Origin of the sequence: Cephaloticoccus primus (genome assembly GCF_001580015.1) — a bacterium.
GTDB lineage: Bacteria > Verrucomicrobiota > Verrucomicrobiia > Opitutales > Opitutaceae > Cephaloticoccus > Cephaloticoccus primus.
In genome coordinates this window covers 1-108,642 of sequence record NZ_LSZQ01000011.1, presented here as the reverse complement: position 1 = coordinate 108,642, position 108,642 = coordinate 1, and the positions used below count along the sequence as shown (strand labels likewise).

The 108,642-nt window shown below is 63.7% G+C and carries 90 protein-coding genes, 4 tRNA genes, 1 pseudogene and 1 riboswitch; of the genes and pseudogenes, 45 read left to right on the top strand and 50 right to left on the bottom strand.

What is annotated here, in order from left to right:
• Positions 1-442: 442 nt before the first annotated feature.
• Both AXK11_RS01140 and AXK11_RS01135 read left to right on the top strand, forming a co-directional pair.
• A complete protein-coding gene (locus AXK11_RS01140) occupies positions 443-2,086 on the top strand; it encodes a peptide ABC transporter substrate-binding protein (RefSeq protein WP_231865710.1) in 1,644 nt (547 codons plus the stop codon).
• An 87-nt stretch (positions 2,087-2,173) separates the two neighbouring features.
• Positions 2,174-2,719 carry a hypothetical protein gene (locus AXK11_RS01135; RefSeq protein WP_068628476.1) on the top strand — a complete coding sequence of 182 codons (546 nt, stop codon included), beginning with the start codon at positions 2,174-2,176 and terminating at the stop codon, positions 2,717-2,719.
• 61 nt (positions 2,720-2,780) lie between these two features.
• Here AXK11_RS01135 and AXK11_RS01130 read toward each other — a convergent pair whose 3' ends face one another.
• Positions 2,781-3,167, bottom strand: coding sequence for a VOC family protein (locus AXK11_RS01130; RefSeq protein WP_068628475.1), 387 nt, complete (start codon positions 3,165-3,167; stop codon positions 2,781-2,783).
• A gap of 130 nt (positions 3,168-3,297) precedes the next feature.
• Here AXK11_RS01130 and metE point away from each other — a divergent pair, with 130 nt between their 5' ends.
• The gene (metE, locus tag AXK11_RS01125; RefSeq protein ID WP_068628473.1) at positions 3,298-5,739 is read left to right on the top strand and encodes a 5-methyltetrahydropteroyltriglutamate--homocysteine S-methyltransferase; all 2,442 of its coding nucleotides are present in this window, start codon (positions 3,298-3,300) and stop codon (positions 5,737-5,739) included.
• Positions 5,740-6,077: 338 nt separating this feature from the next.
• On the opposite strand, the gene AXK11_RS01120 is transcribed toward metE, so the two are convergent.
• The 4 genes from AXK11_RS01120 to AXK11_RS01105 all read right to left on the bottom strand — a co-directional run bounded on the left by AXK11_RS01120 (position 6,078) and on the right by AXK11_RS01105 (position 13,721).
• Positions 6,078-10,559, bottom strand: a complete 4,482-nt coding sequence (locus AXK11_RS01120) for a CusA/CzcA family heavy metal efflux RND transporter (RefSeq protein WP_068628471.1) — start codon at positions 10,557-10,559, stop codon at positions 6,078-6,080.
• On the bottom strand, positions 10,556-11,827 hold the full coding sequence (locus AXK11_RS01115; RefSeq protein WP_197456734.1) for an efflux RND transporter periplasmic adaptor subunit: 1,272 nt from the start codon (positions 11,825-11,827) through the stop codon (positions 10,556-10,558). The genes AXK11_RS01120 and AXK11_RS01115 overlap by 4 nt, the downstream gene beginning before the upstream one ends.
• A 242-nt stretch (positions 11,828-12,069) precedes the next feature.
• Positions 12,070-12,408 (bottom strand): P-II family nitrogen regulator, encoded by a 339-nt coding sequence (locus AXK11_RS01110; protein WP_068628467.1) that lies wholly within the window; start codon positions 12,406-12,408, stop codon positions 12,070-12,072.
• Between the two features lie 242 nt (positions 12,409-12,650).
• Complete coding sequence (locus tag AXK11_RS01105; RefSeq protein WP_068628465.1) at positions 12,651-13,721, bottom strand: quinone-dependent dihydroorotate dehydrogenase; 1,071 nt, start codon at positions 13,719-13,721, stop codon at positions 12,651-12,653.
• A 272-nt stretch (positions 13,722-13,993) separates the two neighbouring features.
• Here AXK11_RS01105 and AXK11_RS01100 point away from each other — a divergent pair, with 272 nt between their 5' ends.
• A complete protein-coding gene (locus AXK11_RS01100) occupies positions 13,994-14,806 on the top strand; it encodes a hypothetical protein (protein ID WP_068628463.1) in 813 nt (270 codons plus the stop codon).
• Here the strand turns inward: AXK11_RS01100 and hemB are convergent.
• Positions 14,786-15,856, bottom strand: a complete 1,071-nt coding sequence (gene hemB / locus AXK11_RS01095; RefSeq protein WP_068628498.1) for a porphobilinogen synthase — start codon at positions 15,854-15,856, stop codon at positions 14,786-14,788. The two genes, AXK11_RS01100 and hemB, sit on opposite strands and share 21 nt — an antisense overlap.
• Positions 15,857-16,115: 259 nt before the next feature.
• On the opposite strand from hemB, the gene cysS reads away from it, so the two are divergent.
• From cysS to AXK11_RS01080, 3 genes are all read left to right on the top strand, one after another.
• Complete coding sequence (gene cysS, locus AXK11_RS01090; protein WP_068628461.1) at positions 16,116-17,579, top strand: cysteine--tRNA ligase; 1,464 nt, start codon at positions 16,116-16,118, stop codon at positions 17,577-17,579.
• 177 nt (positions 17,580-17,756) lie between these two features.
• Positions 17,757-19,676, top strand: coding sequence for a threonine--tRNA ligase (thrS, locus tag AXK11_RS01085; protein ID WP_068628459.1), 1,920 nt, complete (start codon positions 17,757-17,759; stop codon positions 19,674-19,676).
• A 52-nt stretch (positions 19,677-19,728) separates the two neighbouring features.
• A complete protein-coding gene (locus tag AXK11_RS01080) occupies positions 19,729-20,388 on the top strand; it encodes a tetratricopeptide repeat protein (protein WP_068628457.1) in 660 nt (219 codons plus the stop codon).
• Positions 20,389-20,502: 114 nt separating this feature from the next.
• Here AXK11_RS01080 and AXK11_RS01075 read toward each other — a convergent pair whose 3' ends face one another.
• A complete protein-coding gene (locus AXK11_RS01075; protein ID WP_068628454.1) occupies positions 20,503-21,891 on the bottom strand; it encodes an acetylxylan esterase in 1,389 nt (462 codons plus the stop codon).
• A gap of 182 nt (positions 21,892-22,073) precedes the next feature.
• Here AXK11_RS01075 and AXK11_RS01070 point away from each other — a divergent pair, with 182 nt between their 5' ends.
• Positions 22,074-23,051 carry an LpqB family beta-propeller domain-containing protein gene (locus AXK11_RS01070; protein ID WP_156469124.1) on the top strand — a complete coding sequence of 326 codons (978 nt, stop codon included), beginning with the start codon at positions 22,074-22,076 and terminating at the stop codon, positions 23,049-23,051.
• A 71-nt stretch (positions 23,052-23,122) separates the two neighbouring features.
• Positions 23,123-23,866, top strand: coding sequence for a TrmH family RNA methyltransferase (locus AXK11_RS01065; protein ID WP_068628450.1), 744 nt, complete (start codon positions 23,123-23,125; stop codon positions 23,864-23,866).
• A 74-nt stretch (positions 23,867-23,940) separates the two neighbouring features.
• On the opposite strand, the pseudogene AXK11_RS09595 reads toward AXK11_RS01065, so the two are convergent.
• Positions 23,941-24,771 (bottom strand): annotated as a pseudogene (locus AXK11_RS09595) (acyltransferase family protein); the annotation flags it as partial.
• Positions 24,674-24,886, bottom strand: coding sequence for a hypothetical protein (locus AXK11_RS10385; RefSeq protein WP_369333195.1), 213 nt, complete (start codon positions 24,884-24,886; stop codon positions 24,674-24,676). The pseudogene AXK11_RS09595 and the gene AXK11_RS10385, both read right to left, overlap by 98 nt.
• Here AXK11_RS10385 and AXK11_RS10135 point away from each other — a divergent pair.
• Positions 24,885-25,067 (top strand): hypothetical protein, encoded by a 183-nt coding sequence (locus AXK11_RS10135; RefSeq protein ID WP_068628446.1) that lies wholly within the window; start codon positions 24,885-24,887, stop codon positions 25,065-25,067. The genes AXK11_RS10385 and AXK11_RS10135 overlap by 2 nt on opposite strands.
• Before the next feature lie 240 nt (positions 25,068-25,307).
• On the opposite strand, the gene AXK11_RS01050 is transcribed toward AXK11_RS10135, so the two are convergent.
• Both AXK11_RS01050 and cobA read right to left on the bottom strand, forming a co-directional pair.
• Complete coding sequence (locus AXK11_RS01050) at positions 25,308-26,321, bottom strand: sirohydrochlorin chelatase (protein WP_156469121.1); 1,014 nt, start codon at positions 26,319-26,321, stop codon at positions 25,308-25,310.
• 37 nt (positions 26,322-26,358) lie between these two features.
• On the bottom strand, positions 26,359-27,309 hold the full coding sequence (gene cobA / locus AXK11_RS01045) for a uroporphyrinogen-III C-methyltransferase (protein ID WP_068628442.1): 951 nt from the start codon (positions 27,307-27,309) through the stop codon (positions 26,359-26,361).
• Between the two features lie 65 nt (positions 27,310-27,374).
• Here cobA and AXK11_RS01040 point away from each other — a divergent pair, with 65 nt between their 5' ends.
• From AXK11_RS01040 to surE, 5 genes are all read left to right on the top strand, one after another.
• Positions 27,375-29,318: an NADPH-dependent assimilatory sulfite reductase hemoprotein subunit gene (locus AXK11_RS01040; protein ID WP_156469120.1), complete on the top strand. Its 1,944-nt coding sequence runs from the start codon at positions 27,375-27,377 to the stop codon at positions 29,316-29,318.
• A 39-nt stretch (positions 29,319-29,357) separates the two neighbouring features.
• On the top strand, positions 29,358-30,050 hold the full coding sequence (locus AXK11_RS01035) for a phosphoadenosine phosphosulfate reductase domain-containing protein (RefSeq protein ID WP_068628440.1): 693 nt from the start codon (positions 29,358-29,360) through the stop codon (positions 30,048-30,050).
• 101 nt (positions 30,051-30,151) lie between these two features.
• Positions 30,152-31,063 (top strand): sulfate adenylyltransferase subunit CysD, encoded by a 912-nt coding sequence (gene cysD, locus AXK11_RS01030; protein ID WP_068628438.1) that lies wholly within the window; start codon positions 30,152-30,154, stop codon positions 31,061-31,063.
• Positions 31,064-31,214: 151 nt separating this feature from the next.
• On the top strand, positions 31,215-32,741 hold the full coding sequence (locus tag AXK11_RS01025) for a sulfate adenylyltransferase subunit 1 (protein ID WP_082780727.1): 1,527 nt from the start codon (positions 31,215-31,217) through the stop codon (positions 32,739-32,741).
• A gap of 190 nt (positions 32,742-32,931) precedes the next feature.
• Positions 32,932-33,699, top strand: a complete 768-nt coding sequence (gene surE / locus AXK11_RS01020; RefSeq protein WP_231865709.1) for a 5'/3'-nucleotidase SurE — start codon at positions 32,932-32,934, stop codon at positions 33,697-33,699.
• A gap of 492 nt (positions 33,700-34,191) precedes the next feature.
• Here the strand turns inward: surE and AXK11_RS01015 are convergent, their stop codons facing one another.
• Positions 34,192-35,400, bottom strand: coding sequence for a phospholipase A (locus AXK11_RS01015; RefSeq protein ID WP_197456733.1), 1,209 nt, complete (start codon positions 35,398-35,400; stop codon positions 34,192-34,194).
• A gap of 134 nt (positions 35,401-35,534) precedes the next feature.
• Between AXK11_RS01015 and AXK11_RS01010 the strand changes: the two genes are divergently transcribed.
• The 8 genes from AXK11_RS01010 (at position 35,535) to AXK11_RS00975 (ending at position 43,739) form a co-directional block, all read left to right on the top strand.
• On the top strand, positions 35,535-36,596 hold the full coding sequence (locus tag AXK11_RS01010; RefSeq protein WP_068628430.1) for an ABC transporter ATP-binding protein: 1,062 nt from the start codon (positions 35,535-35,537) through the stop codon (positions 36,594-36,596).
• A 639-nt stretch (positions 36,597-37,235) separates the two neighbouring features.
• Positions 37,236-37,997 (top strand): Fe-S cluster assembly ATPase SufC, encoded by a 762-nt coding sequence (gene sufC / locus AXK11_RS01005; RefSeq protein ID WP_068628428.1) that lies wholly within the window; start codon positions 37,236-37,238, stop codon positions 37,995-37,997.
• Between the two features lie 61 nt (positions 37,998-38,058).
• Positions 38,059-39,531 carry a Fe-S cluster assembly protein SufB gene (sufB, locus tag AXK11_RS01000; RefSeq protein ID WP_082780725.1) on the top strand — a complete coding sequence of 491 codons (1,473 nt, stop codon included), beginning with the start codon at positions 38,059-38,061 and terminating at the stop codon, positions 39,529-39,531.
• An 84-nt stretch (positions 39,532-39,615) separates the two neighbouring features.
• The gene (sufD, locus tag AXK11_RS00995; protein ID WP_068628426.1) at positions 39,616-41,073 is read left to right on the top strand and encodes a Fe-S cluster assembly protein SufD; all 1,458 of its coding nucleotides are present in this window, start codon (positions 39,616-39,618) and stop codon (positions 41,071-41,073) included.
• An 83-nt stretch (positions 41,074-41,156) separates the two neighbouring features.
• Positions 41,157-41,714: a putative Fe-S cluster assembly protein SufT gene (sufT, locus tag AXK11_RS00990; RefSeq protein ID WP_068628494.1), complete on the top strand. Its 558-nt coding sequence runs from the start codon at positions 41,157-41,159 to the stop codon at positions 41,712-41,714.
• A 222-nt stretch (positions 41,715-41,936) separates the two neighbouring features.
• Positions 41,937-42,587: a ClpP family protease gene (locus AXK11_RS00985; RefSeq protein ID WP_082780724.1), complete on the top strand. Its 651-nt coding sequence runs from the start codon at positions 41,937-41,939 to the stop codon at positions 42,585-42,587.
• Positions 42,588-42,686: 99 nt separating this feature from the next.
• Entirely contained in the window at positions 42,687-43,280 is a 594-nt protein-coding gene (locus AXK11_RS00980; protein ID WP_068628423.1) for an RES family NAD+ phosphorylase, read from the top strand.
• Between the two features lie 186 nt (positions 43,281-43,466).
• The gene (locus AXK11_RS00975; RefSeq protein WP_068628421.1) at positions 43,467-43,739 is read left to right on the top strand and encodes an antitoxin Xre/MbcA/ParS toxin-binding domain-containing protein; all 273 of its coding nucleotides are present in this window, start codon (positions 43,467-43,469) and stop codon (positions 43,737-43,739) included.
• Positions 43,740-43,784: 45 nt separating this feature from the next.
• On the opposite strand, the gene AXK11_RS00970 is transcribed toward AXK11_RS00975, so the two are convergent.
• The 6 genes from AXK11_RS00970 to infC form a co-directional block, all read right to left on the bottom strand.
• A complete protein-coding gene (locus AXK11_RS00970; protein ID WP_068628419.1) occupies positions 43,785-45,149 on the bottom strand; it encodes an ABC transporter substrate-binding protein in 1,365 nt (454 codons plus the stop codon).
• Positions 45,150-45,715: 566 nt separating this feature from the next.
• The gene (locus tag AXK11_RS00965; RefSeq protein ID WP_156469118.1) at positions 45,716-45,949 is read right to left on the bottom strand and encodes a hypothetical protein; all 234 of its coding nucleotides are present in this window, start codon (positions 45,947-45,949) and stop codon (positions 45,716-45,718) included.
• Between the two features lie 473 nt (positions 45,950-46,422).
• On the bottom strand, positions 46,423-47,220 hold the full coding sequence (locus AXK11_RS00960; protein WP_068628490.1) for an abortive infection family protein: 798 nt from the start codon (positions 47,218-47,220) through the stop codon (positions 46,423-46,425).
• A 179-nt stretch (positions 47,221-47,399) separates the two neighbouring features.
• On the bottom strand, positions 47,400-48,635 hold the full coding sequence (locus tag AXK11_RS00955; RefSeq protein ID WP_197456732.1) for a TIGR03790 family protein: 1,236 nt from the start codon (positions 48,633-48,635) through the stop codon (positions 47,400-47,402).
• A gap of 424 nt (positions 48,636-49,059) precedes the next feature.
• Entirely contained in the window at positions 49,060-50,232 is a 1,173-nt protein-coding gene (locus AXK11_RS00950) for an N-acetylmuramoyl-L-alanine amidase family protein (protein ID WP_197456731.1), read from the bottom strand.
• A complete protein-coding gene (infC, locus tag AXK11_RS00945; RefSeq protein WP_082780720.1) occupies positions 50,180-50,926 on the bottom strand; it encodes a translation initiation factor IF-3 in 747 nt (248 codons plus the stop codon). The genes AXK11_RS00950 and infC overlap by 53 nt, the downstream gene beginning before the upstream one ends.
• A 234-nt stretch (positions 50,927-51,160) precedes the next feature.
• On the opposite strand from infC, the gene AXK11_RS00940 reads away from it, so the two are divergent.
• Together AXK11_RS00940 and AXK11_RS00935 are read left to right on the top strand one after the other, a co-directional pair.
• Complete coding sequence (locus tag AXK11_RS00940) at positions 51,161-51,547, top strand: PadR family transcriptional regulator (protein ID WP_197456730.1); 387 nt, start codon at positions 51,161-51,163, stop codon at positions 51,545-51,547.
• A gap of 89 nt (positions 51,548-51,636) precedes the next feature.
• The gene (locus tag AXK11_RS00935) at positions 51,637-52,578 is read left to right on the top strand and encodes a permease (RefSeq protein WP_068628408.1); all 942 of its coding nucleotides are present in this window, start codon (positions 51,637-51,639) and stop codon (positions 52,576-52,578) included.
• A 123-nt stretch (positions 52,579-52,701) separates the two neighbouring features.
• Here the strand turns inward: AXK11_RS00935 and AXK11_RS00930 are convergent, their stop codons facing one another.
• The 3 genes from AXK11_RS00930 to lpxA form a co-directional block, all read right to left on the bottom strand.
• The gene (locus AXK11_RS00930; protein ID WP_068628406.1) at positions 52,702-53,148 is read right to left on the bottom strand and encodes a HesB/IscA family protein; all 447 of its coding nucleotides are present in this window, start codon (positions 53,146-53,148) and stop codon (positions 52,702-52,704) included.
• An 89-nt stretch (positions 53,149-53,237) separates the two neighbouring features.
• Entirely contained in the window at positions 53,238-54,272 is a 1,035-nt protein-coding gene (locus AXK11_RS00925; RefSeq protein ID WP_231865708.1) for a PdxA family dehydrogenase, read from the bottom strand.
• 194 nt (positions 54,273-54,466) lie between these two features.
• Positions 54,467-55,342 carry an acyl-ACP--UDP-N-acetylglucosamine O-acyltransferase gene (lpxA, locus tag AXK11_RS00920; RefSeq protein ID WP_197456729.1) on the bottom strand — a complete coding sequence of 292 codons (876 nt, stop codon included), beginning with the start codon at positions 55,340-55,342 and terminating at the stop codon, positions 54,467-54,469.
• 263 nt (positions 55,343-55,605) lie between these two features.
• Here lpxA and AXK11_RS00915 point away from each other — a divergent pair, with 263 nt between their 5' ends.
• Positions 55,606-56,400: an endonuclease/exonuclease/phosphatase family protein gene (locus tag AXK11_RS00915; protein ID WP_068628399.1), complete on the top strand. Its 795-nt coding sequence runs from the start codon at positions 55,606-55,608 to the stop codon at positions 56,398-56,400.
• Between the two features lie 69 nt (positions 56,401-56,469).
• On the opposite strand, the gene AXK11_RS00910 is transcribed toward AXK11_RS00915, so the two are convergent.
• Positions 56,470-56,543 (bottom strand) — tRNA-Arg (locus tag AXK11_RS00910).
• 107 nt (positions 56,544-56,650) lie between these two features.
• Here AXK11_RS00910 and AXK11_RS00905 point away from each other — a divergent pair.
• The 4 genes from AXK11_RS00905 (at position 56,651) to AXK11_RS00890 (ending at position 59,267) form a co-directional block, all read left to right on the top strand.
• Positions 56,651-56,727 (top strand) — tRNA-Asp (locus tag AXK11_RS00905).
• 217 nt (positions 56,728-56,944) lie between these two features.
• Entirely contained in the window at positions 56,945-57,583 is a 639-nt protein-coding gene (gene pdxH, locus AXK11_RS00900) for a pyridoxamine 5'-phosphate oxidase (protein WP_068628397.1), read from the top strand.
• A 50-nt stretch (positions 57,584-57,633) separates the two neighbouring features.
• Positions 57,634-58,416, top strand: coding sequence for a sensor histidine kinase (locus tag AXK11_RS00895; protein ID WP_068628395.1), 783 nt, complete (start codon positions 57,634-57,636; stop codon positions 58,414-58,416).
• Positions 58,417-58,523: 107 nt separating this feature from the next.
• Complete coding sequence (locus tag AXK11_RS00890) at positions 58,524-59,267, top strand: lipoyl protein ligase domain-containing protein (RefSeq protein WP_068628393.1); 744 nt, start codon at positions 58,524-58,526, stop codon at positions 59,265-59,267.
• 346 nt (positions 59,268-59,613) lie between these two features.
• On the opposite strand, the gene AXK11_RS00885 is transcribed toward AXK11_RS00890, so the two are convergent.
• The 3 genes from AXK11_RS00885 to AXK11_RS00875 all read right to left on the bottom strand — a co-directional run bounded on the left by AXK11_RS00885 (position 59,614) and on the right by AXK11_RS00875 (position 65,426).
• Entirely contained in the window at positions 59,614-63,063 is a 3,450-nt protein-coding gene (locus AXK11_RS00885) for a ribonucleoside-diphosphate reductase subunit alpha (protein ID WP_068628390.1), read from the bottom strand.
• A 48-nt stretch (positions 63,064-63,111) separates the two neighbouring features.
• Complete coding sequence (locus tag AXK11_RS00880) at positions 63,112-64,197, bottom strand: ribonucleotide-diphosphate reductase subunit beta (RefSeq protein ID WP_068628388.1); 1,086 nt, start codon at positions 64,195-64,197, stop codon at positions 63,112-63,114.
• A 119-nt stretch (positions 64,198-64,316) separates the two neighbouring features.
• Positions 64,317-65,426 carry a ribonucleotide-diphosphate reductase subunit beta gene (locus AXK11_RS00875; RefSeq protein ID WP_068628386.1) on the bottom strand — a complete coding sequence of 370 codons (1,110 nt, stop codon included), beginning with the start codon at positions 65,424-65,426 and terminating at the stop codon, positions 64,317-64,319.
• 647 nt (positions 65,427-66,073) lie between these two features.
• Between AXK11_RS00875 and galK the strand changes: the two genes are divergently transcribed.
• Positions 66,074-67,297: a galactokinase gene (gene galK, locus AXK11_RS00870; RefSeq protein WP_068628384.1), complete on the top strand. Its 1,224-nt coding sequence runs from the start codon at positions 66,074-66,076 to the stop codon at positions 67,295-67,297.
• Between the two features lie 179 nt (positions 67,298-67,476).
• Here the strand turns inward: galK and ygfZ are convergent, their stop codons facing one another.
• A complete protein-coding gene (gene ygfZ, locus AXK11_RS00865) occupies positions 67,477-68,460 on the bottom strand; it encodes a CAF17-like 4Fe-4S cluster assembly/insertion protein YgfZ (RefSeq protein WP_068628382.1) in 984 nt (327 codons plus the stop codon).
• 443 nt (positions 68,461-68,903) lie between these two features.
• Between ygfZ and AXK11_RS00860 the strand changes: the two genes are divergently transcribed.
• The 4 genes from AXK11_RS00860 to tal all read left to right on the top strand — a co-directional run bounded on the left by AXK11_RS00860 (position 68,904) and on the right by tal (position 72,919).
• Positions 68,904-69,959, top strand: a complete 1,056-nt coding sequence (locus AXK11_RS00860) for a 3-deoxy-7-phosphoheptulonate synthase (protein ID WP_068628380.1) — start codon at positions 68,904-68,906, stop codon at positions 69,957-69,959.
• Positions 69,960-69,994: 35 nt separating this feature from the next.
• Complete coding sequence (locus AXK11_RS00855) at positions 69,995-70,393, top strand: DUF423 domain-containing protein (RefSeq protein WP_068628486.1); 399 nt, start codon at positions 69,995-69,997, stop codon at positions 70,391-70,393.
• A 74-nt stretch (positions 70,394-70,467) separates the two neighbouring features.
• The gene (locus AXK11_RS00850; RefSeq protein WP_068628377.1) at positions 70,468-71,871 is read left to right on the top strand and encodes a CCA tRNA nucleotidyltransferase; all 1,404 of its coding nucleotides are present in this window, start codon (positions 70,468-70,470) and stop codon (positions 71,869-71,871) included.
• Between the two features lie 79 nt (positions 71,872-71,950).
• On the top strand, positions 71,951-72,919 hold the full coding sequence (gene tal / locus AXK11_RS00845; RefSeq protein ID WP_068628375.1) for a transaldolase: 969 nt from the start codon (positions 71,951-71,953) through the stop codon (positions 72,917-72,919).
• Between the two features lie 185 nt (positions 72,920-73,104).
• Here tal and AXK11_RS00840 read toward each other — a convergent pair whose 3' ends face one another.
• Positions 73,105-76,083 carry a TonB-dependent receptor gene (locus AXK11_RS00840; protein WP_068628374.1) on the bottom strand — a complete coding sequence of 993 codons (2,979 nt, stop codon included), beginning with the start codon at positions 76,081-76,083 and terminating at the stop codon, positions 73,105-73,107.
• A gap of 207 nt (positions 76,084-76,290) precedes the next feature.
• Between AXK11_RS00840 and AXK11_RS00835 the strand changes: the two genes are divergently transcribed.
• The gene (locus tag AXK11_RS00835; protein ID WP_068628372.1) at positions 76,291-76,809 is read left to right on the top strand and encodes a hypothetical protein; all 519 of its coding nucleotides are present in this window, start codon (positions 76,291-76,293) and stop codon (positions 76,807-76,809) included.
• Positions 76,810-76,826: 17 nt separating this feature from the next.
• Here the strand turns inward: AXK11_RS00835 and AXK11_RS00830 are convergent, their stop codons facing one another.
• From AXK11_RS00830 to AXK11_RS00815, 4 genes are all read right to left on the bottom strand, one after another.
• Positions 76,827-77,993, bottom strand: coding sequence for a 5-(carboxyamino)imidazole ribonucleotide synthase (locus AXK11_RS00830; RefSeq protein ID WP_068628484.1), 1,167 nt, complete (start codon positions 77,991-77,993; stop codon positions 76,827-76,829).
• Positions 77,994-78,399: 406 nt separating this feature from the next.
• Complete coding sequence (locus AXK11_RS00825; protein WP_068628370.1) at positions 78,400-79,470, bottom strand: NAD-dependent epimerase/dehydratase family protein; 1,071 nt, start codon at positions 79,468-79,470, stop codon at positions 78,400-78,402.
• Between the two features lie 50 nt (positions 79,471-79,520).
• Positions 79,521-80,504, bottom strand: coding sequence for a zinc-binding dehydrogenase (locus tag AXK11_RS00820; protein ID WP_068628367.1), 984 nt, complete (start codon positions 80,502-80,504; stop codon positions 79,521-79,523).
• Positions 80,505-80,525: 21 nt separating this feature from the next.
• Positions 80,526-81,194 carry an NAD(P)H-dependent oxidoreductase gene (locus AXK11_RS00815; protein ID WP_068628365.1) on the bottom strand — a complete coding sequence of 223 codons (669 nt, stop codon included), beginning with the start codon at positions 81,192-81,194 and terminating at the stop codon, positions 80,526-80,528.
• Positions 81,195-81,473: 279 nt separating this feature from the next.
• On the opposite strand from AXK11_RS00815, the gene AXK11_RS00810 reads away from it, so the two are divergent.
• Positions 81,474-82,421: a carbohydrate ABC transporter permease gene (locus tag AXK11_RS00810; protein WP_068628363.1), complete on the top strand. Its 948-nt coding sequence runs from the start codon at positions 81,474-81,476 to the stop codon at positions 82,419-82,421.
• A 74-nt stretch (positions 82,422-82,495) separates the two neighbouring features.
• Positions 82,496-83,368 carry a carbohydrate ABC transporter permease gene (locus AXK11_RS00805; RefSeq protein ID WP_068628361.1) on the top strand — a complete coding sequence of 291 codons (873 nt, stop codon included), beginning with the start codon at positions 82,496-82,498 and terminating at the stop codon, positions 83,366-83,368.
• Positions 83,369-83,634: 266 nt separating this feature from the next.
• On the opposite strand, the gene AXK11_RS10380 is transcribed toward AXK11_RS00805, so the two are convergent.
• From AXK11_RS10380 to murJ, 4 genes are all read right to left on the bottom strand, one after another.
• Complete coding sequence (locus AXK11_RS10380; RefSeq protein WP_369333194.1) at positions 83,635-83,790, bottom strand: PEP-CTERM sorting domain-containing protein; 156 nt, start codon at positions 83,788-83,790, stop codon at positions 83,635-83,637.
• A gap of 445 nt (positions 83,791-84,235) precedes the next feature.
• Positions 84,236-84,454 carry a hypothetical protein gene (locus AXK11_RS00800; protein WP_068628359.1) on the bottom strand — a complete coding sequence of 73 codons (219 nt, stop codon included), beginning with the start codon at positions 84,452-84,454 and terminating at the stop codon, positions 84,236-84,238.
• A 105-nt stretch (positions 84,455-84,559) separates the two neighbouring features.
• Entirely contained in the window at positions 84,560-85,531 is a 972-nt protein-coding gene (locus AXK11_RS00795; protein ID WP_082780717.1) for a bile acid:sodium symporter family protein, read from the bottom strand.
• Complete coding sequence (gene murJ, locus AXK11_RS00790; protein ID WP_068628482.1) at positions 85,528-87,144, bottom strand: murein biosynthesis integral membrane protein MurJ; 1,617 nt, start codon at positions 87,142-87,144, stop codon at positions 85,528-85,530. Before murJ ends, AXK11_RS00795 begins: the two co-directional genes overlap by 4 nt.
• Before the next feature lie 160 nt (positions 87,145-87,304).
• Between murJ and AXK11_RS00785 the strand changes: the two genes are divergently transcribed.
• The 3 genes from AXK11_RS00785 to AXK11_RS00775 all read left to right on the top strand — a co-directional run bounded on the left by AXK11_RS00785 (position 87,305) and on the right by AXK11_RS00775 (position 89,055).
• Positions 87,305-88,306 carry a polyprenyl synthetase family protein gene (locus AXK11_RS00785; protein WP_068628354.1) on the top strand — a complete coding sequence of 334 codons (1,002 nt, stop codon included), beginning with the start codon at positions 87,305-87,307 and terminating at the stop codon, positions 88,304-88,306.
• A gap of 87 nt (positions 88,307-88,393) precedes the next feature.
• Positions 88,394-88,669 carry a hypothetical protein gene (locus tag AXK11_RS00780; RefSeq protein WP_068628352.1) on the top strand — a complete coding sequence of 92 codons (276 nt, stop codon included), beginning with the start codon at positions 88,394-88,396 and terminating at the stop codon, positions 88,667-88,669.
• Positions 88,666-89,055, top strand: a complete 390-nt coding sequence (locus AXK11_RS00775; RefSeq protein ID WP_068628350.1) for a type II toxin-antitoxin system VapC family toxin — start codon at positions 88,666-88,668, stop codon at positions 89,053-89,055. The genes AXK11_RS00780 and AXK11_RS00775 overlap by 4 nt, the downstream gene beginning before the upstream one ends.
• Positions 89,056-89,069: 14 nt before the next feature.
• On the opposite strand, the gene AXK11_RS09585 is transcribed toward AXK11_RS00775, so the two are convergent.
• Positions 89,070-89,267: a hypothetical protein gene (locus tag AXK11_RS09585; RefSeq protein WP_068628348.1), complete on the bottom strand. Its 198-nt coding sequence runs from the start codon at positions 89,265-89,267 to the stop codon at positions 89,070-89,072.
• A gap of 43 nt (positions 89,268-89,310) precedes the next feature.
• Positions 89,311-89,392, bottom strand: a tRNA-Leu gene (locus tag AXK11_RS00765).
• 107 nt (positions 89,393-89,499) lie between these two features.
• Here AXK11_RS00765 and AXK11_RS00760 point away from each other — a divergent pair.
• Complete coding sequence (locus AXK11_RS00760) at positions 89,500-90,138, top strand: bifunctional 4-hydroxy-2-oxoglutarate aldolase/2-dehydro-3-deoxy-phosphogluconate aldolase (protein ID WP_068628345.1); 639 nt, start codon at positions 89,500-89,502, stop codon at positions 90,136-90,138.
• Here AXK11_RS00760 and AXK11_RS00755 read toward each other — a convergent pair.
• The 7 genes from AXK11_RS00755 to AXK11_RS00725 all read right to left on the bottom strand — a co-directional run bounded on the left by AXK11_RS00755 (position 90,131) and on the right by AXK11_RS00725 (position 97,806).
• Complete coding sequence (locus AXK11_RS00755) at positions 90,131-90,976, bottom strand: hypothetical protein (RefSeq protein ID WP_068628343.1); 846 nt, start codon at positions 90,974-90,976, stop codon at positions 90,131-90,133. The genes AXK11_RS00760 and AXK11_RS00755 overlap by 8 nt on opposite strands.
• Before the next feature lie 123 nt (positions 90,977-91,099).
• Positions 91,100-92,200 carry a chorismate synthase gene (gene aroC / locus AXK11_RS00750; RefSeq protein ID WP_068628340.1) on the bottom strand — a complete coding sequence of 367 codons (1,101 nt, stop codon included), beginning with the start codon at positions 92,198-92,200 and terminating at the stop codon, positions 91,100-91,102.
• Between the two features lie 792 nt (positions 92,201-92,992).
• Positions 92,993-94,579 carry a hypothetical protein gene (locus tag AXK11_RS00745; protein ID WP_068628339.1) on the bottom strand — a complete coding sequence of 529 codons (1,587 nt, stop codon included), beginning with the start codon at positions 94,577-94,579 and terminating at the stop codon, positions 92,993-92,995.
• A gap of 218 nt (positions 94,580-94,797) precedes the next feature.
• The gene (locus tag AXK11_RS00740) at positions 94,798-95,895 is read right to left on the bottom strand and encodes an AAA family ATPase (protein WP_068628337.1); all 1,098 of its coding nucleotides are present in this window, start codon (positions 95,893-95,895) and stop codon (positions 94,798-94,800) included.
• On the bottom strand, positions 95,892-96,113 hold the full coding sequence (locus AXK11_RS00735; RefSeq protein ID WP_068628335.1) for a helix-turn-helix domain-containing protein: 222 nt from the start codon (positions 96,111-96,113) through the stop codon (positions 95,892-95,894). Before AXK11_RS00735 ends, AXK11_RS00740 begins: the two co-directional genes overlap by 4 nt.
• Before the next feature lie 250 nt (positions 96,114-96,363).
• The gene (locus AXK11_RS00730; protein WP_156469116.1) at positions 96,364-97,632 is read right to left on the bottom strand and encodes a tyrosine-type recombinase/integrase; all 1,269 of its coding nucleotides are present in this window, start codon (positions 97,630-97,632) and stop codon (positions 96,364-96,366) included.
• A 100-nt stretch (positions 97,633-97,732) separates the two neighbouring features.
• Positions 97,733-97,806: transfer RNA gene (locus AXK11_RS00725), tRNA-Arg, on the bottom strand.
• A gap of 148 nt (positions 97,807-97,954) precedes the next feature.
• On the opposite strand from AXK11_RS00725, the gene rpsR reads away from it, so the two are divergent.
• Entirely contained in the window at positions 97,955-98,161 is a 207-nt protein-coding gene (gene rpsR / locus AXK11_RS00720; RefSeq protein WP_068628331.1) for a bS18 family ribosomal protein, read from the top strand.
• A 64-nt stretch (positions 98,162-98,225) separates the two neighbouring features.
• Positions 98,226-99,326: an L-threonylcarbamoyladenylate synthase gene (locus AXK11_RS00715; RefSeq protein ID WP_068628329.1), complete on the top strand. Its 1,101-nt coding sequence runs from the start codon at positions 98,226-98,228 to the stop codon at positions 99,324-99,326.
• Between the two features lie 92 nt (positions 99,327-99,418).
• Here the strand turns inward: AXK11_RS00715 and hisC are convergent, their stop codons facing one another.
• The 6 genes from hisC to AXK11_RS00685 form a co-directional block, all read right to left on the bottom strand.
• On the bottom strand, positions 99,419-100,543 hold the full coding sequence (hisC, locus tag AXK11_RS00710; RefSeq protein ID WP_068628327.1) for a histidinol-phosphate transaminase: 1,125 nt from the start codon (positions 100,541-100,543) through the stop codon (positions 99,419-99,421).
• 53 nt (positions 100,544-100,596) lie between these two features.
• Positions 100,597-101,235, bottom strand: a complete 639-nt coding sequence (locus AXK11_RS00705; RefSeq protein ID WP_231865707.1) for an HAD family hydrolase — start codon at positions 101,233-101,235, stop codon at positions 100,597-100,599.
• A gap of 443 nt (positions 101,236-101,678) precedes the next feature.
• Positions 101,679-103,181, bottom strand: coding sequence for an alpha-glucosidase/alpha-galactosidase (locus AXK11_RS00700; RefSeq protein ID WP_068628326.1), 1,503 nt, complete (start codon positions 103,179-103,181; stop codon positions 101,679-101,681).
• 282 nt (positions 103,182-103,463) lie between these two features.
• Positions 103,464-105,068 carry a DEAD/DEAH box helicase gene (locus AXK11_RS00695; protein WP_068628324.1) on the bottom strand — a complete coding sequence of 535 codons (1,605 nt, stop codon included), beginning with the start codon at positions 105,066-105,068 and terminating at the stop codon, positions 103,464-103,466.
• Positions 105,069-105,318: 250 nt separating this feature from the next.
• Positions 105,319-106,002, bottom strand: coding sequence for a response regulator (locus AXK11_RS00690; RefSeq protein ID WP_068628317.1), 684 nt, complete (start codon positions 106,000-106,002; stop codon positions 105,319-105,321).
• A 373-nt stretch (positions 106,003-106,375) separates the two neighbouring features.
• On the bottom strand, positions 106,376-107,206 hold the full coding sequence (locus AXK11_RS00685; RefSeq protein WP_068628478.1) for a sugar phosphate isomerase/epimerase family protein: 831 nt from the start codon (positions 107,204-107,206) through the stop codon (positions 106,376-106,378).
• Positions 107,207-107,274: 68 nt separating this feature from the next.
• On the opposite strand from AXK11_RS00685, the gene AXK11_RS00680 reads away from it, so the two are divergent.
• On the top strand, positions 107,275-107,721 hold the full coding sequence (locus tag AXK11_RS00680) for a type 2 periplasmic-binding domain-containing protein (RefSeq protein WP_068628315.1): 447 nt from the start codon (positions 107,275-107,277) through the stop codon (positions 107,719-107,721).
• A gap of 516 nt (positions 107,722-108,237) precedes the next feature.
• Positions 108,238-108,352: riboswitch (TPP riboswitch) on the top strand.
• Positions 108,353-108,642: the final 290 nt, after the last annotated feature.

The window sequence follows — 108,642 nt, the reverse complement described above, 5'->3', positions numbered from 1 at the left end:
GGGGGGGGGGGGGGGGGGGGGCAGAATATAGACACAATGAGTCTAGCAAAATAAATATTATAGCATATATCGATTTATTCAGGGAGCAGTAGGGTGTAGACATAAGAAGGAAATCATTAAAGGCTTTACTCATTTATTAATACTAATGTGATACGAAAAAACCGCGATAAATACCCAAGAAACCGCATGGCGTACATATGGTATATTAAGTAATCAGCTCATTAAGTACCTCTCCCCAACCTCCACCCACTTTATGGGGCCTTTCCCCGTCAGCTCGGGAGAAAGGTCGTACTCCGCGCTACCAAACTGGTGTTGCGCGGGCTGGCGGGTTTATTCGTAGTGGGCTATGCGTTCTGGGTTATGCCATTTTGTTTTCGGTCGCCGTAGGTTCACGGGCTTCGTCGCGCGACTGGCGGGGTTGGGCGTCAAGGTCGCGGGATTCGTGAGTCTTGTTTTCCTTGTGGCTTGTGGGCCGCGGGAGACGGCGGTCGAGGTGGCGACGCGGGAGCGCACGTTGATTCTCGGAAATGCGGCCGAGCCTGCCGATCTCGACCCGCATCTCGCCACGACGCTGAGCGATCAGGTGATCATCAACGCGCTTTTCGAGGGGCTCACCGTCCTTGACGAAGAGACGGCGCGACCGCTGCCCGCTGCCGCGGAATCATGGGAGGTCTCCGCCGATGGACTGACATGGGTCTTCCACCTGCGGCCCGATTTGCATTGGTCGAATGGGGATCGGCTCACGGCAGCCGACTTTGTAAAAACGTGGCAGCGCGCGCTCAGCCCCCACTTCGCCGCAGATAATGCGTGGTACCTCTTCGTCCTCAAAAATGCCGCCGCCTACAATGCGGGCCAACTCGACGAGGCCGGCGCAATCGGCGTCGCCGCGCCCGACGCGCGCACCCTCGTTCTCAGGCTTGAGCAGCCCGCGCCCTACCTGCCCGCACTGCTCTCGCTGCCGGCGTGGTTTCCGCTGCACAGCGGCAATCTCGAAAAGTTTGGTGCCACCGAGCAGCGCGGGCGCCCCTGGACGCGCCCGGGCGAGCTCGTCAGCAACGGCGCGTATCAACTCCGGGCATGGGAGCCCAACGCGCGGATCGTCCTCGCGCTCAATCCGCAGCACCGCGACGCGGCCCACTCCCAAATCGAACGGCTCGTTTTCCTCCCGATTGAAAAGCCCGAGGACGAAGAGCGCGCCTATCGCGCGGGCCAGCTTCACGTGAGTTTCAACCTGCCCGTCACCAAAATCGCGACCTGGCGCGAGCGAGCGCCCGAGCAACTGCGCGTCGATCCGCTGCTGCAAAGCCACTTCCTGCGCTTCAACACCGCACACCCGGCACTCGCCGATCCGCGTGTACGCCGTGCGCTCTCGCTCGCGCTCGATCGCGAGCAACTCGCCCGCAGCGTCCTGCAAGCCAGCCGCGCGCCCGCCTACTCGCTGGTGCCTCCGCACAGCGGTGACTACTCGCCCGCGACGCTGATAGCCGAGGGCAGCGGCGATACGCCTCGCCCCACCGCGCCGACCGCGGCGCGGGCGCCCTCTCCCACGCTGCCTCCCCAAAACCTCCGCGCACTCCTCGCCGAAGCAGGCTACGCCGACCCCAAGGATTTCCCCCAACTCGAACTGCTCGTGCGGGCCGACGAGCTCATGCCGCGCGTCGCCGAAGCCATCCAGGCGATGTGGAAAACCGCACTCGGCATCAAGGTGACGATCTCGCAGCGCGAGCAGAAAACGTGGGTGCAGGCCCAGCAGACTGGCGATTACGAGCTGTGCCTCTCCGCGTGGACGGCCGACTATCCGGACCCGCTCAACTTCCTCGAACTATTCGCCGCCGATAGTCCCTACAACTGGACGGGCTGGGGCAGTGCACGCTACGACGCGCTCCTCGCAGCAGCCGCCCGCTCGGCGCAGCCCGAGGCCCGATTCGAACTGCTCCGGGAGGCCGAAGCACTGCTCGTCAACGAAGGCCCGATCGCCCCGCTCTACTTCGGCGCAGAGACGCGGCTCGTCTCACCCGCAGTGAAAAACTGGACGCCCGCGCCGCTCGGGTTTCGCCGCTTCCAATTGCTCCGATTTGCCGACTAGCTCTGCGCTTCGATTCGCCCCCCTCACCAGCCATTCGCCCTCCCGACTCCTGCCGCCTTCCCGCCCGCCTTTTTTCGAAAAACAGTCATGCGCACCGCCACTGCCCTACTCTTCCTCGCGACACTCGCCCTCCCGACCCTATCCCTGCGCCCTTGCGCCGCCGCCACAGATCCGACTACCGGCGCGGATGCCACGGCCACCGAGCGGGCAGCACTTGAGCTCGTGCGCATCTGGCCTGGCTGGCGCAGTGCGGACTCGTTTCTGCGCCTGTCCGAATATTTCGGTGGCGGCGAAAACCGCAGCGGCCAGACGATCCTCCGCAGCCAGCCCAGCGAGCGCGGCGGCTTTTATTTTTTAACGCGGATCAAAAACCCGGGGGCGGAGTGGGCCGATGTCCGTTTTGAGCTACAAGTCATCCGGCCCGACTCACCGCACGCCAAGACCTACACCTTCGCCGCAACGCTCACCGCGGGCAGCCACGCCTACAATCTCGGCCTCACTGGCAGCGACTGGACAGGCTGGGACGGCAAGTCGCCCGAAGACACCCAGCCCGTCGCGTGGCGGCTGCGGCTCCTCGACGCGCAGGGCCGCGAGCTCCTGAGCAAATCAAGCTTCCTCTGGCGAACTCGGTGAGCGCCTCCATTCACGCTCGCGCGACAGCGCACCAGCGAGTGCGCCGCTCAATAAAAGGGCCTTAGGCCTCCTTCTGGATGAGCTCGACCTCGTAGCCCTCCGGCGCGTCGACAAAGGCGATCACCGAGCCACTGCTCGTGCGCGTGGGCCCGTCGCTCAGCGCGTAGCCGCGCGATTTCAGCCCGGCCTCAAACGCAGCCATGTCCTCCACTTGAAAGGCGAGGTGCACCAGGTCGGGCTGCACGACGACCGGATCGGCCGCGCCCGTCGGCATCTGGCAGATCTCGATCTCCTCCTCGCTGTTGGGCGTCGCCAGAAACGCGAGCTGGGCGCCGCGCGGCGAAGTAATGCGCCGCGAAACAGTCAGCCCCAGCGCCTCCACGTAAAACTTCAGCGTCGCCTCAAGATCGTTAACGCGCATCCGCGTGTGCAGCAGTTTGGTTACCATAGGGCAGGCAGGGCTAGCGGATCGCCGAGCGCGGGACGAGCTCAGGAAATAAGTAATATCCATCATTTATTACATATATGATGATTGACATAATCGAGACCCCGTTTCGACTACGGCCCGCTTTTCAACAATGACAACGAACTCAAACTCGACCGCTGCGGCCGCCGCATCAGCCCGCCCCCTCACCCACAACCTCGGCTACCCGCGCATCGGCGAAAAGCGGGAGCTCAAGAAAGCCACCGAAGCGTACTGGGCCGGAAAGCTCAGCCGCGCCGAGCTGGAGCAAGTCGGCGCCGAGCTGCGCCGCCAGAACTGGGAGACCCAGCGCCGCGCCGGAATCGACCTGATCCCCTCGGGCGACTTCACCTTTTACGACCAGGTCCTCGATACCACCTGCCTGGTAGGCAACGTGCCTCCGCGCTTCGGCTGGAAACTCGGCGGCCAGGTCGACCTCGACACGCGCTTCGCCATCGCCCGCGGTGTGCGCCGCAGCGGCAGCGCGGATGAAAAAGGCTCCGAGTGCGGTTGCAAAAACGACGAAAAAGGCAGCTCCCCCGCCACCTACGCCAGCGAGATGACGAAGTGGTTCGACACGAACTACCACTACATCGTCCCCGAGTTTCGCGCCGACACGCAGTTTGCGCTCTCGGCGACCAAGATTTTCGACGAATTCTCCGAAGCGCTCGCGCTCGGCATCCGCACCAAGCCCGTGCTCACCGGCCCGGTCAGCTATCTGAAGCTCGGCAAAGTCCAGGACTCGAAAAACCCGGGCTTCAATCGCTTCGAGCTGCTCGAGCGGCTCCTGCCCGTCTACGTGCAAGTGCTGCAAAAACTCGCCGCACTCGGCGCCGAGTGGGTGCAGCTCGACGAGCCGATCGGCGCGCTCGACCTCAATGACGAAGAACGCCGCGCGCTCAGCACCGCCTATGCCACACTCGCCGCCGCAGCACCGCAGCTAAAGCTGCTCGTCGCCACCTACTTCGGCCCGCTGCGCGAAAACCTCGCGACCTACCTCGCGCTCCCCGTCGCGGCGCTCCACATCGACGCCACACGCGGCGACTCCGAGGAAATCACCCGCATCGTAAACGAGCTGCCCGCCGACAAGGCGCTCTCCCTCGGCCTCGTCGATGGGCGCAACATCTGGAAAAGCGACTTCGCCGCGCAGCTCCCGCGCCTGCAGGACGCGCTCGCCAAGCTCGGCACCGGGCGGCTGCTCTTCGCTCCCTCCTGCTCGCTGCAACACGTGCCCGTAACCCTGCGCAACGAGCAAAAACTCGACGCCGAGTTCAAGGGCTGGCTCGCCTACGCCGAAGAAAAGCTCAGCGAAGTCGCCACCCTGCGCGACGCGCTCGCCGCCACAGGCGCGCCCTCGCCCGAGATCGCTGCCGCCCTCGCCGCCAATGCCGCCGCCGCAGAGTCGCGCCGCAAAAGCCCGCGCATCCACCGCCCCGAAGTGAAGGCCCGCGTGGCAAAAATCGCGCCCAGCGATTTCGACCGCAGCTCGCCCTACCCCGCGCGCCGGATCGCCCAGCGCGGCGGGAGCGGCGCAGCAGGCCGGCTCGACCTGCCCGACTTTCCCACAACCTCCATCGGCTCCTTCCCGCAGACGCCGGAGATCCGTGCCGCACGCCTCAAGCACAAGCGCGGCGAGCTCAGCACCGCCGAGTACGAAAAGTTCATCGAAGCCGAGACGGTCGCCTGCGTGCGTTTCCAGGAGGAAGTCGGCATCGACATGCTCGTGCACGGCGAATACGAGCGCAACGACATGGTCGAGTACTTCGGCGAGCAGCTCGATGGCTTCGCCTTCACCGAGCACGGCTGGGTGCAAAGCTACGGCTCCCGCTACGTGAAGCCGCCGATCATCTTTGGCGACGTCGCCCGCCCCAAGCCCATGACCGTGCGCTGGTCGTCCTTTGCCCAGTCGCTCACCAAGCGGCCCATGAAGGGCATGCTCACCGGCCCGGTGACCGTGCTCCAGTGGAGCTTCGTCCGCGACGATCAGCCGCGCCGCGACACCACTTTTGAAATCGCAATCGCGCTGCGCGACGAAGTCCTCGACCTCGAAGCCGCCGGCATCGCCGCCATCCAGATCGACGAGCCCGCCTTCCGCGAGGGCCTGCCGCTGCGCCGCGCCGACTGGGCATACTACCTCGACTGGGCCGTCAACGCCTTCCGGCTCAGCGCCGCCGGCGTGCGCGACGACACCCAGATCCACACGCACATGTGCTACTCGGAGTTTAACGACATCATCGACTCGATCGCCGCCATGGATGCCGACGTCATCACGATCGAAACCTCGCGCTCCAACATGGAGCTGCTCGGTGCCTTCGTGGACTTCAAGTACCCCAACGAGATCGGCCCGGGCGTCTACGACATCCACTCGCCGCGCATCCCGCCCGTCGAGGAAATGGTCGCACTCATGCACAAGGCCGCCCAGGTCATCCCGCTAGAAAACCTCTGGGTGAACCCCGACTGCGGACTCAAAACCCGCGGCTGGGCCGAGGTCCGGCCCGCACTCGCCAACATGGTCGAGGCCGCACGCCAGATCCGCGCCGAACTCGGCAACAAGTAAGCGCACACTCACCAGAGCCCCACTACGCGTGGGGCGGCAGGCAGTGCCTGCTCCCATTGATTTGGTCGCTTGTGCGTCGTGCTGATGCACGGACGCACAAGCGACCAAATAAGGAAATGCCCGACCTCCGGTCGGGCCGAAGATTTAACCCGTAAACTTTTCCGGCGCGCCCACACGGGTTACCGCTCCATCCGCATTTGGTTGCCTCACCCCCTGTCGCAACGCGACAGGGGGATGGCCCGTTAAATTTGGGAATCGCGCTTCGTCGCGTAGCGACGAGGCCGATTCCCAAATTGAATGGAAGTGGCGACCCGCCACCGCCCCACGCGCAGTGGCACTCAGTGACGCTGGAGACCGCCCGCAGCGTTCTCCAACACGAGTCGGGCTTTGGCGGCTTCGGTCAGGGCGGCACGGTAGCCCTCGCGCACCTCGCTGTGTGTGCGCTGGGCGTCGAGGAATTCGAGGAGCGCGCTCTCGCCGCGTTCGTAGCTGTAGCGGCGGGCCGCGAGCACGGCTTCAGCCGTGCGCAACAGGTCGCGCTCGTAGGCGGCCACCTGCTCGCGCGCGGCTTCGTATTGCGCGTGGGCTGTGCGCACGGCGATCTCGGCCTTGAGCTCCGCAGCGGAGAGCCGCCGCTCGGCTTGCTGCGCGGCAAAGCGAGCACGCCGCACATCGTGTTGGTTGCGATTCCAGAGCGGCAACGGCAGTGAGACGCTGAGCTCCACTTGGTTAAACTTTGGCGAAGGCGCATCGATATTATGCGACTCGGCGTTGCGCGTGTAGGCCACGCCCAAATCGACATCCGGCACGCGCTCCGCACGCGCCAGCCCCAGCTCGCCGCGCGCCTGCTCAAGCGCATGCCGCAGAGCTACGAGATCGGGCCGCCGCGACAGCGCAGCCGCAACCAGCGACTCCAGGCTGGGCAGCTCCTCCGCATGCAGGCTTTCACGCAAATCTCCGAGCGGCAGGATGCACGCGGCGGCCGATTCGCTTCCCAGAAAGCCCGCGAGCTCCGCGCCGGTAGCCCATGCCTCCGCCTCGGCCTGGCGCAGCTCACCGCGCACTTGCAGGGCCTCGGTCTGCGCCTGGAGCGCCTCGACCTCCGCCAAGTCCCCGAGCTCGGCGCGCACGCGCTGCGCCGCAGCAAACTGTTCGAGCGCCTCTGACTCTTCGCGTTTTTGGGTAAGCTCGTGCCGTGCGGCGAGCGCCTCGATAAAGGCAGTCGAGGCCTCACGTTTTAGCTGGAGGAGAAAATCCTCCAGGCTCGCTGCCGCCGCCCGGTGGGCCGACTGCGCCGCCCGCGTGCGCCAGCGGCGTTTGCCGCCGAGCTCAAGCGTCTGCGTAATCCCGATGGAGCGCGCCTGTGGCATCCGCTGCGGCACGGAAATCCCATCCTCATCGCTGGCCCAGACTCTGCGAAACGTGCGGTCACGATCCGCGGATAATTCCAGCGTGGGGTTTGGCAAAAGTCGCGCAGCGGCGGCCTCGGCCCGGGCCATATCCACTTCGTAACGCTCGGCGGCGTAATCGAGGTTGGCGGCCAGTACCTCGCTCAAAAATGCGTCGTGCGATAGGGCCCGCTCTGCGCTTTGGGCGACGCCTCTCGCGTCCGCAGCCTGTGCGACGGGCGACGCAGCAAAAAAGCCCAAGCCGCCCGCAACAAACAACAGGAGAGCGGCCAGGCCGCCGCGCGATTTTTTGGCGGCTGCTTTTTTCCCCGAGTTAACCGGCCCCCCTGTGCGTGGCTCCGCTTCCCAGCGCCGCTCCACCACATAGTAAGCCGCGGGCAGGACGATCAGCGTCAGAAAGGTCGCCGTGATGAGGCCGCCCACCACGACCGTTGCCAGCGGGCGTTGCACATCGCTGCCGATCCCGCGGGCGAGCGCAGCGGGCAGCAGCCCGAGCGTCGCCACGGTGGCCGTCATCAGGACCGGCCGCAGCCGCTCGCGCGCGCCACGCCGCACTGCCTCAGCGAGTGACTGCGCCTCCGCACTCGGCACCTGCTCACGCCAGCGGTTGAGGTTGGCGAGCATGATCACCCCGTTTTGCACGGCCACGCCGAACAGCGCGATAAAGCCCACCGCGCTCGACACATTGAGCGTCATCCCGCGCAGGTGCAGTGCCGCGAAGCCGCCGAGCAGCGCGAGCGGCACCGTCAGCATGATCAAGGCCGCGTGCCGCCCTTTCCCGAAGTTGAGGTACAGCAGCATAAAAATCAGCCCCAGCGCGGCGGGGATAACGACGGCGAGCCGGCCTTGCGCGCGCTGCTGGTTTTCAAACAGGCCGCCCCACGCGAGGCGGTACTGGCCGCGGTCGTAATCGACCTGCGCCTCGACCGCACGCTGCGCCTCCGCGAGAAACGACGACAGGTCGCGCCCGCGCAGGTTGAGCGTCACGCTCAAGTGCCGCTGCCCCATCTCGCGCGTGATCATGCTCTCGCCCGCAACGAGCGAGAGCCGCGCCACACTCGCCAGCGGCACTGCGGCAGGCGCTGACTCCCCGCTCACGAGCAGGTTTCCCAAGACCTCCGGGCTGTTGCGAAATGCGAGCGGGTAGCGCAGCGCGATATCGTAGACGCGGTCGCCCTCGAAGACCTGGGCAATCGTGCGCCCGCCCACGGGCCCCTCGATCAAGTGCACCATGTCGCTGACCGTGATCCCGTGTCGTGCGGCGGCCTCGCGGTCGTAGTCGATGCGTAGCTGTGGCAACGGCGGCTCCTGGTCGATCATCACATCCACCGCGCCCGGCACAGCCGCGAGCACCTCGCGCACTTGCCCGGCGATCCGGCGCATCTCGTCGAAATCGGTTCCGAAGACCTTTACCACCAGCTCGCTGTGCGCCCCGGCGATCTTGTCGTTAACGCCGTCGATCATCGGCTGCGCAAAGCCCACCGAGATCCCGGGCACGCGGTCCAGCCGCGCCTGCATGCGCGCAATCAGTGCCTGTTTGTCGCCGCCCCATTCGCGATAGGGCCGCAGCCCGACGAAGGACTCGATGTGCGAGGTCGTCCATGGGTCGGTGCCGTCTTCGTTGCGGCCCAGTTGCGTGACCACGTCGGAGACTTCGGGAAACTCGCGCACAGCCGCGCGATACTCCGCCGCGATTTCCTGCGCCTTGTTTAGAGAGATCCCCGGTGGCATCGAGATCTGAAGCCACAGCGAGCCCTCATCCAGGTAAGGCAGAAAGCTGCGGCCCAGGCTCAGCCCGAGCACGCAAGTCGCCACAATCGCCGCTCCGCCCGGGATCAGGCCGTGCCCCGGCGCCGCCGTGAGCCTCACCAGCACACGGTCGTAGAGCGCGCGCAGCCACAGGAAGACCGGATTTTGAAACGTCCGCCCCGGCCTGCGGTAGAGCAGAAACGCCAGCGCGGGCACCGCTGTTAGTGCGAACACCAAGGCACCCAACACGGCGTAGCCGACCGTGAAGGCCATCGGCGTAAACAGCTTTTGCTCCACGCGCTCGAAGGCGAAGAGCGGCAGGTAAGCTGCCATGATGATCAGCGCGGAAAACACCATCGGCCGCGCAACCTCCAGCGCCGCAGCGCGCGCGTCCGCGATTGTAAGCTCGGTGGTCGAGCGCTCCCGCCGCCGCAGCACCACCTCCAGCAACACAATCGCCCCATCTACCAAGATGCCGAAGTCAATCGCGCCGAGCGAAAGCAGGTTTGCCGGAACGGCCGTGAAATGCATCAGCAGAAACGCGAACAGCAGCGCAAAGGGCATCGTCAGCGCGACAAGTACCGCCCCGCGCACACTGCCGAGGAACAGGATCAAAACCACGCTCACCAGTCCCATGCCTTCGAGCAGGGTACGCGCTACCGTTCGCAGCGTCGCATCGACCAGGTCGCTGCGGTCAAGGTAGGGCACGAGCCGCACATCCTCCGGCAAGTGTTGCGCGTGCAGCTCGGCGACCGCAGCGTGAATCCCGCTCAAGACGCGCGAAGGGTTCTCCCCTTTTAGCAAGACCACGATCCCCATCACCACATCGTCGTCGTCGTTTTTCCCCACCACGCCTGTGCGCTCCAGACCGCCGAAACGCAGCTCCGCGACATCGCGCACGAGGATCGGCACGCCGCCCTCGCGCGACTCGATGACGACTGCGCCCAAGTCCTCCAAACTGCGGATCGCCCCCAGCCCGCGCACCACGAAACCTTGCTCGGCGCGCACGATGAGGCTGCCGCCCGCCGAGCCGCTGTTGTCCACAATCGCCGCCTCCACCTGCCGCGCCGTCAGCCCCAGCGATTGAAGCGCGTGCGGATCGACGATCACCTGAAACTGCCGGGGCTCGCCGCCGAAGCTCGTCACCTCCGCCACGCCAAACACCTGCCGCAGGCGCGGCTTCACCACCCAGTCTTGCAGCTCCTTGAGCTCAAAAGGATCGCGGCTCGGCGACTCCAGCGTGTAGCGAAAAATCTCGCCGGTGGGCGAAGTCAGCGGGTCGAGCTCCGCCTCCACGCCCTCCGGCAGCTCTGCCGCGCTCATCTGCTCGCGCAAGCGCTCGCGCGCGAAGTAGTCCTCCACGCCGTCCTTAAAAACGACCGTGATCAGCGAGAGCCCAAACGCGCTCTGCGAACGCATCACGTGCATCCCGGGCGTGCCAAACAGCTCGCGCTCCAGCGGGATCGTGACCTGTTGCTCGACCTCCTCGGCGGCTCGCCCCGGGTAGAGCGTCACGATCTGCGACGTCGTGTCGCCGATGTCCGGATAGGCTTCGATGGCGAGCTGCCGCCACGCGTAAACGCCGCTCGCCGCCAACGCGGCAAGCGCAGTGAACACCAGAGCCGCACGCTCCAGGCAGAATCCGATGAGTCGAGTAATCATGGCAGGAGCACTCCGTTTTGGGTGAGGATTTGCGCGCCGGCCTTGAGGCCGCCCGTGATGAAAAACCGCTCGCCCGCCTCCACGCCGAGCGTGACAGGGCGCGCCGCGAGTACGCCCTCGGCGAGTTTTTCGTAGACCAGCGTTTGGCCGCCGCGCTGCACGACTGCGCTCGCCGGAACGCTCAACCCGCGCTGCGGCTCGCCCGCGATTTCGACCGTCGCAAACATCCCGGGCTTCAGCCGCCCGTCCGGATTTGGCAGCGCCACGCGCAACGACACCGTGCGCGTCTCCTCAGAAACGAGCTCGCCCAGCGAAAGGACTTCTCCGCGAAAAGTTTCGCCCGGATACGCGGCCACGTGAGCGGCGACGGTGTACGGCGCGCCGGCCCTTCCCATTTGAGCCAGGACACGCCGCAGCTCGTGCTCCGGCACCTCGACGCTTAGCCACACCACAGAAAGATCGGCGATTGTGCCGAGCTCCTCCGCCTCATCCTGGAGGACTTCGCCGACCGCAACCGCGAGCTCAAGAACACGGCCCGACTGCGGCGCGCGCACCACCAAGTGGGGGTACTCGCGGGGCGACGAAGTCGCCGCAGAATCAGGATCCACGCCCCAAAGAACGAGCCTCTCGCGCGCCGCCTCAAACTCGGAGCGGGCATCATCGAGATCCGCCTGCGCCTCTTCGAGATCGCGCTGCGCTGCCGCGCGGTGCGCGAAAAGGTCGCGTTGGCGGGCCCAGTTTCGCTCCGCCAAATTGAGGGCCGTACGCGCCTTCCTGAACTCGCCCCACACCGCTACCAGCTCCGGCGAGTGCAGCGTCACCAGCGGCTCGCCCGCCTCCACCGCCCGTCCGGCACCCGCATGCACGGCGACCACCTTTCCCGCAAAAGGTGCGTAAACCCGCGCGAGCCGCTGCGGATCCGGCACGATTTGACCGACAAAGCGCAACGACGCGGGCCGGACTTCTTCGCGCGCGGCCTCAAAACGAAGGCGCGCCCGAAGCGGAGAGTTTTCAGCGAGGTAAACCCGCTCGCCCTCACGCCACACGGAGGCAGGCGACCGCTCCCCCGCAGAAGAAGCAGACGAAGCGGAAACCGGAAAATCGGCACCAACAGCCGCAGCCGGAGGAGCCGCCGCAATGGGCGCAGCAGTGACGAAGGAGCCCCTCACACTGGCAGGCTGCCAACACGCCACATTTACGTTGAGGAGCAGGCACACCGCCGCAAAGCGCACGGTGAGCCGACGAAAGGTTTTCAAGTCGGGAGTCATCAAGAACAGGGATTGAGCCCCCACTCCCAACATCCCGCCCCCAACTCCGAAACTCCCCCACCCTGAAGATTTAGAAAGGAGCAATCAGCCCCCTCCCGATCTCTGCCCCAGCCCGAGATGACAGGCCGCTAACGAGCAGCCCGCAAAATGAAAGAGAGGCGCCGCGCGGGGCGCCGACTTGCTCCGAACTTTAACGAGCCCCAGACGGGGTTTCGCTAATCAGAAAGGGGACTGAGGCTCCCTTAGACGGCGGCTTCGCCGCGTTCTTCGGTGCGGATGCGGATGACTTCCTCCACCGCGCTGACGAAGACTTTTCCGTCGCCGATCTTGCCCGTCTTGGCCGCGGCGACAATCGCCTCCAGCGCCTTGGGCACGAGCGAGTCACAAACCACGATCTCCAGTTTCACCTTGGGCAGAAAATCGACCGTGTACTCCGAGCCGCGGTAGATCTCGGTGTGGCCTTTTTGGCGGCCGAAGCCTTTGACTTCGGTCACGGTCATGCCCTCGACGCCGATTTCCGACAGGCTCTGTTTAACTTCCTCTAGCTTGAATGGTTTGATGATCGCTGTGATGAGTTTCATGTGTGTTTGGGGAGATGTGCGGACATTATGCGCGGGCCCAGGCCCTGACAAACAGAAATAGCCGCGGGCCGCTCTATTACGCCGTGCACTCCGACCGCGCAGCGGCCATAAGCCGCACTTGTGAGGGGCGCACGTCGGGAAGCTAAATCCGCACGGAAGGCGCAGCCAAAATTTACCGCTGGCTTGCCGCCATTCGCCCCATACTCGGGCAAGGGCTGGGCTCAGGCCGACTGCTCGCCTCGCTAACGTTTGCGCGGGCGGCGGGCGAGCTCGGCAGCGAGGAAGGGGCCGCGGTAGATCAGGCCCGTGTAGAGCTGGAGGAGGGTCGCGCCGGCATCGAGTTTCTCGGTCGCGCTCGCGCGGTCCATGATGCCGCCCACGGCGATGATGGGCAGCCGCCCTCCGGTCTCGCGCGCGATGTAGCGGATGACTTCGGTCGCGCGTTCGCGCAGCGGCGCACCGCTGAGGCCGCCCGCTTGCTCGGCCTGCGTCAGCGGGCCAGGGGGGCGCTCCAGCGTGGTGTTGGTCGCGATGATGCCGTCGAGGCCGAACTCGGCGATCACTTCCAGAACGCGGTCGATCTGCGGCGCGCTGAGGTCGGGCGCGATTTTCAGCAAGATGGGCTTCGGGCGCAGGCCGGGCGACTCGGCCCGGCGGCGATTGGCCGCAGTGACGGCGGCGAGCAGCTCGCGCAGCCGCTCCTCGTCCTGGAGTTTGCGCAGGTCGGGCGTGTTGGGGCTGCTGACGTTGAGGACGAGGTAGTCCGCGTAATCCGCCAGCAGCGCGAAACTGCCGAGGTAGTCGTTTACCGCCTGGTCGAGCGAGGCGAGTTTCGACTTGCCCAGGTTTATCCCAAGCGGGATCCGGCGCGCGCTGGGCACAGGCTGCCGCGCGAGCCGCAGCGCGACCGACTCCGCGCCTTCGTTGTTAAAGCCCATCCGGTTGATCACGGCGCGCTCGTTGGGGAAGCGAAAGACGCGCGGGCGCTCGTTGCCGGGCTGGCGCAGCAACGTGACGGTGCCGACTTCCACATGCCCAAAGCCGAGGGCGGCAGCGGCGGGCCAGCCGCGCGCGTTTTTATCGAAACCGGCGGCGAGCCCGATCCGGTTGGGGAAGTTTAGCCCGAAGCAGCGCACGGGCTGCCCCGCGAGCGAGAAGTCCTCCGGGTCGCGCCCGTGCCAGGCCTCCAGCGCGCGGCACAACGGCGACACGCGGCCCAGCACCGCCATCGCGTCCACGGCCAGTTCGTGCGCGTGCTCGGGGTCGAGCCGGAACAGGGCCGGACGCAGGCATTTCTCATAAAACCATCCCATGTCGGGCGACGATGAAACCCGCCCCGCAAAAATCAAGGGAGCTATCCGCACCCGAGCGGGCACGACGAAGGCGCACTCCGGCGCAGCCAGAAGGCATCTGAAAGCCGGGGCGAGCGCGACGGACAGCCAAGCGGGAAAAGGCTCATGCGCAGCGCGATTTGCCTCCGTAAATCGCGGTACTTCGCACCGCAAAATCCACCTCCCCTTTTCTGCTTGTTTTTAGAAACCCCACTCCCACGCTGCGCCAAAATTTCCTCTCCCTCTACTCTCTCATGGCTAAAGCGATTTCGACTCTTGAATGGTGTGCGGTGCGACTCGGCGACGATCATAACTGGTGGGTGGCCGAAACCAGTGACCCGGTGCGCTGGGATGTCGATGGGCTGAGCATCGTCGACCCGCGCCAGGTCGATCACCTCATCGAGCTCGTCGATCCGCTGCGCGACTACGGCTTTAACCAGGATATTTTTGAGGCGGCCTTCATCCCCTTCCGCATCGAGAAAGACCTGGGCGGGGGCAAGGTCCGGCTCAAGCGCGTCAAGGACTCGCTCTTCGACTCCGAGGAAAAACTCTTCGCGCTGGCCGACATCCTCGACGAGGAAAACGGCCCCTACGCCGACCTGCTCGACCACCTCACGCGCTGCCGCGTGAAGATGCTCAACGACACCATCGACTTCGAAGTGAAGCTCTCGGTGGACGAGGTGGAGGACGAAATCCGCGAGGCGCAAAACGCCGACTTCATCGAGGGCATCGCCGTCCACACCTTTAACGAGCTGATCGCCATCCTCGACTACATCCCCGCAGGCTACGAGAGCGACGAAGACGCACCCGAGAAGCGACTCGCCACCGACGACGAGGAGCTCCCCGAACTCGACGAGGCCGAGGAGGAAAAACTCAAGAACGACGACTCGCTGAAGTGGGACGAAGACGAAGAGGATGACCTCGGCGAAGACAGCCTCGACGTCGATGATGACGAGGCGGATGAAGACGAAGAAGACGATGAGGATGACGACGAGGAAGAGGAAGACGCCTACGAAGGCCGCAGCTCCAAGTCCTCGTCGCGCAAATCAAGCACCCGCCGTCGCTAGAAGCCCCCAGCGATCAGAGACACGCGCGGCGGTGGCGACCTCCTTGGCAAAGTAAGTCAGGATCATGTCGGCTCCGGCGCGCTTGATCGCGAGCAGCGACTCATCGCGGCACGTCGCGTAGTCGATCCAGCCGAGCCGGGCGGCAGCGTGGATTTGCGCGTACTCTCCGGAGATCTGGTAGGCGGCGAGCGGCAGTCGGGTGCGCTCGCGCAGGTCGCGGATGATGTCGAGGTAGAGTCCGGCAGGCTTCACCATCAAGATGTCTGCGCCCTCCGCCTCGTCCAGCAGGGCTTCCTCAATCGCTTCGCGGCGATTGGCCGGGTTGAGCTGGTAGCTTTTCTTATCGGCCGGGCCCGCAACGGTGCCGACTTTTCCGCTGCCCACGGCCTCGCGAAAGGGCCCGTAAAATCCGGACGCAAATTTGGCCGAGTAGGCCAGCAGGCCGACTTGCATAAAACCCTCGGCATCGAGCGCAGCGCGGATCGCACCGATGCGCCCATCCATCATGTCGCTGGGCGCGACCATATCGGCCCCTGCGCGGGCGTGAGCCAGCGCCATCGCGATGAGCTGCTCGACCGTGCGGTCGTTATCGACGTCGCAGCCATCGGCTGTGAGCAGCCCGTCATGCCCGTGTGTCGTGTAGGGATCGAGCGCGATATCGGTGATCACCGTGAGCTCGGGCACGGCTGCCTTTACCGCGCGCACGGCACGCGCGATGAGCGAGTCCGCGCCGAGGGCGGCACTGCCCACGGCGTCCTTCGCCTCCTCCGGCACTTTGGCAAAAAGATCCACCGCAGGGATCCCCAGAGCCCACAGCTCGCGGCACTCGGCCACCAGATCGGCAAGCGGCAAGCGGCGCTGCCCAGGCATCGACGCGATCTCCTCGGCGGGGCCCTCGCCCTCAATCACAAAAAGCGGCGCGATCAAATCCGCCGGTCGCAGCACCGTCTCCTCCACCAGTGCGCGCAGGCTGGCCGTGCGGCGCAGGCGGCGCAGGCGACGCGGAAGCGACAGGGCTGGGCGGCGGGCAGAATCGGGGCGAGTGGGCATGGTGAGCAGCAAAGAAATCTCCCGAGTGTTTAGGCCACTCAAAATCGCGAATCGCGACGCGGTTTTGTTGGCAATAAATACCGGGCCGCAGAGCGGCAGCGCAGCCACTCCGCACGCGGGCTTGCGCGACTCTTTATGATCAGGCACGCGCCAAACCGATCTGCGGCCAGCAATGGCCCGCACAAACAAAAGGCGCAGCCCTTTCCTAAAAACACCTTTGCGCGGGATGAGAAACCCGCATCCTAGCCCGTTTCGTTTCATGCCGATCCAGCTTCACGACTCACTGACCCGCACGCTCAAGCCGCTCACCGCCTCGCAGCCCGATGGCGTCTTCCGCTTCTACAACTGCGGGCCCACGGTCTACGCGCCCGCGCACATCGGCAACTTTCGCACGTTTATCGTTAACGACATCCTGCGCCGCTTGCTCGAAATCGAGTTTGGCCCGACCAAGGTCCGGCACGTGCGCAACCTCACCGATGTGGACGACCGCACGATCCAGCAGGCGCGCAAGGAGGGCCGCCCGCTGCCCGAGATCACGGCCAGGTGGACGGCCAAGTTTCACGCCGACTGCGCCGCGCTCGGCTGCCTGCCGCCGCACGTCGAGCCGACCGCCACCGGCCACATCCGCGAGCAAGTCGACATGATCGAGTGCCTCATGGAGCGCGGGAATGCCTACCGCGCCGCCGATGGCTCCGTGTACTTCCGCATCAGCTCCTTCCCCGAGTACGGCGCACTCTCGCGGATCAAGGAGCGCGAGCTCAAGATCACCAACGACGCCGCAGACTCCGACCACAAGGACTCGGTCTCCGACTTCGCGCTGTGGAAAGCGTACAAGCCCGAGGAGGACGGCGACGTGCAGTGGCCCGGCCCGCGCGGCGCGGCGGCAGGCCGCCCAGGCTGGCACGTCGAGTGCTCGGCCATGATCAAGAAACACCTTGGCGAAACGATCGACCTGCACACCGGCGGCGTAGACCTGCTGTTCCCGCACCACGAAAACGAGATCGCCCAAAGCCAGTGCTGCAACGGCGGCACGACCTTCGCCAACCACTGGTACCACAGCGAGCACCTGCTCGTCGAAGGCACCACGATGAGCAAGAGCAAGGGCAACTACTACACGCTCTCCGACCTCACCGCCAAAGGCTACCCGGCGATGGCCGTGCGCTATGCGCTCCTGGCCGGACACCCGCGCAAGCAGCTCAACTTCACGCTCGACTCGCTGCACGCTGCCGAGCGCGCGCTCAAGACCCTGCGCAGCTACCGCGAAAAACTCGCCGCAAGCGCAGGCGCAACGCAGGCCGAAAACGCGAGCGGCGCAGCAGCGGGCGCGCCGCAGAAAAATGGAAGTAACGCGGCGGCAACGACGCAGCGGCAAGAGATAGGCGGCATCGCTCCCTTCTTTGGCGCGCTGTGCGACGACCTCAACACGCCCGCCGCACTCGGAATCCTCTTTACGCTCGTCAATCGCGGCCCCGGCGCGGTCAGCCTCGCCGAATTCGACCGTGCGCTTTTTGCACTCGGGCTCGACCTCAGCACCGCACAAAACACGGGCACTGCCCCCGCCGATATCCCGCCCGAAGTCGCCGCGCTCGCCGAAAAACGCTGGGCCGCCAAAGCCGCCAAAGACTGGCCAAGTGCCGACGCGCTGCGCGCCGAAATCGCCGCCCTGGGCTGGGCCATGCTCGACCGCAAAGACGGCTACTCACTCGAACCGCAAAAGAAATAACGCACCGGCTTTTCAGACCATCCGTGCACACACGCACGCACGCGCGTTGCAGTACTGCGAAGCCACAGCCGCCTGGCACTCCCTCCCTTTTTTCAAGACACACACACACACGCACCTGCCCACCCTCACCCGGGCACTCACCCGCACTCTTCCTCCCCCAGTTTTTTCCCTACTCCGATGACTCCCGCACTCGAAGAAATCCGCCACTCCTGCTCGCACGTTTTGGCGGCCGCCGTCCTCCGCCTCTTCCCAGAGGCCAAGCTCGACATCGGCCCCGCCACGGAAAGCGGTTTTTACTACGACATCGATCTTGAGCACAAACTCAGCGCCGAAGACCTCGGGCGCATCGAGGACGAGATGCGCAAGATCGTGAAGGAAAACCAAGCCTTCGTGCGCAGCGAAGTCACGCGCGAGGAAGCGGCGGCGCTCATCAAGGCGCGCGGGCAAGAGCGCTACAAACTCGGGCGGCTCGACGACATTCCGGAAAACGAGACGGTTACCTTTTACCAGAACGGCGACTTCCTCGACCTGTGCGGCGGTCCGCACGTGCGCTACACCTCGAAGCTCAAGGCCTTCAAGCTGCTCTCGATTGCGGGTGCCTACCATCGCGGCGACGAGAAAAACAAGCAGCTCCAGCGCATCTACGGCACCGCCTTTGAGACCAAGGAAGAGCTCGCCGCGCACCTTGAGCGGCTCGAACAGGCGCGCGCGCGCGATCACCGCAAAATCGGCAAGGACCTGAAACTCTTTCACATCGACGAAGAGGTCGGCCAAGGGCTCGTGCTGTGGCTGCCCAAGGGCGCAGTCATCCGCCAGGAGCTGCAAAACTTCATCTCCGAGGAACTCCGCAAGCAGGGCTACTCGCAGGTCTTTACGCCGCACATCGGCAAGCTCTCGCTCTACAAAACCAGCGGCCACTTCCCCTACTACAAGGACTCGCAGTTTCCCGCGATCGCCGAGCCCGATGCGCTCCAGCAACTCGCCGACACGGGCTGCTCTTGCGCGGAGCTCACCAGTCGCCTCGAAGGCGTCTCGCGCCAGCTCGCCGACGGGCTCAACGCGCGCAGCGGCCAGACCCTCATCGAAGACGAGCGCGTGATGGATCCCGAGCGACTCCTCGACGGCTTCTTGCTGAAGCCGATGAACTGCCCGCACCACATCAAGATCTTCGCCGCGCAGCCGCACTCGTATCGCGACCTGCCCGTGCGCTTGGCCGAGTTTGGCACCGTCTACCGCTGGGAGCAGTCCGGCGAGCTCAACGGCATGACCCGCGTGCGCGCCTTTACCCAAGACGACGCGCACATCTTCTGCACCGAGGAGCAAGTCGCCGAAGAGCTCCTCGGCTGCCTCTCGCTCGTCAAAACGGTCCTCACCACGCTCGGCATGGGCGAGTACCGCGTGCGCGTCGGCCTGCGCGATCCCGACTCGGGCAAGTACACGGGAGACGCCGCGCACTGGGACAAGGCCGAGGAGGCCTGCCGCCAGGCCGCGCGCTCGCTCGATATGCCCTTCACCGAAGAGCCGGGCGAGGCCGCTTTCTACGGGCCGAAAATCGACTTCGTCGTGAAGGACGTGATCGGCCGCGAATGGCAGCTCGGCACCGTGCAGGTGGACTACAATCTGGGCGTGCGCTTCGACCTCAGCTACATCGGCGCGGACAACAAGGAGCACCGCCCCGTGCTGATCCACCGTGCGCCCTTTGGCTCGATGGAGCGCTTCGTGGGCGTGTTGATCGAGCACTTCGGCGGAGACTTCCCGCTGTGGCTCGCGCCCGAACAAGTCCGCATCCTGCCCATCAGCGACAAGGTAAACGACTACGCGCGCGCACTCCTCGCCAGGCTCCGCGCCGCCGACATCCGCGTCACGCTCGACACGCACAGCGACAAGCTCGGCGCCAAGATCCGCCGCGCCGAGCTGGAGAAAATCCCTCACACGCTCGTCATCGGCCAAAAGGAAGCCGAGGCCGACAGCCTCTCGCTGCGCAGCCGCGCGCTCGGCGACGAAGGCGTCATCACAGCCGACGCCTACCTGGCCCGCCTCAAGCACGAGATCGCCACCCGCGCCCTCGCTCCGGCGCGCGGCGACGCCCAAGCTTAGCTCGGAGTTCGCTGCGCCCGCCGCGCATCATCACGCCTCTGCCAACCGGAAAATGAGCCTGACGCCCTTTCCCATTTCTGGCGGTAGTGATGGTGGCGAAGTCGCCCGCGACGACCCGGCCGGGCAGCCATCCTGGCGGCCCGCGCTCGACGCCATCATGGGCGCGCGCCACGGCGGCCGGGTCGAGGAAATGCTAAAAACGCTGCACGATCTCGACCGGCGCCATCCCAACGTCGCCGAGATCAACTACCAACTCGGCTGGACTTACGAAGTCCTCGAACGCGCCGCCGAGGCCATTCCCTTTTACGAAAAAGCAATCGCGCTGGGCCTTCCCGAAAACGAACTGTGCGGCGCACTCCTCGGCCTCGGCAATACGCTGCGAATCGTCGGCACGGCGGGAAGCGAACAGGAGCCCAGCAGTGCGGAGCCACATTCGCATGGCAGCACGATAAAAAAAGCGGTCGAACGACTGCGGCCGATGAACAAGTCTGCGCCCCTCCTCGCGCGCTCGGCCGAAGTGTTGCGCAGCGCGATTGCCCAATTCCCCGACAATCGGGAGCTCGAAGTCTTCCTCGCGCTCACGCTCCACGCCCAAGGCCACTGCGCCGAAGCCCTGCGCAGCGTCATCGAAACGCTCTGCGACACCACCGAAGATACCGGCATCACCGCCTACCAGCGCGCCCTGCGCCACCACGCTGGAAGGCTGCTGTGAGCTCGGGGCGGCGGGCGGCACACCAATTCCCCAGCTCACGAAGCCCAGCCCCCGTGCGGTCGGGGAAGCGCGTGCTGCGACTTCCGCACACCGCAAGAGCGTAAATGACGGAGGTCACCGAACTCCGATTTTCCCGAGGATCCAGTCATTGATAGCGCTGTTCGCTTCAGCGTTTGCGGAGTGGCCCATTTCCAGTGCCAGCAGCAGTTGTTTGGGCGCGGTGATCACATTGTAGGCCGCGTACAGCGAAGTCGGCGGGCAGGATGTGTCGTTGTAGCCCCAGTAGTAGTGACCGGGTACTTTTAAACGACGGGCGAAGTTTACGACATCGTAGTAGCTCGTCGTGCGCAGCTTGGGGCCAGTCGCGTGCGGCGAAGGCGTGCCGCCATCTCCCGCGCGCATCATGTGCGGCCAGCCGCCCGCCCGACCGTGCAGGTAGCCCGTCACGTCGCAGTACGCCGGATACATCGACGACAGCGCAATAACACGCGGGTCGAGCGCCGCCGTCACGATTGCGAGTTGGCCACCTTGACTGCCGCCCATCACGAGCAGGTTTTTGCCGTCAAACTTGGGATGCGAGACGAGGAAGTCATTTGCCCGTACACAGGCCAGATAAACGCGGCGGTAGTAGTAGCGCTCGGGATCATCCAGGTTGTAGGTCGGGTAACCTCGGAGTCCCGCTACAGACAATTGATAGTACACGGCAGGGTCGAGATTCACTGGCAGGCCATGGATGCCGATTTGCAGTGTGATCACGCCACGCTCGGCGAGGTCGCGATCTCCATTGTAAGGATGAACGCCCGCCCCCGGAACTTGCAGTACGGCGGGAAAAGGCCCCTCGCCCTTGGGCACGCAAAGGACCCCGTAAACGCGTGAAAAGTCATAACGATTACTCCCCGTGCGAATGCCGACGTGGTACACATCGACCTTTGAATTGCTGCGCTCGGGCAGGTGGGTGATCAGCGGCTCCATCGGCGTATCCGCGAGCTCGGCCAGCGCCGCCGCCCAAAACGCATCGAAGTCCGCCGGATCGACTTGCGTGGGCCGGATTTCGTCGGGCGAGAGCCCCGCCGTGCCGCGACCGGAATAGCTGCGCCCACCAAACTCCATCGAAATGTCGCAGCGAATGAAGCCCGGCTCGTTGAGCGTCCCGCCATCAATCAAGAGCGGTGTGCCGTCGCTCGGCAGCACGGCTTGCTGCTCCTTGGCGGGCAACATTTCGGGGCCCACGCGATAGGTCAGCGGCAAGCCACCGAGTGGATGCTTGTCGGCAGTGACTGTGACCTTGAAACGCACGGGCTCGCCCACGCGATAAGTCCAGCTCGGCCGCTCGGGGGCGACCTGGATCTGCACCGAGGCCACCCGCGCATCAGCAAGCGAGCCCACACTCGGGGCGAGCAACGTGCTGGCCGCGTTTTGCACGCGCTGCGCCAAGCCCAAAGAAAAAAACGCAGCGAGCGCAGCCAGCAGGCACACGCAAAGAGTCAGTCGGGATCGAGTCATTATGGGGGACGGGGTTGAGGTGAGAGCAGAACTATGAAGCTCGGGAAAGTACGCACCAGAGAGTACGCAAAACCCACAAGGAGCAACCCCATGTGCGCGCCCGAAGTAGGCACACTTTTAAGACACAAGCCGCCCAAATGCGCCCTTGCGCGGACGCGCGGACTCACGCGCTTTGTTTCCCCATGAGTCGCCGCCTCCTTTTGTGCACCGTACTTGCGCTTTCGTTGCTCCCCTCCGGGCCCCGCTCCGCCAAGGCGGACTCAAACTCGCCTAGCTGGCAGGGCCCGGAAACACTTGGGCAAATCACCGAGCCACAGATCAACGAAGCCAGCGGGCTCGCCCACTCTTATAGCGAGTCGGGCCTGCTCTGGACGAACAACGACAGCGGCAATGCCCCCGTACTCTATGCCGTCGACGCCCAAGGCCGCCACCGCGGCAGCGTGCGGATCGAAGGCGCCACAAACCGCGATTGGGAGGACGTCGCCAGCTACCAAATCGATGGCCGCGCCTACCTGATCGCCGCCGATGTCGGCGACAACAGCGCCACTTACCCCGAGTGCGTTCTCTACGTGATCGCCGAGCCGGACCCCGCCGAGCTCTCGCCCAGCCACGAGCTGTTCGCCAAGCCCGAGCGCATCATCCGCTACGTCTATCCAGATGGCCCGCGCGATTGCGAGAGCCTCGCCGTCGATACGACCGAGCGGGCGATCTATGTGATCTCCAAGCGCACCAAACCGCCCGTGGCATACCGCTTGCCGCTCTTCCCCGAAAACAGCGGCGCGCCTCTGCGTGCCGAAACAGTCGGCCCCGTTAACGGGATCGCCGAGCCCAGCGGCCTCATTTCGCGAATGTCTGTCCCTTGGGGGAAGTGGCGTGCGCAAGTCTGTAGCCTCGACATCAGCCGCGACGGCCTCCGCGCCGCCGTCCTCACTTACGGCGAAGTTTACCTCTACGAACGCCGCGAAGGCGAAGACTGGGCCAGCGCCTTCGCGCGCGGCGGGCAACAACTGGCCGCGCACAATCTCCCGCAAGCCGAAGGCCTCTGCTTCTCCCCCGACGGCCAAGAGATCTACGTGACGACCGAGGGCCTCCCCGCCCCACTTCTGCGCTACCGGCTTTCGCAAGAAACCGGTCAGTCCGCGAGCGGCGCGACGCCCTGAGACCCAACACCCGCACGCACGCGACTGCGCCCCCCCCTCCCGGGAAAAGTCGGCCCACACCTCCCTGCCCCATGCCCTCCAAAGCCGAACTCCAGAAACTTCGCTCGCTGCGCGACAAGAAAACCCGCGAAGCGCAGGGCCTCTTCGTCGTCGAAGGCGAGAAAGTCGTTGGCGAGCTCCTCGCGGCCGGCCTGCCACTCCACAAAATCTACGCCACCGAGCAATGGAGCGGCCCGCGCACGCACACGCTCAGCGCTGCCGAGATGGCCCGCGCCAGCCACTTCCCCACCCCCAGCAGCGTCCTCGCGCTGGGCCGGATTCACCGCCCCACACTCCCCGAAGGCGCACTGCGACACGGCCTCAGCCTCGCCCTCGACCGGATCCAGGACCCGGGAAACGTGGGCACACTCCTGCGAGTCGCCGATTGGTACGCCATCGACCGTGTCATCCTCTCGCCCGACTGCGCCGACCTGTTTTCACAAAAAGTGATCAACGCCAGCAAAGGCTCCTTCGCCCGAGTCGCCTGCTACACCGCCACACTCGCCCCGCTGCTGGCGGAAACCCGCGCCTCCGCGCACAGCGCGGGCCACACGCTCCCGATCCTCGGCTGCGACCTGGCTGGTGACAACGTGCACGCCATGGCCGCCCTATCGGATGCGGTCATCGTCATCGGCAGCGAAGGGCAAGGCCTCTCCCCCGCGCTGCGCCCACACATCACGCGCACCATTACGATCCCGCGCTACGGCGCCGCCGAGTCACTCAACGCCGCAATCGCCGCCGCAATCATCTGCGACCGCCTCGCCCCTCCACGCTGACTACAAACCTGGCCCCGCAGCCTCCCCATTTGCCGATTTACCGGACACTCAGGAGCGAGAGAACACTGGAGCATTTAGCGCCCCGCCGCCAACCGCTTCCCGATGGCATCACTCGGCTGCTCAATCCACCGATACGCCACCGCCCCGACTGCGAAAGAGATTATCAACACCAGGAACGTAAAAAATAGCGGTATGCGGTAGAGTCCGCTAAAGAAGGGGAACTGCCCCACCCAATGAACCGCCATTATCACGACAAGATGCAGCAAATAGGTCGAATACGTCCATCGGCCAACGCTCGACAGCCACCCAATTCTCACGGGCTTAAAAACTACCCAAAAAAGAAACCCAAAGGCGGCAAAAACTGATACCAATCTCAGCCAATTAGGGCGATCGCCCCCCAAATGGGGCAAGAAAAAGTGTACTATAGGGCGAAAAACTAAAGGGGCAGTAAGGAGGCCAAACATAACAGACCGTGCCCAGTCTACTCCTTTTACTGGTGCAAGCCAGCTCCATCGATAAAATTTGAAATATAAAAAACTGCGACAAAGAGCCCCCCAAAACATCATTAAGAAAGCCAAAAGTGGAGACTTAAACATTACTCCCGACAGAAAGCCTTTATACAAAATACATAGTCCGGTTGAGATGTAAGCTGCAAACAGCACCTCCCGCCGAAGGCGGCCAAAGGTAAAAAAAAGAAGAGCAACAGCAATGTAAAATAATAGCTCTACCTCCAGCGTCCAAAAGTGCAGAAAACTAGTCTTCCCAGGCCCAATACTAGGTAACATCATCAAATCCCAAAACCACTGTTCAGTAGAATATTGGCCAATCAACCAGGTAAGTAGCAGCGCAACCCAAAAGGATGGAAACAGCCTCCAAAAACGGCGGATCGCAAAATATTTCACTCCCTGCCAACGCGCCCCCCCTTAAAGAACTGGGAATCACAAATCCACTGATTGCAAAAAATATCGATACACCAAGATTCCCGATACCCCAAATAGCATAACCTCCCTCACCATCCATGACGACTGTATGCGACACGATCACCAGTGCACAGGCGATGGCGCGCAGGCTGTCGATTTCGCTGAAGCGTTTTGAGGGGCTGGAGGCGAGGGAAGCCGGAGAGGCTGCGGTAGCAGGGGTGGAGCTCATCGGGGGCAAAGCCTCTCACAGCTACGGACCAGGTGGCTCCCGCCAATGTTAAAACGCAGTTCCTCAACTGCCAGTCGAGCGGGCAAGCGGTGCAGAGCGGACGGTTGGCCACGCCGCATCAGGTAGAAATGAGGAGAACTTCGCCCCCCTCACTACACAGAAGTCAGTAACTTGGCAGATACTTTAGATTCATAACTCATTGATAATTAAAACTAAATTCTAGTTATATGTTTCACAAGTTACGAACTTATGAGTAATTCTCGGAGCAGGCTATTCCAACTCTCGGAGCGGGCTATCGCAGCGTAGAGGTCAGGCGGCGGGCGAGGAGTTCCACGAGCAGCGGATGCGCTCCAGAGGGCTCCTGTACCCACAGTGGCTTCGTTTGTACGGTGTGTGAATGGGCCGACGTGATGCGGGCTGGAGCAGCGCCGGGCCGCCGCCCGCGCGAAAAAATTCCCTCCGCAGTTTCCGAGGCATCACGGGCTCGGGCGCAGATTTGCGCGATGTCGCCGCCGGGGCCCGCATGTCGCCCGGGCAGCAAAAATAGTGGGGCCACGATCACGAGGTTCGTGCGCGGCGTTTGCCCCGTAGCGGTTGAGTGCGCAGCTGTAGCGCCTCCTGCGTTGCTGCCTTGTGCACACCATTCTGGCCGCGCCAGCACGTTTTCGAGCAAGGGTTCGTTAAAGTCGTATTCCGCTCCCGACCGTCGCTCCATGCTGCACGCGACGACTTCGGCGACTTCTCCAGCCAGGCTCTCGGCGAGCCGTGCGGCGACTTCGTCGCGTACTTGCGTGACTGCCCGCGTCGGGCTGCCGTGATCCACCAGTGCCACGCGCGCGCGAAAGCGGGTTTCGGAAAATTCCGCCCCTGCGGGTAATGCCGCCTCATAGTCGCGGAGAGCTGCGCGCACGCGCTCGGTCAAAATCTGCGTCAGCGTCGTATCGCCCGCTTCGTGCAGCGCGGGCGCGATGCCCACGGCAAACTCGGCTGCTGCGCTTGCGGGCAGCTCCGCGCGCAGCTTTTCGACGAGAATCGGCAGGGCCCGGGTCACCGCCAGGCTTGGGCCCACAAAAAATGGCAGTATCACGAACTCGCGTTCCCCCGCCGCCAGTGCCACGCGCAAAAACGATTCGACCACTGGCGCGGGCACGCCGCCGAGATTGGCGGGCGCGATTTTATCGGAATGCGCCAGCGGCACTGGCACGACTTCGCGGCCCACTTTCCGCGACAGGGCACGCGCGACCGTCCGCAGGGCGAGTACTGCCTTGGGCTCCAGCGAGCCGTTATCGACCAAGAGGATTTTCACGCCGGTGCCTCGCTCTTCCGCCTGGTTTTCCACGCGCTCAGCTTGCGACCGCTTCGAGAAGCGAAGCGCGGCGGCCTGCGAGTGACAGCAATTCGGGCGATGAAAACGAAGTGCCCGCAGCCGCCTCGGCACCCTCCGCGCCTGCCATACTGACCACCGCCGCGACCTGCTCCGCAGCACCTACCGCAGCGTCTTCGCCCTGCCGTTGCGCTGCGGCCCAAGCGGCGACCTCGCCCACGATGATCAACGAAGGCTTGCCCTTGAGCGTGGCGGCAAAAAATGGCGCCTGCTCCAGCGTGGTCGTGTGCTGCTCCTGGCTCGGCAGGGTCGCGTTTGAGACGATCGCCACGGGTGTCGAGCCCGCCAGCCCGCCATCCAGCAGCGCGGTCACGATCTCGGCCAGCCGCCGCACGCCCATGTAGATGCACAGCGTGGCACCGCTGCTCGCCAGCGCCGCCCAGTTTACGCGCGCCTGCCCGGGCCGCTTGCCGCAACACTCGTGCCCGGTCGCGAACACCACGGCCGAGGCGTGGTCGCGGTGCGTGAGCGGCACGCCGATACTCGCCCCCGCGGCGACCGCCGCCGTCACGCCTGGCACGATTTCGTGCGCGATCCCCGCTGCCGCCAGCGCCGCGATTTCCTCGCCGCCGCGCCCGAAAACCAGCGGGTCGCCGCCCTTCAGCCGCACCACCTGCTGCCCGCGCGCCGCCTCCTCGACGAGGATTCGGGAAATCTGCGCCTGCGCCATCGAATGCTGCCCGGCGCGCTTGCCCACGTAAATCCGCCGAACCTCGGGACGGCAAATCTCCAGCAGTGCGGCATTTGCCAAGTCGTCATAAACCACCACATCCGCCTGCGCGAGGGCGCGCTCCCCGCGGATGGTCATCAGATCCGGCGCGCCGGGCCCCGCGCCGACCAGCGTCACACGGCCCTTCGGCACTTGCCAGATGTCGCCCTCGTCCGCATTGAAAATTTGTTCTTTACTCATTTACTAATTTAGTAGTTTAGTCTTTAACTAAATTAATCAATCTATTTCTTCCCATCACTTTTCACATGAGCACCGCTACTACCGCCTCCCCTGCAAGCCCCGAAGCCCCAAAACTCAGCAAAAACGAGCTCCTCAAGGATGCCGTGCCCACGCTTGCGGGCAACCTCGCTGCCACGATGGCCGATCCGACAGCCGACCGGTTTTCGGAGGATGATACGCAGTTTTTAAAATTCCACGGCGCCTACCAGCAGGACGACCGCGACCTGCGCAAGACCGGCAAGAAGTTCATGATGATGATCCGCGCGCGGATCCCCGGAGGCGTGATGACCGCCAGCCAGTGGCAGGTCTTCGACGAGCTCTCCACCCAGTACGGCAACAACACGATGCGGCTCACTACGCGCCAGAGCATCCAGTTTCACGGCGTGCTGCTCCACGGCCTGGGCCCGCTCGTCAAGCGGATCAACGACTCGCTGCTCTCCACGCTCGCGGCTTGCGGCGACGTAAATCGCAACATCACCGCCTCGCCCACTCCGGCGACGACCCGCGCCCGCGAGATCGTCTACCGCGACAGCGTGCGGCTCGCCGAGGCGCTCGCCCCGCAGACCAAGGCCTACCACTCCATCTGGATCGATGGCGTACAGCTCGATCTCGACGACCCGGAAAACAAGAACTTCGTCGACCCGCTCTACGGCAAGCACTACCTGCCGCGCAAATTCAAGACCTCGCTGGTCATCCCGCCGGTCAACGACATGGACGTGTTGACCAACGACCTGGGCTTCATCGCGATCACCGAGGGCGACACGCTGCTCGGCTACAACGTCGTCGTGGGCGGCGGCATGGGCCGCAGCCACGGCCAGGTGCAGACCTTCCCGCGGCTCGCCAGCCTCATCGGCTTCACCAAGCCCGAAGGCGTGATCGAAGTCGCCAAGGCCGTCCTCACCATCCACCGCGACTACGGCGACCGCACAAACCGCAAGCACGCCCGGCTCAAATACGTCGTCCAGGAAAAAGGCGCCGAGTGGGTCACCGCGGAGGTCAACCGCCGCACCGGCGGGCTTCTCGGCGAGGCGCGGCCCTATGAGTTTACGACCACGGCCGATCTCTACGGCTGGAACCGCGCAGTCGATGGCAGCCTCTTCCTCACGCTCTATGTGCAGACCGGCCGGATCAAAGACAGCGAAGGCCACACGCTGAAGACCGCGCTGCGCCAGGTCGCCGAGCAGTTCCCCCACATCGAGTTTCGCCTCTCGGGCAACCAAAACGTCATCCTCGCCAACATCCCCGAGGGCGACCGTGCCGCCATCGACGCGCTCCTCGCCACGCACGGCGTGAAGACCGAAAATCAGGCGCCGATCTTGCACGCCGCCTCGATGGCCTGCCCCTCGCTGCCCACCTGCGGCCTCGCGCTCGCAGAGTCCGAGCGCATGCTCCCCGGCCTCATTGACCGGATCGCCCGCCTGGGCGGCGAGCTCGGCCTCGGCGGCGAGGAAATCATCATCCGCAGCACTGGCTGCCCCAACGGCTGTGCGCGCCCTTACATGGCCGAGCTCGCCTTCGTCGGAAAAGCGCCCGGCCGCTACCAAGTCTGGATCGGCGGCAACGCCTCCGGCACGCGCCTCAACCGCGTTTTTAAAGAGATGATCAAAGAGGCCGATGTGGAGACCGAGCTCGGCCCGCTCTTTGCCCGCTGGAAAGCCGAGCGCGTGGCGGGCGAGCGCTTTGGTGATTTCGCGGCGCGCGTCATCTGGCCCGAGCTCGAAGTCGCCGCCGCTGCGGCTGCCGTCGAGAAGGCCAAGGCCGATGCCGAAAAAGCCGCTGCACTCGCCGCGCGCGAACAGGCCAAGGCCAGCACCACCACTTCCGCAGGCGCCAGCTCCCCCGGAGCAACCAGCACTACCTCCACCGCCAGCACGGCATCAGCCGCCACTGAGGGCGAAAGCGCTGCGCCAAGTGGCGCACCGCGCTCGGCGCCAGTTGCCAAGCCCGAGCCTGCCCTCGTCGAAGCTTAGGAAAATCGCCGCGCACCGCACCCCGCCGCCGACGCCGCCATGCCTACGACCACCACAGCCGACACGCTGCTCTCCACCGACGCCGAGGCGCTGCGCGCGCTCAACGCCCAGCTCCGCGAACAATCGCCCGGCGAGATTCTCCGCTGGGCGCTCGCCCAAGCCCCGGGCCGCGCGATCGTCTCGACCAACTTTCGCCCCTACGAGGCCGTCCTCCTGCACCTTGCCACGCAGGCGCAGCCCGACATCCCCGTCCTCTGGGTCGATCACGGCTACAACCGCCCGGCCACCTACACACACGCCGAGGCACTCCGCGCCCGACTCGGCCTCAACCTGAAGCCCTATCTGCCGAGGCTCAGCGCCGCCCATCGCGACGCCATCCACGGCCCCGTGCCCGCGCCCACCGACGAGCTCGGGCTCAAGACCTTCAGCGCACAAATGAAGCTGGAGCCCTTTCAGCGCGGCATGCGCGAGCTCGCGCCAAAAATCTGGATCACCGCGCTGCGCCAAAGCCAAAACCCAAACCGCGCCGAGCTCGATATCGTCTCCGCCGATCCAAACTTCGGCACGCTCAAGGTCAGCCCGCTCTTCTACTGGAGCGACGCGCAGCTCAAAGCCTACCTCGCCGAGCACGGCCTGCCCAACGAGTGGGATTACTACGATCCGGCCAAGGCCGACGAAAAGCGCGAGTGCGGGCTCCACGCCACCTGGGGCGCCCAAGCCCTCGCCTCCTGAAGCCGCGAACGCACGCAGCGCTCCGCCACACGAAGCGCACATCACCACACCCTCCCGCCCTCCCAAACTCTCCGGTTAACCGCGAAGCACAATCCACTGAAGTGAGCAGCCGCACCAACTACCACCTCGACCACCTCCAGTACCTCGAAACTGAAGCGATCCACATCATGCGCGAAGTCGCCGGCGAATTTGAGCGCCCCGCGCTGCTCTTCTCCGGCGGTAAGGACTCCATCTGCCTGCTGCGCCTCGCCGAGAAAGCCTTTCGCCCCTCGGACATCCCGATGCCTCTGCTCAACGTCGATACCGGCCACCACTTCCCCGAGCTCAACACCTTCCGCGACCACCGCGCCGCCCAGCTCGGCGCGCGGCTCATCGTGCGCAAGGTCGAGGACGCCATCGCCAACGGCATCGCCACGCCCACCGAAGGCGAGACCTCGCGCAACCGGCTCCAAATCCCGACGCTGCTCGCCGCCATCGAGGAATTTCGCTTCGACTGCCTGATCGGCGGCGCCCGCCGCGACGAAGAAAAAGCCCGCGCCAAGGAACGCTTCTTTTCCTTTCGCGACAGCTTCGGCCAGTGGGATCCGAAAAACCAGCGTCCCGAAATCTGGAACCTCTACAACACCCGCGTAAACTCCGGTGAGCACATGCGCGCCTTCCCCATCTCCAACTGGACGGAGATGGACGTGTGGGAATACATCAAACGCGAGCAGCTCGAAGTCCCCAGCATCTACTTCACCCACCCGCGCCAATGCGTGCGCCGCAGCGGCCAGTGGTTGCCCGTCTCCGAGCTCGCCCCGCCCAAGCCCAGCGAAACCGTGCGCGAGCTCAACGTGCGCGTGCGCACCATCGGCGACATCATATCCACCGGCATGATCGAGTCCCCCGCTGACGACGTGGACGACATCCTCACCGAGATCGCCGCCGCACGCATCACCGAGCGCGCCGCACGCGCCGACGACCGCAGCGCCGAAGCCGCCATGGAAGACCGCAAGAAAGCCGGCTACTTCTAAACGCACTGCGCGCGCGTACGCCGCCACACGTGCTGCGCCCGAGCCAGCCGTGCCAAACCCGCTCGCCGCCTCCTGCTCGCGCGCACGCCAACCACCAGACATCCGCCCCCGCCACACACATCAGTACACCGATTTCTCCGAGCCCTTTTCCATGTCTCTCACAGCCCGCACTCCCGCCTCTCCTGCCGAGCCAGAAACTCAAACCACCGGCTCGCACCCAGGTACGACCACTCTTTTGCCCGACGACCCGGCCCCGATACGGGAGCACGCAGCGCGGCCAGCCAACGCGCCCGCCGCTCCGGCCACGACTGCGCGCCACCCGACAAACCATCTGGCTGCGCCAAGTGGCGACGCGACAGAAAAAGGGCCTGTGGCCCCTGTCGACCTGCTGCGCTTCAACACCTGCGGCAGCGTAGACGACGGCAAGTCCACCCTCATCGGCCGCCTCCTCTACGACTCCAAGTCGCTGATGGAAGACCAGCTCGAAGCCCTCGAACGCTCGGCCGATCTCACCGGCGGCGGCCAGATCAACCTCGCCAACCTCACCGACGGACTCCGCGCCGAGCGCGAGCAAGGCATCACCATCGACGTCGCCTACCGCTACTTCGCCACGCCGCGCCGCAAGTTCATCATCGCCGACACGCCCGGGCACACCCAGTACACGCGCAACATGGTGACCGGCGCCTCCACCGCCAACCTCTCCATCGTCCTCGTCGATGCGCGCAGCGGCGTCATCGAGCAGAGCCGCCGCCACACCGCCATCGCCTCGCTCCTGCGCATCCCGCACCTCGTCGTCGCCGTTAACAAAATGGACCTGGTCGATTGGTCGCAGGAACGTTTCGAGGAGATCCGCGCCGATTTCGAAAAATTCCTCCCGCGCCTCGACATCCAGGACGTCAAGTTCATCCCCATCAGCGCGCTCGGTGGCGACAACGTCGTCAGCCTCTCCGACAAGACGCCCTGGTACACCGGCCCCAGCCTCCTCGGCCATCTGGAGACCGTCCACATCGCCAGCGACCGCAACCTCCAGGGACTGCGCCTGCCCGTCCAGTGGGTTAACCGGCCCAACCGGCCCGACGATCCTGCACTGCACGACTTTCGCGGCGTCAGCGGCCAGCTCGCAGGCGGTGTCGTGCAGCGCGGCCAGCAAGTCGTCGTCCTGCCCAGCGGCATCACCACCCGCGTGAAGGCCATCCACACCTACGACGGCGAAGTCGAAGAAGCCTTTTGCCCGCAGTCCGTCACGCTCCTGCTGGAGCACGACATCGACATCAGCCGCGGCCAGATGATCGTCGGCCTCGACGACCTGCCCGGCGCAGGCACCGAGCTCAGCGCGAAACTCTGCTGGATGCACCCGCGCGCGCTCACCGCAGGCCGCAAGCTCCTGCTCAAGCACACCTCGCTGACCACTCAGGCCATCGTCAGCGCGATCACTCACCGCATCGACGTCACCAGCCTGGAGCCCGGCGACGCGCCCGATGGGCTCGCGCTAAACGACCTCGGCGAGATCCGGCTGCGCACCGCCACTCCACTGATTTACGACGGCTACAAAACCAACCGGCAGACGGGCGCCTTCATCCTCATCGACCCCGCCTCCCACGCCACGCTGGCCGCAGGCATGCTCCTGCCGCCCAAGGCCCTCGTCCGCCCCGACGAAGACGGCGACTTCGTCATCTAAAAACCACCTCCAGCAGAGCTACGGCCCGCCGCGCTAAGGTAAAACACGCTGCCCTCCCCACAAGTGGGGAGAGCAGCGGACTCGGAGAAGGATCGCTCGCTCTGCAGGACAAAAAGGGTCGTTGGCCCTCCCAAAAGGGCTGACAAGGGGCGGGAGGAGCGGAGACTGCGCGGGAACTATGAGACTCCTTGTGACTAATGATGACGGTATCGACTCGGTCTTTCTCCATGAGCTTTGTTTCGCGCTAAAGGGGGCCGGACATCAGCTCTACGTCGTCGCCCCGGCCAAGGAGCAAAGCGGCATGGGTGCCGCCAAGACGACCACACGCGCGCTGCGCTCCGAGCCGGTCAACCCCGACTTGGGCGGCCCCACGTGGACGGTCGATGGCACGCCCGCCGATTGCGTGAACATCGGGCTCGAGCACTTGATCGCCGAGCCGATCGACGGCGTCGTCAGCGGGATCAACGTCGGCTGCAACGCGAGCCTGGCCTTCATCATCGCCAGCGGCACGGTCGGCGCCGCATGGGAAGGCGCCCTGCACGGACTGCCCGCAATCGCGTTTTCGCTCGATGCGAAAAAGGAGGTTTACACCTACCTGAAGGAGCACGCGGGAGAACCCGACGATGCGCTGCTCGCCAGCCTGAGGACGGCCGCCCGACACGCCGCGCGACTGGCGGGAGAGCTGCTGCCGGAGACGCCGCGCGAGGGCTTTACGGTCCACAACATCAACTTCCCCAACCCCTGCCGCAGCGATGCTCCACTGCGCCGCACCTGGCCCGCGCACCTCTGCGCGCCCGGGCAATTCAGCGCAGCGAGCGAGGAGTGCGGACACTCCTTTCAATGGACGGACGGGCGCGACGTCTCGCCAGAGGGGCTGCCCACCGACTTCGCCGCGCTCGCCGCCGGAGCGATCAGCCACACGATCCTCGACTACTCGCGGCTGGGCGCACCCGTGTAACCGCAAGTGCTCAATCGATTGAGGTATTGGCCTACCGCCGTACGAGGAAAGAGTCGAAACTCTGCACGCAGCGGCAACGACGCTGCGGCCCATAAAATGGGTCCTCGCCCCCACTGCGCGTGGGGCGGTGGTCGGTGACCACTTCCATATGCATTGCGGCTTGCTGTCGGACGTTCCGTCCGCCGAGCAAGCCGCAATGCAGGGAATACCCCGATCTCCGATCGGGCAGGAAATTTACGCGTTAACCAAAAACTTCGCCCAAACGGGTTTACACTCCCATCCGTAACCGAGCTGGGTGTCTGACGAGCCGCCAGCGAGCGGCTCGCCGAGTAAAAGGGGCTGCGCCCCTCGCGGAGCGACAGGGGGGAATTCATGTAAATTTGCGATTTTGCCCGGGCGCAAAGCGCCCGGGCAAAATCGCAAATTAAATGGAAGTGGCGACCCGCCACCGCACCGCGCGCAGCGGGAGTCCGCTCAACCGCGGCGCAGGCGTCAGCGCAGGAGCGAGAAGCCGAAGCGCAGGGCGTCGCCGTGTTTGTTGTAGTCGAGCAGGCTCTCCCCGTAGCCGTTCCAGTATTGGATGTGGAAGTAGGCGGCGAAGTCGAAGAAGCGCTCAAAGGTCATGGGAATCGTGAGGTCGAGTTGCAGGCCGCCTTTATGGCCGCCGCGACCGAGCCGCCCCAGCGCGGCCAGCGATACGCCGTCGCCCCACTGGAGGATCGTCTGGAGCTCGGTGTAGCCGCGGTAGCGGCTGATGTCGGGATTGTCATCCACATCCCAAACGTATGCGGAGAAGCGCGGCGCCACGATCAGGTGCCACGAGTCGAGTTTTCCGAAGGTCACTGCGGGGCGGAAGTACACGGTGTTGAGGCTGCGCGAATCGGGGCCCGCGCGTCCGTTGGACTCGTGCTTGGCCCCGATCTGATAGCCCAAAAATTGCAGGCCGCCCGACTGCTCTTCGTCGAAGACTCGCTGCGACTCATAAAAAAACTCCGGCATATAGCTGCTGTCGTAGAAGGGGCTCGACAGGCTATCGATATCCCAGAGCGAGCGCTGCGTGTAGCCGAAGTAGACGCGGCGGACAGCGGTGCTGCGCTCGCCGGAGCGCGCGCGGTCATCGCCCAATAGCCGGTATTTAAAGCTGAACTGGTATTTCGCGCCCTGCGGCTCATTGCCGTAGAGGAAGTAGATCGGCTCGTGCAGCCCGAAGCGTTCCGAGAAAGTGCGCTGGATCGCCGCCTCGGCCGTGCGCCTGGGGGTCGAGTGGCGCAGCGGTGGGGCGGCAAAGTCGGACTCGGTGTGCGCGGGCAACGCGGCATCGACCCTCAGAGCGACGCGGGCGGCAGCGGGCTCGTTCACCTCCAGTATCAAGATACCCTCGGCGGCGGGCGGCAGTGTGAGCACGTATTCGCGCACTGCGAAACCGCCCGCGTTAACCGACACGCCCGGCTCCTGTGCCGCCGTGCGCAGCGTGACTCGCCAACGGCCACTCTCGCTCAAAAGCGTGCCCTCGACCTGCTCTGGCAGCGGCAGCTTGGCCTCCTCTGCATCCGGATTTAAGACCCACAAACCTACCCGCACTTCACCGCCCGCAGGCAGCGCCTCCGCCGGTGCCACGAGGTTAAACACGACTGCCCGCGACGATTGGGCAAGGCCCACGACGAGTAGCAAAAAAACGAAACCGACACGACAAGTTGACACCAGGCCAGAAGATGCCCTCCGACTTGGGCTGCCAAGTCTTACCCGAGTCATCTCACTACCCAGCCTCTGCCGCGGCGCCGCCACGCACACCCGCGCCCTCTGCGCCTCCGCCGTCCCCCGCCCAGCCACCACTCATGATCGAAGTCCAAAACCTCACCCGCGTCTTCCGTACCTATAAAAAGCAGCCCGGATTTTGGGGTGGGGTGAAGGGACTGTTCAAACGCGAGTTTGAGGAGCTGGCCGCGGCCAAGGACATCTCCTTCTCCATCGGCGAGGGTGAGTTCGTCGGTTTTCTCGGCCCCAACGGCGCGGGGAAGACGACCACGCTGAAGATGCTCTCTGGCCTCATTTACCCGACAAGTGGCACATCGCGCGTCGGCGGCTTCGACCCCGCCAAGCGCGAGAGCGCCTACCGCCGGATCTTCGCCCTCGTCCTCGGTCAAAAAAACCAGCTCTGGTGGGACTTGCCCGCCATCGAGTCCTTCAACCTGCTGCGGGCCATCTACGCGCTGCCCACCGTGCAGTATCAGGAAACCCTCGACGAGCTCCTCGACCTGCTCGACGTGCGCGCCAAGCTCAACGTCATGGTGCGCGAGCTGTCGCTGGGCGAGCGCATGAAAATGGAGCTCATCGCCGCGCTGCTGCACCGACCGCGAGTCCTCTTTCTCGACGAGCCCACGATCGGCCTCGACGTCATTTCGCAAAAGGCCGTCCGCAACTTCCTGCGCGAGTACAACCGCCGCAACAAGGTCACCATCCTGCTCACCAGCCACTACATGGCTGATATCTCCGAGCTGTGCGAACGCGTGATCGTCATCCACCACGGGCGCAAAATCTACGACGGCGCGCTCGACCGGCTTGAGCAGCGCAACCCGCCGCCGCTCGCCAGCGACGATGTCGCACACGCGCCGATGCCCGGCGGCAGCACCGGCCCCGCTGTCGGGCGCAAGAAGATCATCACCTTCCTGCCCGAGCTCCAGGACTCCCGCGACCAAGCCGCCTTCCCCGAAGACTGGCGCTCCCGATACGGCGAAACCACCCGCACCGAGGACGGCAAATTCACGCTGCGCGTGCCCAGCGATGCCGTCGTCGCCGTTTCCCAGGAAATCCTGACGACTGGCCCCGTAGCCGACATCACGATCGAAGACGTGCCGCTCGAAGAGATCATCGCCGAGCTCTTCGCCACCAGCGAGTGAGTGAAAGCGCCCCCTGACGAAAGGGCGGCGCGCGCTGCGGCCCGGTCTGCGACCGCGGCGCTGCGCCCAATAAAAGAGTCGAAGACTCCACTACGCGTGGGGCGGGGGACGGTGTCCCCTGCCATTTACTGTGCGGTTTGCTGCCGTGCGTTCCGCACGGCAGCAAACCGCACAGTAAGGGATCCGACCTTCGGTTGGGCAGAGATTTACCCGTAAACTTTCTTGCCTCGCCAAACGGGTTTTCCGCTTCATTCGCCGCCCAACTTCTGGGGCAGTTGACGAGCTGCTAGGCGGGAGGGCGAGCGGCTCGCCAAATGGAACGGTCGAAGACCGTGTCGCAACGCGACAGGGAGGCCAATTTGGGAATCGAGCTTCGGCGGGGTCGCAGACCCGTTTTATCGCCGGGGCCGATTCCCAAATTAAACGGCAGTGGTCACCGACCACCGCTGCCCGCGCAGGGCCAGGCAGCGGGCTTGGCGGAGCTGCATCCCGGTCCTTACGCAGCGAATAAAAGCGTTTGCCCGGCGGCTTTTCGGGTTTGGGGGTTGCGAGTTGGATGCGTTCTCGTTCTCTAGCTGCCTCCGCGCAGCGCAGCGTTCCCTACCTGCTTTTTGCTCATTCCTCCTCCTATTTTGTAATATGTCTTCACTGGAAATCCGAGACCTCCACATCGCCATCGGTGACAAGCCCATCGTCAAAGGCCTGAGCCTCACGCTGCGCGGCGGCGAAGTGCACGCCATCATGGGCCCCAACGGCACGGGCAAAAGCACGCTGGCCAAGGTGATCGCCGGCCATCCCGACTACACCGTCACGCAGGGCGACGTCATCCTCGACGGCAAATCGATCCGCGACATGGAGCCCGACGAGCGCGCCCGCGCGGGGATCTTCCTCGCCTTCCAGTACCCGAGCGAGATCCCGGGCGTCAGCCTTGCGAACTTCCTGCGCGCCGCCGTCCAGGCCCGCATCCCCGAGGGCGAGGAGCTCGACGCCGTCGCCTACTACAAGCGGCTCTACGCCAAGATGGATCACCTCAAGATCGACCGTAAGTTCACCTCGCGCGCCATTAACGAAGGCTTCTCCGGCGGGGAGAAAAAGCGCGTCGAGATCCTCCAAATGATGATGCTGGAGCCCGACTTCGTCCTGATGGACGAGACCGACTCGGGGCTCGATATCGATGCGCTGCGCATCGTCGCCGACGGGATCAACTCCATGCGCGGCGCCAGCTTTGGTGCGCTGATCATCACCCACTACCAGCGGCTGCTCGACTACATCGTGCCCGACTTCGTGCACGTCATGTACGACGGGCGCATCGTAAAAAGCGGCGGCAAGGAAATCGCCCTCGAGCTCGAAGCCAAAGGCTACGACTGGGTGCAAAACGAGCTCGCCCCGGCGGCGAGCTGAGCGCCACGCACCGCCGCCTCTTTCAGCCGACCATCATCCAATCGCCGCCCGCCTGTAAAAAATGACTGCCGAACTCGCCCACCCTGCCGCCACTGCCGAAGCCGCGCCGGACCTGCGCGCCGATGCGCAGCAAGCCAACCCCATCGCAGGGATTGACCAGAGCAAGGGCGACTTCACCTACGATGTGGAGTACGCGTACGATGCGGGCGTCGGCCTCAGCGAGGCCACCGTCCGCTACATCAGCCAGGTGAAGAAAGAGGCGCCCTGGCTCCTCGATTTCCGGCTCAAGGCGCTAAAGAAATTTGAGTCGATGCCGCTGCCCACACACTGGGCCACCAAGGATCTGGAGAACATCCATTTCGACAAAATCCGCTACTACCTCTCCCAAGGCCAGCAGCCCAAGCGCACCTGGGACGAGGTGCCCGACGATATCAAGGAAACCTTCGAGCGGCTCGGCATCCCCGAGCAGGAGCGCAAGTTTCTGGCGGGCGTGGAGGCACAATTCGACTCCGAGGCGGCGTACTCGAACATCAAGTCAATCGTCGCCAAGCAGGGCGTCATCTTCGTCAACTCCACCGAAGGCCTGCGCGAGCACCCCGAGCTGTTTCGCAAATTCTTCGGCAAGGTCATCCCCACCGGAGACAACAAATTCGCCGCGCTCAACAGCGCCGTCTTTTCCGGCGGCTCCTTCATCTACGTGCCCCCGGGCGTCAAGGTCGCCCAGCCACTCCAGGCCTATTTTCGCATCAACGCCGAGAACTTCGGCCAGTTCGAGCGCACCCTCATCATCGCCGACGAAGGCGCCGAAGTGGATTATATGGAAGGCTGCACCGCGCCCAAGTTCAGCACCTCCACGCTGCACAGCGCAGTCGTCGAGCTCGTCGCCCTCAAAGGCGCGAAGATCCGCTACATCACCGTGCAAAACTGGGCGAACAACGTCTTCAACCTCGTCACCAAGCGCGGCCTCGCGCACGAGGAAGCCGAGATCAAGTGGATCGACTGCAACATCGGCTCGCGCCTGACGATGAAGTACCCGGGCGTGATCCTGCGCGGCCGCAAGGCGCGCGGCGAGGTCATCTCCATCGCGCTCGCCAACGACGGCCAGCACCAGGACACCGGCGCCAAGATGATCCACGCCGCCGATGAGACGACCTCCAACATCATCTCCAAGTCGATCTCCGTCGGCCAGGGTCGCGCCACCTACCGCGGCCTCGTGCAGATGGGCAAGGGGCTCAAAGGCTGTAAGAACAACACCCAGTGCGACGCGCTGCTCATCAACACCAACAGCCGCACCGACACCTATCCGGCCATCACCGTGCGCGGCGACAAGCACGCCACACAACACGAAGCCTCCGTCTCCAAGGTCAGCGAGGAACTCATCTTCTACATGCAGCAGCGCGGCCTCACCGAGGCGCAGGCCATGAGCCTGTCGGTGAACGGTTTCATCAACGACCTCGCGAGCCAGTTCCCGATGGAATACTCGGTCGAGCTCAAGCGCCTCATCGACCTCGAAATGGAAGGCTCCGTCGGCTAGGGAAGCCCGCAGCTCAAAAGGACGATACACCGCCACCGCCCGCCTCCCCGTTGCCGCGACGAAAAAACTCAGGACCACACCCGCATGCCGCTCCCAAGTTTAGAAACTCCACACGCTGCCGCCACGCCTGCCGGGGCGCCATTGAGCGACTCGCCAGAGAGGAGACTCGAGAACTCCTTCGCCGCGCACTTCGCCCAGCAACAAAACTCCGGGCTCCCCGACTGGTGGCTCGAAGCCAGGCAGAAGGCGTGGGAGCGGTTCGCCGCCCTGCCCCTGCCCACGCGGCTCGACGAACGCTGGCGCTTCTCGAAGCTCAGCGGCCTGGCCCTCGAAGGCTATACGCTGCCAAAAGGCGCAGCGAATACCTACCCCCACGTGGATTATCAGTGCCCCACCCTACCGCCCTTCGAGCGGGCGGCCACGCTCTGCTTCCACGGCCAGACGATGGTTCACGGCACCGAGCTCCCCGCCGAGCTCTCCGCTCGGGGCGTCATCTTTGCCCCCCTCCCCATAGCCCTCGCCGAACACGGCGACTTGCTCCGCAACTATTTCCACAAATACCCCGCCGAGCTCGGCAGCGAAAAGTTCACCGCACTCAACACCGCACTGGCCACTACTGGAGCCGTCCTCTACGTGCCTGCGGGAGTCGAGATCGACCAGCCACTCCTGGTCGAACACTCGGTAGAGGGCAGCCACAGTGCCGCCTTCCCGCACACCCTCGTCATCCTCGGCGAGCGCGCGAAGGCGACCCTTGTGGAGCACTTCGCCTCGACCGCAACCGCGACTCCTGCGGCTGGTGCCCGCACTCTGGATGAAGTGGCACGTGGCGGGACGGCAGGCAGCGAGGCAGCGCCCCCGCTGCGCCAGTTTATCACCGCCGTCAGCGAGCTGCACGCAGCCCCGTCCGCACAGCTCACCTACATCGGCGTGCAAGACTGGTCCCTCGGCGCACTCGCCCTGCACAGCAGCTCAATCGCCGCCCAGCGCGACGCCCGCGTACTCTCGCTGAACCTGCACTTCGGCGGCGCGCAAGTCCGGCACGAGTCGCACAGCCGGCTGCTCGCCCCGGGCGCACACAGCGACATCTGCTCGCTCTCCATCGCACACGGCACCCAGGAGTACGACCAACGCACCCTCCAGACTCACGCCGCGCCCAATACCTCCTCCGACCTGCTCTACAAAAACGCACTGCTCGGCCACGCCCACACCATCTTTTCGGGCCTGATCGTCGTCGATCCCGACGCACAGAAAACCGACGCCTACCAGAGCAACCGCAACCTGATCCTCAGCCCCGATGCGACCGCAGACTCGCTCCCCGGCCTCGAAATCCAGGCCAACGACGTGCGCTGTACTCACGGCGCCACCAGCTACCGCATCGACCCCGAGCAGCTCTACTACCTGCGCTCACGCGGCATCCCCACCGCCCAGGCCAACGAGATGCTCATCTTCGGTTTCTTCGAGGAAGTCATGAGCAGGCTCAGCGAGCCCGCACTGCACGACGCACTCGCCGCCTTTATCCAGAGCAAGTTTAAGGAAATCTAAGCCCTATCCATTCACCCTTTAAAAAACGGTTTCTGGGCGTGCTGCCCCCAAACAGCCGCACGCCCCAAAACCGGTCGAAAACCGTGAGTACTCCCGAAAACAAAGAACGCCTCCTGTCACGCGACGTTGCCGCCAGGCAAATCCCCTCCGGCGAGAGCCAAACCCTCGTCGCCGGTACGCGCCTGTTCATCCACCAAACGCTCGGCGGCAGCTACACCGTGCAGACCGACTTCGGCCTCTTCCGCATCGACGGCAAAGACGGCGACGCCCTCGGCGAGCAAGTCCAGGAAAACACAATCGAGGCCGCCGCGCTCGCCGACGGTTCGCCCGACCCAGCGGTCATCTGGGCGCAGCTCAACAAAGTCTTCGACCCCGAAATCCCGGTCAACATCGTCGACTTGGGGCTGGTCTACTCGATGGACATCGAGAAAAAGGAAGGCAGCGACGGCTACCGCGTCCTCGTCGCCATGACCCTCACCGCCCCCGGCTGCGGCATGGGTCCCGCAATCGCCGAAGACGCCAAGAGCAAGATCCTGCTCGTCCCCGGCGTGGATGAAGCCGAAGTGCGCATCACCTGGGAGCCGCCGTGGAACCAGTCCATGATCTCCGAAGAGGGGAAGATGAAGCTCGGCCTCCTCTAGCGCGGTCTTCGACCGTCTCATTTTGCGAGGCGTCGTTGCCGCCTCGGCTCCGTGCATCAAACGCGTCGAGGCTGATTTTCAAATAAATGGGAGTGGAGACACTGACGAGCCGCCAACCAGCGGCTCGCAAAATAAGCGGGTCTGCGACCCCGCCCAAAAAAAACGGTCTTCTACCGTTTCCTTGCTAACTGATCGCACACGCGCTCACTGCTTACCCTTTCCATGCATTTCCCAAACATCCAAGTGACTGGTCTCAAAAACCCACTCCCCCACGCGGACGAAGATGATGAAGACGAAGACGGCGGCGGCGCAGTAAAAGCGCCCATGCCAGTCGACGCCCTCATCCAAAGGAAATTCCTCGCGCAGCGGAAAATCTTCCTCTGGGGCGCTGTCACCGACGACTCCGCTAAGGACCTTACCGAAAAGCTTCTCTACCTCGAAGCCACCGCTCCCAAGGAAAACATCACCCTCTACATCAACACCCCCGGCGGCTCGGTCAGCGCAGGCATGGCCGTCTACGACACCATGCAGCTCATCAGCTCGCCCGTGACCGTCATCGTCACTGGCACGGCCAACTCGATGGGATCGATCCTCCTGAGTGGTGCCAGCAAGGGCCGCCGCCTGCTCTACCCCCACGCGCGCGTCCTCATCCACCAGCCGCTGATCTCCGGCCGCTTCAGCGGCCCCGCCACCGACATCAGCATCCAGGCCGAGGAGATGGAAAAACTCCGCGCCGAGCTGAACCGGATCCTCGCCAACGCCTCGAAGCAGCCGCTGGAGCGGGTCGAGCGAGATACGGACCGCGACTTCTACCTCAATGCGAAAGAGGCCATCGCCTACGGCCTCGCCGACAAGATCATCACCAAAATCTAGCGCGGCAAAAACGCGCCTCCGGCGAGTCCCCCGCCCCTCCTCCTCCCTTCAAGGCTCCCCACTCCCCCGGGGAGCCTTTTTTACACCACTGCCGCTGAAATGAAAGCGAACGGCCTGCTCCCCAATCCACGCTATCGAGAGTTTCACAAAACCCTCGCAGCACATCCGGAATCCTTCGCCCCATGGAGTGGTACCCTCTTTCGCTTTCAGTCGATAAACTACCCCAAAGCGAGCGACATACTCAGCGGCTCCGAGGCACAACAACGCGGGGGCCGCTGGAGCCCTCCCGGCCTCCGTGCACTTTACGGAAGCAGCACCGACACTACCGCGCTCGAAGAATGCAAAGCCAATGATCGCTACTACGGCATCCTCACCAAATCACCACGCATCCTGGTCGCCATCGAAGCCCGCTTGATCCGCGTACTGGACCTCAGAAACCCTACTCTACGACGCCACCTGGGCATCACGCTAAAAGAGATCTCCGCCGAAGACTGGAGGAAACTCCTCTGGGCGCATCAAGAAAGCCAAAGCCAGGCGCTTGGGCGAGCCGCTGCCGAACTCGGCGCAAGCGGGTTGCTTGTCCACTCTGTCGCGGTCACACACGGGACGAATGTCGTCGTCTTCCCTCATGCCCATATCGAAGATCAACTTCGAGTCGTGGAAGGTGATAAGTTGGCACGATTGAAGCGTTGATGAGAGCTTTACTACTGCAATATTACAGGCTTTATTGCGCGCATGATTACAAAATCTAACGCCAGGAAAAAAAACTCGGCCGCCCCTGTAGCGGTATTTGAGGGATTCCGATTCACCCATCGGGGCGTGGGCGACTACCCCGAACTACTCCAGCACTACAAAAGCAACTTCGGCCTCCCCCAACCAATGCTCGTACGCTTGACGGGGGTATCGCCTCGCTCAGTCGCCAAGTGGAGCCAAGGCGAGCCCCCCTCCGCAAAACAGGAAAAGTCACTCGTCGAAATGGATAGGCTACTCGACGGCCTGGCTCGCGTTTTGGAGCCCGAGCAGGTGGGCCGTTGGCTTAAACAGCCCAACCCCGCCTTCGACGGTTCGACGCCGCTACAAGTCGTCGAACGCGGCGAAGTCGACCGCATTTGGCACATGCTCTACGACATCGAATCCGGCCAAACCGCCTGAGCCGCATCAGAGCCGAGCGAAAGCTGCGATGGAAGCTGTGCCGACCTAGATCTCCCCCGCCAGGAACACGTTCCGCAACATGAGTTTCTGGAGGCTGTCCTGCTCGGCTCGGAGGAGGCGCAGGGCTTCGGGGGCCAAGCCATCGACGTCGTAAACCCCATGCCGCTCAGCGTAGGCGCGCAGGGCCATCGCTACACTGCCGATTCGCGCATAAGCGTTATTCGCGTAGGGCGAAGAGCTGCGCTGCGGCACGTGGGGCGCGGCTTCGATAACGAGCGAGCCGACCCGCTGTCCGCAGTAAAACGGATCCGGCTCGTGATAAAAAGGCTCGCTCCAAAACGCCTTCACTGGCGAGAGGATGCTCGCCGTCCGCCACGTTTTTTCGGCCACCTCGGCGGAGGTATAGAGGTACTTGGCCATCTCCCAGCAGGCCTCGATGTGTGCACTGCGTTTGTTTATCCCCACCATTGAGCCGCCCCAGACACTCGTCCGCCGACCGCCCCGCTCAAAGGCGGGCAGCGGCATGAGTTTGACCTTCCCCGCGAGCCGCGGGTTTTCGAGCTTCCGCCCAGCAAGCATCCAGTCAGGCATGAGGCTGCCGACGACGAGTCCATCGAGCTGCTGACGGTTCCCCGCAGAGGTTTCACTCACCTCGATCGTCACCCGCTCCGGGCCCACGATCCAGGTCATGATTTTGGCGAGCGTGCGCGCGTTGCGCTCGTTGGCAAAGACAGGCTCGTCAGCTTCGTCGAAAAACTCCCCATCGTTTTGCAAAATCAGCATGGCGATCTGCGAGCTCATGAGCTCCGAAAGATTGAGCAGGTAGCGGTCGGGGCGGCCGTCGCCATCACGGTCTACCATGAGCGGGCGCATGACGCGGAAGTAATCGTCCCAAGTCTCGATCTGCGACACGTCAATCCCCGCCGCCTCGACGAGGTCGGCGCGGTAGCCGAGCAACACGGGATGCACATCGTGCGGGAGCCCAAAAATCCGCCCGCGCGAGGTCATTGTCGAAAACGAAGGCTCGTTGATCTGCGCATAAAGCCCTTCCGCATGTAGCCGCTCGGTGATATCCAGAAAACCGATTTGCTCCACGGGCCCCAGAAAGGCCTTGCGGTAAATCCCCTCGTGAACTTCCAGCATATCCGCCATCGGCGTGCCGGACAGAAAGCCCGAAAGCATCCGTCGCTCAGCAGCCGAGTCGTTGAGATGCAGGAGCGTCAGCGGCGTCTCTGGCCGCTCGCGATTCCACCGCGCGACGCGCTCCACATACGAGTCGTACTGGGGCCGCGCGATTACCCAAAACTGGATCCCTTGCGGCTCCATTACCGGCAGCAGCGCCACGACTATACTCGTCGCCAGCGCCACCGCAATGATCACAAGCATGCCGGAGGAAACGAACTTTTTCATGGGGTGTGGGGTTGGGGAAAATAAGAAAGGGGCCGCGCCCCAAATTAAGGTGGATACGAGCTGCGCGAGCCAAAGCTGCATTGCCTCCAATGCAGCCTACCGGACGCTCCACAACGAATGAGCCCAACTCGTCACTATGTAAATGGGCGCCCGAGCGGAAAGCGGCGGCGAACCGTCAGTAAAGGCCTACGCACCCTCGCTGACAGCTCGTCAAAACAGTGTAGCTGCCTTCGCCGCTCAAAACTTCACCGTGGCAGCGAGCCGGATGTTGCGGCCTGTGGCAGTGGCGAGGCCGGGCTGTGAAAAGCGACCTCTGAATGCGGCCGACCTACCTCATTAACCTATCTAAACTAGCTAGCATTACCCCCTTAGCCTCCTCTGGGGCTATTACTATTATTGCCTTCATAAGCACCTCTTCGGCCCACTCGTTAGTAACGCTATAGAGCTCAGCAAGGTCGCTCACGGAAGAGTCGACGAAAAACCTTTCTGCAGTCGTTAAGCAGCTTTTCGAGCGGCTTCTCTAAATAAGGATTACCCCAAAATGTTTTATTAACTGCATGCTCTATCTATCCCTCAATAACATTCCCCACAATATAGTTTGGGGCTAAGATCCAGAAAACTGTCATCCAACTCGACATCAAACAAGGAAGAGTTACCCGATAGGACTCTGCATCAATATCGATCCCGTAGCCCCTAAAGAAATCTCTAAAACTGCGGCTATCAAATCCCAAGATATCACCTAATTTCATATCAAACATGATTTCCAGCTTGTTTCGCTCAAGCCTATTCAGGTCAGACATATGCTGCATCTTGTTCGATCCAAACTGCGAAGCCAACTCGTCTCACTCGCACATATAATGATCTTTAAATCAAGGTGTTAAGAGTACCAAATGATCCACCTAGAAAGGCCTTTCCTCGTGTCCATTTCAGCAGTGACTAACGGAGATTCCAGCAGGTGTTTGAACTAACGGTAAAGTGAGCCACATATCAGTATACTTTACTAACTTGAGGCGGACAGGACTGCATCAACCCAAAGCTCTCCATGCACCACGGCTCTGGGGAGTCGACCTCACCATAACCCATCCCATTACTATACTCTATAGTGAAACCTGCTTATCTTTAACAAAGAAACCGAGCCCCACCATATATCATTATTACTTATAAGTTCTTAGCTTACGAGACATATAACTAAAAACTGGCATTAATTATCAATGAGTTATAAATCTAAAGTATCTACCAAGTCAATAACCTCTGTGCAAATGGGCTACAGTGACTATGCCTTCCGTTGCTCGGTGGCCTCCTTAATTTTCGGATCAACTCTCCAGATGAAGCGGATAGTCGCCGTAACATAGTTAAATATCAGCAGACTTTCCTCGGAGTTCAGAACTGGGTTATCGTGAGCAAGGCTCCTATTGTTGCGTACGTCATTGAACTTATCAAACACCGAGATGGTGGAACTCAAAATCGACTCAGCCATGCCCGATTCAAAACAGCCCCCTCCCCGAAGTACCTTTATATACTTACCGACAATACAGTGAATAGCCTCATTCCGTGTGAATGAAATACCATATAACCCACACCCCATCCGGACAAATTTTATTAAGTAAGTGTGTAGCCTATCCAAACCAACTTCGGGCCTCCTCTTTTCGATGGCGGCTCGAACTTCTTCTGCCAGCAACTCGAAGTTCCGCTCATTAGTAACTTCAGCAAGTTCGTCCAACTCAGCGATTATTTGGTCCCGAAGAAGACGCTGAGAGATCCTCTTACAGTCTTTGATCAAACTTTCAACCAAAGCAGGAGGGGAACTCTTCCACAATTGCTCATCAATTCCGTACTCTATCAGCCCCTCGATAACACGCCCCACAACACGATTTTCGCCCACCTTCCAAAAAGTGCGCAATCTATTAGCCTTAGACGTTCCCTGTCTCTTATATAGCTCTCCATCAATATCGACTCCATAGTCTTCGAAAAAATCCCGGAAGCTACGGTCATTGAAGTTTAAAACATAACCATCCTCCATATGGAACAGCTTCTCCAGCTTGTTACGTTCATTTCCAGCAAGATCAGACATAGACATCCCTTATTTGATACTATTTCGATGAGTTAGTGCCTCTCCCAAAAGGCTACTCCCAGTCAGAGAACAAGAACTAATTCCCATACTTTAGGATAAGAGATAACGGCAAACACAAGACCAGATAAATCCTCAAAAACTTACTCCTCCTCTGTCCCTGTTTCTCTATCGGCACACCACTACCGGGCGGCTACAGCAGGGCGATGTTTGAATGGGCGGTAGAGCGGGTCGCCGATCAGCACGTTTTGCCAGCTTAGCGCGGGCAGGGCCGCGTAAGCGGCATCGGCCAGGCGTTCGCCACGCGCCAAGCCGTCAAACAGCACATGCGGGTAATGCATCAGTTGCAGGTAGGGCTCGTACACCGCGCCCACGGTCGCCACCGCGCCACGAGCAATCAGCGGCCCGGCCCAGCCTTTTGAGTCCGAGCGCAGTGTCGCCGCCGAGTAACTGTGCACGTGCACGGCAATCGCGCCCGGCTCGAAACGAAAACCGCGCCGCGTAAACGGCCCCTCCACATCTGCCGCGTACCAGCCGAAATAGAGCACAGGCTCGGCGAAGCGCACATCGGCAGAAAAGTTTCCCTCCTCGCGGTTGACCTGCGTTTCAAAACCGAGCACCTGCGCCCGCTCGGCGATCTGCTCCATCCAGACTTCGCCTTCGGCATGCGGCCCGCGCACATCCACATAAGCCCGTCCGCGCAGGCCGCGCTCTTCGGCCTCCAGCGTGCGATCAATCAGCGCGAGCACCGCGCGCGTGCTCGGCCCATCCAGACGCGCCACCTTGATCACGCACGGCTCACTCAAAACCGCCCGCGCACTCCGCCCCCTCCCGCCGAGCTCCAGCCCACCAACTCGCTCGCCGCGAAACAGCGGATTCGGGAAGTAGGCGTTTATATTGTAATCGCCGTAGGCGAGCAGGCTCAACTCGGAGTCCACCGCCGCCGCGTTGCTGCGAAACTCCGGCCTGCGATCAATATCCGGCGAGGGCACAAAAAACGCCTCCGCATGCTCAATGCGCAGCGGCACGCCGCGACACACGACCAGATAGCTGATCGTGTGGCCCGAGCTCGCCGCACGCCGCCGCCCCGCGGGATCGCGCCGGCTGCCTTTCAGCGCGTCGATCCAGCCGCGCTTGATCAACTCATCCTGGAGGGGCTCCCAGAGCTTCTCCACAAAGCGCTCCCACGAGATCGTCTCTTCGCGCGGCAGCGGCAGCGCAACAATGTTAGCCTCGGGCACGCCACGAGCCGCAGCGTAGTGGCGCGCGATTCGCAGCGAGTCGGCGTCGTCCGCGTTTGCCAAAATCACAAGCCGCGCCGCCGCTTGGGCGTCCTCGCTAAAGGCCAAGGAAGCTGGGGCCGCGCCACCGCCAAACGCACCGAGAAGAAAGAGGGCAACAAGGATTCGAGAAAGCACGCGCCACACCGTGCCATAGAGAGCCACCCGTTTTCCAGAAGTTCCCACTGCGCGTGGGGCGGTGGCGGGTCGCCACTTCCATTCAATTTGCGATTTTGTTCGTGCGCTTTGCACACGAACAAAATCGCAAATTGAAGGACCAGCCTCCTGTCGCGTTGCGACAGGAGAGACGCCCAAAATGCGAATGAAACGGAAACCCATTGGGGCGGAGTAAAAAAATCACTGATAAATCTCACGCCCGACCGGAGGTCGGGCATTTCCCTACTGTGCGGCTTGTTCGTCGGGCGTTCCGCCCGACAGCAAGCCGCACAGTAAATGGGTGCAGGCACCGCCTGCCGCCGCCCGCGTAGGGCCGCCCTCCCGCCCCACGCGCAGTGGGAGCCGCGGGCTCTTTTATTTGGCGGCGCACTCGTTGGTGCGTCGTTTAATGAGCCAGTCGAGGCCTGCGGCGGCGGGCGGCTTCGAGCGCGGCGTCGTACAGCACGATCCCGGTCGCGAGTGCTTCGGCGATTTGCTGCCGGTACTCGGGCGTCGCGATTTTTCGCGCCTCCTCGTCGTGAGATAAAAAGCCCGCCTCGACCAAGAGCGCGGGGCAATCGACCTCGCGCAGCACCGCGAAGCGCGCCCGCTTCAGCCCGCGATCCACGAAGCCCACATTGTGCACCAGGGCGCGGTGCACCTCGTGTGCAATGACCATGCTCCAGTGGTCGTGTGCGTTTCCCGGCAGGGCAATCGCCGCCGCTTTGCTATCCTGCCGTTCGTGGTCTGAGCTCGAATGCTGGTACTGCGGCGTGAGCGTATAAACCTCTGCCCCGCGCACGCGCTGGAGCGTGGCCTCGCTGCCGCCGACCGCATTGTAGTGCAGGCTGATAAAGAGATCGGCCTGCGCCGAGTTTGCGAAGTGTGCGCGAGCGCGCAGGTCGGTGTTCTTGTCCTTGTCGAGCGCGACGTCGGCAGTGCGTGTGAGGAGCACGCGGTAGCCGCGCACTTCGAGCAGGCTCTGGAGCCGCTTGGCCGTATCGAGCGTCATCGTCTTCTCGTTAACGCCGAGCCTGGCATTCACCTTGCCCGGATCGGCGCCGCCGTGCCCGGGATCAATCACGATTGTTTTGAGCTTGGGCACCGTCTCGCGCTGCGGCGCAGTCGCGCCCTTCCCCGCGCCCAGCCCGTGGCCCGGTACGAGCAAGGGCACCAAGGTTTTCTCCGCATCAATCCTGGAGAGCAGGAAGTGCCCGCGCTGCTCGCGCACCGCTTCGCCGAGAAACACCCGCAGCGTGTTGTGCGCGATTTCGCGGCTGCCGCGTTCCAGGATAATCGTCGTCCAAGGGCTCTGGAGCGTCAGCTTTTTGCCGTCGGGCGAGCGCTGCGCCTTGAGGCCAAATTTCGCGCCAAACTCTTCGGAGCGGACGTAGTCGATCCCCACCGTCGCAGCCGAAGTCGCCGCGCCCACCACTCGCTCCGACTGGAGCGTACTCACCGCAAACGCGCCGGGGCTCGCAAGCCCGAGCGCGACCAGGATCAGCGCGCAAAATCCGACGCGACGCTCAAGCATCGCCGCCGGCCCCGGGCGCAGCACCTTCTCCGGCAGCGGAGGCACCACCAGCGGCGGGCGGGCCAGCCTCGGACTTCTTCTCGTGATGCGCCGCCGCGGAGTCGTCCGGCTCCGCAGCATCGTCGTGATGATGCGGGTGGTAGTACTTCGGCTTGCGCTTATTTTCGGGCAGCGGGGTGATCATCATATTGATGTTGCGGCCGATCAGGCGCGGCTCCGAGTCCGGATGGCCCATGCCCTCCAGCTCGGTCAGCGCGCGGCGGATCACACCAAAACCCAGCTCCGTGCGCGCCATCTCGCGGCCGCGGAATTTGAGGCGCAGCTTCACCTTGCTGCCGTGCGAGAGAAACTCCTCGGCATGCCGCAGTTTTGTCTCGAAGTCGTGCTGCTCGATGCGCGGCGTCAGTTCGATTTCCTTGATCTTGCTGGCCGTCACCTTCGCGTGGGAGCTCTTCTTCGACTCCTCGTAGACGTACTTGCCGAAGTCCATGATCCGGCACACTGGCGGGCGCGCCGTGGGGGCGACCTCGACGAGCTCCAGGCCGACTTCCAGCGCGAGGCTGATCGCCGTCGCAGTCGGCAAAACTCCGAGCTGCTTGCCCTCGGGCGAAATCACGCGAACCTCGGGGACGCGGATGCGATTGTTGCGGCGGATCCCCGCAAAGGGGCTCCTGTTTGAGTTTCTCCGGTTGTAACCACCGGGGCGGTTACCTCCGCCAGAGGGAAACGAATTGGCCATTTAGTAGATACGGACGACTTAAGAAAGACTTGGAGTCGGGGCGCGGTTCTCGCGAGTCCGCGCCGCGAAGACAATCCTATAACGCCACCCGCGCGCGGAAATTTTACTGGCGGCAGCGACACTCCGGAAGAGCCGGACAGCAGCGCAAGTCAGGGCTTGGCCGAAAGAGGAGGCGTCATGCGCCGCTTGACGCATCGATGGAAGATGCATAGCACCACCCCAATGACTCAACCAATGGCTTCCACCAAACCCGCAGGGCGGGCATCGGTCGACTACACCGACCGCCTGTACTGGAGCGGGATCATCAAGATGAGTTTATCCAAATTCTTCATCTTGGGCATGCTGCAGAAACGCCCCATGCACGGCTACGAAATCGCACGCGAAGTGGAAAGCGCCACCCAAGGCTGCTGCGCCCCCACCGAGGGCTCCCTCTATCCGGCACTGCGCGAATTTGAGCAGGGAGGCTATGTAACCGCACATACCGAAACAGTGGCAGGCCGGGGGCGTAAGGTTTATTCACTGACGGACAAGGGGCACAAGGCCTTCGATGTGGCAGTAGAGGCCTGGCTGGAAGTGGCCGAGCATATTGTCCGACAAAAGCAAGAGCCCGCGCCCCGCTAGCGCATCCGTCCCATTCCAGATTAATATATACGAAGTCGCCAGTTCTCCCTCCTCATCTCCTCCCCCCAAAAAAGAAGCAGGACTTTATAATGACGCCCCAACTACAAGATACCTTGGGCATGTTTGCCTTTCTCGCGGGTGAGCTGTCAGTGCTGTTTATCGGCATCAGCTTGCTGGTCGGTATGCTCCAACGCCACATTCCCCCATCCAGAGTGGAGAAGCTATTAAGCTCCAATCGCAGCAGGGGCTATTTTCTGGCTGCTGGCCTGGGAGCAATGACACCGTTTTGCAGTTGTTCCACCATTCCCATGTTAAAGGGGCTGATCCGTGCCCGGGCGGGGTTTGGGCCCATGATGGTGTTTCTATTTACATCCCCATTACTCAACCCAATCATCGTTGTGCTGATGGGAGCCACATTCGGCCTCCGCCTCACGGCAGTTTATGTAGTTGCGGCCTTGGGGGTTTCTCTGTGTTCAGGCTGGCTATTGCATGTGCTTGGCTTCGAGCGTTATGTGCGGCAGGAATCTCGCGGACCCACCACTTGCTGCGACTCTGACAGCGCAGAGCCTGTATCCGACAATTGCTGTAGCGAGCAACCCTCCTGCGCCGCACCTATAAAAATTGGCAGGTACAAAGGTTTATGGCGTGAAGCCTGGTCGGATTTTTTAGGTGTATTACCGTATTTACTCACCGGCGTTGCAATTGGCAGTGCTATCTATGGGTTCATGCCCACAGAATTACTGGAACACTATGCCGGGCCAGATAATCCCTTTGCCATTCCAGTCGCCGCAATCATCGGCATACCACTCTATATTCGTGCCGAAGCCACCATCCCGCTGGCGGCCGCCTTGCTTGGCAAAGGAGTAGGCGCCGGAGCAGTATTGGCCCTGATTATTGGCAGTGCGGGTGCCAGCCTGACTGAGCTCATCCTGCTGCGCTCTTTATTTACACTGAGGCTTCTGGCGGCGTTTGTGATCGTCATTATTGCCATGGCAATGATTGCAGGATACGCCACCCACCTGTTTTTTTGATAAAATCATATTACAATAAAAGGGGGCAGAATGCAGAGAGATCACATGCGCTGAGCAACTGATACAAGCTTCCGCGCGCCCCCCGGATACACAAGACCGCCGCCAAATCGTAAATACGCGCGTTCAGACACTAAAGCTCTCGCCGCAAGAGCAGCTCGCCTTGGCATTTGGGTTGGTAAAGCGAAAGCCGCCCGCGATCAGCTTCGACGAATAGTCGAGCAGTGTGCCGCGCAGGTAGAGCGCGGTCTTGCTATCAACCAGCACCGCCACGCCCGCGCTGCGCACGAGGATGTCGCCCGACCGCGGCTCCGGCACGAAGCGCAGCTTATAGCTCAGCCCGTTGCAGCCGCCACCGCTGATCGCGATTCGCAGAAACTCGCCCTTGCCCTCGCGGGCGATCAAGGCGCGCACCTTTTCCCCCGCCTCTGCGGTCAGCCGCACGAGCTGCTCAGTCCCCTCGCGAGGCACGACCGGCGGGGCGTGCGGGGCCGCTGCCGTCACGGCGGCAGCCGCAGGCACCGAGGCGGGAGGGGCGGGAGAAGCAAGAGTCGCGGCGGCAGCAGCAGTCATCGAAATTTCTTTTTGGGAAAAAGGTAGACGGGAAGGAGGCGCAAGGCGCAGCAGGAGCAGGGACAGAGGGAGGAGCGGGAGGGCGGCGACTAAGTGCGGTTTCGCTCGCGAATCAAGTCCCGCGCGAGTGCCAGCGCATTGGCCGTGCTGCGCGGCGACGCCCCTCCCGTCCGCCCCTCCCGCCCCTTGCCCGCGAGGCCAAAGGCCGTCCCGTGGTCGGGGCTCGTCCGCACGAAGGGCAGCCCCAGTGTCACATTGACCGCCGTGTCGAAGTCCACCGCCTTCAGCGGGGCCAGCCCTTGGTCGTGGTAGAGCGCCACCACCGCGTCGAACTCGCCGCGCAAGGCGCGCGCAAACACCGTGTCGCCCGGCAGGCACTCGGGCACCAGCCCCGGGAAGCGCGCGCCCAAACGCGCCAGAGTCGGGTTCAGCAAATCGCGCTCCTCCGCGCCCAGCAGCCCGCCCTCGCCCGCGTGCGGGTTCAGCCCGCAAACCGCAATCCGCGCCAGCGTATGTGTCGCACCGGCGACATGAGATGCAGGGCCTTCGGCCATGGGCGCTAAGCCGACGCGGGCCAACGAGCCCGCGCCAGAAGGAGGAGTCTGCAGCTTCCCTCTCGCACCAACAGCCAGCGAAGCCGCCGCAGCGACCGCGCGCTCAAGCGATTGTGGGCTCAGCTTATTCGGCACCTCGCTTAGCGGCACGTGCCAGGTCGCCAGCACCACCCGCAGCCGCTCGCCCACGAAGCCCATCACCGGCTCCCCGCCCCAGCGCGCCGCAAAAAACTCCGTCTGCCCGGGAAACGTGTAGCCCACCTTGGCGAGCTGCGCTTTGCTCACCGGCCCCGTCACCACGCCCGCCCAGCGCCCCTCCACGCAACCCGCCGCCGCGCGCTCCATCGCCGCCAGCGCGACCCGCGCGCCCGCCTCATCCGGCGCGCCCGCCGTCGCCACAAAGTCCGCCGCGCCCACCGCGATTTTTTCCACGCCCGCCGGCAGCTCGCGCAGCCAGGACTCGGGGCCGATCACCACAAGGTCACCGAGTGCGCGGCTGTTTTCACCATGCAACACCGCTGCAATCAACTCCGGCCCCAAGCCTGCCGGATCTCCACAGGTCAGCGCCACGCGAGCCGATGAACGTGGAGCAGGGGCCGCGCCAGACAAGCGAACTGCCGTACCCTCGTCAACCTGCGTGCCTGACGAATCGCGGCCCGATAAACCCGCACCCAAGAAAGGGCGGCCCGCTCGCGCCTCGGCGGCGCGGGCCGCCGAGCCCGTACCAGAAAGGGAAGCCTGCGCCTCCGCACGCGCCCCGCGGCTCACAGCTCTTCCTCCTGCTCCCGCTGCGACGCACGCCCCTGCCGCCGCGCACGCACAAAGCCGCGCTGGCCCGACGCAAAAAACTCCAGAAACGCCCGCGCTTCCGGCGTCGCAAATCCGCTCATGCCGACGAGTGCCGCGATGGGCACTCCATCCACGGCGCGCGACGCCTCATCCCCTTTCTCCTCATTCGCCGCACCGTATACCGCGCCGCGCAGCCGCGCGGCCACTTCGCGGATATTCCCCGCCGTAAAAAACACCGCCTCAAACGCCCGCTTCAGCTCTGCAATCGCCGCGCGCGATACGCCGCGCCGCCGCAGGCCCACCGTGTTGAGCGCGATCGCCTCGTCCCGCTCCGCCACCATCAAGTAGTGCGGCACATCGCGCGTGATCGAGGCGTGCCCGGCCACCATCACGCTCTCGCCGATCCGGCAAAACTGGTGCACCGCCGCACCGCCGCCCAAGAAACTGTGCGCCCCCACGCTCACGTGCCCCGCGAGCAACGCCGCGTTTGCCAGCACCACCCGCTCGCCCAGCACGCAGTCGTGCGCCACATGGCTGGTCGCCATCAGGAAGCACCCCGCCCCGATCCGCGTCGCCGCGCCCTCGCCCGTAGCGCGGTTCACCGTCACATGCTCGCGAATCACCGTCCCGCTGCCGATCTCCACGCGCGAGGCCACCGCCGGATCAAAGTCCAGGTGCTGCGGGTCGCCCCCCAACACCGCAAATGGATGCACCACCACCCGCTCGCCCAACACGCAATGCCGCCGCACCACCGCATACGCCATGATCTCGCAACCGCTGCCGAGCTGCGCGCCCGCCTCCACAATCGCCGTCGGATGAATCGTCGTCGCCATAATAAGTATGTTAACCAACTAGCAGGTCGGGCCGCTGCGCAGTACTCTTGTGTTACAGACCACTCGGAACGCCGGTCAGCAAACAAGCTCTGGCTACCGGGCATCAACAAAAACCAACGTTCTTTACCCCGAGCGCATTTACCGACGGCGAGGCAGCGCCTCGCCATCAAGTAAACTCCCCGGAGAGTGCGCGCCCCACCGAGCCCCCACCCGATGCAACGGTCGAAGACCGCGCCAGCGAGCGACTCGCCAAAATGAACCAGTCGGACAACCGCCCCCAAATGAACACACCACACACTGCCACAGCCACGCCCCTAAAAGTCCTCACCTACAACATCTACCACGGCGAAAAATTCTACAGCCCGGGGAAGCCCAACCTCGATGAAATCGCAGAAATCATAGCCGCCGAAAAACCCGACCTCGTCGCCCTCCAGGAAGTCGACCGCCACACCCGGCGCAGTGCCAAACTCTACGGCGGCGTTTCTCAAGACCTTACCCAAGAGCTCGCGCGGATGACCGGCATGCACGGCTACTTCGGCCGCGCGATGGAGCAGCACGGCGGCGACTACGGCGAAGCCATCCTCACCCGCACCCCCGCAGTGCGCGCGACCAACCACCCGCTCGCCGCACCCTCAGGGGGCGAGCCGCGCGCCCTCCTCCAGGTCGAGCTCGCACTCACCGGCGACCGCACCGCCAGCCGTACGCTTACCTTTGCCGGCACCCACCTCTGCCACCAACACGAAGCCAACCGCCTCGCCCAAGTGCAGGAAATCATCCGCCTGGCCGAGGCCGCACCGCACCCCTTCATCCTCGCGGGCGACTTCAACTTCGAGACTGGCGAAGCGCCCTACCACGCGCTCGCTCACGCCCTGCAAGACACCGGCGTCGCATTCGGCAATCCCCAGCACACCTGGCCCGTTGATCAGCCCAGCACCCGCCTCGACATCATCTTCACCGACAAACGCCACCACTGGATCGTAAAAGACCACCGCCTCCTCCCCCACAACGCCTCCGACCACCACCCCGTCATCGCCATACTGGAGCTCACTTCTCGCCAAGAAAGAGCTCATCAGTGAGACAACATCGACAGCACAAATGCTCCAAGCAAACGCGCACTGCCAACCGCTTTCCCCTACCTTTTCTGTTACGGCGGGTGGGACTCGAACCCACGACCGACGGTTTAGAAAACCGTTGCTCTATCCGACTGAGCTACCGCCGCAAAACAGTGCCCAGATGGGCCTATGCCGCATGGTTTTCCCCACAAGGAAAAAGCGCGCTTGACGCCGGAAGGGCGGCTCCTAGCGTCCGCCTCCTTTCCCCTTTTCTGGGGTGGTAGCTCAGTTGGTTAGAGCGTCTGCCTGTCACGCAGAAGGCCGCGGGTTCGAGTCCCGTCCATCCCGCCAGTTTTCAAAAACCTCCGCTCGCTTTCCGGCGGAGGTTTTTGCGTTCAGGCGCTCAGGAGATGGGCGCTCGGGAGACGGGCGCTCGCCAAAGCGCGGAGCTGAGCGCGCCCTCCCCAAGTACCACAACCGCCAGCAGGGAACTCCCCGTGTCCTACTTCATTTCGCGACCTTCTTGGGGTTTGCCTGTGGGTCGGGTCAGCCCTTCTCATGGCGGCCTATGTCGTTGGCCAATCTCAGACAGGAATACAGCCTAGCCGGGCTACATGAGGCGGACTTGGCGGAGGACCCGTTCCGCCAGTTCGACAAGTGGTTTGGAGAGGCGCAAGCCGCCCAAATCCTTGAGCCCAACGCGATGACCCTGGCCACGGCGTCGCGCACGGGCCGCCCCTCGGCGCGGATCGTGTTGCTCAAAAACGTCGATGCGCGCGGCTTTGTTTTTTACACGAATTTCGAGAGCCAAAAGGGGCGCGAGCTCGCCGAGAACCCGCAGGCTACGCTGCTCTTCGCGTGGCTGCCGATGGAGCGGCAAATCATCATCAGCGGGGCCGTCGCCCCGGTCTCCCGCGAGGAGGCGCTCGCGTATTTCCAGAGCCGCCCGCACGCGAGCCAGCTTGGCGCATGGGCCTCGCATCAGAGCAGCCCCATCCCCAGCAGGGAAACGCTTGAGGAGCGCTTCCGCGCACTGGAAGCCCAGTACGCGGGGCGGCCCGTGCCGCTGCCGCCGTACTGGGGTGGGTACCGGCTCACCCCCGAAACAGTCGAGTTCTGGCAAGGCCGCCCCAGCCGCCTGCACGACCGGCTGCGCTACCGCCGCGCCGAAAACAGGGCTTGGCTAGTCGAGCGGCTCTCGCCCTGAGTTCAGACGCGCCAGCCTTCCTCAAAAACTCACCGCCATATTAAAACGCCATGACATCGACGCCTCATACGCCGACCAGCCTCGCCGAAGCACTGCGCCTGCTCGAAGCCGAGCGCGCCCAAGCCCAGGCTGACCGACTCGACGCCGTGGCGCGGCTCGCAGGCAGTGCCGCGCACGATTACAACAACCTGCTCTCGGTCATCAACGGCTACTGCGAGATGCTCGCCCCGGAGCTCGCGGGCCAGCCCGACATCGCCGACCAGGTCGCCGAGATTCACAAGGCGGGCAAAAAAGCCATCGAGCTCTCCCGACTGCTGCTCTCCTTTGGCGGGCGGCAAGCGTTTCAGCCCCGAGTCGTCGATCTCAACGAGATCGTCCGCGCGCAGCACGAGCACCTGATCGAAGTGCTCGCCCCCAGCGCAGCGGCACTGCGCGTGGAAACCACCGAGGCGCCCTGCCAGGTGCAGACTGACCCCGAGCAGTTTAAACAAGTGCTGCACCACCTCTGCACCAATGCGCGCGACGCCGTAGCCGGGGCTCCCGACGCAACGGTGATCGTGCGAACCGAGCTGCGCCGCCCGGAGCGCACAGTCGCCCTCAGCATCGCCGACAACGGCGCGGGAATTGATGAGGCTGCGCGCGGCAAGATTTTCGAGCCCTTCTTCAGCACCAAACCGACAGGCAAAGGCGTGGGCCTGGGACTTTCCGTCGTGCACGGCATCGTAACACGCAGTGGCGGCACAGTCACTGCGCGTAACGGGGAAAATGCAGGCGCGATCTTTGAGATCATCCTCCCTGCTGCGGAGCTTGGCGGAGGGAGCCACGCCCAATAGGCCGCAAAACCGCGCAACCCCAAAAGAGGCGCGCCCACGACAACCGAAAAGTCCCCACCGCCAATCGAGTCCACGCCCCCCCACTCCACCACGCCCCGCGATTCGCCATGAAGCTCCACCTGCTCACCGAGCGCTGCGGCAGCGCCGCCGAAAATATGGCGACCGACTTTCTCCTGCTTCAGCACTACCCTGAAGAAGCCGTCCGGCTGCGACACTACGACTGGAGCCAGCCCGCCATAACTTTTGGTTATGGGCAAAAGCTGGCACTCGTCCGCGAGCAACTCACTGCACTGGGCATCGAAGAGCCCTTCGAGCTGATGCGCCGCGCGACAGGCGGCGGAGTCGTCGATCACCGCAACGACTGGACCTACGCACTGGTGATCCCGCGCGGGCACGAGCTTGAGGCGCGGCCCGCTTCGCAGAGCTACCAACTCGTCCACAACGCGCTCGCGGCGGCACTCGCGCAGCAAGGCTTGCCCGCCGTCGTAAAGCTCAGGGAAGCCGCCACCGACTGCGACGCCGCAACCCACATGAAAAAGCCCCGACCGGCAGACGTGTGTTTCCAGCGCGCAGAGTGCTTCGACGTCATCCGAGCCGACACGGGTGAAAAAATGGCCGGCGCCGCCCAAAAACGCACGAAGCGCGGACTCCTCTTCCAGGGCTCCGTAAGCCGCGCCGCAGCCGGAGGCGAAGCAACCGACTGGGAACAGTTTTACGCCGATTTTGCAGCGGCGCTCTCCACCGCCCTAGCTGTCGAAACCGAAGCAGTGGGCTGGCCCGACTTTCCCGACGCAGCAGTCGAAGGCCTCATGGAGCAATACGCCTCACCCGAGTGGCTCGCCTACCGCTGAGGATTGATGCCCCCCCCTCTCCACTGCGCGTGGAGCGGTGGCGGGTCGCCACGGCCATTTACTGTGCGGTTTGCGTGCCGTGCGTTCCGCACAGCAACAAACCGCACAGTTGAATGAGTCTGACCTCCGGTCAGGTGGGAGTTTAACCCGTCAACTTTTTCGCCGCGTCCCAATGGGTTTTCGCTTCATCCGCGTTTGATGCCCCACTCCCTGTCGCGAAGCGACAGGGGGATGCCCCGTTAAATTTGCGATTTTGTTCGGGCGCGCAGCGCACGGACAAAATCGCAAATTAAATGGAAGTGGTCACCGACCCCGCTGGCGGCGCGGGCCACTTCTCCGGTTGGCCCTATTGGCAGGCTTCGCATTCCTCGCCGTTGCGCATGGCCTCGATGGAGCAGGCGCGTTTTTCGGCTTCGGTGTAGGTGCGCGTGGGCACGGGCGCCGCCAGTGCGGCGGCCGTACCGAGCGTGGCCGCAGCCCCGCCCGCCACTCCCACCCCGCCTGCCTCTCCGGCTCCACCCGCCACGGCGCCGCGCACTTCTTTTTTCACCGAGACGGTCGCTTTCTCGATAGTCGAGGCGGCCGCGCTGCGCAGGTAGTAGGTGGTCTTCAGGCCGGTGTGCCAGGCGTGTCGGTACATGTGGCTGAGCGTCTTCAGGTCGGGCGTCTTGATCCACAGGTTTACCGACTGCGATTGGTCGATCCACTTTTGGCGGCGCGCGGCGGCCTCGATGATCCAGCGGTACTCGATGTCAAAGGCAGTGCGGTATTTTTCCTTAAGGTCGGCGGGCAGGCCGGGAATGTCGCCGAGCTCGCCGTCGTAGTACTTCAGGTGGTCGATCATCTGGCGGTTCCACAGTCCGCGCGCCTTGAGGTCGCGCACGAGGAAGGGGTTCAGCACGATGAATTCGCCAGAGAGGTTACTCTTAACGAAGAGGTTTTTGTAGGTGGGCTCGATGCAGGGCGAGGTCGCGGTGATGTTCGAGATCGTGGCCGTGGGTGCGATCGCCAGCACGTTACTGTTGCGCATGCCTTGCCTGGCGATTTTTGCGCGCAGCGGCTCCCAGTCCATGAGGCCGCCGCGCGGGACCTTGATTTGCAGGCCGCGCTCGCGCTCGAGGAGGTCGAGCGTGTCTTGCGGCAGGAGGCCGCGATCCCACTTGGAGCCTTTGTAGCTGGAGTAGGTGCCGCGCTCGGCGGCAAGGTCGCTGGAGGCTTCGTAAGCGTAATAGGCAATCGCCTCCATCGCTTCGTCGTTAAACTCGACCGCCGCCTCCGAGGCGAAGGCAACGCCCTTCAGGTAAAGCGCATTGGCCAGGCCCATGACGCCCATGCCGATGGGGCGGTGCCGCTGGTTGGAGCGGGCGGCGGCCTCGGTCGGGTAGAAGTTGATGTCGATGACGTTGTCCAGCGCGCGGATGGCGATGCGGATCGTCTCGCGCAGTTTGGCATGGTCGAGCGAGCCGTCGGGCAGCAGGTGGTTTTCGAGGATGACCGAGCCGAGGTTGCAGACGGCGGTCTCGTCGTTGCTGGTGTTGAGCGTGATCTCGGTGCACAGGTTCGAGGAGTGGACGACGCCGACGTGGTCTTGCGGCGAGCGCAGGTTGCAGGGGTCTTTAAAGGTGATCCACGGGTGGCCGGTCTCGAAGAGCATGGAGAGCATGCGCTTCCACAGGTCGATGGCCTGGATTTTCTGGCCGTAGATCTCCCCCGCTTCGGCGAGCTGCTCGTAGTGCAGGTAGGCTTCCTCGAATTTCTTGCCGTAGAGCTCGTGCAGGTCGGGCACCTCGTTGGAGCGAAACAGGGTCCACGATTCGCGCGCTTCCATGCGCTTCATGAACAAGTCGGGGATCCAGTTGGCGGTGTTCATGTCGTGCGTGCGCCGCCGGTCGTCACCGGTGTTCTTGCGCAGCTCGAGAAACTCAAACACGTCGTTGTGCCAGGACTCGATGTAGGCGCAGCCGGAGCCCTTGCGTTTGCCGCCCTGGTTTACGGCCACGAGCTGGTCGTTGTGCAGTTTGAGGAAGGGGATGACGCCCTGGGACTCGCCGTTGGTGCCGCCGATGTAGGCACCGGTGCCGCGCACCGCCGTCCATGAGCCGCCGAGGCCGCCCGCCCACTTGGAGAGGAAGGCGTTTTCGGCAATGCCGCGCAGCATGATGCCCTCAATCGAGTCATCGACGTAATAGAGGTAGCAGGAGCTGAGCTGGGAGTGCAGCGTGCCGGAGTTGAAGAGCGTGGGCGTGGAGCTGCAAAAGCGGCGGCCTTTGTAGAGCGCGTACAGGGCGGTGACCTTGTCCTCGCGGGTGCCCGCAGGCTCGTCGAGCATGAGGCCCATCGCCACGCGCATCCAGAAGAACTGCGGGGTCTCCAGGCGGCGCGCGGGCGAGCTCGTCTTGTCGATGATCAGGTAGCGGTCGTAGAGCGTCTGGATGCCCAGGAAATCGAACTCCAGGTCGGCGCTCGGATCGAGCACGGCGGCGAGCTTCGAGAGGTCGTAGTCGAGCAGCCGCGGGTTGAGCCGCTTGATGGCGACGCCGTGCTCCAGGTACTTCTTGAACGCGCGCTGGTGCGCAGTCTTCAGCGCGCCGATGCCGTCGCGCAGGATGTCCCAGCCCAGGACTTCTTCGTAAAGGTAGCTGAGCTGGATGCGGCCCGCGAACTTCGCGAAATCGGCGTCCTGCTCGATCAGCGTCTTCGAGTTCAGGATGATGGTCGCATCGAGGTCTTTTTGCGTGATCTGGTCGTAGACGGCGCGTCGCAGCTCGGCCTCGATCTCCTCGGCACCGAGGCAGAGGTCGAGCCCCAGGCTGGCAAACTCGATCCGCTTTTTAAGATCCGCTCCGTCCCAGAAGACGTTCGTGCCGTCGGGCTTCTTGACCATCACGAGCGTTTCCTGTCCGGCGGGGATCGTGGTGGGGACGCCCGTCTCGTCGGTGCTCGCGCCCTCGGCGGCAGCGGTGCCGAGCCCGGAAACGCCCAGCGAATCCGCCCCTGCCCCGCCGTCCTCGCTCTGGCCGGCCGCGGCGGCGGCGCGCAGTGCAGCGGCGCGCTCGCGGAACTGGATGTAAGCCTTGGCCGCCTTGTAGTGGCCGGACTTCATGAGCTCCTCTTCCACGAGGTCTTGAATTTCCTCGATGTGGACGAGCGCCTGAGCCGAGGCCTTGACGCGCTCGGTGACGGCGCGGGTGATCTCGGCTGCGGGCGCCGAGTCGCTCTCGAGCGAGAGGAAGGTCTTGCGCAGCGCGATCTCGACCTTCTGCGGGCTCCACGGGACGACCTGGTTATTGCGGCGGATGACGCGTAGTTGCGTGTGCGCCAGTGCCGGACTGCTGGCGGGGCGGTCGATCAGCGAGAGCTTGCGCGAGCGGTTGAGCAGCAGGCTCTTGGCGACGAAGTACTCGTTGTTGTCGACGAGGGTTTTCTCGATCAGCTCGTAGAGCTCGGCCAGCGTGAGTTTTAGCGGGCCGCGCTCGCGGGCGAGCGTAGCGAGGTTTTCCGAGAGCTCGCGGCAAATGCGGCGCACCCACGCGCGCGATTCGTCGTTGAAAATGTCCTTCTGCCCTTGGGCGAGCCGGACGTTGGTGAGGGCCTTGCCGAGCGTGTCGGCCACTTCCTCCATTGCAAAAGGCTCCTCGCCATGCGGGCAAAGCAGCGTCACTGGCGGCGGCGGCAAGAGCTCGGCCGCCGCTTCGCCCTCCAACGCCTCGCGCCACGGGTAGTGCGGCTTTTGCTCGACGGGCGTGTGGACGGTTTTCTTGAGGGCGAGATCGTATTCGAGAGCGGAGGGTGTCATGGGAACGGAGTGTGAGCGGTGGGGCTGCGGTTTTCTGGAGGTAAAAGGTTAGAGATCGTCGTCGCTGGATTGGTGCAGCGACGCGGTTTTCTGGTATTCGTGGGGTTGGGCCCCGGCGGAGCCCAGGCCGATGAGTTCGTCGAGCCAGGGCAGCGGATTTTTCGCGGCAGTGGCGGAGAGCGGAGCCAGGTTGCAGCCTTCGAGCCGGCGGTCGCCCACGTAGTCGAGGTAGGCCAGCAGCTCGTCGAGGCCGAGGCCCGCGGCGGCCACCATCTCGGCTCCCAGCCCCACAGTGACGAAGGTCTTTTCCTGCTCGATGGCCTCGCGCATCAACTCGCGCAGCTCGGCCTTGAAAGGCTCCGTCCACAGCTCGCCGTTTTCCTTGATCAGCTCCAAAAACAGGTTGCGGAAGAACTCGATGTGCTGGGCTTCATCGCGCCGCGTATTGCGGAAAATCTGGCCGATGGTCGGGAACTTGCCCTGGGCGTGGAGCGAGAGAACGAGCGCGTGGAGACCGCAAAACCTTGTGCCCTCCAGGCATTGGCCGAAGAGGAAGATCGTCCTGGCAAAAAGCTGCTTGTTCTCAAGGCGGGTGAGGTCGAGGGCGCGGTTAAACTCGGGCGAAATACGCTCGGAGAGCTCGGCGGGGCGGCCGCGCTCGCAGGCCTCCCGGAAGCGCGCCTCGCACTCGTGCGGGTTGAGCCCCAGGCCGCCGATCATGTGCACGAGCGAGTCGGTGTGCACGTTTTCCTCGTGCGTATGGCGACCGAGGACGAGCTTGAGCTCCGGCGCGGTGACCAGCTCGCGCGTCGCGTAGCGCACCGCGTAGCCGTCCATCGCCTCCGCTGCAGAGAAGTAGCCAATCGCCAGCCGGATGATGTCGCGCTCGGCATCGCTCACCACGCGCACGTCGCGCCAGTGCGCCACATCGCGCGCCATCGAGAGCTCCTCGGCATCCCAGTGGTTGGCCTTCATCGCGCGATACAGCTCGTAGGCCCACTGGTACTTGAGCGGCAGGAGGTTGAAGGTCATCGTCTCGTAGCCGTTGATGACCCGTTTCCCCGCAAACACTTGCTCTGCCTTGGCCTGGTCCAGGGCAAAGGAGCGGGGGCCGATTTGAAACACTTTCTGCATGGGTGTGGGACGTGGATCTGCGCGGTGAAAGGGAGAGTGAGTGAGTGGGCGGAAGAGCGAGCGAACGGGCGCGCGGCGAAGTGCGAGGTGCGATGGGAGGGAAGGAGGGACGGGAGGATTCAGAGATCGTCGTCGCTCTCGTGGGTCAGCGAGGAGGCCTTCTGGTACTCGGTGACGCGGCCCTCGAAGAAGTTTTGCTCCTTCTTGATATCCATCATCTCCGCCAGCCAGGGCAGCGGGTTGCGGATCTCCTCCTTGGAAAAGGGCTCCAGTCCGCAGCTCTCCAGCCGCCGATCGGCGATGTAGTCGATGTAGGTCAGGAAGTCGTCGAGGCTGAGGCCCACCGCATTCACCGGCAGGCAGTCGCGGATGAAGTCCTTTTCCAGCGTGATCGCCTCGTGCATCATCTCGCGCAGCTCCTCGCGAAACTCGGGCGTCCAGATCGCGCGGTTCTCCTCGACCAGGTCCATGAACAAGTTCCGGTAGTTCTCGATGTGGTTGGACTCGTCGCGCAGCGTGTAGCGAAACATCTGCCCGACGCCCGGGAACTTGTTCTGCCGGTACAGCGAGAGGATCATCCCGAACAGCCCGTAAAACTGCGTGCCCTCCATGCACTGCCCAAACAGGAACATGTTTTTGGCGTAGAGCTGGATGTTCTGCGGCTGCGTAAAATCGAGCCCCACGCGCAGGTCCCTGGAGTTGCGGGTGACGAATTCGTTTTTGCGGACGATCGTCGGGATGTCGTCAAACATCGCCTCGCACTCGTGCGGGTTGAGCCCCAGCGAGGCGATCATGTACAGCAGCGAGTCGGCGTGGATGTTCTCCTCGTGGGCATGGCGGCTGGTCACGAGCCGGAGCTCGGGCGCGGTGACCAGCTCGCGCGTCACGTGCTGCACATTGTCGCCCACGATCCCCTCGGCCGCCGAAAAATAGCCCAGCCCCATCCGGATGATCCAGCGGTCGACATCGGTGACGGCCAGCGGGTCGCGCCACTGCTCGATGTCCTTGCCCATCGGGATGTCCTCGGGCTCCCAGTGGTTGGCCTTCATCGTGCGGTACAGCTCGTAGGCCCACGGGTACTTGAGCGGGAAAAGGCTGAACTGCTGCGAGCGCTCGCCGTTAATCACGCGCTTGGCGGCCAGCGCGGCCTCCGCGGCGGGCTCATTGAGCAGGAAACGGCGCTCACCGACCTGGTAAACTTTCTCTAAACTCTGCTGGGAGATGGACATAAGAAGCGGAGGCTCTGGTGGACTCTGTGAAGCGGGAAAAAATGGGACAAAAAAGGCGTTTTCGGGATAAAAACGCAGGTAGCGAACCTAAGTTCACCACAACTTACTGGACCGTTGCTCACCACAACAGGATGTGGTCGTATCGAGCAAACACCACAAGATGTGGAAATCGCGCCTTTTCGCGTCAACCGGTTTTCAGCCAGAATCCCCCGCTTCCCCGCAACCAGTAGCCCGCCTACTATCGCGGCCGTTTTTTTGAACGTCGGCCTGCGAATTTTCCGCAAAAATTACGCCCCCGATACGTAGATCCCCGGCCCCAGCCCGTTCCCGCAGATTTTTCCCACTACGCATGGGGCGGCAGGCGGCGCACCAACGAGTGCGCCGCAAAGTAAGTCGGTCGAAGACCGCGCCCAAACGGGTTTCTGCTCCATTCGCGCCCGGGCTGAGTATCTGACGAGTCGCCAACGAGCGGCTCGCCAAATAGGACGGTCGAAGACCGTGTCGCAACGCGACAGGATACGAAATTTTGGAATCGAGCTTCGCCGCGTAGCGGCGAGGACGATTCCAAAATTAAATGGAAGTGGCGACACGCCACCGCTGCCCGCGTAGGGCCTCCCGTCTCCCCTCTCATCCCTTTCCTCACACACATGCGCGCGCCACTACTCGCCCACTTTCACGCCGCCTTTGGCCGTGAGCCCGCCGTGATTGCTCGCGCCCCGGGCCGCATAGAATTCATCGGCAACCACATCGACTACAACGGCGGCACGGTCATCGGAGCCGCCATTGACCGCAGCCTCTGGGTCGGGCTCGCACCGCGCGACGATGGGCGCCGCCGCTTCGCCGCAGCCCACACGGGAGGCGCCATCGTCGAGCTGCCCGCCGACCGCGTGGCGCGCCAGAGCGGCCCCGCGGATTGGGTAAACTACCCGCTCGGTGTGCTGGCCGCGTTTCCAAAATTCGGGCTGCGCGCGCCTGCGGGTTTTGAGCTCTGCGTCGTCTCCGACCTGCCCGTCGGTGCCGGGCTCTCCAGCAGCGCAGCATTGGAGCTCGCCGCCGCCCTCGCCTTTCTCGACATCACCCAGCAGCAAGTCGCGCGCGAGCAGCTCGTCGCGATTGGCCGCCACGCGGAAAACCACTTCGTGGGCGTCCCCTGCGGCATCCTCGACCAAGGCGTCTGCGGTTTTGGGAGAAAAGGTCACCTCGTATTCATCGACTGCCGCGCGCCCCGCTTCGAGCTCGTACCGCTGCCTGGCCGGAGCGGAAAGGAAGAGCGTGAGGGGCGGGCGCGGCGTGAGGGCGATGCGCGCTTCTGGATTTTCAACACGCACACCAAACACGCGCTGATCGACGGGCTCTACGCCGAGCGACACCGCGAATGCCAGGAGGCCGCGCGCGCACTCGGCGTGGCGCAGCTCGCGGAGCTTTCGCCCGAAACATCCGCCGCGCGCAGGGCCAAAGCCCACCTCGCGCCCGAGATTGCGCGGCGGGCACAACACGTCGTCGAGGAAATCGCCCGCGTCGAAGCCGTGCGCCGTGCGCTCGCCCGAGGCGACCTGCGCACCACGGGCGAGCTCCTCACCGCCTCGCACCGCAGCTCACAGCACCTTTTTGAAAACAGCACGCCCGAGCTCGATTTTCTGGTCGATACGCTGTGCACGACTCCGGGCGTCTACGGCGCGCGGCTCAGCGGCGGCGGCTTCGGCGGCGCCGTCATCGCACTGACCGATGCGCACTTCACCCGCGCTCAAGCCGAGACGGTCGCCGCCCGCTACACTGCCCGCTTTGGCAACGCGCCCGAAATCCTCGAAACCCAAACCGCCGACGGCGCGCAGGCAGTGCCCGCTTCCATTCACGCTCCCGCGACAGAATGAAACACGCAGCGTAGTCTTCCCTGCTGACGCAGGGGCCAACTTTAGTGAGCGTTTACCGTTGGCGGCGCGGGCAACGTCGAGCGGCCACCGAGCCGCTCGACAAATGAAACGGGCTAAAACCGCACGGCCAACAAAAGGGTCTGCGCCCCTGCGGCGCAGGCGCAGCTCACCTGAAAGAATTACGATAGCTGGCCCAAATCCGCGACCAACGCGGGCTCCCCGTTTGGGCCAAACGACAGCGCGACTCGCTCCGCCTCTTTCGGGAGCTGAAGTAGCGAAACGAGCGCCAGGCCGATGAGCTCCGGGCCGCGACCCGCTGCCGTGCGCAACTCGCCGACCTTTTTATCCCCCAAGTAAAGCGGCGCGGGCAGTGCGGGAACTGAAAGCGCTTCGGACAAGGACTCGTGACCGCAAACTTGTACGAGCTGGCGGCGCACGCGGCCCATTGAGTGCACGCGCGCCATCACCTCTTGGCCGAGGTAGCAGCCCTTTGTGTAGGAAACAGCGGCACGCTCAAAATCCGGCCCGCCTTCCTGGGGCAGCTCGCCCTCACCCAGGTCGCGCGGTACAGCGGGGATTTTTGCCAAAATCCGGCGCCGCTCCATCTCGTCGGCACTCAAGGCCTTCACTCCGCCGAGCTCCGCGACGAGTGCCTCGCGCACAGCCGCCGGCCCCACCCACTCGACAACGCTCCCCGCGCTTCCGCCCGGGCGCACGCCAAACGGCGCAGTGAAGAATGCGCCGCCGACGCGGGGGGCCAGCGAACCCGCGTCCGACAAAAGAGTCTGCGCCCCTGCCCCATCCAGCAGCGTGAGCCCCGCGACGTTAGGCGACTCGTCGATAAGCTCCACTTCATCGGCGACGATGAAACTCTCCAAATGCGCGCGCAGTGCCTCGCCCGAAGTTTCGTAGCTGCACACGCAGAAACGCTCCTCCCCCGCCCGCAGCACGAAGCCATCGCCCAGTATCCGGCCCTTGCGGTTGAGCCACAGCCCATACACCGCCTCGCGCGGCCCCGCAGCCTCTCCGGGGCCGCTGCTCCCGAGCGCACGCAAGTCGTTGCTGAGCTGCCCCTGGAGGAAATCAAAGGCATCTGGGCCCTCCACACGCAGCCAACAGGCCGGCTTCCAGGGGAAAAACGAAGGCACTGGGGCAGTATTCATAGATTTTTATTCACTTAACAAACAGTGAGTTATAATAAAAAGACAAAAAAATCTCCAAGATTCAGTTGACGACTGAGGCCGGAAACCTATCTCCTCGCAACGTCACTTTAACACTTCTCCCGCATAGCGGGAGTTTTGGGGTAACTAAGAAAGCAAAGGCCGGTCGCTTAGGGGTAAGCGGCCGGCCACTTTTTTTGCCCATTTTCCGAGGCCGGCTTTCCCTTTTCCCGCCGAGTGACTGAGCCCGCTGCTCCTCCCACGAGTAACCACGCGATTAGGCCCACTTATGCCGCGGCAGAAAGAGGCGGCACGAAATTGCGCGGCACCCGCCGTACCACTGGCGGACAGGGAGTGGCAGAACCTCCCAAAAATAAACGAGCCCGATGCCCCTTTTACAGGTTGGCGCGCGAGCGCACAGCGCTCTCACTCTCTCCGCTTCGTTCATGCAAACCACCTCCGACCTTAACATCGTCGAAACCCGCCCGCTGCCGACGCCCGCCGCGCTGTTGGCCGAAACCCCAGCCGGCGAGCGACTCGCCCAGTTCGTCGCACGCACGCGGCACGACCTGCACCGGATCCTCTTTGGCGACGACCGCCGCTTTCTCCTGGTCATCGGCCCCTGCTCGATCCACGACCTGGAGGCGGGCCGCGACTACGCGCGCCGACTCGCCGCGCTCGCTCCCCAGGTCGCCGACCGGATCATGATCGTGATGCGCGTGTATTTTGAAAAACCGCGCACGACGATTGGCTGGAAGGGCTTGATCATGGATCCGCACCTCGATGGCTCGCACGATATCGAGACGGGGCTGCGCACCGCGCGCGCCTTTCTGCGCGAGGTACTGGAGCTCGGGCTGCCGACGGCCACCGAGCTGCTCGACCCGATCACCCCGCAATACATCGCCGACCTCGTTTGCTGGGCGGCCATCGGCGCACGCACCACCGAGTCGCAAACGCACCGCCAGATGGCCTCCGGCCTCTCGATGCCGCTGGGCTTTAAAAACGGGACGGACGGGACGCTGAAGGCTGCCATCAACGCGATCCTCGCCGCCTCGCAGCCGCAGACTTTTCTCGGCGTCAACCTCGACGGCGCGGCCTCTGCCGTGCGCACGCGCGGCAACCCCGACTGCCACATCGTCCTGCGCGGCGGCAGCGCAGGCCCCAACTACTCGCCCGAGCACGTCGCCGCGACCGAAAGCGCGCTCGCCAAGGCGGGGCTGCCGCCGCGGGCCATCCTCGTGGATTGCTCGCACGACAACTCGGCCAAGAAGCCGGAGCTCCAGCCCGAGGTCATGCGGGAACTGCTCGCGCAGATCGCCGCCGGAAACCGCTCGATCATGGGTGCCATGATCGAGAGCAACATCGAGGCGGGCAGCCAGCCCTTCCCCCAGCCGAGAGCGGCGCTGCGCTACGGCGTCTCGATCACCGACGGCTGCATCGACTGGCCGACGACCGAAGCGCTCGTCCGCGAAATCCACACCGCGCTGGCAGTGCGGGGTTGATGTGCGGCGGCACTCCGGTTTGGAGTGGCCGTGCCATGTCCGCACGGATTGCCCTCTTACTGACCGGCGTGTTCGGTCTGCTCGCCATTGCCTGCGGTGCCTTCGGGGCCCACGCGCTCAAGCCGCAGCTCCTCGCCACGGGCAGGCTCTCGGCCTGGGAGACCGCCGTGCAGTACCACCTCATGCACTCGGTCGTGCTGCTAGCCGCGGCGCTCTTTTTGGCCAGCCGCGGCGAGAGCGCGCCCGAGGCCCGCTGGCTGCGCCGCGCTGTCCTCGCATGGAGCCTGGGCATCGTTTTCTTCTCCGGCTCGCTTTACTGGATCGCGCTCGGCGGCCCGCGCTGGCTCGGGCCCGTGACGCCAATCGGCGGCGTGGCGTTTATCTTTGCGTGGGCGTACCTGATTCCGGCGGCCTTTAGCTTGGGCAAAAAGTAGGCGCTGCGACGCCCGGCACACAGGCCCAACCCGCCCTTAACCGCGCACCGGAAACACCGCCCCCGCCAAGCCCGATGAAACTGCCGCCCGAGCTCCTCGCTGTCCTGCAGGCGGTGCGCCGCGTGGGGCGGCCCCGGCTCGTCGGCGGCGGCGTGCGCGACTGGCTGCTCGGGCAGCCTTCGCACGATTACGATATCGAAGTCGCCGGAGTCGACTTCCCCACACTGCAACGCGTGCTCGCGCGCTTCGGCGCGACCGATCTGGTGGGCCGCAGCTTCGGCGTCATCAAACTGCGCAGGCGGGGCAAGGAATACGACTTTAGCCTGCCGCGCCGCGAGTCAAAGGAAGGCGCGGGCCACCGCGGTTTCGCGATCACGCCCGACCCGCTGCTCAGCGACGCCGAGGCCGCCGCGCGGCGCGACTTTACGATCAACGCGATCGCCTACGATCCGTTTGAGGATGCGCTGATCGATCCGCACGGCGGGCAGGCGGACTTGCAGCGCGGCCTCCTGCGGCACACGAGCGCCGCGTTTAGCGAAGACCCGCTGCGCGTCCTGCGCGGCTTCCAGCTCGCCGCGCGCTTCGACTTCGCGCTCGCGCCCGAGACCGCCGCGCTGTGCCGGCAAATCGCGGACACCTTTCGCGAGCTGCCGCGCGAGCGCATCTGGGGCGAGTGGGACAAGTGGGCGACCAAGGCCCGCAAACCCTCGCGCGGGCTCGCCGTGCTAAAAGAGACCGGCTGGCTACAGCATTTCCCCGAGATCGCCGCGCTCGACGCCACGCCGCAAGACCCCGAGTGGCACCCCGAGGGCGATGTCTTCACCCACACCCAGCACTGCCTCGATGCGCTGGTCGCGCTCGGCGACTGGCAGCGGGCACCGCAAGCGCGGCGGCGCAAGCTCAGCTTCGCCGTGCTGGCGCACGATTTTGGCAAGCCCGCCACGACCTTCGTCGGCGAGCGCGGCGGGCGGCAGCGAGTACTCAGCCCCGGGCACGAAGCCGCGGGCGGCGAGATCGCGCAGCGTTTCTTGCAGCGGATCGGTGCGCCGCTGGAGCTCGCCGAGCACGTTTGCCCACTGGTGAAAAACCACCTCGCGTACCACAGCGGCCCGGTCCCTCCCAGCGAGCCCGCCGTGCGGCGACTCGCGCGGCGGCTCGCGCCGGCGACCATCGGAGAGCTGCTCATCGTCATGCGCGCCGATCACGACGGGCGGCCCCCGCTGCGCTCGCCCGAAACGCTGGCGCGGATCGACGCGCTGGGTGAGGTCGCGCGCGCACTCGCGCTCGCGGACGCCGCGCCGAGGCCGCTCGTCCTTGGGCGGCACCTGATCGCGCACGGCTGGCAGCCCGGGCCCGAGTTTGGCGCGGTGCTCGCCACCGCGTTTGAAGCGCAGCTCGACGGGCAGTTTCATGACGAAGTGGGCGGTCGCGCCTGGCTCGCCGAGTATTTAGCTAAACGCCCTTCACAAAAAGAGTAAGCTGCGTACCTCACAACATGCACGCCCGCACCCGCGCACTCCCGCTTTACTTTCACTCAAACCCACACACCCACGCACAATGTCCACAACCCAACTCGACCAGCTCAAGCAGTACACAACCGTAGTCGCCGACACTGGCGACTTCGCCAGCATCAAGCAATACACGCCGCAAGACGCGACGACCAACCCGAGCCTCATCTTCAAGGCCGCCAGCATGCCCGACTACGCCTGGCTCGTCGACAAGGCCGTGGCCGACAGCCGCAGCAGCGGCGCGGCGACCACCAGTCCGGCGGGTCTGGCCGAAACGATTGACCGGCTGCTCGTTCTCTTCGGCTGCGAGATTTTAAAAATCGTCCCGGGCCGCGTCTCGACCGAGGTCGATGCGCGGCTCTCCTTCGACACGGCGGGCACCGTCGCCAAAGCGCGCGAGCTGATCGCCCGCTACGAAAAAGAAGGCATCGCGCGCGAGCGCATCCTCATCAAAATCGCCTCCACGTGGGAAGGGATCAAAGCCGCCGAGCAGCTCGAAAAAGAAGGCATCCACTGCAACCTCACACTGCTGTTCTCCTTTGCCCAAGCCGTCGCCTGCGCAGAGGCCCGCGTGCAGCTTATCTCGCCCTTCGTCGGCCGCATCCTCGACTGGCATAAGAAAGCCACCGGTCGCGATTTCGCGGGTGCGGAAGACCCGGGCGTAAAATCCGTCACCGAGATTTACACTTACTACAAACGCTACGGCTACGCGACCGAGGTCATGGGCGCGAGCTTCCGCAACGCGGGCGAAATCCTGGAGCTCGCCGGCTGCGACCTGCTGACAATCGCCCCCCCGCTCCTCGCCGAGCTGCAAGCCTCGACCGGCGCCGTCACCCGCAAACTCGACCCCGCCGCAGCGGCCAAGGCCGATCTCGCCAAGCTCAGTTTTAGCGAAAAAGCCTTCCGCTACGCGCTCAACGAAGACGCGATGGCGACCGAAAAAACCGCCGAAGGCATCCGCGGCTTCGCCGCCGATATTTTGAAGCTGGAGAAACTCCTCGCCGCCAAACTCGGCTGAGCCGCGAGGAAAAACACGCCCGCGCGCGGAGCGCCCCCCTCCAAGCGACCCGCGCAGAAACTATAACGCGCCCGCGTGCGGAGCTCGCACGCGCGGCACGCAGTGAAGCGACAAAGGCGCCCTTCAAGGGATGGGGCGAGCGGCCTTGGCTCTACTCGCCCCAGTCCCGCGAAAAGGGGCCGCGGCTAGAAGCCGTAGCTCGCGCTAAAGGTTACGCGGCGCGGGGTTTGCCAAGCCGTGGGCAGCAGGTAATCAGCCGCAGCGGTGCCGGTGGTGTCGATCTCGGCGATTTCCACGCGCTGGGTCACGGTCCGCCTGTTGAGCAAGTTGTTCACATCGACTTGCAGGGCGAGGCGGCGGCCCGCCCATTTCGGCACATAGCGCAGGCTGATGCCTTGCTCGAAGACCCAGCCCATGCGGCCCGCGTGACCGCGCTGCACGAGGTAGTAATCGGCACCGTAGCCCGTGCCGGTAACGGCGTCGTTGTACCAGCCTTTGTAGTTGAGCGGGCGGCCCGAGGTGAGGCGGAAGTTCGCGCCGAGCGTGAGCTCGCTGGTGAGCGCGTAGTGGCCGAAGAGCTTGAAGGCGTGGCGGCGGTCATTGGGTAGCCAACCGAAAGAGTTGCGCTGGAGGTCGGGCGTGTCGAATTGCTGGGTCAGGCCCGCGTCGTCCTGGCCGATGTCAGAGTAGACCCAGCCCTCGGTGTTCCCGTAGTTTTGCGACCAGGTGTAGGAGAACTGCGCGGCCCATTTACCGTCCCACACTTTCTCAAAGAGCAACTCCACGGCGGCGTACTTGCGCTTGCCCTCGGTGAACTTGAGCTGCTCGGGCGTCAGGGTGACGAGCTGCTCGCCGTTGCCGTCCTCGAAGTCCCACAGGGTCGTGATGCTCTTGCCGGGGTTGGCGAGGACGTAGTGCTGGTAGCCGATGAAGTCGGCCCCCGCGATCCCGAGGACGTTTTGCGCGTAGTCGGTGAGCGCGTGGTCGATGATCATGTCGTCCATCGTGCTCTTCAGGTCGCGATAGGTGGCGCGCAGGCCGATGCGGTAGTCCTTGTTGAGCGCGTGGTCGATCCCGACGATAAACTCGTCCTGATACATGGGATCGAGGTTGCGATCGACGATCGTGTCTTTGTTGGGGATGCCGCCGGGTGAGAGCAGTTGGAGCGAGCCGATTTGCTGGCCGCGGATGGGAGTGCCGTCGGGGTTTACGCCGAGCAGCTCGTAGTGCTCTTCGGTAAAGGTCTCACCGCCCGCGAGCCGTGCATTGGTGTTGGAGGCGACGGGGATATGGTAGCGGCCGTAGTTGGCGTAGACCTTGGTCTTCTGGTCGCCGAGGAGGTCGTAGGCCACGCCGAGGCGCGGGGCGATCTGCTCGGTCATTTTAACGAAGGATTCTCCGGCGGCGTTGAAGTTCTCGAAATTCTCGCTGCGCACGCCGAGCCGCAGCAGGAGCCGCCCGTCGAGTGTCGACCAGTTATCCTCAATGTAGTAGGCATCGCTGGTGACCTCGAAGCTGCCGCTGTTCTCCAGAAAGCGGTCGCGGGTGACCTGAGTGACGCCTGCGGGGACGGTGCCGCCTCCGAGCGAAGCTCCGGGCGTGACCGTCATGTAGAGATAGTACCACCCGCCACCGGAGTAGCCGGTGGTCACTGCGGAGCTGTTGTCCTCGCGGTCAAAGCCGACGCGCAACTGGTGCTCGCCGAGCAGCGAGAAACCGTAGGTGAGGTCGAAGCGCAGGACTTCGCGCTCGTCGACACTGCCCGGCTCGATGACCGCCTGCGTGCCGGAGAGCCGCTGGGCGGGGCCGAAGCGGGCGTCGAGGACGAGCGGCTCCAGGTCGGTGCTGCCGACCGTCGAGAGGTTGTTCTTACCGGTCCCCCAGAGGGCGGAGAAGGTGAGCCGGTCGGTGAGGCTGCCGATGTAGCGGGCGATGTGGATGTCGCCGCCGCGCTTGGTCGTGATGGTGCTCAGGTTGGTGCCCTGGTCGGTGTGCGTGGCGAAGTCGTAGTCGGTGTCGGTGTTGAGCGACTCCTTCTCGGTGCCGATAAAGGTGTACTCCAGCGTGTGCCCGGGAAAGGGGTTTGCGGTAAGCTTGGCGAGGTAGAGCGGGTCGTCCTGCTTTTGGCGGCGGATGCGGTCGCCGCTGTTGAGGACGTCCTGGTTCTTCACTTCGTTGGCGTTGTACAGGCCGTAGAAGAAGAGCTTGTCCTTGATGAGCGGGCCGCTGGCCCAGATGTTGGCTTCGAGCCGCTCGCGCTTGTCGGCACCGTTGTAGCGCCAGAGCGTGTCGGGCGTGCCGAGCTGGTTCGTGTAGTAAACATTGGGAGTCTTCCCGTTGAGCCCCGAGTCCGGCAGGTAGAAGACGTTGGCGCCGGCCTTGTAGGTGTTGGTGCCGGTCCTGGTGGTGGCGTTGATCACGCCGCCGAGCGAGCGGCCAAACTCGGCCGAGTAACCGCCGCTCTTGATCTCGAACTGCTCATAAGCCTCGTAGGGGAGCTGGATCGGGTTGGTCCCCGTGCGGAAGTCGCTGAGGTTGAAGCCGTCGACGAAGTAGGCGTTTTCCGCGACGGAAGCCCCGCCGAAGGACACCAAATTCCCAAAGGCGGTGTCGCCCGGGACGGTGCCGGCAGCGAGCAGCGCAATCGCGCTCGTGTTGCGCTCGACCGGCAGCGCATCGAGCTGCGCCGCGTTGAAAATGGCGACCGACTCGGTGCGCCCAAAATCAATCGGGCTGAACGAGGCGCCGAGCCCGCTGACCTCCAGGCGCTCAAGCTCGACTACGGCATCGCCACCAAAACGCACCGAGCTGGTCGTCCCGAGCGACACCTCAACGAGCGGCTCGCTCTCCTCGCCCGTGGCGCTCACACGGTAGCGGCCCGTGGGGACGGCAGTGAGGGTAAACGCGCCGGAGGCCGAGGCCGTCGTCGTTCGCGTGTAGCCCGTCTCGACATTGATGACGGTCACCGTGGCCCCGGGGCCTGCGCGGCCAGCCAGCGAGCCGGTGACGTTGGACTGCGCTTGCGCCGAGTTTGTGGCGAGCAAGCCAGCGGAAAAGGCCACGAGGGCAAGGACCGCCAGCTGGAGCGTGCGGCGACCAGTTAACCTGGCGGCCAGTCCCGATACGGCGCGGCCAGCCCGCGCGCGGAGAACGAGTGTGTTCATAGAGTCTCTTTGTTTAGTTGTGTAGGGTCGCGAGAGCACGGCGCAGAAAACTGCGCAGGGAGCTCTCTCGAAGTCGCGCACTTGGAGGCACAAATGGGGCTCAGCTCAAGTACTATCAGTGTCATGAGTAAAACCGCCTACAGGCGCGCGCCGCGTCTTCGTCCACACGCCCTTGACGCGACCTCCCAAGCTGACACGTTTTCCCGCATGGCCTCCGTTGCCGCAACGCTGCCCCGCAAACTCGCCGAGGAACTGTCATACGACAATTCCGAGGCCGAAGTGGGGACTCGTGAGGAGGGGCGTACTCGCGAAGTGACACGCGAGGCAGCGGACACGATGGCGCACGAAGCTGCCCCGGCCACACGGGCTGCCCCCAGAACAATCGCGGAGCGGCTCGCTGTGCTTGAGGCCACGAGCGCCACAAAGGCCGACCTGGCCGAGGTCAAGGCCAGTCTGATCAAGTGGGTTCTCGGCGTGGGGGCCAGTGCACTGGTCGCCTTTATCGCGTTGCTGTTTGCTACCCAGCATTCGCTTAACTCGCGAATCGATCAGGTGCAAAGCGACATGACCGCACGGATCGACTCGGCCGTTACCGAGTTGCGCACGGAACTGCGCACGACAAACGAACGGATCGACCAGACCAACGCACGGATAGACCAGATCAACCAGCGGCTCGACCGACTCTTTGAGCTGATCGCCTCGCAGGCGGCGAACAAGCAGCAGTAGCCGCCCGACGGCACGGCTCAGCGTCGCAGCGCGGCTTTGAGCGATTGGGCGCGGGCGAGCGCTTCGTCTGCATTCGCGCCCCGTACGGTGAAGTGGCCCATCTTGCGGCCGCGGCGCGGCTCGGCCTTTCCGTACAGGTGCAACTTCACATCCGGATCGGCCAGTAGCAGCGGCCAATCCGGATCGCGCCGCTCGCCCGAGGGCCCAAACCACAGGTCGCCCAAAAGGTTCCCCATCACCGCCGCAGGCGCGCGCAGTGCCGTATCGCCAAGCGGCAGTCCGCAGATGGCGCGGACTTGCTGCTCAAACTGCGAGGTCGCGCAGGCATCCAGCGTGTAGTGGCCGGAGTTGTGCGTGCGCGGCGCCAGCTCGTTGACGAGGAGCTCGCCCCCTTCCGTCAAAAACAGCTCCACCGCGATCAGCCCCACCACGCCGAGTTTTTCGGCCACTTCCAGCCCCAGCGCCTCGGCACGCGCCTGAACCTCTGTTGGCACGCGCGCGGGGAGAATCGAGTAATCCAGGATGTGATTCGTGTGCACATTTTCGGAAACGGGAAATGCGCGCGCCTGGCCGTCCGCCCCGCGCGCCACGACGACCGAGAGCTCGCAGCGAAACGCGACCCACTGCTCCACCACCGCGGCCTGGCCCGCAAACTGCGCGGCGGCAGCGGCCACATCGGCCTGCGTCTGAAGTTTGAGCTGGCCCTTCCCATCGTAGCCGAAGTCCGCCGTCTTCACCACACAGGGCAGCCCGACTTCGCGAATCGCCGCAGCCAGATCGCCGCCTGCCGCGACCGAAGCGAAGCGCGCATGCGGGACGCCCCGCTCGCGCAGCCAGGTCTTCTCGCGCAGCCGGTTTTGGGCGATTTCCAGAACCCGCCAATCCGGACGCAGCGCAGCGAGCCCTTCGGCCGCAAGCTGTCGCAGCGGCCCGGTCGGGATGTTCTCAAACTCGTAGGTCAACACGTCGCAGCCGCGCGCAAAGTCACGCAACTGCGCCCAATCTGTGTAAGGCGCATTCACTTCGCGGTGGGCGACCGCACCCGCCGGACAGCCCGCCTGCGGCTCAAAAACCGACACCGAAAACCCGAGCGTCTGCGCAGCCTGCGCGAGCATGCGCCCAAGCTGCCCGCCGCCCAAGATACCGATACGCCCGCTGCCGGGCAAAATGCATTCGCGTGTCATCGCCCCCATGCCAAGCGCACGCCCCCAAACGGGTAAAGGGTCTTCTCCGTGCCGAACTTTATCGAACTTCCACTGCGCGTGGAGCGGCCCTGCGCGGGCGGCGGTGGCGGGGCGCCACTTCCATTCAATTTGCGATTTTGCCTGTGCGCTGCGCGCCCAAGCAAAATCGCAAATTTAAGGGACATCCCCCTTTCGCGTTGCGACAGGCGAGAAACACAAAACGCGAATGAGAGAAGGTACCCATTGGGGCCTTTTTTTGGGATCACAGGTTAAGCTCCTGCCCGATCGGAGATTGGGGGATTTCCTACATTGCGGTTTGCTCGTCGGGCGGAGCGCCCGACGAGCAAACCGCAACGTAAATGGCAGGGGACACCGTCCCCCGCCGCCCGCGTAGGGCAGCCCTCCGTCATTCGTTCAGTAGGGCGGGCATCATTCTCCCGATGCGCCCGTGGTCGATCAAGTCGGTCAAGGCCCGCTTGAATGGCTCCCTGGCCTTGAAGCCGAGCTCGGCACGCGCGCGCGCCGGATTTCCCAGCGAGTGAACGATGTCGCCACTGCGCGCGGGCTCATTGCGTGGCGGCGGCACCCTCGGGTACCGCGTTTCAAATATCTGCACAATATCGAGCAGCGAAGTCGCTCGCCCCGTGCAAATGTTTGCCACGCCGGAAGCGATGCCGGGGGCAGAGCCGCTGGCCGCACCCTTCGCGTTTGCCTGGGCGCCTCGCCCGGACGCGGCGGCCTGAGCTGTCGCCTCCGCTGCCCCCGCCAGGCCGCGTGTCGCGGCCAGCGCGTTGGCGCAGGCCACGTCATACACCGAGATGAAGTCACGCGTTTGCAGCCCGTCGCCGTAAAGGGTAGCGCGGCGACCTTCGCGGTAACAGCGCTCGAAAACCGAGATCACTCCCGAGTACGGAGAGGCCGGATCCTGACGCGGGCCGAAGACGTTGAAGTAGCGTTGGCAGCGCACCACCAGTCCGGCATTTTCGGCAGCCGCTGCGAGGAGCAGCTCTTCGGAGCGCAACTTGGCCTCGCCGTAGGGGCTGATCGGTTGCTTGGGCGCATCTTCGCCAATCGGCAGTTCGCACGCATCGCCATACACCGCCGCAGACGAGGCAAAGACAATCCGCCGCACGCCATGCGTGAGAGCAGCGGCGGCGACCCGCTCGGTCGCCTCGACATTGAGCCGGTGGTTGAGCGCAGGGTCGGCGATGCTCTCCTGCACACTCACCAGCGCGGCGAGGTGGATGATCGCATCGGGGCGGAAGCGCGCACAGAGCGCAGCGAGCGCCCCCGGCTTGGCCACGTCGGCCTCGGCCAGCTTGAAGCGCCGCCCGTGCTGCTCGGTCGCCATCAGGTTTTTCCGGTGGCCGGTGCGAAAATTATCCACGCCCAAGACCGTGTGGCCGTCAGCCAAGAGCCGGTCGGCCGTGTGACTGCCGATGAAACCCGCCGCGCCGGTGATCAAGATTTTTGCCATGAAAGTGGGGGGAGGGGAATGGGAGTGAGCCGCGAAACGGGACTGCGCAATCAGATCGCCAGCACGAGCTTCCCCATGTGGTCGCCGCGCTCCATCAGCGCAAAAGCTTCCTCCGCGCGGCGCAGCGGCCAGGTCACGCCGAGAATCGGGCGGATCTCGCGGCGGGTGACGAAGTCGAGCATCGCCGCCCAATCCGCCGGACTGCCCATCGTCGTGCCGAGCAGGGAGAGCTGTTTCCAAAACACCTTGCGCAGCGCGAGCTCCGGTACGTTGCCGCGCGTCGCCCCGTAGGAGACAATCCGCCCGCCCGGCGCCGCCGCATCAATCAGGGCGTCAAGGCCCGGCCCGCCCGCGCCATCGATGATCACGTCGAAGCTGCCCCGCGCTCTTTCGGGAAAGGGCTCCGTGTAGAGAAAGCCGCCGCTCGCGCCGAGCTCGGCCGCACGCGCAAGTTTTTCTGGATCGCTCGACGTCACCCAGACGTGCGCGCCCGCAGCCTTCGCGAACTGCAAGGCAAAGAGTGCCACGCCGCCGCCGATTCCCGAAACCAGCACGCGCTCGCCTGCGCGCAGTTGGGCCCGCGTCATCAGCGCGCGCCACGCAGTGAGCCCCGCGAGCGGGAGCGCCGCGGCATGGGGCAAGTCGAGGTGGTCGGGCTTGGGCGCGAGCTGCCCGACCGGAACGGCCACTGCCTCCGCAAACGTGCCGTCGCGCGGCAGCCCGAGGATCGAGAAATCCGGCCCGGCAGCAGCCGCGCCTGCACCCCAGCCGAATGCGGGATTGATGATCACCTCGCGGCCCAGCCACTCGGGCGAGACGCCCTCGCCCAGCGCGTTCACGACGCCCGCGCCGTCGCTGCCCGGAATGATCGGCCAGCGCAGCCCCGCGTATTGGCCGCGCAGGATCCACAGGTCGCGGTGATTGAGCGCGGCGGCGCGCAGCGAGACGACGACCTCGCCCGCCTCGGCCTGCGGGGCGGGCAGGTCTTCGCGCACGCACAGTTCGTCAACAGCCGTAAAAACGATCGCTCGCATGGTCGCGCCAGCTTCGGCCGCTCAAAGATAGGTGAACAGCACTTCCTTCGGAAAACGCACTTTGGGCTGCTCCGCCCGCTTGTCGTCCGCCGCGCGGTAGCCTGCGGCCACGCAAACTGCGGTGCTGTAACCACTGCCCGTGAGGCCGAGGATTTCGTCTACCTTTTCCACCGAAAAGCCCTCCATCGGGCAAGCGTCCACGCCGAGCAGCGCGGCACTGGTCAAGAAGTTGCCGAGCGCGATATAGGCTTGGTACGACTGCCAGCAATCGATCCGGCCCGCGGCCTCGGCCCTCTTGAGTGCGCCCTCAAGCATGCGGCCAAAATCGTCGAGCGAGTCGCGCGGGACGCCGAGCACCTCGCTGGTGCGGGCGAGGTGCCGCTCGACATAATCGACGTAGTCCTCCCCGAGGTCGCAGCGCACACTGATCACCAGGAAGTGGGAGCAGTCGCTGACCTGGGACTGGTTGTAGGCCGCCGCGCACAGCTCGGTCTTTTTCTGCGGATCGGTCACCACGATAAAGCGCCACGGTTGCAGCCCATACGAGGAGGGCGTGAGGATGAGGGCATCCTCAAGGGCCGCCCAGGTCTCGGGCGCGACCTTGCGCGTGGGGTCGAAACGCTGGACGGCGTAGCGCCAGTTGAGCGCGGAGAGGAGCCTATCGGGGCTGAGATCAGGTCTGGTTGACATGCGAGCGCAGAGGGAGGAGCGGCCCGTGTTTGTCAAGAAATGCGGAGGCGCGCGGCGCGGGTAGAGGGAGCACTGGCGGCGGCGCGGGCTCGCATTAGCCGCCGTAATTCTGCGAGCGCCAGCCCCCACAAAACCCGGCGCTAAGTACTTTTGAGATTGGCATGCGTAGAAGCATTCACTCACTGCACCGCACGCCCTTTTCCCCCCTTCCCTGTCATCAAAAAAAGCGCGCCCGAAACGCCCCGGTTCTGACGTCGGCTTTTTTGTCCCAACGCCCCCATGTCCAGCTCCATCGTCAAAAAGAAAATCCTTCGCGACTGGCCGTTATACTTCTTCATCCTGCCCTCGCTCGCGCTGATCTTCGTCTTCCAGTACTACCCGGTAGCCAACGGGTTCTACCACAGCGTGTTCGAGTGGGGCGGCGGCGAGGCCAAGCGGTTTACGGGCTGGGAAAACTACAGGAGGGCATTCTCCGATGTCACCTTCCTGAATTCCTTCAAGGTCATCGGGCTATTGCTCGTCTTTAACCTCATCAAGATGTGGCCGTCGATCATCATGGCGGTACTCATCCACCGCCTGAAGAGCGACCGCTGGCAGTACGTCTACCGCGTGCTCCTGGTCGTGCCGATGATCGTCCCCGGGCTGGTGGGGCTGTTCATCTGGAAGTTCCTGCTCGACCCCAATATCGGCGGGCTAAACGCCCTGATCGAGGCCACGGGGCTGAAATCGGTGCTCGTGTCGCTGGACAACTTTTTCGGCTGGGGCGTGTTTTTCACGGATATCCCGATCGCGTGGCTCGGCCAGCCCGACCTCATCTTGCCCACGCTGTTTATCTGGGGTTTCCCGTGGATCGGCATGTTCGGCGTCCTTATTTATCTGGCCGGCCTGCAAGCAATCGGGACCGAGGTCTACGAAGCCGCCGACCTCGACGGCATCGGGCCGATCCAGAAGTTTTTCTATATCGAGTTGCCGCTGATCCTGACCCAGATCCGCCTCAGCCTGATCCTCATGGTCATGGGGACACTCGGAGGCTTCGGCTTCCAGCTCCTCATGCTCAACGAAGGCGGCGGGCCCGGCGGCCGCGGCATGGTGCCCGGCCTGTGGATCTATAACCGGTCCTTCGTCGCCGGGGAGTTCGGCTACGCCTGCGCACTCGGCATCATCCTCGGCGTGATCATCCTCGGGCTGACCTATATCAACAACCGCTACATCCGCGTCGACAAGTGAGCCTGGCGCCCGCCCGCGCCCCGCCACCACCGCACACCGCACAACCTCCCCACTCTCGCACGCACGTCGCCCCCATGCCTTCCACCTCTCCCACCGCCGCAAAAGCCTCCGCTCCCCGCACGTCGCGCGGTCGCCAGCACGACTGGCCCAAGCACATCATCCTGCTGGGCCTCATCGCGATAGAGCTCTTCCCGCTCTACATGATGTTTCAGGTCTCGTTTAAGGACACCTCGACCTTTCTCCAGCAACCGTGGCTGCCCCTCCCCATCAGCGAGTGGAACTGGGGGAACTGGGCTTTCGGCATCAAGCTGATTGCCCCCTACCTCGCGAACACGGTCTTCGTCGCCACCTGCACGACCTTTGGCACCTTTTTCTTCGCGCTCCTCGGCGCCTACTTCTTCGCCCGCGCCAAGCTCCCCGGCAAAGAATTCCTCTGGGTACTCTTCCTGATCCTGCTGATCATGCCCGGCGTGGGCACCTTTGTGCCCGTGTTCATGCTGCTGAAGTCGATGCACCTGCTGAACACGCTGTCGGCGCTGATCCTCCTCGGCGTCGCGGGCGGGCAGGTTTTTAACGTATTTATCCTGCGGCACTTCATCGAAGACCTCCCCAAAGACCTCTTCGAGGCGGCCGAGATGGACGGCGCGAGCCACTTCCAGCGCATGGTAAACATCGTCATCCCCATGGCCGCGCCGATCATCGGCACCCTGTCGATCTTCTCCTTCATGGGCGGGTGGAATGACTTCATGATGCCCCTGATCATCCTGCGCGACCAGGAGCTGTTTACGCTCGGCGTCGGCCTGATCTATCTGGAAGGCGAATACGTGAAGCCCTGGGGCCAGATCATGGCGACCTACTTCATCTCCTCGATTCCCCTGATCATCATCCTGCTCTTCACGATGAAGTTTTTCGTGCGCAGCTTCTCCGCCGGCGCAGTAAAGGGCTGACGACACGTAGAAGTTCCCCCCCACTACGCGCGGTGGCAGGCCATGCCTGCACCACTTGCTGCGGGGCTCCTGTTTCGCGTTTCCTACTGTCGCAACGCGACAGGAGGGGGGGACTTTATGGTTTTGTTTTCGTTCTGCGCGGACGCGCAGAACGAAAACAAAACCAAATGGAAGTGGCGACCCTGACGAGCCGCCAACGAGCGGCTCGCAAAATAAGTGGGTCTTCGATCCCGCCGCCCGCGTAGGGCCACCGTCCCCGGAAGCCCCTACCGGGGCCCACGCCCTCGTCTCCGAAGAAAGGCCACTCCCAACCCCGCAGCCACAAACACCGCGCCGTAAGTTGATGGCTCTGGGAGAGCCTTCCAAGGCCCGTCATAGCCGACTACATAATAATAACCATTATCAAGGCTCCACTGAGGCACCCAAAGACCGCTATCATTGCTGATAGCGATATGACAAAGTGCCTCCTTAGTCACCGCCCCATGATCTTTAATACCTAAAGTACTACTCCCAGCTGGGTCCAAAGAAAGAAACAACACACTATCACCCCAAAACGTTATATATTCCACATTCAAAATAGGACCGTACAAGTCAGGATCTAGTGAGGGCCCGACAAACTCGATAATGGAGTCCTTCTTAACAATGAGATCTCTAACGTAGCTATATCCACTACCATAATCTCCGTAAACCGTCCAATGATCATTATCACTATCCAATACAACCCGCCCCCAATTATCGTCATAGAATTATCTTACCATTTACGCGAATCCCTACTCGTACCGTATAACCGCAAATCGCGGACACGGAGCGAAAGCTTTCTGTGCTCTTGAGAAGCCCAAAGGGCGGCGTGCGTATCCAGCAGGTATTTCACGCGAGGTCGCCCCACTCTTCCAGTGTGAAGGCGGGGCCTTCCCGAAGGTTTTCGAGGTTGGCCGTACCCGCCATACAGCCGAGCAGGCTATCCTTTCGGCGAGCGCGAAACTCGTAAGTCTCGCCGTCAGCCTCGACCGTCACAGTCTCACCGGAGGCCGCAAGCTTGCGCATCCGTGTGAACTGACGCCGGAACTCGCTGACCGTGGTCTTCATGGGGCTCAGTCAAGTGCGCCCATCCGAGCTGTCAACGCCCCCTGCCGGACTCCTGAGCGAGCAATGCGAGCCGGTGGTCTGAAGAGGAAAGCGGGGCCGCCCCACTCAATCGGTCGCTTGATCGCGCTGCGCCCAGCGCGACGCCAGCACGCTGCACACCAGCAGTTGCAGTTGGTGATACACGATGATCGGCAGCAGGATCAGCCCCAGTGCAGGCGTCGCCCCAAAGATGAGCTGCGCCATCGGCACTCCCGCGGCGAGGGTCTTCTTTGAGCCGCAAAAAATCGCGGCGATCTCGTCCTCGCGCGGCAGCTTGCACAGGCGGCACACCAGCCGCACCGCAGCCAACGCCGCGAAAAACAAGCCCAGCGAGAGCAGCCCCACGCCGAGCAAGGCCCAGGGCGATTGGCCCGACCACACCTCGCGCCGCACCGATTCGCAAAACGAGGTGTAGACGAGCAGCAAGATCACGAGCCGGTCGGCGAGGTTTACCCGAGCCTTGTGCCGCTGCGCAAATGCGCCCAGCAGCGGGCGCAATAGTTGGCCGACCGCCAGGGGCAGCACCATCCAGAGCACCAAGTCCAGAATCACCTCGCCCAGTGGCAGTCGCTGCCCGGTCGTCGCGGTAACGACGCTGATCCACAACGGCGTGAGGACGACGCCGATGAGGCTGGAGAGCGTCGCATTGCACACGGCCACCGGCACGTTGCCGCGCGCGGTCGCCGTCATCGCCACCGAAGACGAAACCGTCGAAGGCAGCGCACACACAAAGAACACTCCCAGCACCAGCTCCGGCGAGAGCCCCGCGTCGAGCAGCGGCAGTAGCGCCAACCCCAACAGCGGGAAAAACACAAAGGTGCAGCCCTGTACCACCAGGTGCACCGGCCAGCGCACAGTCCCCGCGCGCAAGGCCGCAAACGACAGCAGCAGCCCGTGTAGGAAAAAGATCAGCGCGACTCCGGCGTTGACCGTGAGCTCCGGCCGCAGCCAGCCGCCGCCCGCCCCGGCCGACGGGAAAGCCCACGCGCACAGCGCCGCCACCAGCATCCCGATTAAAAACCAGTCCGGCTTCTTCATGACTGGCCCCCTCCTGCGTTTTCTTTCGGAGCACGGGCAGCCGCGCCCGAGCGTGCCCGCAGCCGCTGCCACAGCGCGGGCAACTGCTCGCGCCCCTCAATCCGCAGCGCCCACAATGCTACGCCGTAAATGAGAACGCCCAGCGGGATCAGCCCGCCCACCGCGAGCAAGTCGCGCGCAAACCCAGTTCCGGCCAGCGCAACGCCACGCGGCCCATTGAGCAGCGCCCAACCCGCGCCGACCACCGCACCCATTATCAAAACCGCGACAGCGAGCTTGGCCACGCCGCCCCACAGCGGCGCAAAACGCAGCCCGGCTGACCGCGCCGTCAGCGCACGCTGAAGCTGCACCGTCTGCACGATGATCGCCACCGTGCTTGCCAAAACGAGCCCGAGTGCGCCCAGCGGCCGCATCAATGCGAGGCTCAGCCCAAGGTTTATTACAAAACTCACCGCAGCGAGTTTCACCGGCGTCTTCGTATCCTTCAGCGCGTAGAAGGCGCGCGTCGACAAACTCGTGATCGAGAAAAACGGCATCCCCACGGCAAAGCCCGCCAGCAGCGGCACCAGCAATGCCGTGTCGCTCGCCGTAAACGAACCGCGCTCGAAAAGCAGCCGCGTGATCGGCTCGGCCAGCAAGGCCAACCCCGCTGCCGCCGGCAGGTTTACCAGCAAGATCAGGCGCAGGCCCTTGCGGTAATCCTCTGCAAAAAGCCCCGCCTGCCCCTGCGCGGCATGCTGCGCGAGCAGCGGATAAACTACCGTCGCCACCGCGATGGCGAACACGCCGATGGGCAGCTCCGTCAGCCGGTTCGCGTAGAAAAGCACCGCCGCCGACTCGTCGCTCACCGAAAACGCCAAGAGCCGCGACACGTAGATATTGATCTGGTAAATCGCCACGCCGAACAGCCCGGGCGCCATCAGTCGCGCGATCTCGCGCACCCGCGGGCTCAGCGTCAGGTCGAAACGCGGCCGCCAGCCCAGGCGCATCAAAACCAGCGCGGGCACCAGCATTTGCAAAAGCCCGCCCAGCAGCACGCCGGCGCACAACCAATGCATCCGCCCCAGCGCGCTATCGGCAAAGTGCAGCCCCGCTCCACCAAGCGTGCCGATCATCGCCACATTCAGCCAGATCGGCGACAACGCCGACTCCGTAAAACGCTTGAACACATTGAGCGTCGCGCTGAACGCCGCCGCCAGACACACGAACACCAGATAGGGAAACAACAGCACGGTGAGCTCCGCAGCCAGTGACCACTTTCCTGCCAAAAAGGGGAGCCGCCCGCCAAACGCGAAGCCCAGCATCCCCATCCCCACCACCCCGCCAGCGACGAGCAGTAGCCAGCTCGCCACCTGGCTTAGCAGGCGAAACGCACCCGGCTCGCGCCCCGCCGCCAACTCCTCCTGGAGCGTCGGCACAAACGCCGCCGTCAGCGCGCCCTCCCCCAGCAAGCGTCGAAACAAATTCGGCAAACTAAAGGCCGTGATGAACGCGGAGTTCAGCGCACTCGTCCCAAACACCGCCGCGCTCAACTGGTCGCGCATCAGCCCCAACACGCGCGAGACCACCGTCAGCCCAGAGACCACACCGATATTCTTGAGTTTGCCAGACACAGCCGGAGACACTGCGCGCTCGCTCCCGACCAAGGCGAAACTCAAATTCCCGCGCGCCACTTCGGCCGCAAAAAACGCCGCACCCTCCGCGGCCCCACTACACGCCAAACCGCACTGCCCGCCAAGTCGCGCACGCCCTCCCTCCCCCCCCGCACATACGATGAGCCTCGCCGAGCCACTCGCCCGCTACACCGCCCAAATCGAGCAAGGGCTCGACGCCCTCCTGCCCACCGCCTCCACGCGCCCCGCCCGCCTCCACGAAGCCATGCGCTATGCCGTACTCGGCGGCGGCAAACGCCTGCGCCCCATCCTCACACTCGCGGCGGCCGAGCTTTTTGATGAACACACGCACCTGACGGGCGGCCAGCGAACCGCTCGCCCGATAAACTGGTCTGCGATCCCCACCGCCCTTCCCGCCGCCGTCGCCATTGAGTGCCTGCACACCTACTCGCTCGTCCACGACGACCTCCCCTGCATGGACAACGACGACCTGCGCCGCGGCCGCCCCACCACTCACCGCGCCTTCGACGAAGCCACCGCCCTACTCGCAGGCGACGCGCTGCTCACCCACGCCTTTGCCCTCCTCCAAGAGCACTACGCCCACAGCCCCGCGCTCGCGCTCGCGCTCAGCGCCGAGCTCGCCAGCGCCGCGGGCAGCCACCGCCTCATCGGCGGACAGATGGAAGACCTGCTCGCCGAGAAAAACGCCGCCGCCACGACTCCCGAAACACTCGACTTCATCCACCTCAACAAAACCGCCGCCATGCTCGAAGCCGCCCTCGTCATGGGCGGCCTTATCGGCATCGGGCCAGAGCCCCCCGATTGGCCCGCTGCACAGGGGCGAGCGCAATCCGCAGCAGCAGCCAGACCTCACGCCCAAGCCCTCGACGCACTGCGCCGCGCAGGCCGGCACCTCGGCCTGGCCTTCCAGATCGTTGACGACATCCTCGACGCCACCGCCGATACCCAAACCCTCGGCAAAACCGCCGGCAAAGACGCCCACGCGGGTAAGCTCACCTACGTCAAACACTACGGCCTCAAAACCGCCCAACGCCTCGCCGAAGAACAAACCGAACACGCCCTCGACGCCTTGAGAAAGCTCCCCGGCGACACCCGCTTCCTCCTCGCCCTCACCCACCAGCTCACCACCCGCAAAAAGTAGAGCACTTCCCGACTCCCCCCCGTCTCCCGCCCGCAAACGCCACACAAGTTGACTTCGCACCGGCTGTGGCCCCACATTCCCCCCGCCATGCCCACCGCCACCATTCAGCTCCCCAGCAGCGTCTACCAGCTCGCCGAGCAAGCTAGCACCCGCCGTGGCTTCACCGTACCCCAGTTCCTCGCCGAAGTCATTAAAGAGCAGCTGGCCCCCACCCCATCTGCCCCCAGCCCCGCGTGGAAAGATGTCCCGTGGATGCAGACCGCCGGTGCCCTCGCCGACCTGCACGAGGAGAACAAGCGCATCAAAGCCCTCCTTACCGCAGAGTTTCGCAGCCCACCAAGCACTGCTTCCTGCGCCTCATGATCATCGACACCAATGCCGTCTCCGACTGGGCAGACGGCACAGGGGCAGCCCCCGGCATCATCAGCCAGAGCCCGCGCCGCGTCATCCCCGTCACCGTCCTGGGCGAGTACCAATTCGGCATCAAAGCCTCACGCTACCGCGCCCGTTACGAACACTGGCTCGCACAGACCCTGCCCCACTGCGAGATCCACCCCAGCACACAAGCCACTGCCGGGATTTACAGCCAGCTGCGCCACGACCTCAAAAAAGCAGGCAAGACAGTCCCCCCGAACGACCTGTGGATTGCAGCCAGTGCCATCGAGCTGGGCCTGCCCATCCTCAGTAACGACCATCACTTTGACCTGATCCCCGGCATCAGGCGCATCAGCTTTGCCGAAGCCCCGTAAAAGGCTACCTACCCCTACTGCGGCCGCAGCCCCGCCCAGCGCAGCAGCTCCTCAGGGTCGCGCAAGTAGATGACGCCCTCGCTCGTCCCGCACTCACGCGCCACCGCCGCATCCTTCCTGCGCAGCTCCACCAAGTTGGAGATACACGTATGGCGGCAGATATCCGGCTGCCACCTCGTCACCCCCGCCCACGCCATGATCTGCCTGCGCATCCCTCCCCGATCCCTCGGGCAATCATCAGCTTAAGCTCCTCGCTGCCCAAGGCGGGACTCGAACCCGCACACCTTTCGGCACAGGCTTCTGAGACCTGCGTGTCTACCAATTCCACCACCTGGGCAAAGCTCGCTTTGAGGAGAGCGCGCCGAAGACAGCGGCCGCTCCCCTGCGGCGCAAGAAAATAGATTTCCATCTGCCTGCACGCGAGGACACGCTGCGCAGCGTCCCATGAAAAAAGAGTCTGTGCTTTCCAAACTCCGCGCCGAAAAGGTCGTGGCCCTCATCCGTGCCGAAAACTCCGACGGCCTTCTCGACTGCGCCAAGGCGCTGGCCGAGGGCGGCCTGACCAGCATCGAGCTCACGATGACGACTCCGGGGGCCATCCGCATGCTGGAAAAAGCGAGCGCCGAACTGCCCGATTTTCTCTTCGGCCTCGGCACGGTGCTGGATGCCGAGACCGCGCGCGCGGGCATCCTCGCGGGTGCCAGGTTCATCGTCACGCCCGCGCTCCGCCCCGATGTCATCACGCTGTGCCGCCGCTACAGTGTACCCGTTTTTTGCGGCGCCTTTACGCCGACCGAGATCGTCAATGCCTGGGAGGCCGGAGCCGATGCCGCCAAGGTTTTCCCCGCCGAGTTTTTCGGGCCCGCTTACATCAAGTCGATCAAAGGCCCGCTGCCGCATATCGAGATCGTGCCCACCGGCGGCGTCACCGCGACCAATGTCGGCGACTTTTTAAAAGCCGGAGCAATGGCCACCGCTGCGGGCAGCTCGCTCGTCGAGGCCGCCGCCCTCAAGTCCAGGGACTGGGCTGCGATCACTGCCAAGGCGCGCGCTTTTTGCGAGGCCGTCTCCGCGCTCAAATAAAGCGCGCCACATCGGGGATCTCGCGCGCGCGGCGCCCGCCCACACGGCGGGCGAGATACGGATCTTCCGGCGGACTGTCATCCGGGTCCGCCTCTGCATCGTCGACCTCGCCGTCATCAGTCTCGATGACGAGCCCTTCAATCAACGGGTCTTCGGCTTCCTCAAAATACTGGCTGATCCGGCGAGCCTGCGGATCCAGAACGACGAGCGGATTATCCACGCGCCCCTTTTTCACGAGCTCAAAGAGGCAGGGATAACACTGCTCGGCGTAGCGCTTCTGAAAGTCCGACACCCATTTGTTCGGGATCCCCTCGCGACCACTCAGCAACACCACGTCGCTAAAATGCACGCAGGCATCGAACCACGGCAGGGCATCGGGATGAGCTGCCGCGAATTGGCAATTCACCACGCAGAAAATCCTGCCGAGCTCCGCTCCGTGCTGCGCCAACCAGGGTTTTAGCGCCTCCACCTGATCAACCGGATTGCGGCGGCCGTCAGCGATCAGAAACACGATCACCGCGCCCTGCGGCCACTCGGCCACGATCCGGCCCGCGACAGCGGGCGCCGACGCGCTGCGCTCGCCCGCACTGGTGTCTTCCCAACGCCACATCGCCTCGGCTACCGCCCGACGATCCGGGCTGCCATCAGGCGCGCCCATTTCTGCGGCTTCGCTACCGGAGATAAGGAGCGCCACCGCTTCGTCAGGAAAACCCGACTCGATGAGTTCGCGCACGAGCGCACGACGACCCGAGCCGCTCACCCCCAAGACCAGGTACACGAGCCTTTTTTCGGCAGCGGAATCCGCAATGGTGGGGAGTGTGTCAAAAGTGTCGGTCATCGGAAGTAGTAAACCTGTAAACCAAACCGCGCGGCCAAATGGAAACCCGACTTGCGCTTGTTGGTTCTCGACGGCGTCGGACAGCGCGCACGCAAACGTAGCGAAAATTGGGCGGCGTTTGTCTTAAGAAAGCGAAAACTCGAAAGCCCGATTTTGCGCACTATCGCGCATCCAGTGATCGAGGAGTACCAGAGCCGTCATCGCCTCAATGATCGGTACCGCGCGCGGCAAGACGCACGGGTCGTGCCGCCCGCGCGCGGCGAGCTCGGTTTCGGCCCCGTGGATGTCGACGGTTTTTTGCGGACGCAGGATTGTGGCCGTAGGCTTAAACGCCGTGCGGAAGAACAGCTCCTCGCCGTTGCTGATGCCGCCCTGCACGCCGCCCGAGCGGTTGCTGGCCGTGCGCACGCGGCCCTCGCGGATGACGAAAGGGTCGTTGTGCTCGGAGCCCTTGAGCAGCGTGCCCGCAAAACCGCTGCCGACCTCGAAGCCCTTGCTCGCGGGCAGCGAAAGCATGGCCTTCGCAAGATCGGCCTCCAGCCGGTCAAAGACCGGCACGCCGAGCCCAGCGGGCAAGCCGCGCACGCGGCACTCGACGACACCGCCGACCGAGTCGCCCTGCGAACGCACTTCCTTGATGCGCTCGATCATCCGCTGCGCCGCCACCGGATCGGGGCAGCGCACCGCGTTGGCCTCGACATCGGCGAGTGCGGGAAAACCTGCCAGCGGCGCCATCGCGATATCCTGCACCTGGGCGACGTAGGCGCGAACCTCGACCGCAGCGCCCAACGACAGGATTTTTTTGGCAATGGCTCCCGCCGCCACGCGCCCGACCGTCTCGCGCGCCGAGCTGCGCCCGCCACCGCGCGGATCGCGCCGCCCAAACTTCGCCTGATACGTGTAGTCGGCATGCGACGGGCGATACTTTTCGAGCATCTCATCGTAAGCCGAAGGCCGCTGGTCAGTGTTGCGCACGAGGATCGAAATCGGCGTGCCAGTCGTGCGCCCCTCGTAGAGTCCCGAGAGGATCTCCAGCGAGTCCGCCTCCTTGCGCGGAGTGACGATGCTGCTCTGCCCGGGCCGCCGCCGGTCCAGCTCCACCTGGATTTCCTCTGCCGTGATCGGCAAATTGGGCGGGCAACCATCAATCACCACACCGACACCCGCACCGTGACTCTCGCCCCAAGTCGTGATCCGAAAAAGCGTTCCAAAACTGTTACCCATAACGCCCCGACGCTGCGCTCCCCAACCGCCCCTCGGCGAGAGTATTAGGCCCCACCCCTCCGTTTTTTATGCCCCGCGCACAGCGCAACGCCCTCCGTAGACACCTGGGGCCGGCGGGAGTCGAAATCGAATTGGGCAAGTTTTTAAATTATTGAAAAATAGCATTATATAATAACCAACAACGATTTACAAAATTATCAAGAATGCACGACACACCTTAGACAGGCAGGATTAGGCAATAAATCTGATAGGAATTTGATAGGAAAATCCTCTCCTACCAGATTCCTATCAACCTGAGCGCAGCCGCCTCCTCAACGCACCAGTCGGAGCCAGTCGGGTTTTGGAAGGGCCTACCCAACTGCTTGGGAAGGCGTTCAGGCTTTTTAGCGGACGGCAGACACGCGCCGCCATTCGGCCTCAGAAAAAAATACTATACCCGTTTTACCAAAATTAGGCCGTGACCGATGCCGCTTGGTTACTCCGTTCTACTATGCCCTGCCTTTTGCAGCCACCGCCTGCCTGTGGCAGGGTTTGGCACTGTTACGCGGGGATGATACGCTCCCCTCTTGCGGTGGCTCTTTGAGCTGATCGCCCAAACTACAACTACGCCGAGCACTGCACCGCCCCAATCCCAATGCGACGCTCCCCCCTCAGCCAGTTCGCGCAGCATGAGTTCGGCAAAGCGGGGATTCACGCTCCCTTGCCTAACGCGAGCGCGGCGTTACGCAAAGGGGACACCCATCCATTACCACCGTGCTTTCGCGCCTGGCTCCCTCGCCGCCAAGTGTAGTGTCAGGCTGATTTACACAGGGGAAACTCAGGCCAAGAGTTCTCGTAACCAAAGATACTGGTGGCAGTGGCACCAAGTGACGTGAGGATGCCTTGCTCGCCACCGACCGGCGAGCCTTGCACCTGACCATTTGCAGAGCCAGCGGGCACCGAGCCCGCCTTGACAGGGCTGGCTTGCCTTGTTCCACTGTCGCCGCTCCCGCCTTGGGCCTCTCCGTTTCGCACGTTTGGTGGACGAGTTCGGTTACCCGAACTGCCATCCACCGTGGGGAGAAGGCGGGGGCACTTAGAATGCGCCTCATCTTGTTCGCCTTGCGGCTTGGCAAGCTGCCACCGTTGAACAAGGTGTTCCCTAGAGGGGCCCCGGCTCCGAGCGTCCTTGTTTGTCTCTTGGCTCCGACTCGGTGAGGTGAGCCCCTCAACCATTTCACGCGGGGAATTAATAGACTCGACAGGGAGCGATTGTTGTGTTCCGTTCGCCCTGACCCCGCTGCCGTTTCGGACGTTAGGGAAGGGACTGCGAGCAATCGCAGGTGCGTTTCCCCCGGCGGGGTCTCTTTTTTTGGTTTCTGGCACGGTCGTCTTCGTAGCGGTGGCCTCTTTAGCCGCATCGGCCAGCTCCCGCCCCTTCACTTGCGCCGCCGACTCTTTTGCTCGCCGCTCAAGCGCGAGGTAGTCGCTCAGGTCTTTGCAGGCGTACGCCGAGAAATCGAAGCCTGTGACTGGCCCTGCTCCCGCCGCTCGCAGTTGCGCCGCCCACCTTTGGGCCGCCTTGGCTCCCTCTCCGCGGGGGATATCGTTGTGTACGGCGATTACTACAGGCTTGCCGCGAAAGTGGGGCAGGTCTTCGGCGTGCAGATCATTACCCGCACCAGTCATACACACAAAGGCCAGCGTGTTCAGATCGAGCCCCACGCCCTTAGCCAAGATAGGCGCGGCGCACAGGTCAGGCGTGCCCTCCATCAGCCAGACCTCCTTGGTCTGCTCGCCAATCAGGGACGCCCCTATGCAACGCTTGGCCGTCGTCCCAGTCACAGACCTGGCCTTCGCGTTACCGCTACCAATACTTCTCCATACCTGCCCATCCATCCGGCGTGCTTGTGCATTGCGGCGCGTGGGATCGGTCACGAGCCATGCAGGCCACTCCCGCCCGTCATCCCACAGCGAGCAAGTAAACAGCATTTCGCGTTGGGCGAGTACCTCCAGACCATCAGCATGCGGCCAGCCGCGCACACGAGCGATTGTGGCGAGCTCCTCGGCGGTAGGCCTGCGCAGCGCAGGAAACTTCACCTCGCGTTTTGGGCTCGGCTCGGCGACCGGCTTGGACTTCGGCGGCCCAGCGGGGCGCACCGAGTAGCAAGTCAGGAACGGCAAGCGCGACTTCTTCTCCCCCGCCAGCGCGTAGATACGGCGGCGGTGTTCCCTGCCCGCCTCCCCTTGGTTGGCGACACAGCCAAACTTGCCGTCCTCACAAATGAACAGGTGCTCGCCCTTCTTGTCCGCTCCCACCTCACGGCAAGCGGGGCAAGCGGCTCTGATGCAGGCTCCCCGCTCGCGCACATTCTCAAGCTTCGTTAGGTCTAATGACATGGCTTTTCAGGCCGATGAATCGACAAAGATTAGTGGAAACGAAGGGGCTGTTTTTGGCCCTATTTCAGGGCCTCTCGTTTCCATGCTCTCAGCCCCTTCGTTCCCGTGTTCTCAGAGGGAGAAACGCCTTCTCCCCCTGCTTTTTCAGCCCTTCGTTGCCCATTGTGCGCCTAAGGGGATGCAACGAGCAACGAAGAGCGATTAAGGGAGCTTGGAACTCACCGAAGTAGGTACCGCTTTCGATTTCCGCTGCCCTCAATTTTGATGAGGTTTTGCTCAGCGGCCTTTTTAGCTAGCTTGGAAACTATGTCATTGCGCACTCCCATTGCTTCGGCAATCTCTGAGCATTGCTCCAAGCCCTCTTCGATATGTTTAACGAAGACTTTTAGCCTACTTAAGAGGCTCCAGCGGATAGTGGTTGCCTCCCCTTCCGCTGGGGTCTCGTAAGTCCATTCCCAAGGCCCAGCGTCTTCGCCTATGCCAGTGCGGCTCTTGGTAAACTCGCTGACGAACTTTGTTTTATACCCTGCTTCAGGCGGCTCATTGTCATCGGTTGCGGCCACTTGCATCATCCAGTCAGCGCCGTCCTCACGCCGACTCGTTCCACGCATGTGACCACCAGCCCGCCCCGCATGGTGAACAATGCAAGGTGATACTCCTAAGGCCTGCATCTCTTGCAGGAAGTTCAAAACCTGCCCCCAGTCATCGGCATCATTCTCCCTTATGCCAAAGAATAAGCATGAGTGATTATCAAGGATGAGAACCTCAATCTTATGCTTCCAGCACAACTCGAGAAGCTCTTTCTGCACACTAGGATCAGTCAGGTCCAGTGAAGCTATTCGTCTCCTGCCAACACGATACTTACGACTCAACAAGTGGAGGGGAGCATCGGGGCTCTGCCCCATTGCCCTGATACGCTTTCGTATAGCACTCACATTCATTTCGCCATCTACATAGAGGACTCGACGGGGCTTGGAGATACGCCACGGCCCGCAATCTCGCCCCTCAGCAAGACAGCAAGCCAAGTTAAGCCCCATCCAAGATTTTCCTCTCCCGCGTTCGCCATAGAGAAAGCCAATATTTTCCTCAAGCCACCACGAGCCGACTAAGGACTCTGGTTCGGGTATATCCGCCTCATACAGTTCAGCCAATGTAATCATACCTTCGGCAAGTGACAATGGCGGCGGCGGCTCAGCCAAGACCGGCGGAGCGATTTGATCAATCGGCACTATCTCGGGCAGAGTCATGAGGTGGCCGCCCTCCTCGGCGGCTCCCCCCTTCTGCAACATGTTGGTATCGATTTGAGTAGCGATCATCGCGCACCTCCTTTTTCGAGGAACGCATCGAGCCACTCACGGCGGATTACGATCTTGGAGCCCACGCGTGCATGCTTCACGCGGCGCGTCAGCACCAAGTCCCGAAGTTTACGCGGCGAACACGCCACATAAGAAGCAGCTTCCTTCAAGGTCATGTTGACCGACGGGTTGCTGCGATTGAAAACTGCCTTCTCAGGCAGGAGGTTGTTATTGGTCATAACTTACTTTCAGCTCGCTAGTAATTTAGCTTAAGGTTATCGGCCCAAATGGCCGCACTCCGAAACCCCCGGAGCACTGGTTACAATTATAACCAATAAATCCTTAACAAGAAAAAAATAGCACACAGTTGCATTTTTTTTACTGGCGCCCAAAGCCCCCCCCTCTCCCTAACCCCACGGTGATTTCAAATCCTACGAAAACCTATATATATATACAAAAACCACCGAATATAACCGAAAACCACTACCTCTAAGCGCAGAATTGCAGGACATTGCCCGCTGTCTTTGGCGGGGATATGGCGAAGTACCGCTCGGCCTGCTCCTTGGTCACCAAAGCGCGGTAGTGGGAAAAGAGCACCTCATCGCTCGCCTTGTGGCCCAGTAGCCGCGAAGTCTCCAGCGGGTTACCGTGCAAGGCGTAGTGGTAGGAGCCAAACGAATGCCGCATGGCATTGGCCTCCCACTTGGCAAAGCCCGCCCGATTGTGGAGCTTCAGGAAGCGCCTCTGGTAGTCGTTACCATGCTCGTTACGCGTCACCTCTCCCGTGCGGTTAGGCACGAGGGACAGCCACGCCAACGCCACCGGCGGGATCTCCACATGGCGGATGCGCCTCTTCTTCGCGATCTTGGCCCCCACCATAACGACAGGCGACTCCTCACTCATCCGCACGTCCTCCCACTCCAGCCGCTTGATCTCCTCCGTTCGCAGCCCACAAAACAGCGCGAGCACCACCACCCCCAGCATACCCAACTCAGGGCTCGCCAAAGCCGCGTTTAGCAACCGCTGCGCCTCATCCACGGTCAAGATGCTCGGCTCCTTCGGGTCTCCCGTCCCGCACAGCTCCTTGCGCTCCACATCCGTCAGCTCATCCAGCGGCGAGCTCAGCACATACTTCTTCTGCACCGCATAGCGGAAGACCTCCCCGATAACCGCCAGATAGTTAGCATTCGTGCGTGGCCCACGCTTCAAAGCATTAAGCCACCCCTTGATGTCCGCCCCTGTGACCTCATCGGCCAATCGCTCGCCCATAGAAGCCGCAAACTTTCGCGTCCTGTAGCTAAAATCGCGGTAGCTCGCCTCGCGCAAATCTCCCCGCTCAAACCGCTGCTCCTTGCTGGCGACCAACTCCTCCACCACCTCCGCCACAGGCTTCCTCAGCTCCCGTGGCCTCATCCGCTCAAGCACAAACTGCACCGCCTCCGTCAGGCTGATCCCCCGCTCGCGCAACAATGGCATATTGACCGCCACCTCTCCCCGCTCCGCATCCGTCAGCTCAAAGAACCCCTCGCCCTCCAAGCGCTGCCCGCGCAGTGCCCGATCTGCCCACGCCTCCGCATCCTCGCGCCGCTTGAACTGCTTAAACAGCCTCCCCCTGCCCGTGACCCTAGCGGGAACCTCGACTCGGTAGGAAATCGAAAACGCCGCTCCCGCACTCCGATTAAAAATCGGGCGAATCCGAATCCCCGACTTCTTCGGATACTCCCACACCGCCAGCCCGTTGCCTGCGTCCTGTGCCATGCCCTGCAACCACGCAACACCCCCTGCACAACTCAAGCCATTTCTGATAGTAACCGTGTAGGAATTTCTTTAAAATTTCATAAATCGTTGATAATCATACTGGGGCCGGCGGGAGTCGAACCCACAACCCTCTCCTTAGGACGGAGCAGCTCTATCCAATTGAGCTACGGCCCCCAGTGCGCCCGATCAACGGGCAGGCCCCCGCGGCTGTCAACCCTCACGCACGCGCTCTCGCGTGCGTGCAAAATGCGCGTTGACAGGTCGGCTTCTCCCCGCGTCTGATCCGCCTCCCACTTTTTTCAAGAATCACCGCAGAGCACCCATGAGCACTTCCGTAGACACGCAGCCGCCACAACAACAGAGCCTGACGCCCGAGAAATTCCCCTTCACTGCGCCGGAGTTGATGAGCCGCTACGTCACCGACACGGGCAAAATCCTGCCGCGCAAGTACACGCATCTCTCGGCCAAACAGCAGCGCGCCGTCACCCGCACGATCAAGCAATCGCGCAACACACTGCTGGGGCTCTGAGCCCCGAATCGCGAAAACGCCCTCTTCCCCAACCGGAGCCTGAAGTCTCCGGTTTTTTTGTGCCATGCCGCCCACAGGTTTCAACGGCGACCGCTCCACGTCCGCCTCTCACGCGCGCACTGCGGTCACGCGCACGTATCGCAGCACGGCACGAAACTTCGCACAGCTCGCGCGGAGGCTCGCGGCGGGCGAGCTCGTGGCGGTGCCCAGCGAGACGGTCTACGGCCTGGCGGCCAACGCGCTCGATGCCGAGGCCTGCGCTAAAATTTTTGATGCCAAAGGGCGCCCCCACAGCGACCCGTTAATCGTCCACATCCACGACATCGCGCAACTCGCACAAATCGCCCGAGCGGGAACAATCGCCCAAAAACTCGCGCGCGCATTTTGGCCGGGACCACTCACTCTCGTTTTGCCCAAAACGGAAGCCGTCCCGTGCATCGTCACTGCCGGGCGCGACAGCGTGGCGGTGCGGATGCCGCGGCACCCGCTGTTTCTAAAACTGCTCGCGGCCTGCGGGCTCCCGCTCGCGGCGCCCAGTGCCAATCCCTTCGGCTACGTGAGCCCGACAAGTGCCGCACATGTAAAGGCCGGCCTCGGCGGCAAGATCAGCGCGATACTCGACGGCGGCCCCTGCGAGATCGGGCTGGAGTCCACGATCTTGGACGCCCGAGATGAACAGCGACTGCGCATCCTGCGCCCGGGCGCGATCAGTGCCGCGCAGCTCGCGCAAGTCGCCGGCTGCGCCGTGAGCGATTTTACCACCAGCTCCAGCAGCGCGACTGCCGCGCGCGCCAGAGTCCCTGCACAGCGCAGCAATGCCGAGCCCGCCGGCCAGGTCGCGCCCGGGCAGCTCAGCCGCCACTACAGTCCGCGCGCCCAAGTCATTCTTCACGAAAAAATCCCTTCGGAGCTGGCGGCCACGAGCAGGCCGACCGAAGCGCTTCTCTACTTCAGCAAGCCGCCTGCTGATCAGCCCAAAGGGCAGGCTCACCGCGACTGGCTGACAGCGACTGGCGACCAGGAAGAGGCCGCGCGCCGACTCTTCGCCAAGCTGCGTGAACTCGATGCAGCAGGTTTTAAAACGCTTCATGTCGAGCGCGCGCCAAGCGGGATTCTGAGCACGGCCATCAACGACCGGCTCCTGCGCGCAAGCCAGCGCGAGTAGCACCAACGAACGAATTACCGGACGGCGCGCCGGTGCAGCCGTTCGAGAATTTCGCTGCGCCGCTCGCCGCCGAAAAGACCGCCGTGAGAGATTCAGCTTTTGAGAAACTCGGCGAGCAGGCCGAGGAAGCGCGCGTTTTGCTCAGCCGTACCGACGGTCAGCCTGATCCACTCGGGTAAACCGTAAGCTGCGACAGGCCGGACGATCATCCCCTGCGTCTGCATCCACTGAAAACAGCGTGCGCCGTCGCCCACCTTGATCAGCAGAAAGTTGGCGACACTGGGCGCATACTCGACGCGCTGCGCATCCAGCCCGGCGGCGAGCTGGCGCAGGCCCGCCGCATTTTCGCGGCGGCAGCGTGCGACGAAGTCCACGTCGCCCAGTGCAGCGCACGCCGCTGCCTGCGAAATCGCATTCACGTTAAACGGTTGGCGCACGCGATTGAGCAGCGCGGCGAGCGCCTCGCTCGCGTAGCCGTAGCCGATCCGCAGTCCGGCCAGCCCGTAGATTTTTGAAAACGTGCGCAGACCAATCACGTGCCCGCCCGCTCGCCCCGCCCGCCCTTCTGCGAGCAGCGGCCGCAAGTCGGGCGCGGCAGCCGGATCGAGATACTCCGCATAGGCCTCGTCCACACAGAGGACGACGTGCCCGGGCAGCGCGCGCGCGAAGTCGAGGAGCTCGGCGGGCGAATGCGCAGCGCCAGTCGGGTTGTTCGGGCTAGCGACGAAAACAAGGCGCGTGCGCGGCGTCACCGCGGCCGCCATCGCGTCGAGGTCGTGAGCGCGGTCGAGCCGCATCGGCACGGTGACGGGCTTGGCACCAAAAAGCAGCGTGACGAGCCGGTAAACGACAAACGCGCAATCGCCCATGACGACCTCGTCACCCGCGCGCAAAAACACGTGGCCGAGCAGCTCGATGATTTCGTTGGAGCCGTTACCAATCACAAACTGGCGAGGCGAGAGGCCCCAGTGCTGGGCGAGGCGCGCCCGCAGCGCGACACAATCGCCGTCGGGGTAAAGCTCCGCCTGCGCGAGCGCGCGCTGGGCCGCGGCGAGCCCAAGCGGCGAGCCGCCAAAGGGATTTTCGTTGGAGGCCAGCTTGACGATGTGGTGCACGTCGAGCCCGAGCTCGCGGGCCACATCTTCGATGGGTTTCCCCGGTTCGTAGACGGGCTGTTTCTCCACTTCGGGGCGAGCGAGGGCGGCGAGCGTAGTCATGGCAAGTGCCTATGGAGAGAGCCGCAGCTTCGCGCAGCAAGCGTGCGCTGAGCTCAGTCTGTGTGCACCAGTGGAATGGGCGGCACCTCGACCCAGCGCATGCCCGCCGCTTCGGCGGCGCGGATGCCGAGCGCGGCGTCCTCAAAGACGAGGCACTGCTCGGGCGGCACGCCCATTTTTTCGGCGGCCAGCAGAAAGGTGTCCGGCGCAGGCTTGCCGTGAGCGACATCATCGGCCGTCACGATCACGGGGAAAAGCTCGGCGAGGCCATGCGCGTGCAGCGTATCGCGGACGATGTGGCGCAGCCCGCCGGAAGCCACGCTGACGGGGCGGCCCTCGGCGGCGCGGGCCCGCGCAAACGCGACGACGGGCTCAATGAGTTTGGCCTCGGAGAGCATATCGACAAAGCGCAGCTCCTTGGCATCGCGTACGGTGATGGGGTCAAAGCTCGTGCCGTAGTGCGCGTTAAACGTCTGCACGACCTTCTCGGTGGGCGAGCCGCCTTGCGCGTAGAAGAGCGCTTCGTCGAGGACGGGCTTCAGGCCAAACTCGCGCAGCGTGTCGCGCCACGCGAAGTAGTGCAGCGGCATGGTGTTCACCAACGTGCCGTCGAGATCGAAGATGTAGCCTGCGAAGTCGCCTTCAGGGATGTTGAGCTGCATGATCGCCGCCCACTCGATCAAAGGCCGCAAAGGGCTTCGACTGTTTTATTCCCACTACGCGTGGGGCGGGGGACGGTGTCCCCTGCCATTTACTGTGCGGTTTGCTGCCGTGCGTTCCGCACGGCAGCAAACCGCACAGTTGGGAATGCCCCGATCTCCGATCAGGGTTACAGACTCAAACAGCATTTACCCGTTAACCTAAGAACTCGCCCCAATGGGTTTCCGCTTCATTCGCATTTAATGCCCCACTCCCTGTCGTAAAACGACAGGGAGGAAGTCCTTTCAATTTGGGAATCGAGCTTCGGCGCTACGCGCCGAGGCCGATTCCCAAATTCAATGGCACGTGGCGCCACGCCACCGCCCCACGCGCAGTGAGGTCTTCGACCCGTTTATTATGCGCGCGGCTCTTTCATCTGGCGGCGCACTCGTTGGTGCGCCGTCGGCTTCGACCCGTTTTTATTGCGCGTCGCTTCTCAATGGCCGGCGCGCGGGTTGGCCTTTTCCTGGGCGCGGATTTCGGCGTTGCTGCGCACCTTCTTTCGGGCGGCGCCCCTGTAGCCTTCCCTGGTCTTGATCAGCGGGCCTTTTGCGAGACGCGCCTTCGCTTCGCGGATGGCCTTGCCGTATTGCGGCAGCCACTGCGCTTGGGCGACGAGCATCTCGTCCACGAGCTGCCAGACTTCGGGCGGGTTACAGACTGCGCCGACGAGCGGGTCGATCAGCATCGCCTGGCGCAGCAACTGGATGTCGCCCTTTACGGCAGCCTCGACTGCGAGGCGCTGCACGGAGATGCTCGCGTTGCACACGGCGGCGCAGCCCAGCGGCAAGTCGCCGTACTGGGGCATATTGATCCCGAAGCGGTCAACGAAGCCCGGTGCCTCGATGATCGCATCGGCGGGCAGGTTGGAGATCGTGTTGCCGTTTACCTGGTTGAAGTGGTGCCGGTAGACGCGGCCCGTTTCGAGGGCCTCAACGATGTGGCTGCCGTGTTCGGCGCTGCGATTTTCCGGGGTAAACTTGAACGGTTCGGGGCGCTTCCCGCCGCCAAACTCCTCTTCGAACCAGTGGCGCCCTTCGGTCACGACGCGCAGGTAGCCGCCGGTCTCGCCCTGAATCCAGCTATCGTAGCCAATCCACTTTTTGATCTCGCCCGGCCGCTTGCGGTACCAGGGGAGGTACTCGCTCAAGTGCCCGTTCGACTCGGTCGAATAGTGGCCGAAGCGGCGGATCATATCGATGCGCACCTTCTCCGTCTTTGACTGGATGGGGTGCCGCTCGAAGGCCGCGAGCAGCTCTTCGGTCGAAACATCGCGCCCGTTAACGCGCACCGTGGTGTACCAGGTTTGGTGGTTGATCCCCGCGCAGATGACATCCACTTCGCTCTCCTCGACGCCGAGCACTTGCGACATGGCCCAGATCCCGCCCTGCACGCCGTGGCAAAGGCCGACCGTGCGCACGCCGCCATAGACGGTGGCCGCCCAGGTCATCATCGCCATCGGGTTGGCATAGTTGAGCAGCAGGCAGTTCGGCGCGGCGACTTCGCGGATGTCTTTACAAAAGTCGAGAATCGCGGCGATGCCGCGCTGGCCGTACATGATCCCACCCGCGCAGAGCGTGTCGCCCACGCACTGGTCGATGCCGTACTTGAGCGGGATCTCGATATCGTACTGGAAGGCCTCGATCCCGCCGATGCGCACCACGCAGAACACATAGTTCGCGTCGCGCAGGGCATCGCGCCGATTGGTCGTCGCGCGGATTTTGGTTTTCAAGCCATTGGCGGCAATATCGCGGCGGCAGATCTCGGCCACCATATCGAGGTTGCGTTTGTTGATGTCCGTGAAGCTGAGCTCGATGTTGGCGAACTCAGGCACGGTCAAAAGATCAGCGACCAGCTTGCGGGTAAACCCGATGGAGCCGGCGCCGATGAAGGCGATTTTTAGCGAGGGAGTCTTGGGGGCGGATTTTTTTGGGGGCATGGCGCGGCGTGCAAAAGACGAAGCACACTGCAACTACAAGTGAGATTACTCAGGCCACGTATTGTTTTTACGGAGGGGGACAGCGCCTCCCTTCCACTTACGCTCACGCGACACGATGTTGCACGCAGCACACTCCCTCCCCGCCAACGCGGGGGGAGGGCCGATTTGTGCAGCCCCTCCGCCAAGCCGACTGCCCCCGGCCAACGCGCCAGCGGAGACGCTCAGTTTGCGGTGCTCCCCGAGTCGCGCGTGTAAATGGCCGGCGGGGATGCGCCCGCCGCCTTAGCGGCGGACGCCGCGGTGCAGGCGGCTGGCGGGCTTGGGCTCGGTGTTGCCCGCGACAGTTTCGTCGAAGAGCGCGGAGTAGATGTAGGGGAAGCCGTCGATTTTTTTGCGCTCTACGCTCACGCCCATGTAGCGCTCGATCGAGCGGGCATCGCGCACGTCTTCCTCGGTCACGAGCGTAAAGGCATCTCCACTGGTCTGCGCGCGGCCCGTGCGGCCGATGCGGTGCACGTAGTCCTCGGCATTTTCGGGCACGTCGTAATTCACCACGTGAGACACGCCCGCGATGTCGAGCCCGCGCGCCGCAATGTCGGTCGCGACGAGCACTTCAAATTGCCCGCTCTTAAACCCCTGGAGCGCCTCGACGCGCTCGCGCTGGCTGCGGTCGGAGTGCAGCACGCCGACCGTGTGGCCGCTCTCGCGGAGCCGCGCGGCGATCCGGTCTGCGCCCATCCGCGTGCGGGTAAAGACGATCACGCTCTTAAACTCGGTCTGCTCAAGGAGCCGTTGCAGGAGATCAAACTTCTGCGAAGCGACGACCGGGTAAAACGCATGCGCGACAGTCTCCGCAGGCGAGCGCTGGCGGCCTATCTCGACCTTCACCGGATCGCGCAGCGCCCAGCCTGCCAGCGAGGCGATTTCCGGCGGGAGCGTCGCGGTGAAAAAGAGCGTCTGCCGCGAAGCGGGCGTCTGCTGGACGATACGCTTCACGTCGGGCAGGAAGCCCATGTCGAGCATCCGGTCGACCTCGTCGAGGACGAGGATATCGACGTCGGCCAGCGAGCAGTTGCCCTGCTCCAGGTGGTCGAGCAGTCGCCCGGGCGTGGCCGCGAGGATGTCCATCCCGCGGCGCAGATCCTCGACCTGCTTCCCGTAGCCCACACCGCCGTAGACGATCGTGACATTCAGGTCGGTAAACTTGGCGTAGTGCTGAAACGCTTCCTCCACCTGGAGCGCGAGCTCGCGCGTGGGCTCCAGGACGAGGCAACGCAGCGAGCCGTGAGTGCCGAGCCGCTGGATGATGGGCAGCGCAAAGGCGGCAGTCTTGCCCGTGCCGGTCTGCGCCGAGCCGATCAGGTCGCGGCCTTCGAGGATCACGGGGATCGACTGGGCCTGAATCGGCGTAGGCTCGGTGTAGCCCTTTTCCTGCACGGCGTAGGCGAGCGGATCGGAGAGGCCGAGCGCGGAAAACGCGGTGTCCATCTTGGGCACATCGATCGGCACGGCGGGCTTGATCGGCTCGCGGCGCGGGTGCTCGAAATCGCTGTCGCGGCGGGAGCGTGGCGAGGACTTCGCCGCACCGGAGCCGGAGCGGGCCCCGCCGCGTTTGCGGCGCGGCGCATCACCGTCGGGACGCTCAGCGCGCTCGCCGCCGCTGCCTCGGGAGGGGCGCGGGCTGCGGCCCTCGGAGCGCGGCTTGCCAGTGCTCCGCGCGCGATCACTCGCCCCAGCGGGGCCACTGTTCTTCGCACCGCGTGAGCTGCGGTTTTTGGGGTTGGCAGGAGTAGCGGTTTTACCGCCCGCGCTCGGGCGTTTCTTTTTATCGGCTGACTTGGCGGGAGCGAAGGCTCCGCGCACAGCCGCAATGATCTTCTTAAACATAGGAAGCCAGCGAGGTTTCAGGGCTTCCCCCTTCATTGCAAGGGGTCTTCGACCCTTGTTTTATCTGGCGCGCTGTCGTTGCCAGCGCGTCTGCGTCTGGGGGCTTGGCCTTCGATGAGGTGGGGGCGCCCCTTCTCCCTCCCCTTCTTCAAAAAACAAAAAAAACGGCGGGCCTTTTGATGCCCGCCGTAAAGGGGAAGGGAAGCGCACGTAAGAGAGCGTGCGCTCCGGAGTTTCGTTTCGCTCTCGCTCAGGCCGTCACGATGCCGGCCTTGATGCAGTAGCGCACGAGGCTGGCGACGTCGTGCACGTCGAGCTTTTCCATCGCGTTGGCGCGGTGCTTCTCGACCGTGCGCACGCTGAGGTTGAGCTGGCCGGCGACCTCCTTGGAGGAGAAGCCTTCGCTGACGAGGCCCACGATTTCGAGCTCGCGCGGCGTGAGCGTCGCGGCAGCGGCAAGCGAAGGCGCGGACGGCGGCGGCTGGGTGTGCGGCGTGCGGTAGAAGCTCGGCTCGGGCTTGTCCTCCGCGTTCGGAATCGGGGGCACGCTGGCCGCAAAGAACATCCCGCCGCGCATCACCGCCTCGACGGCCTGGAGGACGTAGCTCAGCGGCGCGGTCTTGTCTACCATGCCGTGCACTCCGGCGCGCAGCAGGCGGGCGGGCAGGTCGCCATCGGGGTGGCCGGTGAGTACGAGGATCCGCGTCCCGGGGGACTGCGCACGCACTTCCTTGACGATCTCCATGCCGTGCACCTCGGGCAGATACATGTCGACGACGAGGAGCTGCGGTTTTTCCTGGAGACAAAAGTCAAGCCCGGTTCGGCCATCAGAGAACTCCCCTACGAGCTGGAGGCCGCTAACTTTTTTAAGAGCTAGGCTAAGCATTTGGCGGAAAACCGTCTCGTCTTCGATGATGACCGTTTTGGATGGCATAAGTAGTAGTGATGTTGTTAGAAAAAGAACCCGCTTCGATGTGAGGGGGAGACATGCATATGTTCCCGCCTATCTACCCCAAAAGAAGGAATTCATAAGTAATAAAGCGTACCTTATAAGTAGAGTCCTTTTCAGAGGGAAAGTGCCGAAGAAAACGCGTATCAAATCTGGTGCGATCAAGGCGTTCCCGGAGGGAAAAGACGCAGGCGTCCAGGCAGGGGAATAACTGGGGAAATGGATCGGGGTAGTGAGGGCTGCGACACATAGAAAAACACCTTGCCCAAAGGGCAAAATATCTTGCTCGCGGCAGTCTCAAGCCAAGCCAAGCCAAGCCAAGCCCAACGCAACGCAAATCGCGAGAGCTGAAGGGCGGCTAAAGCGCAGCGAGCAGCCCGCGCAAAGTCCGTGCCTCGCGCAGGAAGCTCTCCGCAGTCCCACCGGGGACAAACTCCAGCATCGCGGCGCGCTGCTTCGTAAGCGCAGTAGCGGGGGCGGCGGCCGCTACGCTCAGAAATTCCTGCCAGCGGCCCACCCCCTCGGACAAGGGGTAGGCGTCAGTGCCTCCGCCTTCGCGGCGGCTCCATTGAAACACGTGCAGGTGCGAGAGCTTCGGCGCCATTGCGCGCAGCCCCGCCAGGCAGTCCGCCTCGCTCATCCCCACCGGCGGTTGCCAGTAGCTGTAGAGGTTCGGGTGGATGGCCTCCTCGAAAAAAAGGCGGCGCGCACTCTCGTTGGTATCGGTGAGCGTGCCTCCGTGAAACTCGGTGGCCACCTGCACGCCCGCGCCCGCCGCCAGCTCGGCGATGCGCACCAGGTCTTCGACTACGCGCGACCGCGTGCCCGCAGCCTCCGCATCGGCAGAGCCCTGCCTGCCCGCCCACACGCGGATCGCAGGCGCCCCGAGCATCACCGCCGTCTCCAGCACGCGCATAAACTCGATCGCATCGTGGCCTTCGGCCTGTGCCTGCTCGCTGTACGCCGCGCGGTAGTAGCTCCCATAGGCCGCCACCGCGAGGCCCGCGTCGCGCGTCCGGGCGCGCACGTCACGCGCACGGGCGAGGTCGCCATGCGGCACATGCACATCGCCGCCCCACTCGATCACCTCCAGCTCCGCACGCTGCACGAGCTCGATAATTTCTGTGGGATTCAGATTCCGGAACGTGATCGAGACCAGGCCCGACACCAAAGGGGTACGCACACTCATCGTGCCTCCCATAAGGCCGCGGATGAGTTCGTTTGCCAAGCCTCACCGCAGTGCCCAACCTTCGCCGCATGAAGACGACTCTTCGCTTTCTTCTGATCTTCGCCACGCTGGGGCTTCTGGCTGGCTGCAACACATTTGAGAAACGACTCTCCAAGCGGCCCGGAGTATTTGAAACGCTGGATCCCGACACGCAGGCCAAGGTGCGCGCAGGCATCGTCGATATCGGCTACACGCCCGACATGGTGTTCCTCGCCATCGGCTCGCCCGACTCGCGCAGCGACCACATCACCGCCACCGAGCGCAAGGAGGTCTGGATCTACAACGCCTACCACCGCGACTACCAAGGCGTGCAGCACCTCGGCTACCACCGCTACCTGCGCTACAACCCCGTCACCCAGACTTACTACCCGCTCTACATCCCGATCATGGCCGACGTGTACTCCGACCGCGTGGAGCTGCGGCTGCGACTCGTCTTTGAAGAGGGCAAGGTCTCGCAAATCGAGCAGGTCATCTGAGCCCACACACGAGCGCTCAGCTCACCAGAATAAACGGGGCGAAGACTCCCACTGCGCGTGGGGCGGTGGCGGGTCGCCACTTCCATTTAATTTGGGAATCGGCTTCGGCACTGCGTGCCGAAACACGATTCCCAAATTTAACCGGACACTCCCCCCGTCGTTTCGCGACGGGGGCAGAAGCCCAAAACGCGGCTGGAGCGGAAACCCATTGGGGCGCGACGAAAGGGTTTACGGGGTAAGTCGGCCTTTGGTCGGGCAGTTTCCAACTGTGCGGCTTGTTTGTCGGACGTAAGGCCCGATGAACAAACCGCACAGTAAATGGATGCAGGCACCGCCTGCCGCCCCCCGCGGGGTCAGGGACCCATTTTATTGGCCGCAGCGTCGTTGCCGCTGCGCGCAGAGCTTCGCCCCTTCTTTTGGGCGAGTCGCTCGCTGGCGGCTCGTCAGCTTCGACTCTTCTTGTGGGTAGCGACAAAGAACGGGCTTGCATCGGGCCGCATAAATAAGTTCACCTCACCGCGCCTGTAGGGGTGTCCTCCGCGGAGGGCTGAGATTGCGGCACGATACGGCTGCTGGACCCTTCGAACCTGAAACGGATCATGCCGACGAAGGAAACAGCAGGCGCACGTAGGTAGAGAGCGCGCCGAAAAAACACACCGGTCACGCGCCCTCGCGTGCGCCGCCTTTCGCTGGAGCGACCGCATCGGGAACGAGCAGCAGGCAATCACCCTCGACCCACTGCTCCCCATGCGAATCCCCCTACTCCGCCGCGCGGCGCTCCTCGCCGCTGCCAGCTACGCCGTTTTTTCGGCACCCGCTGCGCAGCTCTCCGCCGCCGCCGAAGCGGCCCATCCGTCCGCCCGCGGTGGCGGACTCGATGCGGCCGACGACTTCGTGCAGCTCGACCGTTTCGAGGTCGCG

Excerpts from the sequence above, each read along its gene's own strand:
- AXK11_RS01135 (WP_068628476.1), top strand. The coding sequence starts at position 2,174 with ATGCGCACCGCCACTGCCCTACTCTTCCTCGCGACACTCGCCCTCCCG.
- AXK11_RS01130 (WP_068628475.1), bottom strand. The coding sequence starts at position 3,167 with ATGGTAACCAAACTGCTGCACACGCGGATGCGCGTTAACGATCTTGAG.
- metE (WP_068628473.1), top strand. The coding sequence starts at position 3,298 with ATGACAACGAACTCAAACTCGACCGCTGCGGCCGCCGCATCAGCCCGC.
- AXK11_RS01120 (WP_068628471.1), bottom strand. The coding sequence starts at position 10,559 with ATGATTACTCGACTCATCGGATTCTGCCTGGAGCGTGCGGCTCTGGTG.
- AXK11_RS01115 (WP_197456734.1), bottom strand. The coding sequence starts at position 11,827 with ATGACTCCCGACTTGAAAACCTTTCGTCGGCTCACCGTGCGCTTTGCG.
- AXK11_RS01110 (WP_068628467.1), bottom strand. The coding sequence starts at position 12,408 with ATGAAACTCATCACAGCGATCATCAAACCATTCAAGCTAGAGGAAGTT.
- AXK11_RS01105 (WP_068628465.1), bottom strand. The coding sequence starts at position 13,721 with ATGGGATGGTTTTATGAGAAATGCCTGCGTCCGGCCCTGTTCCGGCTC.
- AXK11_RS01100 (WP_068628463.1), top strand. The coding sequence starts at position 13,994 with ATGGCTAAAGCGATTTCGACTCTTGAATGGTGTGCGGTGCGACTCGGC.
- hemB (WP_068628498.1), bottom strand. The coding sequence starts at position 15,856 with ATGCCCACTCGCCCCGATTCTGCCCGCCGCCCAGCCCTGTCGCTTCCG.
- cysS (WP_068628461.1), top strand. The coding sequence starts at position 16,116 with ATGCCGATCCAGCTTCACGACTCACTGACCCGCACGCTCAAGCCGCTC.
- thrS (WP_068628459.1), top strand. The coding sequence starts at position 17,757 with ATGACTCCCGCACTCGAAGAAATCCGCCACTCCTGCTCGCACGTTTTG.
- AXK11_RS01080 (WP_068628457.1), top strand. The coding sequence starts at position 19,729 with ATGAGCCTGACGCCCTTTCCCATTTCTGGCGGTAGTGATGGTGGCGAA.
- AXK11_RS01075 (WP_068628454.1), bottom strand. The coding sequence starts at position 21,891 with ATGACTCGATCCCGACTGACTCTTTGCGTGTGCCTGCTGGCTGCGCTC.
- AXK11_RS01070 (WP_156469124.1), top strand. The coding sequence starts at position 22,074 with ATGAGTCGCCGCCTCCTTTTGTGCACCGTACTTGCGCTTTCGTTGCTC.
- AXK11_RS01065 (WP_068628450.1), top strand. The coding sequence starts at position 23,123 with ATGCCCTCCAAAGCCGAACTCCAGAAACTTCGCTCGCTGCGCGACAAG.
- AXK11_RS10135 (WP_068628446.1), top strand. The coding sequence starts at position 24,885 with ATGACGACTGTATGCGACACGATCACCAGTGCACAGGCGATGGCGCGC.
- AXK11_RS10385 (WP_369333195.1), bottom strand. The coding sequence starts at position 24,886 with ATGGATGGTGAGGGAGGTTATGCTATTTGGGGTATCGGGAATCTTGGT.
- cobA (WP_068628442.1), bottom strand. The coding sequence starts at position 27,309 with ATGAGTAAAGAACAAATTTTCAATGCGGACGAGGGCGACATCTGGCAA.
- AXK11_RS01040 (WP_156469120.1), top strand. The coding sequence starts at position 27,375 with ATGAGCACCGCTACTACCGCCTCCCCTGCAAGCCCCGAAGCCCCAAAA.
- AXK11_RS01035 (WP_068628440.1), top strand. The coding sequence starts at position 29,358 with ATGCCTACGACCACCACAGCCGACACGCTGCTCTCCACCGACGCCGAG.
- AXK11_RS01025 (WP_082780727.1), top strand. The coding sequence starts at position 31,215 with ATGTCTCTCACAGCCCGCACTCCCGCCTCTCCTGCCGAGCCAGAAACT.
- AXK11_RS01010 (WP_068628430.1), top strand. The coding sequence starts at position 35,535 with ATGATCGAAGTCCAAAACCTCACCCGCGTCTTCCGTACCTATAAAAAG.
- sufC (WP_068628428.1), top strand. The coding sequence starts at position 37,236 with ATGTCTTCACTGGAAATCCGAGACCTCCACATCGCCATCGGTGACAAG.
- sufB (WP_082780725.1), top strand. The coding sequence starts at position 38,059 with ATGACTGCCGAACTCGCCCACCCTGCCGCCACTGCCGAAGCCGCGCCG.
- sufD (WP_068628426.1), top strand. The coding sequence starts at position 39,616 with ATGCCGCTCCCAAGTTTAGAAACTCCACACGCTGCCGCCACGCCTGCC.
- AXK11_RS00985 (WP_082780724.1), top strand. The coding sequence starts at position 41,937 with ATGCATTTCCCAAACATCCAAGTGACTGGTCTCAAAAACCCACTCCCC.
- AXK11_RS00980 (WP_068628423.1), top strand. The coding sequence starts at position 42,687 with ATGAAAGCGAACGGCCTGCTCCCCAATCCACGCTATCGAGAGTTTCAC.
- AXK11_RS00975 (WP_068628421.1), top strand. The coding sequence starts at position 43,467 with ATGCTCGTACGCTTGACGGGGGTATCGCCTCGCTCAGTCGCCAAGTGG.
- AXK11_RS00970 (WP_068628419.1), bottom strand. The coding sequence starts at position 45,149 with ATGAAAAAGTTCGTTTCCTCCGGCATGCTTGTGATCATTGCGGTGGCG.
- AXK11_RS00965 (WP_156469118.1), bottom strand. The coding sequence starts at position 45,949 with ATGTCTGACCTGAATAGGCTTGAGCGAAACAAGCTGGAAATCATGTTT.
- AXK11_RS00960 (WP_068628490.1), bottom strand. The coding sequence starts at position 47,220 with ATGTCTGATCTTGCTGGAAATGAACGTAACAAGCTGGAGAAGCTGTTC.
- infC (WP_082780720.1), bottom strand. The coding sequence starts at position 50,926 with ATGGCCAATTCGTTTCCCTCTGGCGGAGGTAACCGCCCCGGTGGTTAC.
- AXK11_RS00940 (WP_197456730.1), top strand. The coding sequence starts at position 51,161 with ATGGCTTCCACCAAACCCGCAGGGCGGGCATCGGTCGACTACACCGAC.
- AXK11_RS00935 (WP_068628408.1), top strand. The coding sequence starts at position 51,637 with ATGACGCCCCAACTACAAGATACCTTGGGCATGTTTGCCTTTCTCGCG.
- AXK11_RS00930 (WP_068628406.1), bottom strand. The coding sequence starts at position 53,148 with ATGACTGCTGCTGCCGCCGCGACTCTTGCTTCTCCCGCCCCTCCCGCC.
- AXK11_RS00915 (WP_068628399.1), top strand. The coding sequence starts at position 55,606 with ATGAACACACCACACACTGCCACAGCCACGCCCCTAAAAGTCCTCACC.
- pdxH (WP_068628397.1), top strand. The coding sequence starts at position 56,945 with ATGTCGTTGGCCAATCTCAGACAGGAATACAGCCTAGCCGGGCTACAT.
- AXK11_RS00895 (WP_068628395.1), top strand. The coding sequence starts at position 57,634 with ATGACATCGACGCCTCATACGCCGACCAGCCTCGCCGAAGCACTGCGC.
- AXK11_RS00890 (WP_068628393.1), top strand. The coding sequence starts at position 58,524 with ATGAAGCTCCACCTGCTCACCGAGCGCTGCGGCAGCGCCGCCGAAAAT.
- AXK11_RS00885 (WP_068628390.1), bottom strand. The coding sequence starts at position 63,063 with ATGACACCCTCCGCTCTCGAATACGATCTCGCCCTCAAGAAAACCGTC.
- AXK11_RS00880 (WP_068628388.1), bottom strand. The coding sequence starts at position 64,197 with ATGCAGAAAGTGTTTCAAATCGGCCCCCGCTCCTTTGCCCTGGACCAG.
- AXK11_RS00875 (WP_068628386.1), bottom strand. The coding sequence starts at position 65,426 with ATGTCCATCTCCCAGCAGAGTTTAGAGAAAGTTTACCAGGTCGGTGAG.
- galK (WP_068628384.1), top strand. The coding sequence starts at position 66,074 with ATGCGCGCGCCACTACTCGCCCACTTTCACGCCGCCTTTGGCCGTGAG.
- ygfZ (WP_068628382.1), bottom strand. The coding sequence starts at position 68,460 with ATGAATACTGCCCCAGTGCCTTCGTTTTTCCCCTGGAAGCCGGCCTGT.
- AXK11_RS00860 (WP_068628380.1), top strand. The coding sequence starts at position 68,904 with ATGCAAACCACCTCCGACCTTAACATCGTCGAAACCCGCCCGCTGCCG.
- AXK11_RS00855 (WP_068628486.1), top strand. The coding sequence starts at position 69,995 with ATGTCCGCACGGATTGCCCTCTTACTGACCGGCGTGTTCGGTCTGCTC.
- AXK11_RS00850 (WP_068628377.1), top strand. The coding sequence starts at position 70,468 with ATGAAACTGCCGCCCGAGCTCCTCGCTGTCCTGCAGGCGGTGCGCCGC.
- tal (WP_068628375.1), top strand. The coding sequence starts at position 71,951 with ATGTCCACAACCCAACTCGACCAGCTCAAGCAGTACACAACCGTAGTC.
- AXK11_RS00840 (WP_068628374.1), bottom strand. The coding sequence starts at position 76,083 with ATGAACACACTCGTTCTCCGCGCGCGGGCTGGCCGCGCCGTATCGGGA.
- AXK11_RS00835 (WP_068628372.1), top strand. The coding sequence starts at position 76,291 with ATGGCCTCCGTTGCCGCAACGCTGCCCCGCAAACTCGCCGAGGAACTG.
- AXK11_RS00830 (WP_068628484.1), bottom strand. The coding sequence starts at position 77,993 with ATGACACGCGAATGCATTTTGCCCGGCAGCGGGCGTATCGGTATCTTG.
- AXK11_RS00825 (WP_068628370.1), bottom strand. The coding sequence starts at position 79,470 with ATGGCAAAAATCTTGATCACCGGCGCGGCGGGTTTCATCGGCAGTCAC.
- AXK11_RS00820 (WP_068628367.1), bottom strand. The coding sequence starts at position 80,504 with ATGCGAGCGATCGTTTTTACGGCTGTTGACGAACTGTGCGTGCGCGAA.
- AXK11_RS00815 (WP_068628365.1), bottom strand. The coding sequence starts at position 81,194 with ATGTCAACCAGACCTGATCTCAGCCCCGATAGGCTCCTCTCCGCGCTC.
- AXK11_RS00810 (WP_068628363.1), top strand. The coding sequence starts at position 81,474 with ATGTCCAGCTCCATCGTCAAAAAGAAAATCCTTCGCGACTGGCCGTTA.
- AXK11_RS00805 (WP_068628361.1), top strand. The coding sequence starts at position 82,496 with ATGCCTTCCACCTCTCCCACCGCCGCAAAAGCCTCCGCTCCCCGCACG.
- AXK11_RS00800 (WP_068628359.1), bottom strand. The coding sequence starts at position 84,454 with ATGAAGACCACGGTCAGCGAGTTCCGGCGTCAGTTCACACGGATGCGC.
- AXK11_RS00795 (WP_082780717.1), bottom strand. The coding sequence starts at position 85,531 with ATGAAGAAGCCGGACTGGTTTTTAATCGGGATGCTGGTGGCGGCGCTG.
- AXK11_RS00785 (WP_068628354.1), top strand. The coding sequence starts at position 87,305 with ATGAGCCTCGCCGAGCCACTCGCCCGCTACACCGCCCAAATCGAGCAA.
- AXK11_RS00780 (WP_068628352.1), top strand. The coding sequence starts at position 88,394 with ATGCCCACCGCCACCATTCAGCTCCCCAGCAGCGTCTACCAGCTCGCC.
- AXK11_RS00775 (WP_068628350.1), top strand. The coding sequence starts at position 88,666 with ATGATCATCGACACCAATGCCGTCTCCGACTGGGCAGACGGCACAGGG.
- AXK11_RS09585 (WP_068628348.1), bottom strand. The coding sequence starts at position 89,267 with ATGCGCAGGCAGATCATGGCGTGGGCGGGGGTGACGAGGTGGCAGCCG.
- AXK11_RS00760 (WP_068628345.1), top strand. The coding sequence starts at position 89,500 with ATGAAAAAAGAGTCTGTGCTTTCCAAACTCCGCGCCGAAAAGGTCGTG.
- AXK11_RS00755 (WP_068628343.1), bottom strand. The coding sequence starts at position 90,976 with ATGACCGACACTTTTGACACACTCCCCACCATTGCGGATTCCGCTGCC.
- aroC (WP_068628340.1), bottom strand. The coding sequence starts at position 92,200 with ATGGGTAACAGTTTTGGAACGCTTTTTCGGATCACGACTTGGGGCGAG.
- AXK11_RS00745 (WP_068628339.1), bottom strand. The coding sequence starts at position 94,579 with ATGTCATTAGACCTAACGAAGCTTGAGAATGTGCGCGAGCGGGGAGCC.
- AXK11_RS00740 (WP_068628337.1), bottom strand. The coding sequence starts at position 95,895 with ATGATCGCTACTCAAATCGATACCAACATGTTGCAGAAGGGGGGAGCC.
- AXK11_RS00735 (WP_068628335.1), bottom strand. The coding sequence starts at position 96,113 with ATGACCAATAACAACCTCCTGCCTGAGAAGGCAGTTTTCAATCGCAGC.
- AXK11_RS00730 (WP_156469116.1), bottom strand. The coding sequence starts at position 97,632 with ATGGCACAGGACGCAGGCAACGGGCTGGCGGTGTGGGAGTATCCGAAG.
- rpsR (WP_068628331.1), top strand. The coding sequence starts at position 97,955 with ATGAGCACTTCCGTAGACACGCAGCCGCCACAACAACAGAGCCTGACG.
- AXK11_RS00715 (WP_068628329.1), top strand. The coding sequence starts at position 98,226 with ATGCCGCCCACAGGTTTCAACGGCGACCGCTCCACGTCCGCCTCTCAC.
- hisC (WP_068628327.1), bottom strand. The coding sequence starts at position 100,543 with ATGACTACGCTCGCCGCCCTCGCTCGCCCCGAAGTGGAGAAACAGCCC.
- AXK11_RS00700 (WP_068628326.1), bottom strand. The coding sequence starts at position 103,181 with ATGCCCCCAAAAAAATCCGCCCCCAAGACTCCCTCGCTAAAAATCGCC.
- AXK11_RS00695 (WP_068628324.1), bottom strand. The coding sequence starts at position 105,068 with ATGTTTAAGAAGATCATTGCGGCTGTGCGCGGAGCCTTCGCTCCCGCC.
- AXK11_RS00690 (WP_068628317.1), bottom strand. The coding sequence starts at position 106,002 with ATGCCATCCAAAACGGTCATCATCGAAGACGAGACGGTTTTCCGCCAA.
- AXK11_RS00685 (WP_068628478.1), bottom strand. The coding sequence starts at position 107,206 with ATGAGTGTGCGTACCCCTTTGGTGTCGGGCCTGGTCTCGATCACGTTC.
- AXK11_RS00680 (WP_068628315.1), top strand. The coding sequence starts at position 107,275 with ATGAAGACGACTCTTCGCTTTCTTCTGATCTTCGCCACGCTGGGGCTT.